This window comes from Microbacterium sp. BR1 (genome assembly GCF_002812725.1).
Taxonomy (GTDB): domain Bacteria; phylum Actinomycetota; class Actinomycetes; order Actinomycetales; family Microbacteriaceae; genus Microbacterium.
The window spans coordinates 113,653-228,995 of sequence record NZ_NMUN01000004.1 but is presented as its reverse complement, the minus strand read 5'-3'; the positions used below and the strand labels follow the sequence as shown (position 1 = coordinate 228,995).

Genomic DNA, 115,343 nt, shown 5'->3' with positions numbered 1-115,343 from the left:
TGCGTTTCGCGAGCCTCGACACGCTCGACGCCGCTCAGGCGCAGCTCGCTCCCCTGCGCGCCGTCGCGGCGCCCCTGCTCGACACCGTCGGCGTGCTGCCCTACGCGCAGGTGGGATCGATCCATGCCGACCCGACCGCGCCCATGCCCGTCGCCAACGGCACCGCATCGCTTGAGACCCTCGAGCAGGCGACCGTCGACGCCCTGCTCGCCGCGGGCGGGCTCGACGTCGACCTGCCCCTGTCCGCCGTCGAGATCCGGACGATCGGCGGGGCGACGCTGGACGCTCCCGGACCGGATGCCGTGGGTGGCCGCTCCACACAGCACCTGCTGAACGTCTATGCCGCGCCGGTGCCCACGCTCACCGACGAGGTCCGGCTGGCGGCCGCCCGCTCGGTGCTCGACGCGACCGCGCCGTGGCACGCGCCGACTCCGCTGGTGAACTTCGTGGGACGTGCGAACGCTCCGGATGCCTTCGCCAACTCCTGGAGCGCCGACCAGCGCACCCGGCTCGACGAGGTGCGGGCCGCGCACGATCCGGGTGGGGTGTTCGCCCGGCGGTGAGCCGGGTGTGGGCCGCGCCGGACGCATTGGGCGAGCTGGAAGAGCTCGATCGACGCATCCAGGCGGCGATGATGAAGGATGCCGCCGGTCGCTGAGCCTGTCGAAGCGCGCAGCCGGTTTCTACTCGGGCCGCTCCGGACGAGAGGCCACGGCATCCGCGATCTGCGCAGTTCCGAGCAAGAACACCGCCGCGCCGGCGAACATCACCAACCACAGGGCAGGGTTCCAGCCGCTGATACCGGTTTCGTCCGCGATGATCGCGTGCCGGTAGAACGCGACAACCCCCGCAGCGATGGTCACCAGACCGAACGCGATCACGCCGATCGCCAGCCATAACCTCATCGTCATCCCCCTCGTTTGCCAGCAGAGTATCGGGCGGTCAGCTCACCAGCTCGGAACGCAGCAGCGGAAAGCCGTCGCGCACCGTGCGCCACAGGATGGCGTGATCGATGCGGTCATCGTGATGTGCGACGAAGTCGCGGTTACGCGCGGCCTGCCGGAACACCGCGCTCGCGAAGCGCTCGGGTGCCGCAGCGACAAGACGCTTCGCCAGCTCACCGACACGATTCGACAACACCTCGAACGCGAGCGGTAGAGCCGGATCGCGTCGATATTCCTCTTCACCTCGAGCCACCAGCTCGGCGGCCTGGTCGAGGGTGGAGATCAGGTCGGCGATCCAGCGTTCGACCCGGTCCTCGTCCCTCACAGTGCCACGCTCTCCCGCAGGATCTCGGAGTCACTGTCGGCATCCAGAGCCGCGATCGGCGTCGCCGAGACTTTCGTGCCCAGCAGGAGCTCCAGGTCGATCTCGAACTGCGCGATGTCGAAGAGCGTCGAGCCCTCCAGAGGAGACACCAGCAGGTCGACGTCGCTCGTCCCCGTCTGCTCGCCCCGCGCGACCGAGCCGTACACCCGCACGTCGGCGAGGTTCGCTGCGGTCGCGAGCTTGACGATGATCGGCGCGAAGGAACGCAACGTGTCGAGAGAGACGCCGGATGGCTCGGCCGCCAGTCGCTCGAACGCGGCGACAGGCATCAGCACGGCCTCGGGCTTGCGATGCGAACCGATCACGACCGCGTTCGCGGCGGGGTCGGCCCGAAACGCACGCAGCGTCCGCGAGAGCCCGTTACGCGCTTCGGCTACCGGTACGACGTTCGACATGGTCCACCTCCACAATCTGTACATATTTTTGCACATCTTTTTCATCACGAGCGAGCCGTGCGGTAGCTCCTCCGTCCGTCTCTCAGCGCCTCCGAGACGTATCGCGACCGTGTCAAGGCCGCGCGCATCGCGGAGCCGCCCCACTACCGTGGCCGACGCAGCGCCGGGAAGCCGGCTGACCACGTAGCGATCAGGGAGACACGCATGAGTGACGACAAGGCCCGGATCTCGCTCGCCGGCTCGGTCTCGCTCGGCACCGGCGTCATGATCGGCGCGGGCATCTTCGCGCTCGTCGGCCAGGTCGCCGGACTCGCGGGCGACTGGTTCCCCCTGGCCTTCCTGCTGGGTGCGATCGTCGCGGGCGCGAGCGCGTACTCCTACATCCGATACTCCAGCGTCAACCCGAGTTCGGGTGGCATCGCGATGCTGCTGAAGGATGCCTACGGCCCGGGTGTGATCGCCGGCTCCTTCTCGCTCTTCATGTACGTGTCGATGGTCGTCGCCGAGAGCCTGCTCGCGCGCACGTTCGGCACCTACCTGCTCCGGCCGTTCGGGCTGCAGGACTCGGTCGTGCTCGTGCCGCTTCTCGGCGTGATCGCGATCGCCGCCGCCGCGATCGTGAATCTGCTCGGCAACCGGCTGGTCGAGGCATCCGCCACCACCACGGCCGTGGCGAAGATCCTGGGCATCGCGGTCCTCGCCATCGCCGGAATCGTCGGCACGGCCGTCGCGGGCGACGGACTCTTCGCCCATGCCTCGGGCGATGCGCCCGACGTGTTCGGGCTCTTGGCGGGAACGACCCTGTGCGTGCTGGCCTACAAGGGCTTCACCACGATCACCAATCAGGGCGACGACATCCGCGACCCGAAGAAGAACATCGCCCGCTCGATCGTCATCTCACTCGCGATCTGCGCCGCCCTGTACCTGCTCATCACGATCTCGGTCGCCTCGAGCATCGGCGCGGAGGGCGCGGCCGACGCCCGCGACTACGCGCTCGCGCAGGCGGCCGAGCCACTGTTCGGTTCGTGGGGTGTGGGCATCACGGTGGCGATCGCGGTGGTCGCGACCGTTTCGGGGCTGCTCGCGAGCCTCTACTCGGTGTCGCGGCTCTACGCGATGCTGCAAGACATGCGCCAGGCGCCGGCGCTGCCCGCGAAGGTGCACCACCAGCCGCTGATCATCACGGCGGGCCTCGCGATCGTCACGACCGCGTTCCTCGACCTCACGCAGATCGCCTCGATGGGTGCCCTGTTGTACCTCACGATGGACATCGCCGTGCAGTGGGGCGTCATCCGGCATCTGCGCGAGAAGATCCACGCGGTGCGCTGGCTGCCGGTGCTCACGATCGTGCTCGACCTCGCGATCCTGATCCCCTTCACGATCCTGAAGATCCAGGATGACCCGCTCACGGTCGTCGTCGCCGCCGCGGTGGCCACGGCGATCTTCATCGGCCAGGTGGTCGCTGTGAAGGCGCGGGAGCGCTCGGCGTGATCTCGCGGTCCGCGCGGGAAGGATGCTTCGCCCTAGGCGCTTTCGCGACGCTCCGCCGCGCCTCGCCGCTGCACGAACTTCGCGCCGAGCCCCGCTCCGACGATAACCACGGGCATACCGATGATCGTGACCCACGGAGCAGCTGAGGGCAACGCGGCCGTCAGCGTCGCCAACAACACGACCGCGAGAGCGACCACCACACCAAGCACCAACCATGAACGCACGAGCCACCCCCTTCCAACCAGGCTGTCACACCGATCCGCAAGACGCACCCGTCCAGCTCGCTCGCTGAACCTGTCGAACAAGGCGAGCTCAAGATCAGGACTTGCAGCTAAGCCTCGATCCACCGATGAGCTTGGGTGACAAGCGGGTGCCGTGACGCAGAAATGCCCCTCTGATCAGGAAGAATAGTGATTGTCTAGACCGCTGTTCGACCGATCCGAGAGGCATCTCGTAGGTGCAATTCAAGCATGCTCCCGCTGCGGTGTCAGCGAAGTTCGATGATCCGAATCTTGTGTCGGCCGCAGGGCTGGTCCCGATGCTCCGTCTTGCCCGTTCTGCGGGGCTCGATCAGCTCGCGCAGGTCCGGTTGACGGTCCCGTCGGATAAGGGTGCGAACGCCGGCGGCAAGGTGATGGCGCTGGTGGCGGGGATGCTCGCCGGGGCGGACTCGATCGACGACATGAATCTGCTGCGTCATGGCGGGATGGGCCGGTTGTTCGATCGGACGTATGCGCCGTCGACGCTGGGCTCGTTCCTGGGGGAGTTCCGGTTCGGGCACGTCCGCCAGCTCGACGCCGTCGCCTCACGGACCCTGGTGAACGTCGCGCAATCCGCGCCGCTGCTGCGGGCGTCGAACGACGAGCGGGTGATGGTGGATCTGGACGACACGATCATCGAGGTCCACGGATACCAGAAGCAGGGCGCGTCGTTCGGGTACTCCGGCGTCCGCGGCCTGAACGCCCTGTTCGCCACGCTCCGCGTCCTCGAGTTCGCGCAGCCGCTTGATCGCCGCGGGGTCGTCGAGGATGTCGGCACCCGGCCCGTACGCGCGCTCGCGGAGTGCGCGCAGTTCGGCGCCCGGGTCATCGGCGATCACAGACATCGAGGCCATCCTGCCTCATCCGCGACCGCGCGGCTTCGTCTCCGTTCGCGCGACCCGCCCGCTCAGTGGGCCGTGCGCACGCCGACCTGGTCGTGCACGAGCACCGCCGCGGCGCGCGCGCCCTGACCCGCGGCGACGATGAGCTGCTGCGGACCCGGGGACGCGGCATCCCCTGCGGCGTAGACACCCGGGGTCGAGGTCCGTCCCGAGCGGTCGGTCACCAGGTTGCCGAACTTGTCGCGCTCGAGGTCGAGTCCGTTGACGAAATCGAGCACGGGGTGCCACTGGGGCCGCACGAAGCCGCCCTCGATCTCGATGCGCTCGCCGTCGGCGAGCCGCACCGCCGACACAGCGCCGCGCTCGCCTTCGAGGTCGTCGATCGGGCGTCGCTCGACGATGATTCCGGATGCCGCGAGCTCGGCCTCTTCGACGGTGTCGACCACGTCGGACCCGTTCGTGAAGACCGTGAGCAGATCGGTCCATCGTGCGATCAGGCGCGCGCGGCCGGCGAGATCGGGGGTCTCGCCGATGAGCGCGAGCGGGCGGTCCTGCAGCTCCCACGCGTCGCACGCGGCGCAGCTGAAGATCGTCATGCCGTAGTACGCGCGGAGGCTCGGGATGTCGGGCAGCGTCTCGCGCAGCCCGGTGGCGATGAGCACCGAGCGCGCCGCGACGGCTGACGGGATGCCGGTGCCACGGCCCTGCAGCGCCACGACGAAGCGCATGCCGGAAGCGGAATGCGTCTCGAGAAGACCTGACACGACGGTGCGATCGAACACCCGGACGCTCGGGTACGCGGCCAGTTCGGCCCGCGCGAGTTTGCGCAGCTCGAGCGGCGGGATGCCGTCGCGGGTCAAGAACCCGTGTGAGCGCAGCGTCGCGGCGTTGCGGGGTCGCCCCGCGTCCACGACCACGACCGACGCGCGGGCCCGGCCGAGGTTGAGCGCAGCCGACAGCCCCGCCGGCCCGCCGCCCACGATCACGACGTCGACCTCGGTGCCGGCCGGCCGGAGCTCTCCGGGGTTCTGCGGGTCAGACATGCGCGTCTCCTTGCGGAGGAAGGGCCGCGACGATCGGGTGGTCCAGGGGGATCACACCCACCTTGGCCGCGCCGCCGGGCGAGCCGATCGCTTGGATTGAGCCTGTTGAAATCTCGAAGAACTCGACGTTGGCCTTGTAGTAGTCCTGCCACTCGTCGGGCAGGTCGTCCTCGTAGTAGATCGCCTCGACCGGGCACACCGGCTCGCACGCGCCGCAGTCCACGCACTCGTCGGGGTGGATGTACAACGACCGCTCGCCCTCGTAGATGCAGTCCACCGGGCACTCGTCGATGCAGGCGCGGTCCTTGACATCGACGCACGGCAGCGCGATCACGTACGTCATGGAACGAGCGCTCCCGACCGAGAGACCCGCACCTGCTCGTCGCGCGGCACGACCTTGACCCGCTCGCGGGTGTGGACGTGGGCCGCGCCGAGCGCACGCTCGTGCGCGTCGAGGGCGAGCCAGCCCTCCCACGTCGTGTACTCGACTCCGCGCTCCTCGAGCAGCTCGAGCACGTCGCCCTCGACGGTCGGCGCCGTGAGCGCCCTCGCCTGCGCGTCCTCGACGAGGTGCGCGATCGTCTCCATCGCGTCCGACTTGGTGTGGCCGATGAGGCCGACGGGCCCGCGCTTGATCCACCCGGTGGCGTAGAGCCCGGCGATCACCGGCGCGTCCGCATCGCCCGTGGCGGCGGCATCCCGAACCCGTCCCTGGACGTTTGGAACCACGCCGGCCCGCTCGTCGAACGGCGCACCGACGACCGGCGTGCCGTAGTAGCCGACCGCGCGGTACACCTGCTGCACGGCGATCTCGCGGAACTCGCCGGTGCCGCGCACGCGTCCGTCGCCGATCGGCTCGGTCCGCTCGAAGCGCACGCCCGCCACGCGGCCGTCGCCGAGGATCTCGACCGGCGAGTGGTAGAAGTGCAGGTGCAGGCGCCGGCTCGCGCCCGTCGACTCGCGCGTGCGCCAGCCGTTCAGGATGCGCAGCATGACCTTGAGCTGGTTGTTCGTCGCGTTCGCCGGGTCGGCGTCCTGGAAGTCCTCGTCGTGCACGACGATGTCGACGTTCGGCACCTCGCCGAGCTCACGCAGCTCGATCGGGGTGAACTTGATGTCGCCGGGGCCGCGCCGCCCGAACACGTGCACGTCGGTCACGGCTGAGGCTTCGAGTCCCGCGAGCACGTTGTCGGGGATCTCGGTGGGCCGCAGGTCGACGGCGTGCTTCGCGAGCACGCGCGCGACGTCGAGGGCGACGTTTCCGTTGCCGATGACGGCGACCTCGCGCTGGTCGAGCGGCCACTCGGTCGGCACGTCGGGGTGGCCGTCGTACCACGCGACGAAGTCCGCAGCGCCGTACGAACCGTCGAGGTCGATGCCCGGGATGTCGAGAGCCGCGTCTCGGATCGCCCCGGTCGCGAGGATCACCGCGTCGTAGCGCTCGCGCAGCTCGTCGAGCGCGATGTCGCGGCCGATCTCGACGTTGCCGATGAACCGAGTCGTGCCGGCATCCAGCATCTCGTGCAGCGAGTTCACGATGCCCTTGATGCGGGGGTGGTCGGGCGCGACGCCGTAACGGATCAGCCCGTACGGTGCGGGAAGCGACTCGAACAGGTCGACCGATGCCGTGCCGCCGGCATCTGTCACCGCGCCGGTGAGGATGTTACCGGCGTAGATGCCGGCCGGGCCCGCGCCGACGATCGCGACGCGGAGGTTCTGGAGGTTCGACGAGGTCGCTGTGTTCGACGAGGTCACTGGGCGGGGGCCTTTCAGGAGGTGCCGCGAGCGGCGAGCGGGTCGATGGTGTCGAGGTTCTCGAGGTCGAGGGTCGCGAGGTCGTTGGGTGCGTAGGGGCTCAGCCGGACGACGTCGCCGACGACCACGACGGCGGGTGAACGGATGCCGCGGGCCGCCGCCTGATGCGCGATGGTGGCGAGCGTGCCCACCGTGACGCGCTGGCGTGCGCCGTACCCGTCCTCGACGACGGCGACGGGGCAGCCCGCGCCGCGCTCACCGCGGGCGAGGGTGATCGCGGAGTGCGCGAGCGTGCCCACACCCATGAGCAGGACGACGGTGTGGTCGCGGCCGCCGCCGAGGTCGCGGATCTGGTCGTGGCCGGTTGCGACCGTGAACGCCGTCGCGACCCCGCGATGCGTGAGCGGGATGCCGGCGACCGCGGGCACCGAGACGGCACTGGTGATGCCGGGCACGACCTCGACGGGCACGTCCGCCTCGTGGCACGCCGCGAGCTCCTCGCCGCCGCGCCCGAAGACGTACGGGTCGCCGCCCTTGAGCCGGACGACGTTCTTGCCCCCGCGCGCAAGCTGGATGAGGAGGGCGTTGATCGCGTCCTGCGGCACGGGGTGGTGGCCGGGCAGCTTGCCGACGTCGACGACCTCGGCGCGCAGCGCGACCCCGTCCGCGGCCAGTCCGTCTAGAACGGCGCGCGCGCCGAGCCGGTCGGCGACGATGACGTCGGCCGCCTCGAGCGCGCGCAGCCCCTTGAGGGTGAGCAAGCCCGCGTCGCCGGGCCCGGCCCCGACGAGCCAGACCTTGCCGGGGGCGGCGGCCGCGGCATCCGTCAATCCGGAAACCGGACGTTCGTCGTGTTTCCGGACTGTCGTCGCGCGGGCGTCCGGAAAGTGTGCGGATCTCCGGTTTCCGGATCCGCGAGAAGTGCGGTCGGGGGTGGTCATCGCGTGCCTCCCGTGACGAGCAGGCCTCGGCGTCGCAGCATCCGTCGCTCGAGGGGGCCGAAGAAGACGAGCTCGATCAGGATGCCGATCGCGAGGATCAGGATGATCGTGCCGAGGACTCCCGCGAGGTCCGCGAGCTCGCGGGACTGCTGCAGCATCGACCCGAGGCCGAAGCCGATCGTGCCGCCGACGGCGATGATCTCGGCCGCCATGAGCGAGCGCCACGAGAACGCCCACCCCTGCTTGAGTCCGGCGAGGTATCCGGGCAGCGCCGCTGGAAGGATCACCGACGTCGCCAGCTGGCGCCGAGTCGCGCCGAGCACCGTGCCGACGCGGCGCAGCTGCGGCGGCACCTGGTCGATGCCGGCGATGAGCCCGTTGACGATCGAGGGGATCGCGCCCATGAGGATCACGAAGTAGACGGTGGCGTCCGACAGGCCGAACCAGATGATCGCGGCGGGCACCCACGCGACCGACGGCAGCACCTGCAGGCCCGAGATGATCGGGCCGACGGCGCGACGGATCGGGCGGACCTCCGCGAGCAACAGCCCGACCGGGGTGCCCACCGCGATCGCGATGAGGAACCCGACGACGCCGCGCTCGAGGCTCGTCGCAACCGCCTCCTGCAGGCGCCCCGATTCCCACGCGAAGCCGAGCGCTCCCACGACGTCGGAGGGGCTCGGGATGATGTCGGGGCGGGGCTGCGCGATCACGACATACAGCTGCCACGCCGCGATGAGCAGCGCGACGAAGACGATGGGAGGTACGACACTCGCGGCGAACCGACGCCAGCGGCTCGGCTCGCGCTCGACGGGTGCCTGGAGGCTGTCGAGCCCGGCTTCGAGCGAGCGCAGGTCGTCCGCGCGTGCGCCGGCTACGGCATCCGTCGCCGCACCCGTCATCGCCGCGGTCAAGGTCTCAGGCGGCATTGCGGCGGATCTCCTTGCGCAGCTGGTCGGTGATCTCGACCGACAGGGCCGCGACCTCGGGCGACTCGATGCGGCGCCCGGCGGTCTTCGCGATCGTCCACTGCTGGACGATGCGGCCGGGGCGGCTGCCCATCAAGACGACGCGCTGGCCGAGGCGCGCGGCCTCGCGCACGTTGTGCGTGACGAAGACGATCGTGCGGCCGGTCGCCCGCCACACCCGCTCGAGCTCCTCGTGCAGCAGGTCGCGCGTGATGGCGTCGAGCGCGGCGAACGGCTCGTCCATAAGCAGCACCGGGCGGTCTTGCGCGAGCGCCCGCGCGAGCGCGACGCGCTGCCGCATGCCGCCCGAGAGCTCGTGCGGACGCTTGTCGGCGGCATCCGTCAGATTCACCGCGTCGAGGAGGGCGAGCGCGTTGTCACGGCGCTCGCTGCGGGGGACGCCGCGCAGGCGCAGCGCCAGCTCGACGTTGCGGCGCGCGGTGAGCCAGGGCATGAGCGCGGACTCCTGGAACATCACGGCCGAGCCGGTGACGGGCGTCTCGATGCGTCCCGCCGTGGGCCGGTCGAGTCCGGCGATGAGGTTGAGGAGCGTGGACTTGCCGCAGCCGGACGCGCCCAGCAGGCACACGAACTCGCCGGGCGCGATGTCGAGGCTGACGTCGTCGAGCACGACCGGGCCCGCGCCGAACCGCTTCGAGACGCTCTCGATGCGCACGGCCGGCGCGGGCGCCGCGGCCGGCTCGCGCACGGGTGCGACACCGTCGAAGCTCGGCCCGAGCGGCGAGCCACCCGACGGCGCGAGCGGCGAGCCACCCGAAGCGGCGGGCGGCGCGGCCGTCGCGGCGCCGGGAGCGGGTACCGAGCTCATGTCAGTCCTCGCCGAGCCCTGCCGCCGACACCGGGTCGGCGCCGTCGGACTCGAGCAGCTCGTTCAGCAGCCGCAGGTCGAAGAGGCCCTCGATCGAGCCGTCCTTCTGCGTGCCCACCGCGACGCCGTCCTCGACGAGCGCCTCGAACGTGTCGGCATGCGGGTCGACCGAGAAGGTGACGTGCTCGAGCGCGCGCGTGATGACCTCGTCGGCCAGCGGCTTGCCGGTCTCAGCCGCGATCGCGCCGTTGATCACCGCGGACGCGTCGGCGGGGTTGTCGGCGATCCACTGCACGGCGGCGGCGTGGCCCTCGAGGAGGTCCGCGACGACGTCGGGGTGCTGCTCGAGGAACTCCGCGCGCACCAGCAGCACCGTGGTGGGGAACTCGCCGTCCTCCCACAGCTCTGCCTCGTCGACGAGCACGTGCGCACCGGCGTCGACGATGAGTCGCGAGACCCAGGGCTCCGGCAGCCACGCGCCGTCGAGCTCGCCCTGCTGGAACAGCGTCAGCGTCTGGGCGTTCTCGGTCGGCGTGATCTGCACGTCGCCGCCGCCCGAGGTGTCGGTCTCGTAGCCCTGGTCCGCGAGCCACGTGCGCAGGGCGACGTCCTGCGTGTTGCCGAGCTGCGGCGTCGCGAGCGTCGTGCCCTCGAGGTCGGCGGCGTCGTCGATGCCCTCGCGCACGACCAGTGCGGCGCCGCCGGTCGCAGCTCCCGCCACGACGCGCGCGGACTGCCCGCCCGACTGGATGAACGTGTTGATCGACGGGTTCGGCCCGATGTAGGTGGCGTCGATCGCGCCGGCCGAGAGAGCTTCGATCGCGGCGGGTCCGGCGTTGAACACCTGGGTGCTGACCTCGACGTCGCCGAGGGCGTCCTCGAAGAGGCCCTCCTGCACACCGACGAGCGCCGGGGCGTGCGTGACGTTCGCGAAGTAGCCGACGCGCAGCTCGTCCACCGGCTCAGCAGTCGTCCCGCCCGCGTCGGCAGAGGCGGCGGCGCAGCCCGACATCATGGCCGCCACGAGTCCCAGGGTTGTGATGACGGTCGCGGTGCGGATGTTGTTCACGGTGTCGCCTCCTTCGTTCGATGTGACAGGGTTCGGTGTGGCAGGGTTCGATGTGACAGGGGTGGGTGGAGCGGGGGTGCGGACTGTTCAGTCGCGCACGATGCCGGCGGCGAGCGTCGCGCCGTCGGACGGATGGATCACGAGGAACGAGCCCCCGTGCCGGCTGGTGCGGTAAGGCTCGAGCGGCAGGTCGGCGGCGAGCCGCACGCGCACGCGCCCGATGTCGTTGACCTCGAGCGCCTGCGCCGGTGCGTGCGTCAGCGCGTCGAGGTCGTAGCGCGACTCGATCTGCGCGACGATCGCCTGCACGGTCGCGGTGCCGTGTTTGACGAGAACACGGATGCCGGGGGTCAGCGTCCGCCCGTCGAGCTGGAACAGTTCGGCGTCGAACTCCCGCCGCGCGGCCGGCAGAGAGCCCGCGGTCACGACGACCGCACCGCGCGCGGTGTCGACGTCGTCGGCGAGCTCGAGCGACACCGACTGCGGAGCCGTCGCCTCGTCGGCTTCGGCGCCGGCGACGCGGATGCCGGTGACCGTGGTCGCGATGCCGGAGGGGAAGATCTCGACCCGGTCGCCGATGCGCACGGTGCCGCTCGAGATGCGACCGGCTACCGCACGGTAGTCGCGCAGGCGCTCGACCTCCGTGGGGTCGACGGCGATGTCGGGCGCGAGGCCGCCCTGCGGGCGGAGCACGACCTGCACCGGCAGCCGCAGCGGCCGGGGCTCCTGATTCCCGAGCCCCGACGCCGCCGCCACCGAAGACTCGAGCGCGTCCGCGGCCGGCAGCGTCTCGAGCAGCTCGAGCAGCGCGGGACCGCGGTACCAGGGCGTGCGCTCCGAGCGCTCGACGATGTTGTCGCCCTCAAGCGCCGACACCGGCAGCACGTAGAGGTCGTCGATGCCGAGCTCGGCCGCGACGGCCTCGGCATCCCGCGCGACGGCGGCGAAGGCATCCGTCGAGAAATCCACCAGGTCGATCTTGTTGACCGCGAGGATCACGTGCGGCACGCGCAGCAGCGCCACCACGGCGAGGTGGCGCCGCGTCTGCTCGACGACGCCCTTGCGCGCGTCGACGAGCACGACGACCGCGTCGGCGGTGGTGGCGCCGGTGACCATGTTGCGTGTGTACTGCACGTGGCCGGGGCAGTCGGCGAGGATGAACGACCGCGATCCGGTCGAGAAGTACCGGTACGCGACGTCGATCGTGATCCCCTGCTCGCGCTCGGCGCGCAGCCCGTCGGTCAGCAGCGCGAAGTCGAACTCGCCGTGCGCGAAACCGCGATCGGCCGACGTGCGCGCGACCTGCTCGAGCTGGTCGGCGAGGATCGCCTTGGAGTCGTGCAGCAGGCGCCCGACGAGCGTCGACTTGCCGTCGTCGACCGAGCCGGCGGTCGCGAACCGGAACAGCGTCGGCTGGGCAGTGAGCGTCGGCTGCGAAGTGAGCGTCGCGGTGTCCAGAGACATCAGAAGTACCCGTCCTTCTTGCGGTCCTCCATGGCGGCTTCGCTCAGCCGGTCGTCGGCGCGCGTGGCGCCGCGCTCGGTGAGGGTCGAGACCGCGACTTCGGCGACGATGTCGGCGACGGATGCCGCGGCGGAATCGACCGCGCCGGTGCAGCTCATGTCGCCCACCGTGCGGTACCGCACCGTGCGCACCTCGACCGGCTCGTCGTCGCGCGGCGGCGAGAACGGACCCACCGGACGCCACATGCCGTCGCGGCGGTACACCTCGCGCTCGTGCGCGAAGTACAGCGGCGGCAGCGCGATGCCTTCGCGCTCGATGTAGCGCCACACGTCGAGCTCGGTCCAGTTCGAGATCGGGAACGCCCGCACGTGCTGACCGGGTGTGTGGCGCCCGTTGTACAGGTTCCACAGCTCGGGGCGCTGGTTGCGCGGATCCCACTGCCCGAACTCGTCGCGCAGCGAGATGATGCGCTCCTTGGCGCGCGCCTTGTCCTCGTCGCGCCGCGCACCGCCGAACACGGCGTCGTGGCGGCCGGCGGCGATCGCGTCGAGCAGCGGCAGCGTCTGCAGCGGATTGCGCGTGCCGTCGGCGCGCTCGTGCAGGCGGCCGTCGTCGATGTAGTCCTGCACGCGCGCGACTTCGAGACGGATGCCGAGACGGGCCACCGTCGCATCGCGGAAGTCCAGCACCTCGGGGAAGTTGTGGCCGGTGTCGACGTGCAGCACGGGGAACGGCACCCTGCCCGGCGCGAACGCCTTGGTCGCCAGGTGCAACACGACGACGGAGTCCTTGCCTCCAGAGAACAGCAGCACGGGCCGCTCGAACTCGGCGACGACCTCGCGGATCACGTGGATCGCCTCGGCCTCGAGCAGGTCGAGCGTCGACAGGGCGGTGGCGGGAGCGATGAGGGTGTCGGTCATACGTGGAGCCCGCATTCCGTCTTCGAGAGGCCGGCCCAGCGGCCGGACCGGGGGTCTTCACCGGGGGCGACCGGCTTGGTGCACGGCTCGCAGCCGATCGAGGGGTAGCCGTTCGAGACGAGGAGGTTCACCGGCACCTGATGCGCTCCGGCGTAGTCGAGCAGGTCGTCGAACGTCCACGCGGCCACGGGGTTGACCTTCACGAGTCCGTTGCGCTCGTCCCACGTCACGAGCGGCGTGTTCGCACGGGTCGGCGCCTCTTCGCGGCGGACGCCCGTGAACCACACCTCGTACCCGGCGAGTGCATCCTTGAGCGGAGCGACCTTGCGGCGCGCGCAGCACAGCCCGGGGTCGCGGGCGAACAGCTGCGCCCCGAACTGGGCATCCTGCTCGGCGACGGTCTGCTCGGGCAGCACGTCGACGATCCGCACGTCGAGCACGCGGCCCACCTCGTCGCGTGTGAACCGCGTCTCGGCGAAGTGGTAGCCGGTGTCGAGGAACAGCACATCGACGCCCGGAAGCTGCTCGGCCACGAGGTGCGGCAGCGCCGCATCGGCCATCGAGCAGGCGACGGCCGCGGCATCCGTCGAGAAGTTCTGCGCGACCCACGCGACCACGTCGGCGGGGGATGCCTCGTCCCCGGCGAGGCTGCGCAGCTCGCGCTCGCCCAGCTCGGCGAGCGCCTTGAGCTCGTCGCGCGAACGCTTCACCGCGATCCGCGGTGCGAGTGACACAGTCATTGAAGGGCCTCCTCGTCGGCGCGGTGGGCCCACTGGGCGAACGTCTCGTCGGTCGCCGCGTCGCGCTCGGCGAGGAACCGGCGCACGACCCGGTCGACGTAGTCGGCGATGCCGTCGGCGGCGACCTTGAGGCCGCGCACGGTGCGGCCGAGGCCCGGCTCGTCGCGGTCCTGCGACGCGAGCCCGCCGCCGAGGTGCACCTGGTAGCCGGGCACCTGCTCGCCGTCGATCATGACGAGCTGGCCCTTGAGTCCGATGTCGGCGGTCTGGATGCGGGCGCACGAGTTGGGGCATCCGTTGACGTGGAGCGAGATGGGATGCGGGAGGTCGAAGCCCTTGAGACGCTCTTCGAGGTCGAGCACCGCCGCCGTCGCGTTGACCTTGGTCTCGACGATCGCGAGCTTGCAGAACTCGATGCCGGTGCACGCGATCGTGCCGCGGCGGATGTGACTCGGACGCGCCTGGAGCCCGAGGGCGTCGAGCTCCGCAATGAGGAGTTCGACGTTCTCTTCGGGCACGTCGAGGATCACGAGCTTCTGGTGGGGCGTCGTGCGCAGGCGCGTCGACCCGTGCGCTTCGATGACGTCGGCGAGCCGCGCGAGCGTCGGGCCCGAGACACGGCCGACGATCGGCGTGACGCCGATGTAGAAGCGGCCGTCCTTCTGGCGGTGGACGCCGATGTGGTCGCCGGTGGTCTTCGGCTTCTCGGGGGCCGGGCCGTCGGGGAGCGTGTACCCGAGGTACTCGTCCTCGAGCACCCGGCGGAACTTCTCGGTGCCCCACTCGGCGAGCAGGAACTTCAGACGCGCCTTGTTGCGCAGGCGCCGGTAGCCGTAATCCCGGAAGATCTGGGTGACGCCGTGCCAGGCATCCGCCACCTGATCCGGCCGGACGAACGCGCCCAGGCGCTCGCCGAGCCGCGGCGTCGTCGAGAGCGCGCCGCCCACCCACAGGTCGTAGCCGACGCCTAGCTCAGGGTGCTCGACGGCGACGAACGCGACGTCATTGATCTCGTGGACGACGTCCTGGCTCGGGTGCCCGGTGATCGCCGACTTGAACTTGCGGGGCAGGTTCGCCAGCGACGCGTCGCCGATGAAGCGCTCGGTGATCTCGTCGATCTGCGGCGTGGGATCGATGAGCTCGTCGGCGGCGATGCCGGCGACGGGGGAACCGAGGATGACGCGCGGAACGTCGCCGCACGCTTCGGTGGTTCGCAGACCCACGGCCTCGAGCCGGCGCCAGATCTCGGGCACGTCTTCGACGCGGATCCAGTGCAGCTGGATGTTCTGGCGGTCGGTGATGTCGGCGGTGTCGCGGCCGAACTCGGTCGAGATGCCCGCGATCACGCGCAGCTGCGCGGTGGTCAGCTGCCCGCCGTCGATGCGGACGCGCAGCATGAAGAACTCGTCCTCGAGCTCTTCGGGCGTGAGGGTCGCGGTGCGGCCGCCGTCGATGCCGGGCTTGCGCTGCGTGTAGAGACCCCACACGCGGAACCGGCCGTGCAGATCGGTCGGGTCGATCGAGGCGAACCCGCCCTTCGAGTACGTGTTCTCGATGCGCTCGCGCACGCTCAGGCCGTCGTCGACCTGCTTCCACTCCTCATTGCCGTTGAGCGGCGTGGTGCCGTCGATCTTCCACTGGCCGTTCGGTTTGGACGAGGGCCGAGGCGGGCGGACGGCAGCGCGCGGTCGCTCCGCCGCGCTGGGCGCTTCGGTGTCGCTGATGGTCACGGTGCCTCCGGAGGACTCCCGAGCAGCGCTCGGGCGGACTCTATCGAGCCCATTCCGTGAGGCTAGAAGGGCGGGCGGCGGCGACCTATCCGGATGTCACGCGGCGTAAACGTGCGTCACACGACGTCACACACCTTGCGGGCGGCGTCTTCGTGGATTCTTTGTGGATTCAGTCCGACAAGCCGCGCGCGGCTTTGTAGCGATCGACCACGAGGTCGACGAGCGCGGGCGACGGCTCGTCGTCGTCGAGCAGCGGGCGGGCGACCGGGGCGGCGCCGGCGAGCCGCACCGCGAGATCGTGGAAGTATCCGGGCGCCAGGAGGTAGGTCGCGACGACCACTCGCCCGCCGGCCGACGTGCGCGCCCGCGCGACGGTGACGGCGGCGTCGAGCCGTGGGTCGGCGGCCGCGAGGAAGCCCACCGTGACCTCGCGGTCAAGCTCGGCGCCCAGCATCCGTCCGATCTCGCGACAGTCGTCGTTCGCGCGGTCGTCGCTCGATCCGGCGACCGCGAGCACGACGGCGTCGTCTTCGGCAAAGTCGAGGGGCGAGAGGCGCGCGACGAGCGCGTCGACGAGACGTGAGTCAGGCCCCATGGCCGGTGCGATGACGACCCGGTCGCGGCCCGCGGACTGCTTCTTCAGGTCGACGCGCACGTGATACCCCGCCGACAGCAGGAGCGGGACGATCACGACCGGCTGCCCCGCAGGAAGAGCGTCGAGGGATGCCGCGACATCCGGCTGCTGCACGTCCACATGCCCGAGCCGCACGGTGACCTCCGGCAGCCGGGCTGCGACGGCCTCGACGAGCGCCGCGACGGCGGCCTGCCCGGCGGGGGAGGACGTGCCGTGCGAGATCGCGAGGAGCGCGGGCGTCGAGGTCACGTGCCCATTGTGCCCGCCGTGTGTGACGGGCGTGTGACGCCGGCGCCGGGCTCCGGCATCCGTTCGCCGAGCTTGTGGGTTTGCGCGCGAGCTTGTGGGTTTGCGCGCGAGCATGTGGGTTTGCGCGCGAGCATGTGGGTTTGCGCGCGAGCATGTGGGTTTGCGCGCGAGCATGTGCACAATGTCGCTGCAAAACCCACAAGCTCGGCGGAGAACCCGCAAGGTCGGCGCCACGGCGCGGCACGGTGGGGCGCCGGGGCGCGGGGTTCAGGCGGCGTCGGACTCGCGGCCGCGGGCGAAGCCTGCGTCGAAGCCGCGCTCGTACGCGTCCTGCGCGTGAGACCCGTGACCGTGCTGGCCGTGGGCGTGGTGACCACGGAAGCCGTGGCCGTGGCCGTGACCGCGGCGGCCGTGCCACGCGGCGCCGCGGCATCCGTCGTCGTACGCGTCGTGCGGGGCGCCGTCGGCGTGGCCGGGGCGACCGGGGTGTCCCGGGCGGCCGGGCTCTAAGCCTCGATCCACCGATGGGGAGGCTTGCTGAGTTGGCGTCGTAACGCAGAAATGCCCCTCTGACCAGGAAGAATAGAGCTTGTCTAAGATCCTATTTCCCGAGTCTGAGAGGCATCTCGTAGGTGCAATTCAAGCATGCTCCCGCTGCGGTGTCAGCGAAGTTCGATGATCCGAATCTTGTGTCGGCCGCAGGGCTGGTCCCGATGCTCCGTCTTGCCCGTTCTGCGGGGCTCGATCAGCTCGCGCAGGTCCGGTTGACGGTCCCGTCGGATAAGGGTGCGAACGCGGGCGGCAAGGTGATGGCGCTGGTGGCGGGGATGCTCGCCGGGGCGGACTCGATCGACGACATGAATCTGCTGCGTCATGGCGGGATGGGCCGGTTGTTCGATCGGACGTATGCGCCGTCGACGCTGGGCTCGTTCCTGCGGGAGTTCCGGTTCGGGCACGTCCGCCAGCTCGACGCCGTCGCCTCACGGACCCTGGTGAACGTCGCGCAATCCGCGCCGCTGCTGCGGGCGTCGAACGACGAGCGGGTGATGGTGGATCTGGACGACACGATCATCGAGGTCCACGGATACCAGAAGCAGGGCGCGTCGTTCGGGTACTCCGGCGTCCGCGGCCTGAACGCCCTGTTCGCCACGGCGTCGACATCGCAGTCGGCGCCGGTGATCGTGGGGCAGCGGCTGCGGCAGGGGAAGACCGGTTCCCCGAAAGGCGCGGCCAGGATCGTCGCCGACACCCTCGCCACGCTTCGCCGCATGGACCTGGGCAGCAGTGTTCGGCCGTTGCTGCGGGCGGACTCCGCTTTCTACGGACACGCCACCATCGGCACGGCGATCAAGGCCGGCGCGGACGTGTCCGTCACCGTTCGGATGGACCCCGCGGTGAAGACGGCGATCGCGACGATCCCCGAGGACGGGTGGGAGACGATCGAGTACCCGAACGCGATCCGTGACGAGGTCACGGGCCGGTGGATCTCGAAGGCAGAGGTCGCCGAGGTGCCCTTCACAGCGTTCCGTTCCCGGAAGATCGCCGAACGGGTTGAAGGGCGACTGGTGGTGCGGCGGATCCCGGACCTGAACCCCAAGCAGGTCGAGCAGCCGACGCTGTTCGACATCTACCGGCACCACGCGTTCTTCACCACCACCGACAAGCAGACGATGGGAACCGTCGCGGCGGACAAGACCCACCGCGGGCACGCGATCATCGAGCAAGTTCACGCGGACCTGAAGGCGGGCCCGCTCGCTCACCTGCCCTCGGGAGTGTTCACCGCGAACAGCGCATGGCTCGTCCTCGCCGTGATCGCATTCAACCTCACCCGCACCGCTGGACTCATCGCCGACCGAGGCGGGCGGCTCGCCCGGGCAACGACCGCGACGATTCGCCGCACCCTCGTCTCAGTGCCGGCACGACTGGCGCGGACGGCGCGCCGCATCATCCTGCACCTGCCGGACGTCTGGCCCTGGCAGACCGCGTTCGACCGACTCTTCACCGCGACGCACGCACCACCACCGGCCGCGGCCAGCTGACCACCGCCGCCACCAGCGGCACGACCGACAACGAAGTGGACAACCGGGATGAGACGCCCGGAACTCACCCCTGCCCGCAGCCGATCACGCCGCGCCCATCACACCGACGCCACCCACCGAAGGCTCATCGGTGGATCGAGGCTAAGCGACCGAATCTCCGACCCCATGCGATCCGCCAGTCACCCGCTCCGCAAGCACCGCGACACGTCGGAGTAGGACCTCTGGCGACCCCTCCAAGCTGATGGCGTGGGCAACGACCGTCTTGCCCGCGGTCGGGATGCGATATGTGCGCGGTTCGACGTCTCCCGACACGTAGAAGAGGTGCGCTTCCGGCACCTCCAATGCGAGCGCGTAAGCAAGGGCTTGATACACATCAGCGTTCGGAGGCGACCCGTTTGCCTGCCCCCAGACCTTGTACTTCGTATCGGCAACCGCGACGGGGCGACCATGCGAACGCACGACGATGTCAGGCCTGAGCATGACCTTCCGCTCCGCATCAAGTCGCCACTCTGTGTCCTGCAGCTCGACACCGAACCCCGCAGATGCAAGTGCAGCGCGCATCGCCGTCCCGACAAAGCCCTCGAATATGCGAGGCAAGTTGAGAAGGAACGTTCCTCCAGAACGAGCGCCTGCAGAGCGAGTCCAGGACGTCGCTTCCAAGATCACACGCGCGAGCGGAAGCGCTGGCCAATAGTCGGCGTTCAGACGAGTCCGCTGCACAGCAGGCAGCGCTGCGCCCTGGCGAAGCGTGCCGACGTCCGAGAACAGCTGAAGGAGCCTGTTCAGCCGACGCTTTTCATCCTCCGCCAGCTGCTCGAAACGACGGATCCGTTGCAAGGCGGAATGAAGGATCTGATTCTCGGCGACGTCCTCGGAGTAGTCGTCGACCGTGAGCTCGAGCGGGATCGGCACACCCGGCCGCACTTTCAGCTGACGCGGAATGTCCCACCGTCCACGGACGACGAAGCCCCGCTCCTCCCGCGCCGTGTAACCCTTCACCAACCCCTTGCGAGTAGCGGACTCGATCGCGCTGATCGTCGCGCGCGCCAACGCAAATGGGACCGAGGTATCGGCGTCATATCCGAACGTCGAGTGAGCCGGTTGGATCTGTTCGCCACTGTAGGACGCCATGAAGACGATGCTTCGCAGCGGAGTCTTCGGGCGCACGATGAACCGCAATCCCTCGATCGACGCGATCCCCACTTTGGACACGTCGCGCACGCGCCACTCCCCTGCGTTCTGCCCGGGGAGGACACTGCAGAAACCGAGCGACTGCAGCTCAGCGGCCTGACTTTGTGTCAGAGACAACCGTGTCTCGCCGCGCTCTTCGATGACGACCGTGCGCGGCTCAGGCGAGCGTGTCACGTGACCCTTCATCAGCAGTGCCGGGCGTGAGGAACGAACTGGTGACAGTTTCGGTTTAGGCCGCGAGTGTGAGCGGCTCGGTTAGCTTGGCTTCGAACTCGATGGGCGTCAACCCGCCGAGGGTGTCCTGGGCTCGCTGACGGTGATACTTCCGCTCGATCCAGACGACGATGGCGAGGCGAAGCTCCTGCCGCGTCGCCCACCGCTGCTGGTTGAGGACGTTCGTCTGCAACAGTGACCAGAAGCTCTCCATCGCCGCGTTGTCCCCGGCCGCGCCGACGCGCCCCATCGATCCGACCATGTCGTGACGGCGCAGCTCGCGGGCCATCGCCCTGCTCCGGAACTGGCTGCCCCTGTCCGCGTGCAGGATGCAGCCGGCCACCTCACCGCGGCGGGTGACGGCGTTGCGCACGGCATCGACGGCGAGCTTCGCTGTCATCCGATCCGAGATCGAGTAGCCGACGATCCGGTTCGAGAACACGTCCTTGATCGCGCAGCAGTAGAGCTTGCCTTCGCTCGTCCAATGTTCCGTGATGTCCGTGAGCCAGAGCCTGTTCGGCGCATTGGCACGGAATACCCGTTGCACGTGGTCGTCGAACACGGGAGGGCCGGCCTTCTTGCCCTTGCCCCGCCGGCGGCGTTGCGCGGACGAGAGGATCCCGGCCTGCGAGCACAGCTTCCACGCCGTCCGGCGACTCATCCGCCAGCCAGCCCGGCGCGCCTCGTCGGCCAGGTATCGGTAGCCGAACGTCGGGTCCTCGTGGTGCGCATCGTGCAGCGCATTGATCCGATAGGCGCGGAGCACATCCGCGTCCCGGATCGGGTCGCCTCTCCACCGGTAGTAGGGCTGGCGGGCGAGCTTAAGGACCCGGCACGACACCGACACGGGGATCCCCGCGTCGGCGAGCTCAGCAACGAGCGGGTATGTCATTTTGGGGAGCCACCGAGGCGCAGGTTCGCCTGCGACAGATACGCCGCCGCTCGCCGGAGGACCTCGTTCTCCTGCTCGAGCAACCGGATCCGCTTCTTCAACTCCCGCGCCTCCGCTGCGTCTGCAGCGGTCTGACCAGGACGGTTGCCGTATTCGACGTCGGCCTGACGGAGCCAGTTCTGCAACGTCGCTTCGCTGATGCCGAAGTCAGTGGCGATCTGCTTGATGGTGACGCCGCTCTCGCGGCTACGAGCGACCGCGACAACGTCCTCGCGGAACTCTCTGGGATAGGGACCAGGCATGATGACATCCTCCCCGCCAGCGCCTCCCGGCACTAACGATCAGTTGTCACCAATTCCTTCCTCACGCCCTTATCTGCCCGCGGCGGTGGAGAGCACGGACGACGTCGCCGACCCACTGCTCGTCGAGGTGAAGCTCATCGCTCAGCCCTCGCGTATCGATGCCTTCGGGCGAGAATCCGCGCGGATCAAGTACTGGTTCGGCGAGGTCCTCGACCGGATCGATGGGGTCTGGGTCCGCCGGGGGCGCATCCTCTTCCGGGTTCCATCGCCTCCAGAGCGCGCTCTTCTTGTCGTAAAAGTTGACCGGCTTGCGGTCCTTAACCTGCAAGGCGATGACAATACGGAGAAGGTCGTCGTCAGCGTCCGTCGAGAACTCGCCTCCGATCTCTCCGATGAAAGCCTTGCGAATAGCCTCTCGATGATCGGCTGACACGATGGGCCCGAAGTAGCCCGGGTGAACCAGATACAGCAATGCGTACCGCTGCGTGGGAAATGCGTCGCCTTCGACCGACATGACCAGTTCGCGCCAAGCGTGCGGATCTTCGAGAACCGTCTCGGGGTCGGCAAGATCGATCCAGGCTCGAAGCACGTTGAGGATGATCGTCACAGCGTGGTTGATACGCGACATCATCCCGGAGCCGGGATTGAATGCGCCGCCGCCAAAGGCCTCGTCAAAGACCGAGGGAATCTGGACCTTGTGCTCCATCAGATCGAGGATCGCCTGGACCTTCTCGGTCTTCTTGGCATGACCCATCGCCGACGCAATCGGCAGAATCTGGAGAGCGACGACCTCAGCCATCAAGAGCTTCTCATCATCGGTAGCACCATCCAGCTGGCGACCGAGGTTGTCGATGAAACCACCTTCGAACCGTTCCGCGCTGCTCCACCGCTCATGCAGGCGGATGATGTTCGCCGGAGACCATGCCTCGCGCGTCTCAGCGAAAGCGGACGTCCCTTGCTTGAGTCCGCGCTCTACGATCACATCTGCAGCCGTGAGTAGCTTTCGTTCTGCCTGGGCCGCCGAGATCCATTTGGTCGGGAGACCTTCCTCGATCTGCGCCAGCAGGGCTGCACGACCCGCCGCGTAGCGACGCATGGCCTCTGCGAGCAGCTCCTCGCCCTGATACTCCTCCATCGCCTGCTGGCCTTCGGGAGTGATGGCCCACTTCCCGGATCCGTCGGAGTGCTTGCGTAGCCATCCGGCTGAGACCAGATAGGAGCTACCCCAGCGCCAGTCAATTTCCCCGCGCGGCTGGCGCCCGTTCATCTCACTTTCATGCTCGGTAAGCGGTACCCGGGCAGCCACGAGCGGCCAGAGGTCTACCAGCGGCATGAATTCCGATGGATCGTCCCTGGCGGCCAGAATCTCCAGCGTTGCGTGCGCGCGCTGGGCGCGGCGAACCTTGTCCATCAGTTTCCCTCCGCCGAACTCAGTCCGAAGAAGCGTTCAAAGAAAGCACCGAGCTTCTCGATCACGCGCTGCTTGTTCTCGCTGTGGCCGCCATCATTGGCGAAGCGGGTCGCCGGCGGAAGCACCTTCGTGATGGCCGTGCCAGCTGTTCGGAGTGTGCCGTCTCGAAAGGCTGTCGCGACGAAATCGCGCGTCGCATCGGCGCGGAGACGCTCGTCCTCGATGATTGCTTCGAGTTCAGCCTCACGCTTGGCTGCGATGAACGCCTGCCACTCTTCGTCTATCGCTCCATCGACCGTGACCGAGTCGACGAACGCTTCGACGAGGTCCTTTTTGTTGCGCAATGACGGGCTGGCGTTGACGGCACGGGAGATCTCCGAGCGAATCTCCTTGTCCTCGCCATCGCCGTGCTGTGAGCGGTACTTCTCCACCAGCATGAGGATGTAGTCAACGTTGATCTCGACCTGTTTGATCAGCTCGATCTCGAAGACGACGTCGTCGTTGATGAGCTCTTTGTCAGCGTCCTTGTCTTTGCGGAACGCGGCGTACAGGTCGAGGTAAATGCTGCGGTAGTCCTGGCTTTGACGATCGGTGAGGATTTCGTGACCGGCAAAGTCGTCGAATGAGGTCAGGATGTTCTCGAGCCGCAGGATCTGGCCAAGTAGTTGGATGAACTCTTTCTGTGCCGCTTCTCCGATGATCTGCTGCCCGAGCGGGAACGACGTCAGTAGCTCGTTGACCTTCTCTGCGTACTCGCCGTAGTAGTCGTCGTATGGCTTGAGGAGCACGACGCCGCGGGCGTCTTTGTTACCGAACAGTTCGAGGGCGGCGTTGGTCTCTTCTTCGAGGTCGCGGAAGGCGACGATGTTGCCGTAGGTCTTGACCGAGTTGAGGATTCGGTTGGTACGGGAGTACGCCTGGATCAGCCCGTGCGCCCGGAGGTTCTTGTCGACGAAGAGCGTATTTAGCGTGGTCGCGTCGAAGCCAGTGAGGAACATGTTGACCACGATCACGAGGTCGAGTTCCCGGTTCTTGAGCCGCTGCGAGAGGTCCTTGTAGTAGTTCTGGAACTTGTCCGCGCTGGTGTCGTAACTCGTCCCGAAGATGTCGTTGTAGTCCTGGATAGCGTCCTCGAGGAAGCCACGCGCGTCCGTGCTCAGTGCATCGATGTCGAAGGCTTCGTCGTCGAGAATGCCGTCATCGCTGGCGTCGTTCGCGCCATAGGAGTAGATGAGGCCGATTTTCAAGCGTCGATCGGCGGGGAGTGCTTCCTGCTGGATCTGGAAGTCGTTGTAGTAGCGACGTGCCGCATCGATCGAGGCCGTGGCGAAGATGGCGTTGAAGCCACGCACGCGCTTGCGCTCGCGGACTGCTTCGGCCTGGCGGCGGGCGCGGGTCGACTCTACGACGTTCGCCACCACGGAGTGCTCGTAGCTCGAGGAGCGTTTGGTCTTCTGGTCGAAGTGCTCCAATGTGTACTGCACGACCTGTCTGATGCGCTCGGGCGCCAGCAGCGCTCTCTCGGTGTCGATGGCCGACACCTGCTTGTCTACGACGGTGCCGACCTTGACGGTGTTCACGTAGTCGATCCGGAACGGCAGGACGTTCTTGTCTGTGATCGCGTCGACGATCGTATAGGTGTGGAGCTTTTCGCCGAAGGCCTGCTCGGTGGTCTTGAGTTGCGGGTTTCCGCCCGCGCCGGCGTTGGACGCGAAGATCGGGGTTCCAGTGAAGCCGAACAGGTTGTAGCGCTTGAAGGCGCGAGTGATGTCCGCGTGCATGTCACCGAACTGCGAGCGGTGGCACTCGTCGAAGATGATCACGACGTGGTCGTTCGTGATCGAGTGACCCTTGTTCGCCTTGATGAACATCGACAGCTTCTGGATCGTCGTGATGATGATCCGCGCGTTCGAATCCTCGAGTTGCTTCTTGAGGACGGCCGTTGACGTGTTGGAGTTCGCCGCGCCCTTCTCGAAGCGGTCGTACTCGCGCATCGTCTGGTAGTCGAGATCCTTGCGGTCCACGACGAACAGCACCTTGTCGACGCTCGGGAGCTTCGACGCCAGCTGGGCCGTCTTGAAGCTCGTCAGGGTCTTGCCCGAACCGGTGGTGTGCCAAACGTACCCGCCCGCTGAGGTGGTGCCAAGTGGCTTGTTGTTGCCCGGCGTAATCGACACGTCAATCCGCTGCAGAATCCTCTCGGTCGCGACGATCTGATATGGCCGCATCACCAGCAGCAGGCGGTCGGCGGTCAGGACGCAGTAGCGGGTAAGGATGTTCAGCAGCGTGTGCTTGGCGAAGAACGTCTTCGCGAAAGAAGTCAGGTCGGTGATCGGCTGGTTCTGGGCATCCGCCCACCACGAGGTGAACTCGAAGCTGTTGCTGGTCTTGCGGGACTTGCCCGGCTTGGTCGCTTCCCTCAAGTGCGAGCTACGGGTGGTGTTGGAGTAGTACTTCGTCAGCGTCCCGTTCGAGATGACGAACAGCTGGACATATTCGAACAGGCCTGAACCTGCCCAGAAGCTGTCGCGCTGGTAGCGGTTGATCTGGTTGAACGCTTCACGGATGTCGGCGCCGCGGCGCTTGAGTTCGATGTGCACCATCGGGAGGCCGTTGACAAGCACCGTGACGTCATAGCGATTCGCATAGTTCGCGCCGCCCTCGCCCTGGCCGATCTCATACTGGTTGATGACCTGGAGCCGGTTATTGTGGATGTTCCGCTTATCCAGCAGTGTGATGTTCTTCGTCGACCCGTCGTCCCGCATTAGGAGTTGGACGTGGTCCTCCTGGATGCGCACAGTCTTCTCGACGATGCCGTCGTTCTTCCCGGCGACCTTGTTGTCGAAGAAGTCCACCCACTCACCGTCAGAAAAGGTGATGTGATTCAGCGCTTCAAGCTGGGTGCGCAGGTTCGCCACGAGCTGTGCCTCGGATGTGACGGGGAGGTACTCGTAGGCCTGGGACTCGAGGAGTCGGATCAGTTCCTTCTCGAGCGCGGACTCTGACTGATAGGCCGACGACGCGTGGGCGTCTGGAATGTACTCCGCGACGACGGTGGACTCGGCAGAGACCGCGATCGGGTCATACTTGCGTGGGATGGCTTCGCTCATGCGGCTACCTCTGGGAACGCGAAGAGCTGATCGCGATAGTGGGCGTACTGCCTCCGACGCGCTTGCAACTCGGCGGGGAGGCCGATGCTCAGATCATTGACAAGCGAGTCAAAGCTGCCAAGCGCCCTTGCGACGCGCTGTTGCACCTGAAGCGAGGGCAGTTGCACACGAAGCCTCTTGAACCCTTCGATGTCGATGTTCTTCTGCGCCGACTGGGTGGACGTGGCGAAGATGGTCGGCTGCATGCTGAGAAGCAACTGCCCGACGAAGTCCTTGTCTACGAGGGGATCTACAACACTGAACGTGAATCCGGAGTCGAGCATCCAGAACTTGCCAACGACGCGACGCACGCAATTCGCGGACATAGCAAATCGTGAAACAACCCACTCATCTTCACGATTGAATGCGTCGGTCCGGAAGCTTTCGCCTCCACCTCCGAACACGGGGAAGAGAGTGCCCGCGTCCTTGGACTTTGTAATGCGGGCGCCGAAGTTCAAGCGGATTACGTCGCTGAGCGCTAAGTCTCGAACGCCGGTGTTGTCGCGCGACTGAAGCAGTACCTGTCGATAGTGCTCGTACTGGCGCCGTCGAGCTTCCAGCTCCGCTTCCAGCTCCGCTTCCAGCTCCGCTTCCAGCCGGGTGAACTTATCCAAGACTCCCACGATCTCGCGCTGCACCTCGATAGGCGGCACGGGAAGTCGCACCTTCGCCAGCTGCCGTGCCGACACGTCGATCACTTTCGTACCGGTAGCGAGCCCACGCTTCTGCACCGAGAACGACTCTGACTGAAACCAGTAGGCGAGGTATTTCGGGTCGAGGTCGTGCTGTATCACCGTGGCGTGACCACCAGTGACGATCGGCTTCGACCCGAGCCAGGCAACTGCCTTACCGACGTCTTCGACATTCTCGCTGGTGTTGGTGATGATGATGTCGCCTGGCTGTGCCCTCGCAAGCTTCACGGCGGTCTCCGGTGCCACGAATGAGATCGTCTCGGTCGCCCACACGCCGTACCTCGTATAGATCTGGCCGTAGTGGATAGCGCCGACGCCTTCATCAACGAGATCGGTCTTGGGCATGCCGTTGCCGCGGACGAATCGTGCGATGTCGCCGAGTGCGCGGAACTCCACGTCGTTGGGCGTGCGTTCGGCGATCAAGTCGTCCACACGGCTCATTTGGAGCCCTCCAGGTCCGCGACGATCTCGTCGATCGAGACGCGCAACTCAGCCTGTCTCGCAACGATCTCGGCAATCTCCGCGTTGAGCGCTGTGATGTCGACTGCCTCGCGCGTGTCCTCCTCTTCGACATACGAAGAGACCGAGATGTTGTAGTCGTTCGCCGCGATATCTTCGTTCGGGACGAGCGTCGCGAAGTGCTCCTCGTCCTCCCGCACGTCGAGCGCCATCAGAATGTTCTGCTGGTTGTCGGGTGTCAGCTTGTTCTTGTTGCCGACGCGCTTGAACTCGTCCGAGGCGTTGATGAAGAGCACCGAGTTGTCGGTCTTCGACTTCTTGAGCACAATGATGCACGTCGCAATCGTGGTGCCGAAGAACAGGTCCGGCGGTAATTGAATCACCGCGTCGACGTAGTTGTTATCGACCAAGTACTTGCGGATCTTCTGCTCCGCTCCACCGCGGTAAAGCACGCCTGGGAACTCAACGATGGCGGCGGTGCCGTCCACGGCGAGCCAACTAAGGATGTGCATCGTGAAAGCGAGGTCCGCCTTCGACTTCGGTGCGAGTACACCGGCCGGCGCGAACCGCTCGTCGTTGATCAGAAGCGGGTTGGCATCGCCCTCCCACTTGATCGAGTAGGGCGGGTTGGACACGATCGCCTCGAACGGTTCGTCGTCCCAGTGCTGGGGGTCGAGCAAGGTGTCGCCGTGGGCGATGTTGAACTTCTCGTAGTTGACGTCGTGCAGGAACATGTTGATCCGCGCGAGGTTGTAGGTAGTCAGGTTTATCTCCTGGCCGAAGAAGCCGCCGACGTTCTCGCGGCCGAGGACCTTTGCGAACTTGAGCAGCAGCGAGCCGGATCCTGCAGCGGGGTCGTAGACCTTGTTGACGCGCTTCTTACCCATGACCGTGATGCGGGCGAGCACTTCGGACACTTCCTGTGGGGTGTAGTACTCACCACCAGACTTGCCAGCCTGCGAGGCGTACATCTGCATGAGGTACTCGTAGGCGTCACCGAAGAGGTCGATCGAGTTGTCCTCGAAGTTGCCGAGCGGCAGGTCGCCGATCGCATCAAGCAGCTTCACGAGCTTCTCGTTGCGCTTGGCGACAGTGTTGCCGAGCTTTGAGCTGTTCACGTCAAGGTCGTCGAACAGACCCTTAAGGTCGTCTTCGCTGTCTGTGCCGACTGCCGAGCCTTCGATGTTCTTGAACACGCGCTGGAGCGTCTCGTTCAGGTTCTGGTCTTGTGACGCACGTCTGCGCACATTCTGGAAGAGCTCGGACGGGAGGACGTAGAAGCCCTTCTCCGCGACGGTTTCCTTGCGCCCGAACTCGGCCTCAGCGTCAGGGAGGCGTGCGTAGTCGAAGTCGGTCTCGCCAGCCTCATGCTCGCCGCTGTTGAGGTAGGCGGTGAGGTTCTCCGAGATGAAGCGGTAGAAGAGCATGCCGAGCACATAAGTCTTGAAGTCCCAGCCATCGACCGATCCGCGAAGGTCATTCGCGATTCGCCAGATGGTCTTGTGTAGCTCTGCGCGCTGGCCTTCTTTTGTGGTCGGCGTCATGTTGTCCGTCTCCTGCATGCGAGCACTCGGGTCAGTGCATCGGGTTCGTTCTCACCGTAGCCGTCCGGGCTACCCGGCGAGGCGCTCGGCGTAGGCGGTATCGCCGATAAGCGATACTCGACGCGGGCAGCACCAATGCGGCAGTATCCCCCACTCCTACCTACCCCAGCAGCTCCACCCCAAACCCCGCAACAACAGCGCGCACCTCGGCGAGGTAGCGCTGCGCCTGATCTGTCAGCGGGATGGCGGAGTGGCCGATCCATCCGATCTCGATGCGCTCGTCGACGTCGAGCCGGATCGCGACGATCTCGGGGTCGAGGTCGTCGCTGATGATGCCCGTCGAGATCGTGTAGCCGTCGAGCCCGATCATGAGGTTGAAGATGGTCGCGCGATCCGACACCCGAATCTCTTGCTTGCTCGACAGCGTCGAGAGGATCTCTTCGGCGAAATAGAACGAGTTGTTCGCCCCCTGATCGAACGTCCATCGCGGCAGATCCGCGAGATCGTCGAGCGTCACACGATCCCGCGCGGCGAGCGGATTCTTCCGCGAAATGAATATGTGCGGCTCGGCGAAGAATAGCGGGCGAAACGCGAGGCCCGAGTCGCGAAGCAGCTTGTCGATGACGTTCCGGTTGAAGTCGTTTCGATACAGGATGCCCAACTCGCTCCGGAGCGTCCGGACATCCTCGATGATGTCCCACGTCCGCGTCTCGCGCAGCGAGAACTCGTACTCGGCCGCCCCACTGGCCTTGACCATCCGCACCATCGCATCGACCGCGAACGAGTAGTGCTGCGCCGACACCCCCAGCAGGCGCCGCGACGGCGGCCGCCCCAGGTACCGCTGCTCGAGCAACTCGGCCTGCTCGACGACCTGCCGGGCATACCCCAGAAACTCCGCACCATCGGCGGTGAGCGTGACCCCGCGCGCCGAGCGCAGCAGCAGGGCACGACCAACCCGCGACTCGAGCTCTTTCATCGCGGCCGACATGGTCGGCTGCGAGACGTAGAGCAGGTCGGCGGCGGCGCTGATCGATCCCTCTGCCGCAACCTCGATGAAGTAGTGCAGCTGCTGCAGCGTGATCCCGCTGGTTTCCCGAGCCATAGCTAAATGCTATATGGATGCATAGTCTCGGCGAGTTACTCGATATGTCTACCTCGACCTCACGATAGAGCCACCGACTCCCGCGCGGCCGAACCCGGCCGATCAGCCACTGGATGGACCGCTCATGGCGAACGCCTTCACGTTCCACATCACCACCACCCGCTTCGACGAGGACTACTCGCCGTCGGAGAGCTCACGCATCACCACCAACTTTGCCAACCTCGCGCGCGGTGCCGATCGGCAGAGGAACCTGCGCAACGCCCTGGCGATGATCGACAACCGGTTCAACGCCCTCGCGCACTGGGACAACCCGACCGGCGACCGCTACACCGTCGAACTCGACATCGTGTCGGTGGCCATGCGGTTCACGGCCGAGGGCGAAGACCAGGAGTTTCCGCTGCTCGAAGTCCTCGACATCCAGATCCTCGATCGACACACCGGCCAGCGTCACCACGGAATCGTCGGCAACAACTTCTCGTCGTACGTGCGCGACTACGACTTCAGCGTGCTGCTCCCGGCGATCAAGAACGCCCCGACCGACATGGCCGTGCCCGACGACTTTGGCGACCTGCACGGCAAGCTGTTCCAGAACTTCCTCGATTCCCCCGCGTATCAGGAACGATTCCGCATGCCGCCGGTGATCTGCATCAGTGTGTCCACGAGCAAGACCTACCGCCGCAGCGAGAACAGGCATCCGATTCTCGGAGTCGAGTACCTGCAGGACGAGTCGTCGCTGACCGATGAGTACTTCGCGAAGATGGGGCTGCGGGCGCGCTATTTCATGCCGCCCGGCAGCGTGGCGCCGCTCGCGTTCTACTTCCGCGGCGACCTGCTGAACGACTACTCGAACCTGCAGCTCATCGGCACGATCAGCACGATGGAGACGTTCCAGAAGATCTATCGTCCCGAGATCTACAACGCCAACGCGGCCGCCGCCGCCGTGTACCAGCCGAGCCTGGACCAGCAGGACTACTCGCGCACCCAGATCGACTACGACCGCGTCGAGCGCAGCAAGCTCGCGGTCACCCAGGGCAAGTACACCGAAGAACACTTCGTCCGGCGGCACCGCAAAGTGCTGGCGCAGTGGGCCGCCTCCTACCCCGCGCCCGTCCGATGAGCACCGGAAAGTCACCTCTCATGCAGAAGCTCTTGCCCACCTCGATCGTCGGAAGTCTGCCGAAGCCGTTGTGGCTGGCTGAGCCCGAGACCCTCTGGTCCCCGTGGAAGCTCGAGGGCGAGGAGTTGGTCGAGGGCAAACAGGATGCGTTGCGCTCGGCCGTGCACGAACAGCAACGCGCCGGCGTCGACATCATCAGCGACGGCGAACAGACCCGGCAGCACTTCGTCACGACGTTCATCGAGCACCTGAGCGGGGTCGACTTCGACCGGCGCGAAACCGTGCGCATCCGGAATCGCTACGACGCGAGCGTGCCGACCGTCGTGGGCGCGGTCAGCCGCGAGAAACCGGTGTTCGTCGAGGACGCTCGGTTTTTACGCCAGCAGACCGACCAGCCGATCAAGTGGGCGTTGCCTGGCCCGATGACCATGATCGACACCCTCTACGACGCCCACTACAAGAGCCGCGAGAAGCTCGCGTGGGAGTTCGCGACGATCCTCAACCAAGAGGCGCGCGAGCTGGAGGCGGCAGGGGTCGACATCATTCAGTTCGACGAGCCGGCGTTCAACGTCTTCTTCGACGAGGTTCAGGACTGGGGCATCGCAGCACTGGAACGGGCAGCCGAAGGGTTGAGGGCCGAAACCGTCGTGCACATTTGCTACGGGTACGGCATCAAGGCCAACACCGACTGGAAAGAAACGCTGGGGTCGGAGTGGCGCCAGTACGAGGCGACGTTCCCGCTCCTGCAGCGCTCATCGATCGACACCGTGTCGCTGGAGGCGCAGAACTCTCGGGTACCTCTGGAGCTCGTGGAGCTCATCCGCGGCAAGAGGGTCATGCTCGGGACAATCGATGTGGCGAGCGAAACGATCGAGACGGCCGACGATGTCGCGGCCACGCTGCGTAAGGCGCTCACGTTCGTGGATGCCGACAAGCTCATCCCGAGCACGAACTGCGGCATGGCGCCGCTACCTCGGAGTGTTGCGCTCGGGAAGTTGGGGGCACTGAGCGCGGGCGCGGAGATCGTGCGGGGCGAGTTGGGTGGGGCGGGGCGCTGAGGGGTGGCTGCCGCGAGAAGTGGGCTGCCGCGGGAAGTGCGGAAGTGCAAAAGACCGGGTGACGCGGAGCGCTCAGTGAGCGCCCCGCTGGAACTCGGAAGGCCGGGCGGGATTCGCCCCCACCGCTACCCCGAACGCCGCTGCGCGGCGCCCGGGGCCCCTCGCGGCGTGGGCCCACCCGCGTATACGGGACCTCGTCCTGATGGGGACAGAAACGAAAAAATCCCCCGGGAATCCGGGGGATTTTGTCGTTTGTGACCCCAGCGGGATTCGAACCCGCGTTACCGCCGTGAGAGGGCGGCGTACTAGGCCGCTATACGATGGGGCCTCACAAGACAACCGTACAAGTATGCCACGCAGAATCCGGAGCGACAAATCAGCGCCCGCCCCGGGAGCGACGCTTGCTCGGGGGCTCAGCAACGCGGTTGACTTCAGGAATGCGCCTCACCAAGAACGAACACGCCGCCCTCCTCCTCGAAGAAGCCGGGCGCTCGCTCGTCATCGACCCGGGGTCGCTCAGCACACCCTTCCCCGACCTCACCGGCGTCGTCGCCGTCGTCCTCACCCACGAACACCCCGACCACTGGACACCCGAACAACTCGACCGCATCCGCAAGTCCTCCCCCGGCGTCCCGATCTACGGACCCGAAGGCGTCGCGAGCGCCGCACCCGACTACGACATCACCGTCATCGGGCCCGGCGACACCGTCGTGATCGAACCCTTCACCCTCCGCTTCTTCGGCGGCGCACACGAGATCATCCACAGCTCCATCCCCCAGATCCAGAACGTCGGCGTGCTCGTCAACGACGTCTTCTACTACCCCGGCGACTCCTACGCCGTCCCCGAAGGCGTCGACGTCAAGGTGCTCGCCGCACCCCTCGGCGCCCCCTGGCTCAAGATCGCCGACGCCATCGACTTCGTCCTGGCCGTGAAGCCCCGCCGCGCCTTCGGCACCCACGACATGACCCTCTCGGTCGTCGGACGCGACATGCACCGCGCCCGCCTGCAGTGGGCCACCGCCCAGGGCGGCGGCGAATTCCTGCTGGTCGAACCCGGCGAATCGATCGACATCTAGGACATCCGGATGCCTCGCCACGCACGCACCCCACGGATCGGCCTCGTCGCGGCCGGACTCGCTGCCGCGGCACTCGCGCTCAGCGCCTGCGGCCCGTCCGAGCCGGATCACGGCGGCGTGCGTGGCGAACCCACCCACACCGGCCAGGCCCTCGTCGTGACCGGCATCGACGAGACACCCGACCCGCTGGGGCCGGCGGTGCGGGCCTGGGCGACCGACGGATACCTCATCGTCACGACGCTCGGCTCGGGCAGCTGCCCGAACATCCCCGAGATCGATGAGATCGCGGACGACACGGTGTCGCTCTCGATCTCGAGCGACACCGAGGGGCCCTGCACGGCAGACCTCGGCCCGACGACCTTCGAGCTCCCGGTCGACCAAGACCTGGCCGGCTACACGGTAGAAGTCCTCCCCCAGGACTGACCCCGACCATCCGCGAGACGTCAGCTCTGTCGCGTTTCGGGCGCGAGAACGAGACACAAGTGGAGTCTCGCGCCCGTGGTGCGCGGGGTGTGGCGAGCCGAGCCGACAGAATGTGGGCATGGAAACGCCCACCGCAGCGCAGACGGCCCGATCACGCGAGCGCGGCGTCGAACGCCTCGTCACCTTCACCGACGCCGTCGTCGCGATCGCGATCACCCTGATCGTCCTGCCGCTCATCGACGCGGCACAGGAGTACCGCACCAAGACCGCGGCCGCGTTCTTCCACGACAACGCCCTCAGCCTGCTCGCCGCGGCGCTGAGCTTCGTGCTCATCGCGTCGTTCTGGAAGATGCACCACCGCGTCTACATCGACGTCATCGCGACCACGCCCTCGCTGATCAACGCGAACCTGCTCTGGGTCGCGGCCATCGCGTTCCTCCCGCTGCCGACCGTCATGGTCGTCGAGACCTCCGACAACACCGCGCTCGGCTCCGGCATCTACATCGCCACGATCCTCGCGACCATCGTCGCCATCCGGCTGCAGAAGGAGATCATCGTGCGCCGGGGACTGCGAGGACCGGATGCTCCGGCCGCGCGCACCTCCTGGACCGACTGGTTGTCCGTTCCGCTCGGGGCGCTCGCGCTGCTCATCGCGATCGTCTTCCCGTCCACGAGCCTGTGGCCCCTGCTGCTGCTCGCCCTCGCGCAACCCCTCAGCGCGCTCGTGCACCGCCGCGATCGCGTCGACGCGCAGGACGCTTAGCGCGGCACTCCCCCACCCCCGCCGCGCGAGACTTCACCTCTGTCACGTTTCAGGTCCGAAAACGTGACACAAGTGAAGTTTCGCGCACCGCGACGGGACGGCGACGCGAACGGATGGCTCCCCTCGAAGAATCTCGAGGGGAGCCATCCGTTCTGCGTGATGTTGGTCAGGCGGCGACGGGAACCGCTCCGGCCGGGGCGACCTCACCCACGGGCTCGCGCTTGCGGACCCACTTCTTCAGGCCGACGACCGCGAACGCGGCGACGATCGTGCCCGCGGCCAGGGCGATCAGGAAGCCCCAGATCGGGTTGATGGCGAAGAAGACGAAGATGCCACCGTGCGGGGCGAGCGAGGAGACCCCGAACGCCATGCTGAGCGCACCCGTGACCGCTCCACCGAGCATCGAGGCGGGGATGACGCGCAGCGGGTCGACCGCGGCGAACGGGATCGCGCCCTCCGAGATGAACGCGGCACCCAGCAGCCAGGCCGCCTTGCCGTTCTCGCGCTCGACCTGCGAGAACGAGCGACGGGCGAGGATGGTCGAGGCCAGCGCCATCGCGAGCGGCGGAACCATGCCGGCGCACATGACGGCACCCATGATGAGGTACGGCGCCGAGTAGATGTCGCTCGTGGATGCGGCGGCCAGCCCCGCGGTCGCGAACGTGTACGCGACCTTGTTGACCGGGCCACCCAGGTCGAAGCACATCATGAGTCCCAGGATGATGCCGAGGCCGATCGCCGAGGCGCCCGTCAGGCTGTTCAGCCAGTCCGACAGCCAAACGACGAGCTGCGCGATCGGGCGACCGAGCAGCAGCACCATGAGGCCCGAGGCGAAGATCGACCCGAACAGCGGGATGATCACGACGGGCATCAGGCCCCGCAGCCAGCGCGGCGCGGGCAGACGACCGATCCACCAGGCGATGAAGCCGGCGAGAGCGCCACCGACCATGCCGCCGATGAAGCCGGCGCCCATGAGCACCGCAACGGCACCGGCGACGAAACCGGGCGCGATACCCGGCCGGTCGGCGATCGCGAAGGCGATGAAGCCCGCGAGCACGGGCACGAGGAAGCCCATCGAGGTCGCACCGATCACGAAGGCGACCGAGCCGAGGTACTGACCCAGGCCTCCCTCGGGCAGGTCGACGATCGAGTTCTCGATGATGACGGTCGACGCGAAGGTCGTCACCTCGTACCCCGCGAGCAAGAAGCCGAGGGCGATCAGCAGACCGCCACCCGCGACGAACGGGATCATGTAGCTGACACCCGTGAGCAGCCAGCGCTTGATGCGCGCACCGACCGACTCGTTCGCGGTGCTGGTGCTCGCCGTGGCGGCCGAGCCGTCGGTGTTCGAAGCGGGCACGCGGTCGGCGGTCGGATCGGATGCCGCGGCCACCGCCTCGGCGACGAGCGCGTCGGCGTGGTCGATGCCGCGCTTGACCGTCGTGCGGATGACCGGCTTGCCCGCGAACCGTTGCGGCTCACGAACGTCGACGTCGACCGCGAAGATCACGGCGTCGGCTCCGGCGATGATCGCGGGGTCGAGGGCCTTGTAGCCGCTCGATCCCTGCGGCTCGACGATCACGTCGACGTCGGCCTTCTTGCCCGCTGCGGCGAGGGCATCGGCGGCCATGTAGGTGTGGGCGATGCCCGTGGCACAGGCCGTGACGGCGACGATGCGCGGGCGGGGGCCGTGTTCGGCGGTCACCGGCGCGACAGTGGCGGGCTCGGCGATCGGGGCGGCGTCTTCGGTGCTGGGAGCGACGGCCGGGGCCGGAGCATCCTCCTCGCCGATCGCGACGCGCACGATCGAGACGACCTCTTCGTCCGTCTTCGCCGCGCGGAGCGCCGATGTGAAGTCGTCCTGCATGAGATTGCGCGCGAGCTTCGACAGCACGGCGAGGTGAGCCTCGGCGGCATCCGCGGGTGCGGCGATCAGGAACACGAGGTCGGCGGGTCCGTCATCGGCGCCGAAGTCGACGCCCGGCGTGAGGCGCGCGAACGCGAGCGACGGGATCGTCACGGCCGCCGTCTTGGCGTGCGGGATGGCGATGCCGCCCGGAAGCCCCGTCTCGTCGGTCTGCTCGCGCGCCCAGGCGGCGTCGAACAGCGCGCTCGCGTCGGTCGCGCGGCCCTGCGCGTTGACACGCTCGGCCAGGGCGCGGATGACCGCGGCCTTGTCGAGCCCGAGATCGACGTCGAGGCTGACGAGCTCGGGCGTGATGGTGGGCGGGCCCGCTTGCGGCGTACCCGCTGCGGACATTCCTGCTTCTGACATTGCGTGACCTCCTATGGCCGGTGTTGCGAAAAGTGCTGAAGTACTGCGGTGAAACTGGTGCGAGACGAGCGGGTCCGAATCGGCCTGCGCGATCAGGACTCGACGCGAACGACGTCGACGAGTCCCGTGGGAAGATCCGCGGGCGTCGGCGCTTGCGATCCCGGCAGGGATGCCGCGGCCGCTCCGTACTGAATCGCCCGACGCAACCTTCCGGCCCCATCGAGGCCCGCCAGGTCGCCGAGCACGTACCCGGCAAGCGAGCTGTCGCCCGCACCGACCGTGCTGACCACCGTGATGGGCGGCGGCGTGCCGGCCCAGGCGCCGTCGGCGTCGACCAGCACGGCGCCATCGCCGCCGAGAGTGACGAGGGCCGAGCCGACCCGTTCCGGGACGAAAGAACTCGCCAGCGCGACGACCCTGTGGATCAGATCGGATGCCCCGGCCGTCGTGTCGAGCTCCACGGCGGCGAGCTCGGCGAGTTCGTCCTCATTCGGCTTGATCAGGTCCGGCCGTCCCCGCTCGACGACAGCACTCAGGGCCGCACCGGACGTGTCGACCGCGACGCGGGGCGCGCCCGCACCCCAGCGCTCGCGAACGGCGTCGATCACGTCGACGTAGAAGTCATCGTCCACACCCGGGGGCAGCGAACCCGCGAGCACGAGCCAGTCGGCCCCCTCGCACGCCTCGACGACGGACCGGATCATCTGCGCCGACTCGGCAGGCGAGAGCACTGCACCCGGCAGGTTGATCTTGGTCGTGACGCCGGCCGGGTCGGTCAGGGTCAGGTTGACCCGCACATGACCGCCGATGGGCACGACAGAAGCCGAGGCCCCGGATGCCGCCAGGATCGCCGCGTACGGATCGTCGGACGCGAGCGGCAGGACCGCGAGCACATCCTGACCCGCCGCCGAGATCGCCCGGGCGACATTGATGCCCTTGCCGCCGGCATCCTCGCGTCCCGGCGCACCGGACTGGACGTCACCCGGTCGCAGCGGGGCGTCGAGCGCTATCGAGCGGTCGAGCGCGGGATGCGCGGTCAGCGTGACGATCACGGCAGCCACACCTCCGCGCCCGCAACCGCGAGGGCATCGGCGAGATCTTCGGGGAGCGGAGCATCCGTCACCACGACGTCGATGTCTTCGAGCCGGGCGAAACGAACGAGGTACTCCTCGCCCGCCTTGCTCGAGTCGGCGAGCACGATGACCCTGCGGGCCGAGGCCACGATCGCCTGCTTGACGGCGGCCTCTTCGGGGTCGGGGGTGCTGAGCCCGAAGGGAGCGGCGATGCCGTTCGTGCCGATGATGGCCACGTCCGGACGCAGGGCCTCGATCGACCGCACCGTCGACGATCCGACCGCCGCAGCCGTGAGGCCCCGGACCCGCCCGCCGATCACCGACAGCGCCAGGTCGCCGCGGGCCCCGAGCTCGGCCGCGATGGGAACGGAGTGGGTGACGATCTCGGCCGTCGCCCCGACCGTCCGCAGGTGGTCACCGAGTGCGCGGGCGAAAGCCGCGGTGGTCGTGCCTGCGTCGACAAACACGGAACCGCGAAAGCCGGTCGGGATCACGGCGAGCGCGCGGGTGGCGATGTCGGTCTTCTCGACGCCGCGCTGCAGGCCGCGTTCGGCGACGGCGGTCTCGACCGTGCTCGTGCGATCCAAGGCCACCGCTCCCCCGTGTACACGGCGCAGGGCTCCGGCGCGTTCGAGGGCATCGAGGTCACGCCGCACCGTCTCGGTGGTGACGTCGAAGGTACGGGCGAGTTCGACGACGGACACGCGTCCCCGGGAGGTGAGTTGGCGCTCGATCGCGATCTGGCGCTCCGTTGCGTACATGCGAGTCGACCCCCGTTGGTTCGGTCACGGCATTTCGAGAAGCTGCGTTCGTGTGAGCTGCGGTCGTCTGCCCGCAACGTTTCCCACACAATACAACTCAAAACAACACAAAACAAGAGGGCGCGAGCCCAGCGACGGCGAAAGACCCCCTCACGCAACGAGAAACCCCGTGTCGAGGGGTATTTCGTCGCGCCGGGGGGGGGTGTGGGGCGTTCGCGAAGCGGGCCCGGATCACGAACCGGGCGTCAACAGCCCGCTCTCGTACGCCGCGATCACGAGCTGTGCCCGGTCGTGGGCGTACAGCTTCGTCATGATGCGGTTGACGTGGGTCTTCGCGGTGTGCGGTGAGATGAACAGGTCCTCGGCGATGTCCTGGTTCGAGCGTCCCCGAGCCACGAGCAGCAGCACCTCGCGTTCGCGCTCGGTCAGATGCTCGAACTCGGGCGGCACGGCACCGGGCTCGCCGGACGCAGACGCGGGCAGGACGTACCGGGTGATCAACGCGCGCGTCGCGGTCGGCGACAGCAGGGCATCCCCGGCGTGCACGGCACGAACGGCCCGCACGATCTCTTCGGGCTCTGCGCCCTTGCCGATGAAGCCGCTCGCCCCGGCCCGCAGCGCCGCGACGAGGTACTCGTCCTCCTCGAACGTGGTCAGAATCAGCACGCGTGTCTCGGCGAGCGCCGGGTCGGCGCAGATCTCGGCCGTCGCCGCGATACCGTCGACCACCGGCATCCGAATGTCCATCAGCACGACGTCCGGGCGCAGCTCACCGGCGATCCGCGTCGCGACGGAGCCATCGGATGCCTCGCCCACGACCGTGATGTCGGGCTCGTTCTCGAGCAGGTCGCGCACGGCGGAGCGGATGAGGGACTGGTCGTCGACGATCAGCACGGACGTCATCGCCCGCCCCGTGCCATCCGGTGTCTCGATCGTCATGTGTGCCCCTCGGTCGTCGCGCGCGGTTCTTCCGTGGAACGCAGGTCGCTCCCCGGGGGCAGGTCGCTCCCCAGGGGCAGGTCGCTCCCCAGGGGCAGCGTCGCCGCGAGCCGGTACCCGCCGGGTGTCGAACCCGCCTGCACCGTGCCCCGCACCGCCGTGACGCGCTCGCGCAGGCCGGTGAGCCCGTGCCCCGCTCGTCGGTCGGCGTCGGCGGTGGGCTCGTCGCCCCGAACCGGGTTCGTCACGACCACCCGCAGCGCGTCGGGCCCCACCTCGAACAGGACGTGCGCGCGATGCAGGGCCCCGTGCTTGTGCGCGTTGGTGAGTCCCTCTTGCACCACGCGATACGCGATCCTCTGGATCGGCATGGGCACGGCGGCCAGATCGCCCTCGCGGCGCACGCCGACCTCGAGACCCGTCTCCTGGAAACGCGCGATCAGGTCGTCCAGCTGCTCGAGCCCCGGCTGCGGGGGACGGACGGATGCCTCGTTCCCATCGCCCTCGACGCTCCGCAGCATCTCGAGCAGATCACCGATCTCGGCCAGGACCGCCCGTGAGGCCCGGCGGATGCTCGCCAGCGCCTCGCGCGTCTTCTCGGGACGCGTCTCGAGCGACGTCGAGGCCACGCCCGCGTTCAGGCTGATGACCGAGATCTGATGCGCGACCGCGTCGTGCAGGTCACGGGCGATGCGCAGCCGCTCTTCCGTGACCTGGCGCAGCGCCTCGGACTCGCGCGTCTGCTCCGCGCGCAGCGCGCGCTCCGTCATCTCGCGGATGTACTCGCGCCGCGACCGGGTCGCGTCCCCCGCCGCCGCGGCGAACCCCAGCACGAAGGCGAACTGGAACGTGCGCGGGTCGAATACGTTGCCGATCGCGGCGAGCATGCTGAGCGAGAGGATGGCCGGAACGGCCACCGCCGTCACGATGAGCGTGCGGCGCCGGGTCGAGCGGGTCGCGACGCCGAACATCGCGATCGCCGCCGCCAACACAACACCGGGCGCGATCGTGCCGAGCAACGCGGCGACGCCGTAGCACGCCAGGCAGGCCGCGAGGATGGACAGCGGCCAGCGACGCCGGAGCGGCAGCAGCACGGCGGGCAGCAGCGCCACGACCAGCACGAGCGGGCTGTCGGCGCGGAACTCGTGCGCCGGGAAGGGCATGAAGGCTCCCGCCACGACGAACAGGGCCGCAATGACGTCGCCGACCCACACGGGCGGGCGGCGACGCGGGATCGCCCACGCCCCGTCATCCCCGATGCGACTCATCAGACCAGTGTGGCGTGCCGGGTCGCCGCGCGCGTCGTACCCACGCGGCACCGCACGTACCGCGAGGGCGCAGGACGCATACCGCGAACGCGGTAGACGGATGCATCCGCCCGGGGGACGCGCCGCCGCCCGGCGACCACGACGCTGGGGATATGACTTCACACACCCGGAAGAACACCCGATGAGCGCCCCGCTGATCTCGGTCACCGACGTCCACAAGTCCTACGGACGCGGCGCCAATCGCTTCGACGCCCTGCGCGGCGTCAGCCTCGACATCCGCGAGGGCGAGAGCGTCGCGATCCTCGGCAAGAGCGGGTCGGGCAAATCGACCCTCATGCACCTGCTCGCGCTTCTCGACCAGCCGACGAGCGGACGCATCGACCTCGAGGGCACCGACACCCGCACTCTGCGGGGCCGGGCCCTCAACCGCACCCGCAACCGCACCTTCGGGTTCGTGTTCCAGCAGTTCTTCCTGACCTCGGGCACGACCGTGCTCGACAACGTCATGCTGCCGATGAAGATCGCCGGGGTCGGCCGCCGCGAACGCAAGCGCCGCGCCATGGCGACCCTCGCCCAGCTCGAACTCGACGACAAGGCCCGCAACAAGGCTCTCGATCTGTCGGGCGGACAGAAACAGCGCACCGTCATCGCCCGTGCCCTGGTCAACGATCCGCGCATCATCTTCGCCGACGAACCGACCGGCAATCTCGACTCGAACACGGGTGCGGTGGTCGAAGACATCCTGTTCGGGCTCAATCGCGAACACGGGATCACCCTGATCGTCGTGACGCACGACGAAGACCTGGCGGCGCGCTGCGACCGGCGCATCCTGATCCGTGACGGCCTGATCGTCGAGAACGAGGAGGTGGCAGCATGAAGACCTCGGACCTGATCGGCACCGCCGTCTCGCAGACCTTCCGCTCCAAGGTTCGGACGACCCTCACGATCCTGGCGATCTTCGTCGGGGCGTTCACCCTCGTGCTCACCAACGGGCTCGGCACGGGCATCAACCGCTACATCGACGACACCGTCAGCTCGATCGGGGCAACCGATGTGATGACCGTCACGCAGCCCTCCGGGGCCGGCGTGGCGGCCGGCGGCGGTCCGATCGAGTACAACCCCGACGCGATCTCGGCGGGCCCGACATCCGCGCCCGGCAGCACCGTCGTCGCCCTCGACCAGACCGATCTCGACGCGCTCGCCGCGATCGACGGCGTGCTGCGCGTCGCGCCGACCATCTCGGTGAACGCCGACTACATCCAGTACGGCGACGGCACCCCGTACGTCACCGGCGTCGGCCGGCTCGTCGCGGGTCAGACCATCCAGCTCGCGGCGGGAGCCGAACCCGACGATGCCTCGAGCGCCCCCGAGGTCACGATCCCCGTGTCGCTCGTCGAACCACTCGGTTTCGACGACGCCGCGTCGGCGATCGGCCAGACCGTCACGTTCGGGATCACGGATGCGGAACGCCAGTCGCACACCGTCGAGGCCACCGTCACGGGCGTGTCCGAGCAGACCTTCTCGGGTCCGACGACCACCGTCACCCCGAACCAGGCGCTCACGGATGCGCTGGTCGCCTTCCAGAACATCGGGGTTCCGGCCGCGGACCAGGAACGTTACGCCCAGGCCAGCATCTGGTTCGATCCGGATGCCTCGACGGCCGAGATCGACGCCCTCAAGGATCGGCTCGAGGCCGAGGGGTACACGGGCACCACGGTCGCTGATCAGCTCGGCACCTTCACCGCGATCATCGATGGCATCGTGCTGGTGCTGAACGCGTTCGCCATCATCGCGCTGCTCGCGGCGAGCTTCGGCATCGTCAATACGCTGTACATGTCGGTGCAGGAGCGCACCCGCGAGATCGGCCTGATGAAGGCCATGGGCATGGGGTCGGGGCGGGTTTTCGCGCTCTTCAGCCTCGAGGCGGTGTTCATCGGGTTCCTCGGCAGCGCGATCGGCGCCGGCATCGGGATCCTCGCGGGCACGGCGCTCAGTTCAGCACTGGCGGACACGCTGCTCGCCGACCTGCCGGGTCTCACGCTGCTGGCGTTCGACCCCGTGTCGATCGCGACGGTCATCCTGATCGTGATGGGCATCGCTTTCCTCGCCGGAACCCTGCCCGCGGCCCGGGCCGCGGGCGCCGACCCGGTCGAGTCGCTCCGGTACGAGTAAGCCCGGCGCGGGGCATCCGGTCCCGGGCATCGGGTCCCGTCCGGTACCGCCCGTCCCGGACAGCGAAACACCCCTCGTGCATCGAAACCGATGTCGAGGGGTGTTTCGTCGCGCGAGGGGTGTTCGGCGCCGAAGAACGGATGCGGGGGGCTCAGGCCTCGCTCATCACGACCTTCTCGGCCTGACCCTTCGCGGCATAGAAAGCGGCGCGCGCGGCGAGACGGCGGGTCTGCTCGGCCTGGCCCGCGTCGAGCTCGTCCTGCGGAACCTCGAAGTTCGGCACGTGCGGCTTGCCGTTGTACTTCTCGATGTACGCGTCGAGCTCGGGGCCCGACGTCCACGACGTGATCAGGCAGTAGCGCGGCTCGGTGCCCGGGTGGGTCGCGGCGTGCCACAGGCGCTGCGTGTCGACGATCAGCTGGGCGCCGGCTGGCAGGGCGATGCGCACCTCACCCTCGGGGTCGGTGCGGTTGTCGCGCAGCACGAAGTAGCTCGTCTTGTCGTCGGTGAGGTTGAAGAATCCGCGGACGACCCAGCCCGTGCCGTCCGGATTCAGGCGGTTGTTGTCGTCCTGGTGCAGGTTGTAGAGGCAGTCGGCGTAGGTGTTCGGCTGCAGCTCGATCACGCGGCAACGACCGACGTTCGCACCCGGCTCCTGCGCGCGACGCGTGAGGATCGGGGCCTTCTCGGTCTGTGAGTCGATCCAGACGCCGTCCTTGTCGGTGCGCGGCGGCTTGTGGTTCCAGAAGCCGTTGCACTCGATGTCGCCGAATGCACTCGCGAGCGGCGCGAAGCGCGTGTCGCCCGAGGACTTCCAGTCGTTGTACTCGATGTCGAGCCATTCCTTGGGGTCGAGCTCCTGGTTGTAGGAGTCGAGCACCACATAGCCGGTCTCTTCGAGCGCTGCGGATTTGATGTAACCCATAAGGTGACATGCCTTTCGTCAGAGGGCCAGCACGTTTTAACAGGCCCAACTTAGGCAAGCCTACCTCCGGCCCCTGAACGCCCCCGGAGCCCCGGCCGTGAATAACGGAGCGGGTGGAACGGATGCCTAGACTGGACCGCGCGGGTGGTTCGCCCCCGCGGTTCCGAGGCATCAGGGGGCGAAGCAGAACACATGGGCAGTGCCACCAACGTCGACGCGATCGCGGTCAACACGGTCGCCTGGCTGTCGGCGCCCGACACCACGATCGTCGTCCCCGTCTACCAGCGCCAGTACCGCTGGGACATCGGCGGCTGCGAGCAGCTCCTCGGCGACATCCGTGCGGTCGCAGACCTCGACGATCGCAGCATGCACTTCATCGGCTCGATCCTCTCGACCGTGAGCGCCGACCCGGGCGCCGACGAGAACGCGGAACCGGATGCATCCGCCCCCGCGGGTGAGCTTGTGCTGATCGACGGGCAGCAGCGCATCACGACGCTCATGCTGCTGGTCGCGGCCCTGCACCACACCGTCCGCGACGTCGACCCCGAGCTCGCGGCCGAACTCGAGCGCGTGCTCGTGCGGGCCGACGACCCCGAGCGCACCAAACTGCGGCCGCACCGGGCCTGGGCCCGCGTGTTCGAGAGCGTCGTGCTCGACCGCCGCGGACCCGAGCACGCCTACCGCGAGTCGCGCTTCGACGACAACTACGCCTTCTTCCGCAGCCAGGTCCGTCTCGACGAGGTGCCCCGCATCTGGCGCGGCCTGCAGAAGCTCGAGCACGTGTCGATCACGCTGGGCGCGGGCGCGAATGCGCAGCAGATCTTCGAGAGCCTGAACTCCACGGGCGAGCCCCTGCGCGACCACGAGCTGATCCACAACTACGTCCTCATGGGCCTGTCGCACGCCGAGCAGAGCGAGATCGAGGACGCCTACTGGGTGCCGATCGAGCGCAACACGGGCGAGGCGATCGCGAGCTTCTGGCGCCATTTCCTGGTCATGACCACGGGCCGCGAGGTCGCCGTCGCGGGCGAGCGCAGCGTGTACGACGCCTTCCGGCAGCGCTTCCCGCGCCTCGACCTCGCGACGCTCCGCGCGGATGCCTCGGAGTGGCGCGACTACTCCGACATCTACCGCATCCTGCTCGACCCGACGCAGGAACCGGATCCCGAAATCGCCCGTCAACTGGGATATATCAACACGTTCGGACGCGGCATGTACCCGCTCGTCATGCGCGCGTACCGCGACTACGCGCAGGGCGCGACCGACCGTGTCGAGCTGATCGCGACGCTCGAGAACATCCAGTCGCTGCTGCTGCGCCGCACGATCTCGGGCCTGTCGAACGATCGCCTGGTCGCCCGACTCTGCCGTGCCCGTGAGGACGGAGCGGATGCCCTGGTCCGGGCGATCGCGCGGATCATGCCCTCGAACGAGCGCGTCCGCGTCGAGCTCAAGTACGGCGCACTCCCCCACGCGGCATACGTTCTGGGTCGCCTCGCGGGCGTCGCGCCAGTGGGGGGCGCGGGCCTCGAGGGCTTCGACGTCGAGCACGTCTTCCCGCTCGCACCCGCCGACACCTGGACGGGCGACGGCGAGCGGGCGTGGGCCGACTACAGCGAGGACGAGCAGAACAGCCACCGTGCGCTCGCGCCGACACTCGGCAACCTGACACTGATCGAGACGCCGCTCGCCGAGCGCGGGTTCGACGCATCCTTCCCCGAAAAGCGCGACACGATCTACCCGCAGAGCCGCCTCGCCCTCACGACCGCCCTCGCGGACGCGCCGGCATGGGGCACGGCCGCGATCACCGCACGCACGGCCGCGCTCACCGAGGCGTTCGTGGAGATCTGGGCGCGCCCCCAGGTGATCGCGATCGACGACGACGGGCTCACGCCGATCCTCGACGCGGTGCGCCGCCGAGGCTGGCCGCGCGGGTGGGAGCGCGAGTTCGAGTACGTCGAGTACCGTGGCGAGCACTGGGAGGTCTACGACATCAAGTACCTCTTCAACCGCATCTTCAAACGCCTGTGGGCCGACGGGCGCGAGCACGTCGTCGCCTTCAGCACGCGGCGCGGCGGGCCGATCTATCCCGAGCAGGCGTGGAACGGCCACTGGGACGCGCTCGACGAGTCGAACTTCCTCTACATGGGGTGGGACTCGAGGTACATGCTCACCGCCGTGCAGGGTGTGCTCGACGAGGCCGGCATCGCGTCCGAGGTGTTCGTGAAGTACTCCTATACCGGCGCCGCGATGTAATCGGGGTCAACCCCGACTGCAACGCCGCAGATCCGGTTTCCGCTTCGCGCCGAACCGACGCAACACGCCGTCGCGCCGCCGGGCGACACGGCATGTTGCGTCCTTTCGCGCGTCAGCGCCCGGAACCCGACCTCATTCGTCGAGCTCGCCGCCATCTGCGGGTGAGGGGTGGCCCTCCGCGGGCAGCGGTTCCGATGCCTGCGAGCCCTCCGGCTGGTCGGGGTCGGCGCCCTCGGCCTGGCTCGGCTTGCCGGTGGGTCCGTCGATCTTGTTGTTTTCGGTGCTCATGCATCGAGCATCGTCCTCACGTCGGGCGAAGCGTATGGGGTTGACATCGCTCATCCCGCAGCGTCGCGGAGTGCTCGATCCAGGGCGTCGATTGTCCACGACCACGAGGCATCCGTCGACTCGTCACGTCCGCTGTAGGCGCCGGAGCGATCCAGCGCGAGGTATCCGTTGATCGTCGCGCCGACGAAACGCGTGGCGTGCACGAGCGCGGACTCGGGCAGGTCGTAGCCGCGCAGAACCGCGAGCATGAGCGACGCCACGCGGGCCGCTTCGGTCGAGCGGACGGTCTCGGGACCGGCTGGCCGCTGCAGCGCCGCCCAGACGCCGGGTCGCTCGGCCGCAAGGTCTCGGTGGGCATCGGCCAGCGCGACGAGCGCGTCACGTCCCGCGCGGCCGGCGATCGCCGCACCGACGCGGTCCGCGAGTTCGGCGAGAGCGAGGCGATGGATGCCGTCCAGCAGCGCTGCCCGATCGCGGACGTGCGAATACAGGCTCGCCGGCTGAACGTCGAGGGCTCGCGCGACGGCGGAGACCGACACGGCGTCGAAGCCCTCGCGATCCGCGATCCCGGCCGCGGCCGACACCACGTCAGCGGCGGTGAGATGTGCTCGAGGCATTCGCTCTCCTCCCGGTCTCTGACGCTCCTATAACCCGTTACTTCCAGCCTACAGGGTGTAGGTTAACGTTCCGTGATTCAGACGACCCTCTCCCCCGACCTCTTCCGTGGCACCGCCGACCTCGAGCAGACCGCGCACGGGGTCACCCCTCACCGTCTGCCCGCGGAGGTGCGCGAGCGGTTCGCGGACGGTCAGCTGATGTCGATGGAGGCGCAACCCTCCGGAACGCGGATCGTCTTCCGCACAGCCGCCGCGACTCTCGAGCTCGTCACGCACCCGACCCGCGTCGTGTATCTCGGCGCCGACCGTCCGCGTGGGAGGATCGACGTGTTCATCGAGGGATCGCGCGTCGTCAGCGACGAGCTCACGGGCGGCGACGCGATCGACGTCGACCTGCGGACGGGATCGATGACCCCGCACGCCGGTCCGCCGCACACGACGACGGTGACCCTGCCTGGCATCGACTGTCGCGTGGAGATCTGGCTGCCGCACAACGAGTCGATCGAACTCGTATCCCTCCGATCCGACGCGCCGATCCGGCCCGACCCAGAGCGAGGCCGTGTGTGGCTGCATCACGGCAGCTCGATCAGTCAGGGCTCGAACGCCACGGCGCCGAGCGAGATCTGGCCCGCCATCGCTGCCCGTCGCGCGGGCGTCAATCTCCACAACCTCGGCTTCGGCGGGAGCGCACTCGTCGATCCTTTCCTGGCCCGGGTCATGCGCGACACCCCCGCCGACATCGTCAGCGTCAAGCTCGGCATCAACGTCGTGAACCTCGACGCGATGCACCTGCGGGTCTTCGTGCCGGCGGTCCACGGGTTTCTCGACACGATCCGCGACGGCCACCCGGACGCGCCCCTGCTGCTGATCTCGCCGCTCTTCGCCGGCATCCACGAAGACACCCCGGGGCCCGGCGCGATCGACCCGGCATCCCTCGGCACGGGTCAGGTGCGCTTCGTCGCGACCGGCACCCCGGGCGACACGGCGCAGGGGCGTCTGACGCTGCGGGTCATCCGCGAGGCGCTCCGCGATGTCATTCAGAGGCGAGCGGATGACCCGAACCTGCATTTCGTCGAGGGCACCGACCTGTATGGCGAAGAGGATGCGGCGGCGATGCCGTTGCTCGATGGCCTGCATCCCTCCCCTCAGGCGCACCGCGTGATCGGCGAGCGCTTCACGGAGCGGGTGTTCGCGCCGGGCGGCCCCTTCGGGTGACCCGCACGACCCCGCGAACGGTCGCGACACGCCGTGGCCACGGGGGCCGAGCGGCGTGTCGCGTCCGTTCGCGCGGGGTGAGCGTGCGTGAGCGGGCTCGGTGACCGACCGTGCCGTCATGTGGCAGACTGGCTGCCGCGCTCCTGCGGCACTCCGGCCGCGTGTGAGAGGGAGCGAATCGAAGGATGGGTCATGACGGGTAACGGTTCCGGCGTACATCGCTGACCGACCCGCGCACTCCCCTGCGGCTCCGTGTCAGCGCCCCCTGACACATACCGGAGACCCGCATGCCCGCTTTTCGTCCTTCCGTCGTGCTTCACGACCTCACCTTCGCCTGGCCGGATGGCTCCCCCGCCATCGACCACGTCTCGGGCGCCTTCGACCGCCGCCGCACGGGCCTCGTCGGCCTGAACGGCGTCGGCAAGTCGACACTCCTCCGCATCATCGCGGGCGACATCGTGCCCACAGGCGGCGGTGTCACCGCCAACGGAGTCGTCGCCTACCTGCCCCAGAACCTGGCGCTGATCCCGCACGGCACGATCGCCGACCTGCTGGGCGTGCGCGGCACCCTCGACGCCATCCGCGCGATCGAGGGCGGCACGATCGAGCAGCACCTGTTCGATCGGGTCGATGACGATTGGGATGTCGAGGCTCGGTCGGTCGCCGCCCTCGCCGCCGCCGGGATCGATGTCGAAGACCTCGACCGACCCGCCGACACCCTCTCGGGCGGCGAGACGATGCTGACCGCGCTCGTCGGCGTCTCGCTGCGCCGCGCCGATATCGCCCTGCTCGACGAGCCGACCAACAACCTCGACACCGACGCCCGCGAACGGGCGTACGAGCTGGTCGCCGGATGGCGCGGCACCCTCATCGTCGTGAGCCACGACGTCGCCCTGCTCGAGCTGATGGACAGCACGGCCGAACTGCGCGCGGGTTCGCTGTCGGTCTACGGCGGGCCGTACAGCGCCTATCGGCAGCACGTCGCGGCCGAGCAGGAGGCGGCCCAGCGCGCCCTGCGATCGGCCGAGCAGACGCTCAAGACCGAGAAGCGCCAGCGCGTGCAGGCAGAAGAGAAGATCGCGCACAGCGAGCGTCAGGGTCGCAAAGACACCGCGAACCGCAAGTACGTCAAGGCCGTCGTCAACGACCGCCGCAACTCCGCGGAGAAGTCCCAGGGCAACCGCCGCGGCATCCTCGACGACAAGGTCCAGAATGCGCGCGCGGCCGTCGATGCGGCGGAGTCACGCGTGCGCGAGGACGATCGCATCTCGATCCAGCTCCCCGATCCCGGTGTACCGCGGACGCGGCGCATCGCCCGCCTGGTCGGCGGCGACGGACGCGAGGTGCTCGTGCAGGGCCCGGAGCGCATCGCCCTGACGGGCCCGAACGGCGTCGGCAAGACCACGCTCCTGCAGGGCCTGCTGCGCGGAACGGATGCTTCGGACCATCCGTCCGGAGACGCCCCCGCCGACGTCGCCCGGGCGCGCGCCGAGGCGCTGGTCGAGCGTGTCGGGTACCTCTCGCAACGACTCGACGGGTTGGACGATGCCCGGAGCGCGCTCGAGAACGTGCAGGCCGCCGCCCCCGGAGTACCGGCCGCCGAGCTGCGCAACCAGCTCGCCCGGCTGCTGCTGCGGGGCACCGCGGCCGACCGTCCGGTCGGTTCGCTCTCGGGTGGTGAGAGGTTCCGCGCGGCGCTCGCGACGCTGCTGCTGGCCGCCCCTCCCGCCCAACTGCTGGTGCTCGACGAGCCGACCAACAACCTCGACATCCCGAGCGTCGCTCAGCTCACCGAGGCGCTGGCCGCCTACCGCGGCGCGCTGATCGTCGTCAGCCACGACCGCGCGTTCCTCGACGGGCTCGACCTGACGGCCGAGCTGCGGCTAGACGGCGACGGAGTCCTCACCCACATGCGTTAGCGAGACCGACAGGTCGCGGGTCGCCGACTACGACAGCGCGAGCACCCCCAGCAGGACGAACCACGCGAGAAAGCCGAGGTAGATGATCCGTTCCGTCAGGCCGAAGAGCCCCAGTCGTTCCCGGCGGGCGGTGATCAGCACGCCGATCGCGCCGACCGCCATGACGACACCGCACGCGGTCGACCAGGCCGACGCATCCGGAAATCCTGCATCGTGCAGTGCTCCGGCACCCGTGAACGCGGCGGCCGTCACCGAGGCGAAAGCAGCCGTGGCCAGAAGGTTGTGGGTCCGGCCGGTGCCCGTGCGGCCCGAGCCGGGGGCATCCATCGGAAAGAAGCCGATCGCCGCGCGCGCGACGGCGAACACCGCCAGCAGCACGATCGTCACCGTCGAGATGACGCCGCCGGTCGGAGCGAAGAACAGCACCCCACCGATCCCCGCCACTGCGGCGCCGCCCGCCGCCGACCAGTACCACCCGCGGTAGGAGGTGATGCCGTACTGGCTCACGGGGTCGCGCACCGGGTTCAGGCCGGTCGGCAGCAGGTGCACGACGATCAGGCTGAGAAGGGCGATCGCCACGCCTGCGAGCAGCAGTACCGCAGCCAGACCCGTCACGCGGGAGCGCCCTCGTACCCCGACGGGGGTACGACCGGGTTGTGCTTCGGTTGCCAGGTCGAGCTGTCCCAGGCCAGGATGCCGTACCAGACGGGCGTGAGGAAGATGGCGAGCAGGTAGAACACCCCCGGCTTGCCGAGGGCGGTCTGAATGTTGATCCCCGCGATGATCAAGAACACGAGGTACACGATCGTCCCGACGACGGGGATGAGTCCGACGAGCACCCACCACCCCTTCTGACCGCCCAGCTGGAGCAGCCGCCAGACATTGAAGAGCGGCACCCAGGCGGGCCACGCCTTCAGCCCGGCCTTCCGGAAGATGAACATCAGCGTGAGCGCGTGGTAGACGTACACGAGCACGGCGACGAAGAAGCTCAGCAGGCCGAATCCCGGATCCATCTCAGTTGCGTAATACATCGATTCCCTCGGAGCAATGGAGCGAAGCATCCGTGAGGTTCCCGTGTTCGCACGATCGGTACGGGGCTACGAATGCCTCAGGGCGCATGACCCCGAGAATGCACACTCTATTGAGCGACCGCGTCCCACCGCCAGGTTTCGCATCAGAGGACTTCGCGGATGGATCGACGGCGTCGCAACTCGGAAGGAATCAGCTGACGTGCCCGTGATGGACCGGATGCCGGCGCTCGAGGGCCGCGCCCTCCACATCGACGTTCGGCACGATGCGATCGAGCCAGCGCGGCAGCCACCAGGCCGCCTGACCGAGCAGGTGCATGAGCGCGGGCATCAGCAGCATCCGCACGACGAACGCGTCGAAGAGCACGCCGAGGGCGAGCCCCAGTCCCATCGACTTGATGATGACCGACTCGGACGTGATGAAGCCCGAGAACACCGCGACCATGATGAGCGCCGCGGCGATCACGACCGAGCGACCGGCGCGGAAGCCCTGCGCGACCGCGAGCCGAGCCGGCGCCCCGTGCGCCCACGCCTCACGCATTCCGGATGCGAGGAAGAGCTGGTAGTCCATCGCGAGACCGAAGAGGATGCCGACGAGGATCACCGGCAGGAAGCTCAGGATGGGCCCCGGGTTGTGCACGCCGAAGAGTTCGCCGAACCATCCCCACTGGAAGACCGCCGTCACCGCGCCATAGGTGGCGAAGAGCGAGAGCACGAATCCGGCGGTCGCGATCAGCGGCACGAGGAGCGATCGGAACACCATCACCATGATCAGGAACGACAGGCCGACGACGACGAGCAGGTAGAGCGGAAGGACATCCGCCAGCCCCTCCGAGATATCGATGTTGATCGCGGCCTGCCCGGCGACGCCGAGCGTGATGTCGCCGTCGATCGGGGGCACATCGCGCAGGTCGCGCACGAGCGTCTCGGTCGAGGTGCTGCTCGGCCCCTCGGCGGGGATCACCTGGAACGCGGTGAGCCGATTGTCGTCCGAGAGCGCGACGGGCGCGACCGCGACGACATCCTCCTGAGCCATGAGTTCGCGCGCGACGCTCAGCTGCGCGTCGAGAGCTGCGTCGTCGTCGAGTCCGGCCGGCAGCGACGCCGTCACGAGCAGCGGCCCGTTCGCGCCCGCGCCGAACGACTCCTCCGTCAGAGTGAACGCCCGATAGGCGGACGAATCCGCGGCCTCAGACCCGCCGTCGGGCAGGCCGAGCCGCATCGACAGCGCGGGGATCGCCACGACGAGCAGCGCAACGGTGGCGACGACGACCGTGAGGACGGCACGCAGGGTCGACATGGGACGTACGGACCGGGATGCCCGAGCCACGGCATCCGGATCCGCCGCACGCGCCCGTGCCACAGCGCGCTTGCTCAGGATGCGGTACTTCGCGAGCCCGAGCAGGGCGGGGGTGAGCGACACGGCGATCAGCACCGCGACCGCGACGCTCACCGCGCCGGCCGTTCCCATGACACCGAGGAACGGCACACCCGTGATGTTGAGCGCCAGCAGCGCGACGATGACCGTCGCACCCGCGAACACGACCGCGTTGCCCGCGGTGCCGTTTGCCAGTCCGATCGACTCGTGGACGTCGGCGCCCTCGAGCAGCTGCCGCCGGTGCCGGTAGATGATGAAGAGCGAGTAGTCGATGCCGACCGCGAGCCCGAGCATCACGCCGAGAATCGGGGTCACGGATGCCATCTGCACAAGACCCGAGAACGACAGCGTCGCCATGGCCCCGATCGCCACTCCGACCAGGGCGGTGACGATCGGGAAGGACGCGGCGAGGATCGAGCCCAGCACCACGACGAGGACGATGGCCGCGATGGCCACACCGACCACCTCGCCGACACCCAGGATCTCGGGGACGCCCTGCGAGATGTCGGTCGAGAACGCCACCTCGACGCCCTCGATCGGCTCGGACTCGAAGTGCTCGATCACGGCGTCCTTCGACTCCTGTGCGAGCTCGAGGCGCGGTTCGGAGAACTGCACATTGACGATCGCGGTGGCGCCGTCTTCCGAGACGACGCGGATGCCGTCCGCGAACGAGAGCAGTTCGGCGCCCCGCTCGAGCTCGGCCTCGTTCTCATCGATCGTGGCGAGGCCGTCCGTCAGCTGCTGGCGCTGGTCGTCGATGACCGCCTGCTGGGCATCCAGTTGCGCCTGCTGGGCATCGAGCGCCGTCGTCGGCAATCCCCGCGCCTCGAGCTGGGAGCGCGCCGCGTCGAGCTGTGCTTGACCGGCGTCCAGCTGCGCCTGACCGGCGTCGAGCTGTACCTCGCCCGCTTCCGCCTGAGGCCGCGCATCCGCGAGCTGCGTCCGCCCGTCCTCGACCTGCTGGCGCTGGTCGGTGAGCTGCTGATCGGTCGCGAAGGGATCGATCACGTCGGAGACATCGGGCAGGTCGCGGCCCGACTCCACAAGCTCCGCGATCTCGGCGCGCTGCTCGTCGGTGAATGCGCCGTCGTCCTCGGTGTGGAACACCACGATGCCCGAGGCGCCGCTGAAGTCGGGCAGCTGCTCCTCGAGCTCGGCGATGACGTCGCCCGACGCCGTTCCCGGGATGTCGAAGCTGGAGCTCAGTCCCGCGAACCCGACGAGGAAGCCGCCGACGGCGATGCCGAGGATGACGAACCAGCTGACGATGACGGTCCAGGCCCGTCGAGCGGCAAACGATCCCAGACGGTGCAACAGTTCGGCCACGACTCTCCCTCAGATTCGCGGAGGCGTGCCCCATCGATGAGGCCCGCTCCGCATCGATCGGCACCGATAAGATAACACGGACCGTCTCGTCTAACCTGAGGATCGATCATGACGCTTCCCCGGAGCGGCCCCGTCCGCAGCGAAGCCGCGCGCCTCGCGATCCTCAACGCCGCCGCGGGCCTCCTGGCCGAGCGCGGCTACGACCACCTGACCATGGAGGGCATCGCCGCCCGGGCCGGAGTCGGCAAACAGACGATCTACCGCTGGTGGCCCTCGAAGGGCGCGGTCGTCGCGGAGTGCCTCCTCGAGGGCAAGCTGCTCGACGGGCGGCTGCTGCTCCCCGACACCGGCGACATCCGTCGCGATCTCACCGCCTGGCTCGGCGAGGTCTTCGCGCTCCTCGAGTCGGCCCAGGGCGAGACGATCCTGCGCTCTCTGATCGCGGCAGCCGCTGAGCATGCCGAGATCGGGCGCCGGCTGCGCGACAGCCTCTCGGGGTCCGAGTCCGTGTCGGGCCGGCTGTCGCGCGCCATCGGAACCGCGCCGAACCTGCCCGAGGGCGCGCCCGTCGAACAGCTCGCGGAGGCTCTGATCGGAGCCGTACTGCTGCGGGCGCTGAGCCGCGCCCCGATCGAGCCGGGCGACGCCGAGCGCCTGCTCGACGCCGTGCTCGGCGCGGCGCCGACCCGCAGCTGAGCCCTGGGCGGTCCGTTTCCCGCACCCGTGTCCCACGCCCACGCCCGCGAACGGACGCGACACGCCGTCGGCAGTGGAGCCACACGGCGTGTCGCGTCCGTTCGCAGGGCAGTCAGGGGCGGCAACAAAAAAGACCCCCGAAAATCGAGAGCCTTGCTTGCTGGGGTACCTGGACTCGAACCAAGAACAACGGAACCAGAAACCGCCGTGTTGCCAATTACACCATACCCCACCGGTCACGATCGAAACCGTGCCGACGATCCAGTCTAGACGACCGCGAGGGCCCTTCCAAACCGCCCCGCCTATGCGCGGTGCTCGACCAGCGCGCCCAGGCGACGAATCGACTCCGCCTTGCCGAGCATCTCCATCGATTCGAACAGCGGCGGCGACACGCGGCGGCCCGTCAGAGCCACGCGCGGCGGTCCGAAGGCGACGCGGGGCTTGAGCCCCAGCCCCTCGACGAGGGCCGAATTCATGGCCTCCTGGATGGCCGCGGCGCGGAACTCCGACTCGGGCACGAGCTCGAGCGCACCGACCGAGGCGACCAGCACCTCGTTCGCGTTCTCGGGCAACCCCGCAAGGGCGTCGTCGTCGTACGTCACCTCGTCGACGAACAGGAACCCGAGCATCCCGGGCACGTCGCCGAGCAGCGGAATGCGCTCCTGCACGAGAGGAGCGGATGCCTCGATCAGTTCGGCCTCCCGCGCTGTGGGGGGCATCGAGATCAGACCCGCCGACGCCAGGTACGGCAGGATGCGCTCCGCGAAATCGGCGGGTTCGAGCATCCGGATGTGGTCACCGTTGATCGACTCGGCCTTCTTCTGATCGAACCGGGCCGGGTTGGGGTTGACGTTGACGATGTCGAAAGCCGCGACGAACTCGTCGAGAGAGAAGACATCGCGGTCGTGCGACAGCGACCAGCCGAGCAGGGCCAGGTAGTTCAGGAGCCCCTCGGGGATGAACCCCTTCTCGCGCTGCAGGAACAGGTCGGCGCGCGGGTCGCGCTTCGAGAGCTTCTTGTTGCCGTCGCCGAGCACGAGCGGCATGTGTCCGAAGCGCGGGATGAACGTCGTCACGCCCGCGTCGATCAGGGCGCGGTAGAGCGAGAGCTGGCGCGCGGTCGAGGGCATGAGGTCTTCGCCGCGCAGCACGTGGGTGATGCCCATGAGCGCATCGTCGACCGGGTTGACGAACGTGTAGAGCGGGATGCCTCCGGCCCGGACGATCACGAAGTCCGGGAACGATCCGGCCGGGAAGGTCACCTCGCCGCGGATCAGGTCCTCGTATGTGACGTCCTCGTCCGGCACGCGCAGGCGCCAAGCGGGCTCGCGGCCCTCGGCACGGAACGCGGCCTTCTGCTCGTCGGTCAGGTTCCGGTCGTAGTTGTCGTAGCCGAGCTGCTTGGCGCGACCGTTGGCCTCGTTGCGGGCATCGATCTCTTCGGCGTTCGAGTAGCTCTCGTACACGGCGCCGGCCGCGATGAGCTTGTCGAGCACCTCGCGGTAGATCTCGTGCCGCTGCGACTGCCGGTACGGAGCATGCGGTCCCCCGACCTCGACACCCTCGTCCCAGTCGATCTTCAGCCACCGCAGCGCGTCGAGCAGCTGTGCGTAGCTCTCCTCGCTGTCGCGCGCGGCATCCGTGTCTTCGATGCGGAACACCATCGTGCCGCCGTGGTGACGCGCGTACCCCCAGTTGAACAGGGCGGTGCGGACCAGACCGACGTGCGGAAGGCCCGTCGGCGAGGGGCAGAAGCGCACGCGCACGTCCGCTCCGGTCGCGGTCGTGGTGGGATATGGGGCAGATGCGGGGGCGTCAGACATGGCGACCCCAGCCTACTCGCGGCGGGGGCCCGGATCCGGCGCGAGTGGCGGGCCGGGCTCCCCCGCCGGCCCCGGGCCGGACTCCCCCGCCGGCCCGGCCCAGCCCCGGCGCCCGGGCCTCAGACCCCTCCGCGTGCACAACGTCGGGGATCTGCGCGCGCAGCGCGCCCGGCCCCGAGCAGAACCGGGCCCACCCGCCGCGCGCCGAGCAGATAAGCGACGTCGTGCACGCGGCCCGCCGCGCACCCGCGACGACCGGATGCCGCGAAGGACCACCCGCACGAGCACGCGAACCGCCGCTCACACGAGCAGAGCAGATCGGATGCCCAGGCTCAGGTCGCGCGCCGCGACTCCCGCCACACCACCCCGAGTCCGGCGACGACGGCCACGACCGCGACGATCGCCACGAGCGCGAGCCCGCTGTAGCCGACCCAGCCCAGCACGACGCCCGCGCCGACCGCGCCCGCGGCACCGACGAGGTTCATCGCCAAGTCGCTCCGACCCTGCCTGCGGGTGCGCAGCGGCTCCGCGGTCGCCTCGGTCAGCAGCGCCGACCCCGCGACGGTCGCGGCGCTCCAGCCGAGCCCGAGCAGGATCAGCGAAACGGTCACCGCCGCCGACACTTCCGACCACAGCCACGCCGTGAGCAGCGATGCCAGCAGCAGAGCCTGCCCGACCGCGATCGTCTGCAGTCGGCCGAGCCGGTCGGCCAACAGGCCGAACACGGGGCTGAGCGCGTACATGCCGGCGATGTGCAGGCTGATCGTCAGCCCGATCACGGTCAGCGTCGCGCCATGGTGGAGCAGATGCACGGGCGTCATCGCCATGACCGCGACCATCACGCCGTGACTCGCGGCGACGGCGAAGATCGCGAAGCGCGCAACGCGGGGACGATCCGGATGCATCACGGCCCGGGTCCGCGCATCCTTCGACACCGCGTCGCGCAGCCGCGCCGCGAGCAGCAACGGGTCGGGCCGCAGCGCGAGCAGATACAGCGCGATCGCGAGCAGCTGCGCCCCGATCGTGAAGACGTACGGGCCGGTGAGCGTCGGCATCCCGAGGGCCGCGCCGATCGCCTCCCCGGGGCCGACGAGGTTCGGACCGAGCACCGCGCCGATCGTCGTCGCCCAGACGACGAGTGACAGGTCCCGACCGCGCGTCGCGTCCGTCGCCAGGTCCGCTGCGGCGAACCGCGACTGCAGGTTGGCGGCGGTGCCCGACCCGATCAGCACGAATCCCACGAGCAGCAGCGGAAACAGCCGGAGCGATGCCGCCGCGATGACGACCGCGACGCCCGCGAGCGCGATCAGCATGCCCGACGACAGCGCGATGCGGCGGCCCCGACGCCGCGCGAGTGCCGCGAGGGGCACCGCGAGGGCGGCCGAGCCGAGCGTCAGCGACGCGGTTGCGAGGCCGGACAGCGCATCGTCGCCCGAGATGTCCGCCGCGAGCAGCGCGCCGAGCGAGATCGTTGCGCCGAGCGCCAGTCCCCCGAGAACCTGACCCGACGCGAGCACGAGGACCGTGCGGCGTTGGACGGCACCGATATCGGTGGGGAGCGTGGCGCCCGCCTCGGATGTCACGGCGACCTACGCGTCGCGAACGGGGTTGCGCAGCACGCCGAGGCCCGCGATCTCGACCTCGACGACATCACCGGCGACGACCGGGCCGATGCCGGCCGGCGTGCCCGTCAGGATCACGTCGCCCGGCAGCAGCGTGAACACGGCCGAGGCGTAGGCGATGATGTCGGGGACCGAGTGGATCATGTCGGTCAGTGGCGCGCTCTGCTTGACCTCGCCGTTCACACGCGTCTGGATCGTCGCCTCGGCTGGATCGAAGTCGGTCTCGATCGCGGGCCCGAGCGGGCAGAACGTGTCGAACCCCTTCGCGCGCGTCCACTGCCCGTCGCTCTTCTGCAGGTCGCGGGCGGTCACGTCGTTGCCGAGCGTGTAGCCGAAGACGTAGTCGAGAGCGGATGCCGCGGGCACATTCTTGGCGATGCGCCCGATCACGACCGCCAGCTCACCCTCGAAGTCCGTGCGCGAAGACTGGGGCGGCCGCACGATCGCGTCGCCGGGCCCGATCACGGAGGTGTTCGGCTTGAGGAACAGCAGGGGCTCCGCGGGAGCCTCCCCACCCATCTCGGCGGCATGGTCGTGGTAGTTCTTGCCGACGCACACGACCTTCGAGCGGGGGATCACGGGCGCGAGCAGCGATACCTCGCCGAGCGGCACGCGCTCGCCCGTCGTACCGAATCCGGCGAACATCGGGTCACCCTCGAGCACGACCAGTTCGGCCTCGTCGACGATGCCGTAGCGGATGGACTCTTCGTGGCTGAACCGTACGATCTTCACCCGATCAGCCTACTGTCGACGGTTTGCCGTTCAGGCGTCGAGGCGCAGCATCCAGCCGTGCTTGTCCTCGCGGCGGCCGTACTGGATGTCGGTCAGCTCTTCGCGCAGCGACAGCGCGAGCGATCCGGTCGGCTGCTCATCGAAGAAGGTGCGGCCCTTGAGCCCGCCGATCGGCGTGACGACGGCGGCCGTGCCGCAGGCGAACACCTCGACGATGTCTCCGGATGCCACGCCCTCACGCCATTCGGCGAGCGACACCGCGCGACCCTGAACCTTGTGGCCCCGGTCTTCGGCGAGCTGCAGGATCGAGTCGCGGGTGATGCCCTCGAGGATCGAATCCGACATCGGGGTCACGACCGTGCCGTCTTTGTACACGAACACGATGTTCATACCGCCGAGCTCTTCGACGTTGCCGTCGGAGTCGAGGAACACGACCTGGTCGCAGCCGTTCTCGTACGCCTCGGACTGCGGCAGCAGACTCGCGGCGTAGTTGCCGCCGGTCTTGGCCGCGCCCGTGCCGCCCTTGCCCGCGCGCGCGTAGTCCTCCGACAGCCAGATCGTGACCGGCTTCACGCCGCCCGTGAAGTACGCGCCGGCGGGCGAGGCGATCACGTAGTAGTTGACCTTGTTCGCGGGCCGAACACCCAGGAACGCCTCCTTCGCGAACATGAACGGGCGCAGGTACAGGCTCTGGTCGGGGGCATCCGGAACCCAGGCGCCGTCGACCTTGATGAGCTCCTCGAGCGACTGGACGAAGTACGACACCGGCAGCTCCGGCAGAGCGAGCCGACGGGCAGAGCGCTGCAGCCGACGACCGTTCTGGTCGGGCCGGAACGTGTGGATCGAGCCATCCGCGTGCCGGTACGCCTTGATGCCCTCGAAGACCTCCTGGCCGTAGTGCAGCACGGCGGCGGCCGGGTCGAGGCTGATCGGACCGTAGGGCTGGACGCGCGGACGGTGCCAGCCGCCGCCGACCGACCAGCAGATGTCGACCATGTGGTCGGTGAAGTGCACGCCGAAGCCCGGATTCTCGAGAATCTTCGAGCGCTGCTCGGCGCTCTTGGCCTGGAGGTTCCGCGAGACGAGGAACTGCAGGGGCGCGAGTCCGGCGTCGCGGTCGCTCCCCGTGCCGGGGTTGTCGATAAGGGTCATGTCAGTCCTGCCGATCGAAGATGGGGCGGCGCGTCATCACCAGAGCGACATCGCGAAGCCGGCCGGGTATCCCGAAGTTCTCAGGCTACAGCCGAGCTGTGATCGCGTCGCCGATGGCGCTTGTCGTGCGGGAGCCGCCGTCACGGTCCGCGATGTCGGCCTCGACCGCGCGGGTCACGCGGTCGGCCGCCTCGGGGAGTCCGAGGTGCTCGAGCAGCAGGGCGACGGAGAGGATCGCCGCCGTCGGGTCGGCCTTCTGCTGCCCCGCGATGTCGGGCGCCGATCCGTGGACGGGCTCGAACATCGACGGGAACGCGCCGTCCGGATTGATGTTTCCGGAGGCGGCGAGACCGATGCCGCCGGTGATCGCACCGGCCAGGTCGGTCAGGATGTCGCCGAAGAGGTTGTCGGTGACGATCACGTCGAAGCGGGACGGGTTTGTGACCAAGAAGATCGTTGCCGCATCGACGTGCAGATAGTCTACGGCGACATCCGGATGCTCCGCCGCCACATCGGCGACGATTCTCTGCCAAATCGACCCGGCGTAGACGAGCACATTCGTCTTGTGCACCCAGGTGACCTTCTTCGCGCGCTTTTCGGCCAGGTCGAACGCGTACCGGACGACCCGTTCGATGCCGAACGCGGTGTTGACGGACACCTCGGTCGCGACCTCGTGCGGTGTGCCGGTGCGCAGCGACCCGCCGTTGCCCACGTAGGGACCCTCGGTGCCCTCGCGGACGACGACGAAGTCGATCTCGCCCGCGTCGGACAGCGGCCCCGGGACGCTCGGGTACAGCTTCGAGGGGCGGAGGTTGACGTAGTGGTCGAGCTCGAACCTCAGCTTCAGCAGCAGCCCACGCTCGATGTTGGCGTTCTTCAGCCGCGGGTCGCCCGGCACTCCCCCGACGGCGCCCAGCAGGATCGCGTCGTGCGACGCGATGCTCGCCAGGTCGTCGTCGGTCAGGGTGTCGCCGGTCTCGAGGAACCGCGCGGCGCCGAGCGAGAATCGCGTCTTCTCGAACGAGACATCCGTCTTCTCGACGGCCGCGTCGAGGACCTTCTCGGCCTCGGCGACGACCTCGGGTCCGATCCCGTCACCGGGTATGAGTGCCAGCTTCACGACGCGCGACATTGCTCGATTGCTCCTGGGGTGCAGAGGGACGGGATGCTCCCAGGGTAGTGGCCGCGATCACCGCGGCGATCACGATCAGCAGTGCCCCGATCAGCGAGGTGATGACGACTCCCCCGTCGAACGCGTGCGCGGCGGCGCTGCGCAGCGACTCACCGATCGCATGGGGAAGGTCCTGAGCGGCGGCCATCGCGCCGGCAAGCGTCTCGCGCGAGGCATCCGCCGCGTCCTGCGTGAGCCCCGGGGGCAGCAGCAGGTTGGCGCGGTAATACGCCGTCAGGATGCCTCCCATGATCGCCGTGCCGAGCACCGCGCCGAGTTCGTAGGCCGTCTCGGAGACGGCGGATGCCGCGCCCGCTTTTGCGGAAGGAGCGTTCCAGAGGATCAGCTCGTTCGAGACGGTCTCGGCCATGCCGACACCGGCGCCGAGCGACATGAAGGCGACGATGAGCATGGCGAGCGAGCCATCCCCCGCCGTCAGCGCGACGATCAGGTACCCCAGGACCGAGAGCCCGAGGGCGGCGGGAACCAGCACGCGCGGCGCGAGGCGACGCGCCAGCGGCACGACACCGAGACCTGCCACGATCATGGCAGCGAGGCCGGGAAGCAGCGCGATGCCGGCGTCCATCGGGCTGAGCCCCAGGACGAGCTGCAGGTGCTGCGCGACGAAGTACAGGAAGCCGACGAGGGCGACGACACTCAGCAGGTTCACCAGGATCGCGCCGCTGAATCCGCCGCGGCGGAACAGCGACATGTCGAGCAGCGGGGTCTCGAGTCGCAGCTGACGACGCACGAACAGCACACCGACCAGCACACCGAGCCCGACGAGGGGCAGGGCCGGGCCCGTGAAACCGTCGACCGCGAGCGACTTGATGGCCGCGACGAACGGAACCATCGCGCCGAGCGACAGGACGATGCTCAGGATGTCGATGCGGCCCGGGTGGGGGTCCCGGCTCTCCGGCACGAGGATCGGCGCGAGCACGAGCAACGGCAGCAGCACGGGCACGGCGAGCAGGAACACGGAGCCCCACGCGAAGTGCTCGAGCAGGAACCCGCCGACGATCGGGCCCAACGCCATCCCGGCGCTGAATCCCGCGGCCCAGACGGCGATTGCGAGGCGACGCTGTTCGCGGTCGCGGAAGATGGTGCGCAGCAACGACAGCGTCGCGGGCATGAGCATCGCGCCGAAGAAGCCGAGGCCGACACGGGCGGCGATGAGCAATTCCGCCGAGGGGGCGAAGGCGGCGGCGATCGAGAGCACACCGAATCCGGTTGCCCCGATCAGCAGCAGCCGTCGGCGCCCGAAGCGGTCGCCGAGCGAGCCCATCGTGACGAGGAGGCCGGCGAGGACTAGCGGATAGGCGTCGACGATCCAGAGCTGCTGAGCGCTCGTCGGCTCGAGGTGCAGCGCGATCTGCGGCAGCGCGAAACTCAGCACCGTGTTGTCGACCGAGACGAGCAGCACGGGCAGCATGAGCACCGCGAGCGCGGCCCACGCGCGGGGTCCTGCCTTGCCGCTCGTCGCCAGCGGAGTCGTGCCAGCGTGCTTCGACGCCGAAATCTGTGTAGCCATGATCCGTTCCGTAAGTAAACCGTCCAGCCGGTATAGTAACAGACATGCGCGATATTTCGCTGGGCGACCACTGGGTACGATCGAGCGCATGAGTCGACCCCCGCGGGCCCGAGAAAGCGTGCTCGACGCTTTCGAGGCGATCCTGATCGACGAGGGCGAGCGCGCCGCGACGATGGATGCCACGGCGCGCGCCGCCGGGGTCTCGAAGGGTGGGCTGCTCTACCACTTCGGATCGAAGGACGCCCTGGAGTCCGGTGTCATCGACCGGCTCGACGCCCTGGTCACCGACGACATCACGGCCATGACGACCGCGGCGGAAGGCCCCATCGCCTATTTCCTGCGCAACTCCGTCATGGAGAACGACCCCCTCGATCGAGCGATCCTCGCCACCTCACGCCTCGCCCAGGGCGGCAACGTCTCGGCGAGCGCCGCCCTACGCCTCGTGCGCGAGCGCTGGGGTGACGCACTGCGACCGCACACACGGAATGCCGCGGCACTCGACCTGGTCATGCTCGTCAGCGACGGGCTCTACTTCAACAACGCCCTCGCGGGCGGGAACATCCCGGGCCCGGTCCCCCGCGGCGCGGAGATGGATGCGCTGATCGCCCTGGTCGAGACATCCGCCGGTCTCTGATCTCCCCCTCCCTCGCGGGGTCTCGCGCAACACGATGGCTACACACCCGCGCATCCGCGCCACGGATCGACGCAGCCATCGCTAACCTCTGCACCAACGCGTGACGACGAACCGATGCCGGAGGCCCGAACGCGGCGACGAGTCGAGACGCGTCTCGCGGAGGGTCGATCCGGGCGAACTAGGCCTCGGTGATCTCCAGCTGCACGAGCAGGTCGGCCTGGATCGCCTCGCGCACCTCGTCGAGCAGCTCGTCCGGGACGCGCGAGTCGAGCGTGAGCACCGAAAGCTGCGCTCCGCGCTGACTGCGGGCGACCTGGAGCCCTGCGATGTTGATGCCCGCATCGCCGAACTTCTGGCCGTAGATCGCGACGATCCCCGGGCGGTCCGTGTAGAGCATCACGATGTGGTGCTTCGCGATCGGAACCTCGATCTCGTACCCGTTGATGCCGACGATCTTCTCGACCATGCGAGTGCCCGAGAGGGTTCCGGCGACCGTCAGGACGGTGCCGTCGCTCAGGGTGCCGCGCAGGGTCGTGACGTTGCGGTAATCCTCGCTGACCGGGTCGACGAGCAGGCGCGTCTCGATACCGCGCTGCTCGGCGAACAGGGGTGCGTTGACGTACGAGACGTTCTCGCTGACGATGCTCGTGAAGATCCCCTTGAGGGCCGCGAGGCGGTAGACGCTCACGTCGTAGGCCGCGAGCTCGCCGCGCACGTCGATGTCGAGGCTCGTCAGCGCCGCGTGCGCGAGCCCGCTGAACACCTGGCCGAGTTTCTCGACGAGCGCGATACCGGGCCGGACGAACGGATCGATCACGCCACCCGCCACGTTGACCGCATCCGGAACCAGATCGCCCTCGAGCGCGAGCTTGACCGAACGCGCGACCGAGACACCCGCCTTCTCCTGAGCCTCGTCCGTCGAGGCACCGAGGTGCGGGGTCACGACGACGTTCGGCAGCGCGAGCAGCGGGGAGTTCTTCGGGGGCTCGTCGACGAACACGTCGAGCCCGGCGCCCGCGATGATGTTGGCCGAGAGGGCGCGGTGCAGGGCGTCTTCGTCGATCAGTCCCCCGCGAGCGACGTTGACGACGTAGGCGGTGTCCTTCATCAGCGCAAGTTCGGCGTCGCCGATCATGCCCGTCGTTTCAGGCGTCTTCGGCATGTGGATCGTGACGAAGTCGCTCGTGCGCAGCAGCTCTTCGAACGGCAGGAGCTCGACGTGCAGCTGCTGGGCACGCGCGGGCGTGACATACGGGTCGTATGCGACGACGCGCATGTCGAAGGCCTGCAGACGGGCCGCGATCAGCGCGCCGATGCGTCCGAGGCCGATGATCCCGACGGTCTTCTCGTACAGCTCGGTGCCGGTGAAGCTGCTGCGCTTCCACTGACCCTCCGCGAGCGAGGCGTGCGCCGCGGGGATGTTGCGGGCCAGGCTCAGGATGTGGCCGACGGTGAGTTCGGCGGCCGACACGATGTTCGAGGTGGGCGCGTTCACGACCATGACACCGGCGGCGGTGGCGGCCTTGATGTCGACGTTATCGAGTCCGACCCCGGCACGCGCGACGACCTTCAGCACGGGGGCCGCGGCGAGTGCCTCGGCGTCGATGTTCGTCGCCGAGCGGATCAGCACGGCGCTCGCGTCGGCGAGGGCGGCGAGCAGTGCGGGACGATCCGTCCCATCCACGCGGCGGATATCGAACTCGGGACCGAGCGCGTCGACGGTGGCGGGCGAGAGTTCTTCGGCGAGCAGGACGACGGGCTTCGTCACGGTGTTCCTTCGTGTTGCGCTGTGTTGCGCGCTCGCGTGCGGTGATGTCCGCGCGCGAGCGCGTGGCGGTTCTTCGACCCCGTGCTCGCGCGCGGGAGTCTTGTGGGCCGCGCCGCACGCCTGCAAGACAACGGGGCGAGGCGAGAAAAAGCCTATCGGCTCCCGGCACGCGCTCCGTGCGCGTGACGCCGCTTGATGGTGCTCGATCGCGCGTGACGGTGCTCGATCGCTTGACGGTGCTCGATCGCGCGTGACGGTGCTCGATCGCGCGTGACGGAGCGCGGGTGCCTCAGCCGACCACGGCGCTCGTGTTCAGGCTCGTGTAGGCGATCACGTTGAGCCAGAAGACCGCGACGAGCCCGAGCCCGGTCAGCAGCACGAGCGCATAGACCGCTGCGCCGCACCGGTAGCTGAGGGCGAACGACACAGCGAACGCGAGGACGGGGAACAGGATCGCGAAGATCCAGATGAACCAACCGAGCGCGTTGAGACCGATCTGGGCGGCCTGAATCGTATTCCCGACCGCCTGCCACAGCGCGTAGGCGTAGAACAGCGCGAAAAAGCCGCCGATCGCGACCAGAATCCAGGTGGGCGTCCGCGTGACGCGGATCGAGGCATCCGTCATCGTCCCACGGCTCCGATCATGAGGAAGGGCCACGGGATGAGCAGCAGAACCCCGATCGACAGCCAGAGCCAGCGCACCCACGCGCGGGTCTTGCGCGTGGCGAAGATCGTCGTCGCGAACCAGATCAGCGGCGCGGCCGTCGCGAGCCAGAGCGCACCCTGGTACATCGAATCGGTCACGAGCACCTGATACCGGCCCTGCAGACGCAGTCCGCCGACGAGCCAGCCGATCGCGAACAGCAGGTATACGCCGCCGAGCACACCGATCGAGACGAGGGCCGCTGTGCCGAGGCCCTCGGGTTCGGGCTCGTCCGCCGTGGCGACGGACGTTTCGGATGCCGCGGACTCTTCCGTCGTCCCGGACGTCACCGACGCCGTCGACGTCGACGTCGCGGCGGAGGGTCCGTCTCCGGCGCCCGCGGACGGTGCGACCGGCGGAGGCGGCGCCAGGGGCGGCGGGGTGCTGGACGCGGTCGGTCCGGAGTGCGTCACCGACTCGCTCCCCCGACCGAGCGGGGTCCATCCCTCGGGCAGCGATGCGGGCGGCACCGGGGCGGCGTCGTCATCCGGCGCTGCCGGCACTCCCGTTTCGAGCGTGGGGTCGTCGTCGCCGTCCCAGCTCAGGGCGTCTTCGTCGCGTCGCGGCATGTCCCCAGAGTAGCCCGGCGACGACCCGTTTCTGCGGGGCTCACGACCAGCGCGAGAGTCAGACGTGAGGACCGGCAGCACGACGTCGGCCGCGCCGCACGAGCAACCGCGCGACGAACCACGCAAGAACGGCGCTCGCGAGCACGAGCAGGAGCACTCCCGCGCCGATCCACGGCGCAGGGCCCGAAATCGGGGACGACTCGGATGCCTGGGGTCCGGGCGTCGGGGCGGAGGTCATTGCGTGCCGGGCCGAGGGCGCGGGCGAAGGCGTGGCGGTCGCCGCGGACTCGGCCGCAGCGGCGGCAGCCTCCGCGGCTTCGGCAGCAGCGGCGTCGGCAGCAGCAGCTGCCGCTGCGGCGTCGGCTGCTGGATCGGCCGGGGTCGCCGGGGCGGGAGCTGCCGGGGCCTGCTCGGGGGCCGCGGGCGCGGGAGCGGGCGGGGCCGGCGCGGGCAGTCCGCTGCCCGGGTAATTCGCGAAGACCTGAACGGCCCAGGTGGTGCCGTTCGCCTCGATGAGCGCCGTGCCGATGTCGGTGAAGTCGCCGAGGATATTGGCGCGGTGCGGCGCCGATCCCATCCATCCGCTGTGGAAGCCCGCCCCGCTCCCGTAGCCCTGGGCGACGTTCTCGCCAGCGGCGCGCCACCCGCCCGGGATCTGGGAGCCATAGGCGGGGTTGTGCGAGATCGAGCCGTTCGCGGCCATCTGATTCGCCCAGGTGAGCGCGACGGCGTCGAGCGAGCCGTTCCGAACCAGACCGCCGAGCCCGTTCTGCGCTCGCGCGTCGTTCGCGAGTGCGACGATCGTGTCCTCGTCGTACGCCGCGGCCGGAGTGACCGCTCCGCCCGCTCCCAGACCGACGACGAGCGCCATGGTCAGCACGAGTCGGGCGAGAACGCCTCTCGCCCGACGAGGGGCGCGGTTCGGGTCGCGGTCGAAGAAGCGCATCCACTCACGGTAGGCGACGCACGACCGCTCGACAGGGAACCGCTCAGCGCGCCGAGATCATCACGGCCGACGTCTGCACGGCCTTGTCGAACTGGAACGACAGACGCACCGAGAAGTCGTCGTCCGCGGCGGTGTACCGGTTCTGCAGTCCGTGGTCGAGGATGCGCCAGGGACGGGCGTTCGATCCGGACGTGTCGTGCCCGTTGTCGGCGACGGCCTGTTCGTAGTCGTAGGGGAAGCTCGCGTGCTCGCCGAGCGTGGCCGAGAACGTGTCCACCTGCACGGTCCCGCCCGCCAGATCGATCTGCAGAAGGCGCTGGAAGCCCGTCGCCCGCTCACCCGTGTGCGTGCGGAACTCCTGGTAGTCGGCGAGGAGCTCGGTGACCGCGTGCCCGGCGATACCACCGGCATCCGCGGTGTCGATGCGCGAGAGGCCGTGGAAGTGCCCCGCGAGGACGAGCACGACGTTCCGGTGGGGGGCGACGACCCGCGTCCAGAGCTCATCGGCCCGTGACAGCCAGCGCGAACTGGACGAACGAGAGGGCGGGTTGTCCTGGCCCGTCGCCGACAGGTGCTCGTGCGTCGCCACGATGACGTTGCGATCCGGATTCTGCGACACGACCTCTTCCGCCCACGCGAGCTCGCGCTCCGCGTAGCCGTAGGGCAGCGAGAGCACCAGGAACCGGGCGCCCGCCCGCTCGAACAGGGTGAAGTTGGCGCTGTTGTCGTCGGGCGCGATCGATCCGCCGTACCAGGGCGAACCGGCGTACCGGTCGGGTCCGAAGTACTCGTTGAACAGGTCGTTCGTCACGCCCCGCTTGTTGTCGTGATTGCCCGGCAGAACGCTGTTCGCAATGCCCGCTGCGTCGAGCGTTGCCTGCGTCGTCGACGCCACCTCGTACTCGCGCCGGGCACGGGGCTGCTGCTGGTCGGGGTCGACCCAGTTCTGGATCAGGTCGCCGGTGTGCGCGACGAACGAGATCTTGCGCGCTTCCTCGGAGGCCCGGATCCACGCGAGCTGCTCGGCGTACACCTCGGGGTACGCCTCCGAGAGGTACTGCGTGTCGGTGATGTGGCTGACCGCCAGGTCGTAGTCCTCCGGATCGGCGAAGCCCGTGCGGTCCGTCGCGGCACGCGCCGGGACGACCTGCACGAGGATCTCGGCCACGCCCGCCGAAACCTCACCGGGGCGCACCTCACCCGACAGCACGATCTCGTGTGTGCCGCCCTCACGTGCCGCCTCGGCCTCGTCGAGGCTCCGCCAGGTGCCCGCCCGCGGCACCCACACCGACAGGCGCACGGGCGCCGCACCCGTCGCGGAGCCCGCCCACGAGACGACGGCGGATGCCTCGGGCATCGCGACGCGCAGACGCACATAGGGATAGGCCCACGCATCGTCGCGGCCGGCCACGAGTGCCGGGTCGACGACGCGCTGCTCGTTGGGCGCGCTCCGCTGCGTCAGCGGGCCGTCTTCGCTCGATCCGGCGAATGCCTCGATAATCGTCGCCGCGTCGCCCGTGAGCGCGCTCGGCGCAACGCTCTCCGCGGCACGGGACGACACGGCCGCGATCCGGGTCTCGGTCCGCACGGCGGCGATCCTCCCGGCGGCGGCGGGCGTGAGCTCGCCCGTCTCGATCCAGGGACGCTCGTCGAGCGAGCCGGGCGTCGCACCCGCGTGCACGAAGTCGTCGGCGTCGGTACCGGTGAACCGGGCGCGCTGCCACGTCTCTCCGGCGATCCGGTCGACCACGAATGTCGAAAGCGGCATGCCCTTCGTGCACGGGCTGTACCGCTCGATCGAGTGGTCCATCTCGTTGGCGTGGAAGATCCCGACGCTGTCGACGCGCACGCCCGAGGCGTCCTCTACCCAGACGCCCGCGCCGCGGAAGTCCAACTCGGCCGTGAACCGCGCCTGGGCTGTGCCCGCGGCATCCGTTCCCTCGAGCGCCGCGACCCACGTTCCCCCCGGCTCGATGCGGGTGCCCGGCTCGATCACGACCAAGTCGTCGGGTTCCCGAAAGCCGTCGTCGCCGCACGCCACCAGGCGCCACCCGCCGATGTCGACGGCACGCCTGCCATAGTTGCCGAGTTCGACGAGGTGGTGCCGTGTCGTCTCGGTTCCCGCGGCATCGGCGCCGGCGGGGTCGATCAGGGGGTCGGTCGCGATCTCGCTGATCGCAACGGACGGCGTCGCCGGGTAGGTCACGGTCTGGCCGGCAAGGCGCGTATCGGTGCGCGCGTTGGGGTGTCCCGGGGTGCGCGTGGCGATCAGCCACTCGCCGGTCGCGGGGTGGCGTTGCCAGCTCTCGCCGCCGCGGTAGTCCAGCACGGACGCCAGCTTCTCGTCACCCGTCTGGCACGCGGTGTCCGGATGATTCGAGACCGAGACACCGTCGACGCGCCGACCCGAGGCATCCACCAGCAATGTCCCCGACACTGTGTCCGCGAGCGACGTCCGGGATGTGAAGGCCGCGGTCGCGTCGCCCTCGCCCCGGCTGCTCACGACCAGTCGCTCGCCCGCCGCGAGGGTCGTGCGCGCGGGGAAGACCACCTGGGCCGTGGCGTCCGACAGGGTGCCGTCACGCGCGCAGCGATACAGCGTCCACCCCGACAGATCGACGCTCTCCGCTCCCGGGTTACTCAGCTCGATCAGATCGTCGTCCGACCCCGCCGGTCCGGCCGCGGCGATCTCGTCGATCACCACGACCCCGCTCGGGCTCGTCACACGCCCGAGGTCCGACGTCCCGGGTGTCGCGTCGGCGCGCACGAAATCGACGGCGACATCGCCCGTGTCGCGCACCCGCTGCCAGGACTCGTCGAGGGCGAACGCGAGGGATGCGGGGACGTTGCCGTTCTCACTGCACTCGCTCTCGGTCGGCCACGGTTCGGTCGGGTACACCGCGATCGCGTCGGCGGTCTCGCCCGAGGCGTTCGTGAGGATCAGGCCGAACCCGGTGGGCGCATACTGCTGCGTGAAGAGCCCGTCGGGTTGCGCTCCCCCGAGCTCCACGCCGATGCGTGTGACGGTCGCGATGGCCCCTGGCTCGAGCACGACCCCCGTGAGATCGGACTCGGGCCGCGAGTAGTTGGACCGCAGCCCCTGTGCGGAACAGCGGAACACCTGCCACCCGGTCAGATCGATCGCGTGATCGTCGATGTTCCGCAGCTCGAAGAAGCTGTCCGCGTCCGACCGTGACGACCCCGCAGCGACCTCGGAGATCACGACGCGACCCGCGGATGTCGCGGGTGCCGGCACGGCGGATGCTTCCCGCGCCGACGCCGCGGGAGTGACCGCCCCCACCGACAGCGTCAGGACGCCGAGACCGAGCGCGAGAGCGGACAGGTGAGCGGAGCGGCGTTTCGCCAGGCGGAGCACGCCCCGAGCGTGGCGGTCGCGGCTGAACGCCCCGCATCCGTCCGGTGCGTGCGGCGTGAACAGCGCATTGCGCACACACGAAAAGGCCCGGCCGTCACACCCCGGGTTGCGGGGGTGTGACGGCCGGGCTCAGCCGAGCCTGGTGGGACGACTGGTCTGGAATCCGAGCGTGCTCGGCTCAGAGAGCGAGGTCAGCGCGCGGCGCTGCCCTCGGTGTAATCGGCGTCCTGCTGCTTCCACGCGAAGAGGGCGCGCAGTTCGCGACCGACCTCTTCGATCGGGTGCTGGGCACCCTTCTCGCGCAGTGCGAGGAACTCGGGGGCTCCGGCGTCCTGGTCGGCGATGAAGCGCTCGGCGAACGCGCCCGACTGGATGTCACCGAGAACGGCCTTCATGTTCTCCTTGACGTGCGGGTCGATGACGCGCGGTCCCGAGACGTAGTCGCCGTACTCGGCGGTGTCGGAGACCGACCAGCGCTGCTTGGCGATGCCGCCCTCCCACATGAGGTCGACGATGAGCTTGAGCTCGTGCAGTACCTCGAAGTACGCGATCTGCGGCTGGTAGCCGGCCTCGGTCAGGGTCTCGAAACCGTACTGGACGAGCTGCGAGACGCCACCGCAGAGCACGGCCTGCTCACCGAACAGGTCGGTCTCGGTCTCTTCCGTGAAGGTCGTCTTGATGACGCCGGCGCGGGTGCCGCCGATGGCCTTGGCGTACGACTTGGCGATGTCCCAAGCCTGGCCCGAGGCATCCTGCTCGACGGCGATGATGTCGGGGATGCCGCGACCCGCGACGAACTCGCGACGCACCGTGTGACCCGGCGCCTTGGGCGCGACCAGGATCACGTCGACGCCCTCGGGGGCGTCGATGTAGCCGAAGCGGATGTTGAAGCCGTGCGCGAACGCGAGGGTCTTGCCCGCGCTCAGGTGCGGGGCGATCTCGTTCTTGTAGATGCCGCGCTGGTGCTGGTCGGGCGCGAGGATCATGATGAGGTCGGCCCACTCGGCGGCCTCGGCGACCGACTTGACGGGGAATCCGTCTTCCTCGGCCTTGGGAGCCGACTTCGACCCCTCCTTGAGCGCGATGACGACCTCGACACCGGAGTCGCGCAGGTTCTGGGCGTGCGCGTGTCCCTGCGAGCCGTAGCCGACGATCGCGACCTTCTTGCCCTGGATGAGCGAAAGATCGGCGTCGGAGTCGTAGAAGATCTCGGCCATGTTCGTGTGGTTCTCCTTGTTTGCGGGTTTTGTGAAGTCGGACGTCGCGGGTCAGCCGCGCAGGACGCGCTCGGTGATGCTCTTACCACCGCGACCGATGGCGAGCAGGCCGGATTGCGCCAGCTCTTTCACGCCGAACGGTTCGACGGCACGCAGGAACGCATCGATCTTGCCGTGATCGCCCGTCACCTCGATGACGAGGGCGTCGATCGAGTAGTCCACGACCGAGGCACGGAACAGGTTCACGACCTCGATCACGTTCGAACGCGTCGCGTTGTCGGCGCGTACCTTGACGAGCATGTGCTCGCGCTGAACGGAGGTCGCGAAGTCGAGCTCGACGATCTTGATCACGTTGATCAGCTTGTTGAGCTGTTTGGTGACCTGTTCGAGCGGGAGTTCTTCGACGTCGACGACGACCGTGATGCGCGACAGACCCGGCACCTCGGTGACTCCCACGGCGAGGGATTCGATGTTGAAGCCGCGGCGGGCGAAGAGCCCCGCGACACGGGTCAGAAGACCGGGCTTGTCCTCGACCAGGAGGCTCAATACGTGCTTGCTCATCGTCAGTCCTCCTGTCCGAACGCCGGCGAGTGCTCTCGCGCGTACTGGACGAAGCTGTTGCTGACGCCCTGCGGCACCATCGGCCACACCATCGCGTCGGCACTCACGACGAAGTCGATCACGACCGGGCGGTCGTTCGTCTCGAGCGCCAGCTTGATCGCCGCGTCCACGTCTTCTTCCTTCTCGACGCGGATGGCGAGGCATCCGTAGGCTTCGGCGAGCTTGACGAAGTCCGGCACGCGGATGCTGTCGTGGCCCGTGTTCAGGTCGGTGTGCGAGTAGCGGCTGTTGTAGAACAGCGTCTGCCACTGGCGCACCATGCCGAGCGAGGAGTTGTTGATGATCGCGACCTTGATCGGGATGTTGTTGATCGTGCAGGTCGCGAGCTCCTGATTGGTCATCTGGAAGCATCCGTCGCCGTCGATCGCCCATACGACACGCTCGGGTTCGGCGACCTTGGCGCCCATCGCGGCGGGCACCGAGTAGCCCATCGTGCCGGCGCCGCCGGAGTTCAGCCACGCATTCGGACGCTCGTACTTGATGAACTGCGCCGACCACATCTGGTGCTGTCCCACACCCGAGGCGTAGATGCCCTCGGGGCCGGTCAGCTCGCCGATGCGCTGGATGACGTACTGCGGCGCTATCAGGCCATCTGTCGTCGGCGCGTAGCCGAGCGGGAACTCTTCGCGCAGACCGTCGAGGTACGACCACCACTCCGAGATGTCGGGCTCCGCCTCGGCCGCCGCGGCGGCGTAGGCGCCCTCGAGGTCGACGAGCACGTCGCGCAGATCACCCACGATGGGAACATCGGCGGCGCGGATCTTGCCGATCTCGGCCGGGTCGATGTCGACGTGCACGACCTTGGCGTTCGGGGCGAAGAGCGCGGCCTTGCCGGTCACGCGGTCATCGAAGCGCGCGCCGAGCGAGACGAGCAGGTCGGCCTCTTGCAGCGCCAGCACCGCGGGCACCGTGCCGTGCATGCCGGGCATTCCCAGCTGCTGCTCGTGCGAGTCGGGGAATGCCCCGCGCGCCATCAGCGTCGTGACGACCGGCGCACCCGTCGCCTCGGCGAGACGCAGCAGCTCGGCCGACGCCTTGGAGCGGATCACCCCGCCGCCGACGTACAGCACGGGCTTCTTGGCGGCGGCGAGCAGCTGCGCCGCAGCCTGGATCTGCTTATCCCCTGTGTGCCTTGGTCACCGGGCGGTAGCCGGGCAGGTCGATCTTCGGCGGCCAGATGAACGGCGCCTCGTTCTGCTGGGCGTCCTTCGTGATGTCGACCAGCACGGGACCGGGACGACCGGTTCCCGCGATCTCGAACGCCGAAGCGATCGCGGCCGGGATGTCTTCCGCGCGCTTGACCAGGATCGAGTGCTTCGTGATCGGCATCGTGATACCCACGATGTCGGCCTCCTGGAACGCATCCGTGCCCATCAGCGTGCTGAACACCTGACCCGTGATGCAAACGATCGGCACCGAGTCCATGTAGGCGTCGGCGATGGCCGTGACGAGGTTGGTCGCGCCCGGGCCCGACGTCGCGATGGCGACGCCGATGCGTCCGGATGCCGAGGCGTAACCCTCGGCAGCGTGACCGGCACCCTGTTCGTGGCGCACGAGGATGTGGCGCAGGGCGGTCGAGTCCATGAGCGGGTCGTAGACGGGCAGGATCGCTCCACCGGGCAGCCCGAAGACGTCGGTGACGCCGAGCAGCTCGAGGGAGCGGACGACCGCCTCCGCACCCGTGAGCACGGGCGCGGACGCGGTGCGAGCGGGCGGCCGGGGAATGGCCGTGGCAGATTCGGCGGGCATGGTGAGAATCCTTGCGATCGGAATGACTGTGATGATTCGCCGGCAGAGGACCGACGAAACGCCGCATCCTTCGGACGCGGGCTATCCCGTGACCGCGCCCTCCGCGGCGGAGTGCACGAGCTTGGAATACTTGGCCAGAACGCCTCGGGTGTAGCGCGGGGGCAGCGGTTCCCAGCCAGAGCGGCGGGAGCTGAGCTCAGCCTCATCGACGAGTAGGTCGAGAGTGCGAGCTGCGATATCGACCCGTATCAGATCACCATCGCGCACGAAGGCGATGGGACCTGCGTCCACCGCTTCGGGTGCTATATGGCCGATGCAGAGGCCGGTTGTGCCGCCTGAGAATCGTCCGTCCGTCAAGAGTAGTACATCTTTTCCGAGCCCGGCTCCCTTGATGGCGGCGGTGATCGCGAGCATCTCGCGCATTCCGGGGCCACCCTTCGGGCCCTCGTAACGGATCACCAGGACGCTGCCCGGGGCGATCGATCCCTCTTCCAGCGCGTCCATCGCGGCACGCTCGCGCTCGAACACCCGCGCGGGGCCCTCGAAGACGCTCGCGTCGAAGCCGGCGGTCTTGACGACCGCACCCTCGGGAGCGAGCGAACCGTGCAGCACCGTGATGCCGCCGGTCGCGTGGATCGGGTTGTCGAACGTGTGGATGACGGTTCCGTCGACGGGGTCGGGGTTCAGCTCGGCGAGGTTCTCGGCGAGCGTCTTGCCCGTGACCGTGAGGGCGTCGCCGTGCAGCAGACCCTCGTCGAGCATCGCCTTCATGACGACGGGGATGCCCCCGTGTCGGTCGACGTCGTTCATGACGTAGTGGCCGAACGGCTTCATGTCGGCGACGTGCGGAACCTTGTCGCCGATGCGGTTGAAGTCGTGCAGGCTGAGGTCGACGTCCGCCTCGCGCGCGATCGCGAGCAGGTGCAGCACGACGTTGGTCGAACCGCCGAGGGCCATCGCGAGCGCGATCGCGTTCTCGAACGCCTCTTTGGTCAGGATGTCGCGGGTCGTGATGCCCAGGCGCAGGAGGTTCACGACGGCCTCGCCCGAGCGGTGCGCGAACGCGTCGCGGCGGCGGTCGGCCGACGGCGGCGCGGCCGAACCCGGCAGGCTGAGGCCGAGGGCCTCGGCGACGGACGCCATCGTGTTGGCCGTGTACATGCCGCCACAGGCACCCTCGCCCGGCGCGAAGGCGCACTCGATGCGCTTGAGGTCGGCCTCGCTCATCTTGCCGGCCAGGCAGGCACCGACCGCCTCGAACGAGTCGATGATCGTGATGTCCTTCTCGGTGCCGTCGCTGAGCTTGACCCAGCCCGGTGCGATCGACCCGGCGTAGAGGAAGACGCTCGAGAGGTCGAGGCGGGCGCTGGCCATCAGCATCCCGGGGATCGACTTGTCGCAGCCCGCGAGCAGCACACTGCCGTCGAGGCGCTCGGCCATCATGACGGTCTCGACCGAGTCGGCGATGACCTCGCGCGACACGAGCGAGAAGTGCATGCCCTCATGACCCATCGAGATGCCGTCGGATACCGAGATCGTGCCGAACTGCAGCGGGTAGCCGCCGCCGGCGTGCACGCCCTCCTTCGCGCCCTGAGCCAGGCGGTCCAGGCTCAGGTTGCAGGGGGTGATCTCGTTCCAGCTCGACGCGATGCCGATCTGGGGCTTCTCCCAATCGGCGTCGCCCATGCCCACGCCGCGGAGCATTCCGCGCGAGGTGGTCGCTTCGATGCCGTCGGTGACGACCCGGGAGCGGGGCTTGATATCGACGGGGGAACTGTCGGAAGGGTCGTACGGAGCCATCCCCCGAGTCTATTCCTGCTGTGCCGCCCGCATCCGCGCCAGGGTCCACAACACTCCGGCGAGTTCTTGGGCGTCTGCGACACGCACGCGGGCGGATGTCTCCCCCGGCCCGACGCGCACGCCCAGGTCGCCTTCGGTCAGGTGCGCGATCGCATCCTCGTCCGTGACGTCATCCCCCGCGAAGAACACGGCCGTCGCACCCGTCTGCTCGCGCAGAGCGGCGATCGCGGCATCCTTCCCCGCGTGGCTCGACGAGAACTCGAGGATGTCCTGCCCCGTGCGCCGCCGCCATCCCGGCGCCCGCTCGACGACGAGCGCGTCGATCTCGTGCGTCGCCCGCGCGGCATCCTCGGCCGTGCTCAAGCGCGTGTGGAGAGCGAAACCCAGGGCCTTGTGCTCGATCCACGCGCCCTCGATGTCGGCGACGATGGTGTCGGCGACGGCGCGCACAGCGTCGGCATCCACGTCGTCCGGCTCGGCGCCCTGCTCCGCCGCCTGCTCGGTACGAGGAGTTCGGCTCGGCGAGAGGACTCGTCCCACCTCAGCGTCCTCTTCCCCCGCCGAAGTCCTCTCCTCACGCTGAGGGGTGGCAGTGGAGGCCGGGTACCAGAACTCGGCGCCATGCGAACCCGCGAGATACACCGGCGACTCGTCGTCGTGCTCGCCGATCACCCGCAGGTCGGCGAGCATCCGTCCCGAGACGAATGCCACGAAGGTGTCGGGAAGCGCGGCGAGATCGGCGACCGCGTCCTGGGACGCCGGCAACGCCCGAGCCTTCATCGGCTCGTCGATCAGGGGCGCAAGCGTGCCGTCGAAGTCGAGAGCGACGAGCAGCTTCTCCGTGGCGGCGAGCGGCCCGAGCAGATCGTTCAGTTCGCGTTCGCTCATGCGGGTGCAACCTCTCTCGGGGCGGGGCCCCGGTCGCGTCGACGCGCGGCATCCAGCGCGGCGACGAAGCTCTGCGACCACGCCTCGACGTCGTGCTCGAACACGCGACGCCGCAGCGACCGCATCCGGCGTCCCTGCTCGGCGCCGGGCATCTCGACGGCGCGCATGATCGACTCCTTGAGCCCCTCGATGTCGTGCGGGTTGATCTGCAGCGCGCTGCCGAGCTCATCCGCGGCCCCGGCGAACTCGCTCAGCACGAGCACGCCGCGGTTGTCGATGCGCGAGGCGACGTATTCCTTGGCGACGAGGTTCATCCCGTCGCGGAGGGCCGTCACGAGCATCACATCGGCGGCGAGGAAAAGAGCGACCATCTCTTCCCTCGGATAGCCGTGGTGCAGATAGCGGATGGCCGTGTGGCCCATCGTGTCGAACGTGCCGTTGATGCGCCCGACCGTCAGCTCGATCTCGTCGCGCAGCTGGGCATACGCGACGACACGCTCGCGACTAGGGCTCGCGACCTGCACGAGCGTGACGTCGGAGGTGTCGAGCTTGCCGTCCGTCAGGAGCTCGCCGAACGCCTTCATGCGGTGGCGGATGCCCTTGGTGTAGTCGAGCCGGTCGACTCCGAGCAGGATCTTGCGCGGGTTGCCGAGCCCCTCGCGGATCTCGGCGGCCCGCGCCTGGACCTCGGGCGAGCGGGCCAGCTCGGCGTACGACTCGGCGTCGATCGAGATGGGGAACGCCTTGGCGAGGGCGATCCGGGTGCGGCCGTCGCCCATGGGCACCGAGATCCCCGAGGCCTTGGTGTCGTACCGCAGCTGACGACGCACGGCGCGGGCGAAGTTGCCGGCATCCGCGACGCGCTGGAACCCGATGACATCCGCGCCGAGCAGCCCTTCGAGCACCTGCTTGCGCCAGGGCAGCTGCGAGTACAGCCCGTACGCCGGGAACGGGATGTGGTGGAAGTACCCGATCGTCAGGTCGGGGCGAAGCTCGCGCAGCATCTTGGGCACGAGCTGCAGTTGGTAGTCCTGCACCCAGACGGTGGCCCCCTCGGCAGAGACGGCCGCGGTCGCCTCGGCGAAGCGCCGGTTGACGCGGACGTAGGACTCCCACCAGAGGCGGCTGTACCGGGGCGCGGCGATCACGTCGTGGTAGAGCGGCCAGATCGTGTCGTTCGAGAAGCCCTCGTAGTAGAGCTCGACGTCGTCGGCGCTGAGCGAGATCGGCACGAGGTGCGTGCCCTCGAACTCGAAGGGCTCGAGCTCCAGGTCCGCCTGGCCCGGCCATCCCACCCACGCACCGTCCGCGCGCCGCATCATCGGCTCCAGGGCCGTCACGAGGCCACCCGGCGACCGCCGCCACTCGCCGTCCTCGGCGCGGTCGACGGGCAGTCGATTTGCGACGACGACGAAGTCGGCGCGGTCGGGCAGGTCGGTCGTCACGGGGGCCTCTCACGAGCATCGGGACGGGCATGCGTGCTGCCTCCAGGGTATCTGGCGTGTCGGCATACCTCGGCGACGCATCCGTTCCGCGCCGGCGTCCGGCCCCCGGCATCCGTCCGCCGCCCCCTTCGCCGAAACACCCCTCTTGCGGCGAGGCACCCCAGACCCGAGGTGTTTCGCGGCGGAAGGGGTGTTCCGAGGTGGGAGGACGCTGCGCAGGGGCGACAAAACGGGCGGCGCGGCGGAAAAACGGGCGGATGCTTCGGGCACCGGCGGCGAAATGTCAACCGCGAGCGCGGCCCGGGTGACGTTCGGTAGCGTGGGACCATGCGCAAGTACCTGTTCGGAACGGGCATCATCTCCGCCATCACCGGCGGCATCACGCTGCTGCGCGGAGCCCGCGACAGTGAGTTCACCTGGCGCGAGGCCCTCGCCTGGATCAGCTGGGGAATCACGGCAACGCTCGCGATCGGCGCGATCGTCGACACGTACCGTGCGTCGCGCGGCCATGTCATCGCGGACGACTCCCCCGTCCACGGCAAGGAGCAGAAGCTTCTGAAGAAGCGCCTGCACAGGTAACCCGGCGTCCGCCCGATCCCGCAACGTGCACCGAGCCCGCCCCTTCGCGCCGAGTACGCCGGTTATCCACCGCAAGTGAGTAGCGGAGTCGGCAACAGGCGGCGATCTCGGCGTGCCGCTCAGCGCGCGCCGCTCAGCGCGTGAGGATCAGCGCCTCGCCCTGGCCCCCGCCGCCGCACAGCGCGACAGCGGCGGTGCCGCTCCCCCGACGACCGAGTTCGTGCACCGCGTGCACGACGAGCCGCGCCCCGGATGCTCCGATCGGGTGCCCGACCGCGATGCCCCCGCCGTGGACGTTGACGACGTCGTCGGCCAGGCCCAGCTCGGCCTGGGAACGCACGACCACGGCCGCGAACGCCTCGTTGATCTCGACGATGTCGAGGTCGGCGGGAGTCAGTCCCTGCTTCTCGAGCGCCTTCGCAATGGCCCGGGCGGGCTGCGCGTGCAGCGAGTTGTCCGGCCCAGCGACCTGCCCGTTCGCCCCGATCACGGCCAGCACGGGCCACCCGCGCGCCTCGGCGTGGGCGCGGTGCGTCACGACCACAGCGGCCGCGCCATCCGAAATCTGCGACGAGTTGCCCGCCGTGATCGACCCGCCCTCCGCGAACGCGGGCCGCAGGCGCCCGAGCGTCTCGACCGTCGTCTCGGGACGGATGCCTTCATCCGCCGTCACGCGGACGGCATCGCCCCGCCGCTGCGGCACGTCGATCGCCACGATCTCGTCCGCGAACACGCCCGCCTCGGTCGCCGCTGCGGCACGCTGGTGCGAGCGCGCCGAAACGGCGTCCTGCTGCTCGCGCGTCACCTCGAACCGGTCGTTGCGGCGCTCGGTGGACGCGCCCATGCTCTCGTTGTCGTACGCGTCGGTGAGCCCGTCGAGGGCCATGTGGTCGAGCACCTCGACACTGCCGTACTGCCATCCGTCGCGCGATCCCATCAGCAGGTGCGGGGCGCGGGTCATGGACTCCATGCCGCCCGCGACCACGACATCCGCGTCGCCGACCCGGATCATGCGTGCCGCGTCGATGATTGCCGTCAAACCCGACAGGCAGACCTTGTTGACGGATGACGCGGGCACCTCCCATCCGATCCCCGCGGCCAGCGCCGCCTGGCGCGCGGGGTTCTGGCCCGACCCGGCGGGCAGCACCTGCCCGAGCACGACGGCGTCGACGGCATCCGCTGCGATCCCGGCCTTCTCGAGCGCGCCGCGGATGGCGAAGCCGCCGAGCTGGGGCGCCGTGAAAGACGCGAGCTGACCCTTCAACCGCCCCTGGGGCGTGCGGGCTGCGGCCACGATGACGATGTCGTCCGGCTCGATGCTCTCGTGCGGCATGTGTTCTTGCGGCAGGGCGCTCATGCGTTCTCCTCCAGTGCGGGCGAAACGGTCAGGTGCGGCTCGGTCGCCGCGACGACCTCGGCCACGGTCACACCCGGTGCCACCTCCACCAGCACGAGTCCGTCGGGCGTCACGTCGATCACGGCCAGGTCGGTGATGATTCGGTCGACGACCTGACGCCCGGTCAGGGGCAGCGAGCACTCGTCGACGATCTTCGCCGAACCATCCTTCGCGACGTGCTCCATGAGCACAATGACCTGGGCCGCTCCGTGCACGAGATCCATTGCGCCTCCCGGACCCTTGACCATCTTCCCCGGGATCATCCAGTTGGCCAGGTCACCGGTACGCGAGACCTGCATCGCACCGAGCACGGCGACATCGATCTTGCCGCCGCGTATCATGCCGAAGCTCGTGGCCGAGTCGAAGAACGACGCCCCGGCCAGGGTCGTTACCGTCTCTTTTCCGGCGTTGATCAGATCCGGATCCACATCCGCATCGTCCGGGTACGGCCCCACGCCGAGAATGCCGTTCTCGGACTGCAGCACGACGGTCACGTCATCCGGCACGTAGTTGGGCACCAGGGTCGGCAGCCCGATCCCGAGGTTGACGTACGAGCCATCCGTCAGCTCGGCGGCGGCACGCGCGGCCATCTGCAGGCGATCGAGTGGCATGTCAGTTCCCTTCCGAGCCGGTTGCCCGCACCGTGCGACGCTCGATGCGCTTTTCGATGTCGGTCCCGACCTCGACGATGCGGTGCACGTAAACACCCGGAAGATGCACCTGATCGGGGTCGATTTCGCCGGGCTCGACGAGCTCTTCGACCTGGGCGATGCAGACGCGCCCGGACATCGCGGCGAGCGGGTTGAAATTGCGCGCGGCCTTGTTGAACACGAGGTTGCCGTGGCGGTCACCTCTCCGTGCGTGCACGAGGGCGAAGTCCGTCAGGATGGCCTCTTCGAGCACGTACTCGCGCGACTGACCCGCGACGTCGAAGACGCGGACGTCCTTCGTCGGTGACGCCACAGCGATCCCGCCCGCTCCGTCGTACCGGCGGGGCAACCCGCCCTCGGCGACCTGCGTGCCGACTCCCGTTCGCGTGTAGAAGGCCGCGACGCCGGATCCGCCCGCGCGCAACTTCTCGGCGAGCGTGCCCTGCGGGGTGAGCTCGAGCTCGAGCTCACCGGCGAGGAACTGCCGCTCGAATTCCTTGTTCTCGCCGACGTACGACGACGTCATCTTGCGGATGCGGCGGGCGTTCAGCAGCACGCCGAGGCCCCAGTCGTCCACGCCGCAGTTGTTGCTGACGATGCTGAGATCGGTCGTGCCCTGCGCGAGGAGCGCCTCGATCAGGGCGATCGGATTGCCCGAGAGCCCGAACCCTCCGACGGCGAGCGAAGCGCCGTCCGGGATGTCCGCCACGGCCTCGGCCGGGGTCGTCACCTGTTTGTCGATCACGCGTCACTCCCTTGTCGCACGTTCGCGAATGTGGCCAGACCCGACCGCTGTGTCCACGATCCGGTCACGGTGCGTCGAGGGCATCCGTAGCCCATTCCCTTTTCCAGCTTGTCTCTCGGCTCCACCGACCGCAAGAAATGCCTTGCGATGTGGCTCACCCGACGGCTAGCGTCCACATGATGAACACTCGCACGGTTCCCGGCGCCCAGGCCATCGGCCGCGCGGCGCACCTCCTGCGCCTCGTCACGGCCGCGGGCACCGAGGGAGCGCAGACCGCGGACCTCGCACGTCGCGCCGACCTGTCGCGCTCGACGGCACATCGGCTGCTGTCGGCGCTCCGAGCCGAGGGCCTCGTCGATCAGGACGAGCGGAGCGCGCGATGGATGCCGGGGCCCGAACTGTATCTGATGGGGACGGTCGCCGCCGCCCGGTACGACATCACGACACTGGCCCGCGACATCGTCCGCTCACTCGCCGTCAAGACCGAGGAGAGCGCGTTCCTGTCGGTGCGGCGAGCCGACGAGACCGTGTGCCTGCTGCGCGAAGAAGGGGCCTTTCCCATCCGCTCGTTCGTGCTGAGCGAGGGCGTCCGCTTTCCCCTCGGCGTCGCCTCGGCGGGGCTGGCGATCCTGTCCTTCCTGCCCGAGGCCGACGTCGACGCCTACCTCGAGCGCCGCCCCGACCTCGACGAATCATGGGGCGCGAGTCACGGCCTCGCACCGCTCCGCACGCGCCTCGCCGAAACGCGCGACCGCGGCTACGCGGTCAACCCGGGGCTGATCGTCGAGGGCAGCTGGGGTGTCGGGGCGGCCGTGTTCAACCGCGCGGGGTACCCCGAGTGGGCGCTGAGCCTGACGGGGGTCGAGTTCCGCTTCGGCCCGGACCGCCTGGCGGGCCTCGGCCGCACGCTGCTCGCGCACGCACACCAGCTCTCGACCCGCATCGCCGCCGCCGGGCGCTGACCCCGCCCATCCACCGCGAACGGTCGCGACTCGCCGCGCAACATCGCGGCCACACGGCGAGTCGCGACCGTTCGGTGGGGGCAGGCGAGCGAGGCCACAGCATCCCTGCCGCCTGCCGCACCCGAGCCGTAGGCTGAGATCATGCGCGCGACGACGATCCATGCTGCCCGAGACATCCGAGTCGAAGAAGTCCCCGACCCCGTACTCAGCTCGGGTCGCGACGCCATCGTCCGGGTCGTTGCGGCGTGCGTCTGCGGCTCGGACCTGTGGAGCTACCGCGGCGTGCGTACCCCCAAGCCGGGCTCGCGCATCGGGCACGAGTTCGTCGGAGTGGTCGAGGCGCTCGGCAACGAGGTCGAGAACGTCGCGGTCGGCGACTTCGTCATCGCACCGTTCTACGACTGCGACATGACGTGCGTGAACTGCCGCAACGGCGTCTCGACGTCGTGCCTCGAGCACTCCTGGTGGGGCTCGCGCGATCACTTCGGCGGGTTCGCCGACGGAGCCCAGGGCGAATACGTCCGCGTGCCGCACGCCGACGGGACGCTCGTGAAGACCCCCGAGTACCCCTCCGACGACCTCATTCCCCACCTTCTGACGCTGTCGGATGTCTTCGGCACCGGTCACCACGCGGCCCTATCCGGCGGGGTCGGTCCCGGCAGCACGGTCGTCGTGATCGGTGACGGCGCCGTCGGGCTCTGCGCCGTGCTCGCCTCGAAGCGCCTCGGCGCGGAGCGCATCGTGCTGATGTCTCGCCACGCATCCCGTCAGGCGCTCGGTCGCGAGTTCGGCGCGACCGACGTGATCGCCGAGCGCGGCGCCGAGGGGATCGCCGCCGCCAAGGCCCTGTTCGACGGCATCGGACCCGACGCGGTTCTCGAATGCGTCGGCACCCCCGAGAGCATGGACCAGGCCATCGCCACGGCGCGCCCCGGCGGCACGGTCGGATTCGTCGGCGTTCCCGCCGAGGGCAACTCGGTGCCCGTGGGATCGCTCTTCGGGGCGAACATCGGCCTGCGCGGGGGCGTCGCTCCCGTCCGCAACTACATAGAAGAGCTGTTGCCGGATGTCTGGAACGGCGTCGTCCAGCCGGGTCGCGTGTTCGACCTGACGCTGCCCCTCGATGAGGCGGCCGAGGCTTACGCCGCGATGGACGAGCGCCGCGCGATCAAGGTGCTGCTCAAGCCCTGACCTCCTGCTCTACCGACCGGCGGGAGGCGCGATGGCACGGCGGCGACGCGGTCTTGCCGCGGTGATCGGAGTAGCCAATCGACCGACCTAGCGGGCGATCCAGAACGTCTGTCGACCGGAGACTGACCACGGCCGCTCCGGGCCCACCCGCGCATGAGAAAAGCCCTGGTAGATGGCGAGATCTATCAGGGCTTCCCAGTGCACCCCCTGGGACTTGAACCCAGAACCCACTGATTAAGAGTCAGTTGCTCTGCCGATTGAGCTAGAGGTGCAAAGGCCGCCCAGGTGGAGCCGGGCGAACCGAGGGTCAACATTACCATCACGGTTACGTCACTCGCGAATCGTTCAGGCAAGCCCCGGTATCCTGGGCCCGTGACCTTCCCCACGTCGCCCCTCCCCGGCGTCGCGCACGCCGATCCGACGCGTGCCGATGACCTCTCCCTTGCGCTCCGACTGGCGGATGCCGCGGCCGCCGCATCGATGGCGCGTTTCGATGCCGTCGACCTCCACGTGCAGACGAAGCCCGATGCCTCGCCCGTGTCCGAGGCGGATCTGGCTGCCGAGCGGGCGATCCGAGACATCCTGGCGCAAGAACGGCCCGGCGACGGGATCCTCGGCGAAGAGTTCGGAACCACGGGCGATAGCCGTCGCCAGTGGATCATCGATCCGATCGACGGCACCGCCAACTATGTCCGCGGCATCCCGATGTGGGGCAACCTGATCGCACTGGCTGTCGATGGTCTGCCCGTCGTCGGCGTCGTCGGAATCCCCGCGATCGGACGCCGCTGGTGGGGCGCCGAAGGCCTCGGGGCCTGGACGGACACGCCCGATGGCGGCGAGCGCCGGCTGAGGGTGTCGTCGGTCGACACCCTCGACGAGGCCAGCGTGAGCTTCCAGAGCATCGCGCAGTGGGATGAGACCGACCACCTCGACGCCCTCATCGCGCTGACCCGCCGAGTCAAGCGCGACCGCGGATACGGCGACGTCTGGCCCTACATGCTCCTTGCCGAGGGGCGCCTCGAGTTCGTCGCCGAATTCGGCGTTCAGGAGTACGACATCGCCGCCGTCGTCCCCATCATCAGCGAGGCCGGCGGGCGCGTCACGTCGTTCGAGGGCGAGCAGACCCTCTCGGCACGTTCGGTGATGGCGACCAACGGCATCCTGCACCAAGACTTCCTCGATCTCGTCCACTCCCCCACCCCGCGCGGCTGATCTGGACACCATGACTCGCTCTCGCGCGGTTCCCCGCACTCGCACGGTCATCGGCGCGGCGGCGCTCGTCGCGGCCCTGGCGCTGACGAGCTGCGCGGCGACCCCGGATGCCGAAGCAACCACGCCGCCACCGAGCACAGCGCCCAGTGCGACGCCGACCCCGACCCCCACCGAGATCACGCCCGTCGTGCGCCCCGGTGATCTCACCTGCGAAACCCTGATCGCACCGGACGTCGTCGCGGCGTTCGTCGAGGCCGGCTGGGAAGCGCAGGAGGATGTGTTCCGCATCGGCTCGCGCGAGTTCCCCGACGGACTGTGGTGCATCTGGGGTGCTGCGGGCGCCGTCACCGCGAGCGTGCAGATCTACGGCTGGGCCGGAATCGACCCCGCCGACGCCGAAAAAGCGCAGACCGAACTGACCGACGGCGGTTGGGTCGCCGAAGAGACGCCCGACGGTGTGTACGTCACCGAGAACCCCGACACGACCGTCGCGACCGACGACGACGGCTACGGCATGACGTTCCTGTTCGGCGACGGCTGGGTCGCGGTCGCCGACACCAAAGAGGGTCTGCTCGTCATCGAGCGCCCCGCCTGATCTGTGCCCTCGGCCTTGCGTGCCCCGAGACGCTGGCTCAAGCTCGAAGGGTGCAGTTCACCGGACACCTTCCCGAAGACGCGCCCGACCCGCGGCTGGAACAGGCCGCCCGCGTTCGGGATCTCCCGTTCGCGGTGATGGGGCTCGTGCCCCAGCCGACCCTCGAAGACTGGGACGGCCTGGGGATGGAGGGCACCGGCGGCAGCGGCGGCCACTCGCACCAGGCCGTGAGCATCAGCTACACGCTGTGGCGCAACCCCGAAGACCGCGACGATCCCGCGAACCTCGCGGAACTGGACGACCAGACGCGGGCCTCTCTCGATGTCGAACCGCCGTGGCCGCGACCGGTCTGGCTGCTCGATATGGTCGAGCGGATGCGGTATCCCATGCTCTGGGAGGCTGTTCGCACGTCGTGGTATCGCGAATCGAGCGAACACTCGACACTCGAATACCAGCTCGTGCACCACACGAACCACATCCTGATGAACCGGTTCCGCGAAGAGCTCGGGCTGGACATGGGGCGGCCCGCACACGAAGGCTCCTGGCGCGCGACCGAGGCGTCGATCAACCGCTCCGCGTTCCTCGTCGTCAACGGCGTCGAGACGGCCGCGTGCGAGATCGACACCGACCCGTTCGTCTACGCGGTCGGTGTGCGACTCGCACCGGACCTCGTCGCCACAGCGGTGATCCCGCGGGAATTCCTGCCGCACGTACGCGTCCAACTGGACACGCGAGAGTCGGCGTCAGCGTAGCGCCGGACATCCGAGAGGAACGACGGTGCGGAACGGGGCCCGGGGGCACCGAAAACGCCACATCAGCCCCACCGGACCTCTCGGATGTCCGCCCCACCGCAGGCTAAGCGGCCTCGATCTTCCGCATCGAGCCCGTCATCGGCATCGGGGCCGGAACCGCGTGCCCGAGGGCGCGGTAGTCCCACCCCGCCTCACGCCAGGCGTCTTCGGGCAGGCAGTTGCGCCCGTCGACGATGATCCGCTGCGACACCAGGTCACCGACGACGTCGGGGTCGGCGAGACGGAACTCGTCCCATTCCGTCAGCACAAGCACGACGTCGGCACCGCGCACCGCGTTCTCGAGCCCGTCGGCATACGACAGCGTCGGGAACAGGCGCTTGGCCGTGCCCCCGGCGGCCGGGTCGTAGACCGTGACGTGCGCCCCGCGCAGGTGTAGCGCCGCCGCCACGTTCAGCGCCGGCGAGTCGCGAACGTCGTCCGTGTCGGGTTTGAACGCCGCCCCGAGCACCGCAATGCGCGTGTTCAACACCGAGCCCCCGACCGCGCCGAGGGTCATGTCGATGATTCGCTGGCGCTGGTCCATGTTGATCTCGTCGACCCGCTGCATCAACATGACCGTCGAGTAGGCGCCGAGTTCGCCGGCTCGGTGCATCAGGGCACGGATGTCCTTCGGCAGACATCCGCCGCCGAACCCGAGCCCGGCGTTCAAGAACTTGCGGCCGATGCGTGAGTCGTACCCGATCGCATCCGCAAGAACACCGACGTCCGCTCCGGCCTTCTCGCACAACCCGGCGATCGCGTTGATGAACGAGATCTTGGTCGCCAGGAATGCGTTCGCGCTCACCTTGACCAGCTCGGCGGTCGCCAGATCGCAGGTCACGACGGGCGCCCCGTTCGCAATGGCGGGACCGTAGAGCCGACGCAGCCGGTCCTCGGCCCACGGTGACGCCCCGCCGATCACGATGCGGTCGGGGCGCAGGGTGTCTTCGACCGCCATCCCCTCGCGCAAGAATTCGGGGTTCCAGATCAGCTCGACATGCATGCCCGGCGCGATGGTCTCCGTCAGCATCGTCCGCAGCCGCGACGCGGTTCCCACCGGCACCGTCGACTTGCCGACGATCAGACCGTCGTGCGTCATGGCCTCCACCACCTGCCGCGTGGCGGAATCGACGAATCGCAGATCCGCTCCGTGACTCGATGCTTGCTGCGGCGTACCGACGCAGATGAAGTGGACATCGGATGCCGCGACCGCCGCCGCGAGGTCCGTCGTGAACCGCAGGCGGCCGGTGGCGACGTGCCGCGAGATCAGTTCGGGCAGGCCGGGCTCGAAGAACGGCACCTCGCCGCGTTCGAGCGCGGCGACCTTCGCGGGGTCGGTGTCGACGCCTATGACGTCGAAGCCCATCTCGGCGACGGCCGCGGCGTGGGTCGCGCCGAGGTATCCGGTGCCGATCACGCTGACGCGCAGGGGTGCGTCGAAGTCGTCGGTGGGCAGCGGCGGAACCGCGTGCACGGGGCGGGTGGGGATGATCTTCACGATGCACTCCTCGAGCTGGGGAAGGTGGAGCGGGGCGGGGATACGGCGGATGGATGCTGCGGGGCGGGGATTCCGGGGATGGATGCAACGGGTCTTTTGCGTTGGCGGACGTGCGGGATCAGTAGGGCTTCAGGAAGAAGTTGGCGGCGGGATCGGCGATCCCCGCCGTGAAGGCCTCGAGCGAGTCGGCGCGCGAGTCGATCCGCCAGTCGTTCGTGACCCGTTCGCCGCCGGTGATCGTGGTGACGGCCAGGTTGAACCACGACAGTCCGATCAGGTCCGAGTTCTCGGGGCGGGTGAACGCGTCGAGAACGTCGGCCACCCAGGCGGCCTTGTTTCCGCCGGTTTCGGATGCTCCGATTTCGGCCAGGATGATCGGCTTGTCGGTGATCTGGCGCAGCTGGGCGAGGGTCGGTCCGAACGTGTAGTCGAAGGTGAACTGCTGGTTCGAGGCGTATGGGGGGCGGAGGTATCCGGAGATTCCGATCCAGTCGACGTACTCGTCGCCCGGGTACAGGGCGGTGAGGAACTCGACCGACTTGTTGCGGCTCGGCAGGTTGTTGATGATGTTGGGCGCCCAGGTCCAGATCACGAACTGGTTGGCGCCCTCGGCCTCGAAGATGTCGTGCACGTGCCGCCAGACCGCGACGTAGTCGCCCGGCCGGTTGCCGTTGATCGCGCTGCCGTTGCCGAAGGTCTCGGACCACGGGTACCAGATGCCGTTCATCTCGTGATTGAGACGGATGCCGAGGGGCAGTCCGGTCGCCACGATGTCGCGGGCGTACTGACGCAGGTAGTCGTCGAACGCCCCGGGGACACCATTGGCGGGATCGCCGAGGATCCGCGGCAGCGAGTAGTCGGGCTCTTCCACCGCGTCGTTCTGCGCGGCGATCGGCCGTGACTCCCAGGTGAGCATGGGGAGCAGACCGCGTTCCCAGGCCCGCGTGACTGCGTCGCCGCGGTAGGTCTGATCCCAGCCTCCGAAGTATCCGACCATCGACTGACGTGTGCCCGCCTTGAGCGCCGCGTCGTCGAAGGTCGCGAAGTTGAACGGCGCCTGGGCCGTGTACATGCCGAAGTGCCGCTGCGTCGGGTTCAGGAGGGTCTCGAGCGCGGGCGCGGTCACCGGTGCGACGCTCGGGGCGGCGGGAGCCGGCGGAGGCGCGACGGGCCGCGGTTGCACGGGCGAGGTGACGTTGCGGTAGATGACGACCCGGTCGGGCCCCTCGGGCTCCGTTTCTTCCTCCGGGGTCGGGGTCGGGGTGGGCGTCGGGGTCGGCGCCGCCGTGGGGGTGGCGGACGGTTTCGGGGTCGCCGTGCGCTCGGCGGCCGCCTGGGCCGCGTCGAGCTGTGCCTGCAGCGCGGCCTTCTCGGCCTCGCTCGCGGCGAGCTGCTCTTCGAGCGTCAGCGGGCGGGGCCCGGCACCGGGGCTCGCCCAGACGGCCGCGCTCGTGACGCTCAGCGCCAGGATCAGGACGGCGCCGCCCAGGGCCGCACCTCGGGCGGATCTCGGGGTGGCCGCCCACCAGCTACGGGGTCCGCTAGACAATGAAGATCGCCTCCAGTGCGAAGATGGCCAGGCCGATCACGTACGGCCAGGCGGCTTTGGGGTTCAGGCGTCGCCGGGGCGGCGCGATCTCGGCGGCGCTCCCCGCGGTGCTCTCAGCGATGGCGGCCACCTCGGTGCTCGTGACGGTTGCTGCCTCGGCGCTCACGGGTGTGGGCCCGGTTGCCGAACGAGCCCGGTCCTGCCGGAGTGCGACCCGCGTCGGCGCCTCGACCATCACCTGGCCCTCTTCACCGCGGCGCAGGGGGCCGTACGGGACCGAGGTCGGTCCCGTCTGCGGGGCGGAGGGCGAGCGCCGGGACGAGGCATCCGTCCCGTCGGGCTCGATGCCGAGCTTCGCGAGTTCTTGATGCATACGGTCGCTCTCGGGGTCCGTTCCGAGCAGCTCATCGTCGCTCGTCGGCGCCGCACCACCGGCATAGGCACCCGCTCGGGTCCCCCAGCCGCTCGCGTGACCCATCCGGAAGAATCCGATGAGGCGGATCGGCATCAGGAAGGCCGTCGAGGTGATGATGAAGATCGGCAGCCGCAGGAAGTCGCTCGGGCGTTCGGCCAGGTGCCGCAGCTGGCGGATCGCCATGCTGAGCACCGACGAGAGCACGATCAGTCCGACCACCCAGATCAGCCCCGAGCTCATGCCGAACTCGTTCAGGATGGCGACATAGAAGTTGTGCCCCTCGCCGACCGCGGCGCGGTAGATCCAGCCGCCGATGACCCCGGCGAGCAGGAACGGAAGCACGATGTCCATCACCATGAACATGGTGAGCAGGGGCGCGTGGCCGAGCATCCACGGCAGCATCCGCAGCGTGTTGTACTGGCTGCCGCGCGCCCACCGCAGCTGCTGCTTGTAGAGCTTCTTCACCTTCAGCGGGGCGTCCGTGTAGACGAGGCTGGTGTGCTGGTAGACGGTGCGGTAGCCCTCTTTGAGGGTCAGATTCGTGAGCGTGCGGTCATCCGAGATCTCCAGGAACACGCCCATGAACTTCTCGTTCATGAACTTGTCCATGACGCGGACCAGGATGTCTCGGCGGAACGCGATCGTTCGGCCCGGGAGGCAGCCGACCTGGCCGAGAACGCTCTGTGCCGGCATCGAGTACAGCGATCGGGTGTTCTCGAGCCAGTCGGCCCACCGGGTGATCCAGCTGCGCTCGGGATCGAGGATGCGCTGGCGGGTGGTCGCGCCGCCGACACGCTTGTCGCCGAACGGCTTGACGAGTTCTTCGAGGGTTCCGGGCGCCCAGACCGTGTCCGAGTCGACCAGCACCGAGATCTCGTACTGGGACAGTTCGACACCGACCTTCACCGCGTTGCGCTTGCCGGCGATCGGCGTGTGCACCCAGCGCACCTTCGGGGCGAACTCGGCGCACACCTCTTCGAGGCCGAGGTTTCGAGCGCCGTTGATCACGACGATGATCTCGTCGGGCTCCTGCTCGATGATGCGCCCGAGGACGTCGCGGAACAGGTCGAGTGGCTCGTCGACCACCGGGATGATCACGCTCGTGGTGGCCTCGTGCCGCTCGGCGAAGGGCCGATAGCGCTGGCTGATCAGAAGCTTCGTCAACCACAGGCCCCAGATCAGGAACGAGTAGACCGCGAACAGGTACAGCTCGGGATACCCCTCGAGCATGTGCCTGACCTGCAGCAAAAAGATGAACATTCCGCCCCCTCGAATAGGTGCTTGCGTCCCGCGGCGCTGGGGGTTGGTGCTGACTTTCTCTGTCTCGAGTCTTCGATCAGGCTGAAGCGACCTGCAAGAAGGCACCGGGGGTGTTTACACGATCGAAACGGATGCCTCTGGGCGCATATATCTGGCGCGAACAACGAATCACCAGGCCAGGAGGTCTTCTTCTTCGACGGCGGCGCGTAGCACGACGCGACCCTCGCTCCCAGACACCGTTCACGCGGCCGTCAAGAGCCGGAATCATGCCGGAATCATGGGGATTCTCGCTCTGTCCCCCACCCGGCGGACAGGCTCTCAGAGGCCTCGTCCACCGTTCGGAGGACACTGTAGCCCATTCGGGGGACACGTGCGAACTCCGGAATGTTCGCGTCGCGGAGCAGTGTTCTCGAGCGGGTCGCTTCGACCCCCTCGGCGGCCGGCCTCATGTTGTCCGAACCCAGACCTGACGGTCCCTGAGCCTGTCGAAGGGAGCATTGCGACCCCAGCGAGTGGGACCGTGCCCTGCACGGACGACGACTGCGGGCACAATAGAGCCGTGCCACGTTCGAGATCGACTCGCGTCCTCCGGGGTGCGAGCGCGGCCACGATCGCGACATTCGTCGCGCTGGTCTCGCACGTGTCGGGTGGCGGCGAGGTCCCTGGTCCACTCGGGATCGCGGCGCCGTGGATCCTCTCGGTCATGGTCTGCACGCTCCTCGCCGGCCGAGTTCTCTCGCTCACGCGCCTGTCGATCGCGGTCGTGATCAGTCAGGCGCTCTTCCACGTCCTCTTCGTCCTCGGCACGACTCCCGGCGCCGCGGTGACAACCGGGCACGTGCACGACCACGCCGCGATGCTCGACACGGCGCTCGACACGACGCTCAACACGATGGCGACGGCCGCGCCCCTGACGGCGTCGGGCACCTCCGCCGCTCTCGCCGCGGGTTCCACCATGTGGTTCGCCCACGCCCTCGCGGCCGCGGTCACGGTTGCCGCCCTGTACCGCGGCGAGCGCGCCCTGCGGCGCCTGCACGACCTCGCCCGGCACGCCCGAAGCTGGCTCGGCCGTCTCGTGACGGTTCTCGAAACGCCCACGCCGGAGCATCCCTCCCTCGCGCCCGCGCGCGCGCGTCGCATGGTTCTGCTGCATCCGCTCGACCATTCCGCGTCGTCGCTGTCGCGGCGCGGACCACCCGCCCTCCCCGTGATCTGACTTCTGCACGTCGCCGCACAGAGCGGCGACGCGTCCATCACGTGCCGCGGATGATCCGTGGCGACGTCCGCGCACCCCTCATGATCGAGACCGCGCGGACGGGGAAGGAACGCATGTCTTCGCGAAAGACAATCCTGCGCGGCACCGCAACCGTTGCTGCGGCGATGCTCACGGCAGCCGTCGTCGTCCTCGGCGCGGCTCCGACTGCGCAGGCCCACGACGAGCTGCTCGACAGCACGCCCGCGTCGGGTGAACGTTTGAGCACAGCACCCGCGTCGGTCTCGCTGACCTTCTCGGCCGACGTCCTCACCCTGGGAGCGGTAATCATCGTCGTCGACGCTGATGACCGCGACTGGGTCACGGGCGACATCGCCGTACAGGGTGGTGTCGTCTCGGCGCACATGGCCGAGGGGATGCCCGCTGACGGCTATGAGGTGCGTTGGCGGGTCGTTTCGGGCGACGGGCATCCGATCAGTGGGGTCATCCCCTTCACGGTCGGTGACGGCGCTCCGATCGTCCGACAGCCGGTGGCATCGGACGCGGCGACGGGCCCGACCGCGGAGACGAACGCGCAGGCAGACAGCCAGATCACACAAGAGCCGGGACTCGCGCGAGTCCTGGTCGTGGGCGCGATCGGAGCGGCCATAGCTGCCGTCGTCGTCGCGCTCGCCTTCTTCATTCATCGCCGCCGGTCACGCACGGGCGGCACCGACACGCCGTCGACGTGACGGCCGTCGAATCTCCGAAAGGTCTCTTGTGATCACTCGTACGAATGCGCGCTTCGGCGCGCTTGCACTCATCGCCGCTCTCGCCCTGACGGGCTGCGCGACGACCCCATCCACGAACGCTGCCACCGAAGCCGACGGCGTCACGATCACCGACGCGTGGGTGAAGTCGGCCGACGCGGGAATGTCGGCCGCCTTCGGTGAGCTCTCGAACACCGGCTCAGAAGACGTGACGGTCGTGTCCGCGACAACGAAGGCGTCGAGCATGATCGAACTGCACGAGACGGTCGAGAACGACTCGGGCGAGATGGTCATGCGCGAGAAGGATGGCGGCTTCGTCATCCCCGCCAGCGTATCCTTCATGCTCGAGCCGGGCGGCAACCACATCATGCTGATGGACCTCACCGCCCCTCTCGTCGCCGGCGACGACGTCACCGTCACCCTCACGTTCGCGGATGACTCGACGCTCGAGTTCACCGCTCCCGTCAAGGACTACTCGGGCGCGAACGAGACGTACGAGGGCGACGAAGACATGGACATGGGCAACTGATGTCGCCCGACCGGGATGCACGTCCCGGTCGTCCCGGCTCGACCCGGCGGCAGTTCCTCCTCGGAGGGGCTGTCGTCGGGGTCGGCGCGGCCGCGGCGATCGGAATCGACTACGCGGTCGCCGGGGCGGCCGGGGCGGCCAGCGTTCCCCTGAACGGTGAGGTGACGGTGCCGTTCCACGGCGCCCATCAGGCGGGGATCGACACGGATGCGCAGAGTCACGCGACTTTCGTGGCCCTCGATCTGCTTCCCGAGACGGATCGCCCGAGCCTCGGTCGGCTCATGCGGATCCTGACCGACGATGCCTCCCGCCTGACCCAGGGCATCCCGGCCCTCGCCGATTCTGAGCCTGAGCTCTCGGTCGCGCCCGCGCGCCTGACCGTGACGTTCGGCTTCGGCCCGGGCTTCGTCGCGCGGGCGGCCGGAGCCTCGCCCGCGTGGCTGCGGCCCCTGCCCGCCTTCGCGATCGATCGGCTCGATCCGGCGTTCGGCGATGGCGACCTGCTGGTTCAGGTTGCGGCCGACGATCCGCTCACCGTCGCGCACACGACGCGCATGCTGCTGAAGGACGCGCGCAGCTTCGCGACCGTCCGGTGGACGCAGACCGGATTTCGGCGGGCGCACGGCACCGTCAAGCCGGGAACGACCATGCGCAACCTGTTCGGGCAGGTCGACGGCACCAGCAACCCGTCGCCGGGCACCGTGGAGTTCGACCGCATCGTGTGGAACCGCGACGGATGGCTCGCGGCTGGCACCGGCATGGTGCTGCGCCGCACCCACATGAACCTCGACAAGTGGGACCGCCTTGACCGCAGCGGCCGCGACCAGTCCGTGGGGCGGTACCTCTCGAACGGTGCACCGTTGACGGGAACGGACGAGTTCGACGAGCCCGACTTCGAGGCGAAGACCGCGATCGGGTTTCCCGTCATCCCCGAGTTCTCGCACCTGCGCCGGGCACGCAGCGAGAATCCGGACGAGAGGATCTTTCGGCGCGGGTACAACTACGACGATCCCCCGCCCGCAGGTCAGATCTCGGACTCGGGCCTGATCTTCGTGTCGTTCCAGGCCGATGTCGACCGCCAGTTCGTGCCGATCCAGCGTCGCCTCGCCGACCTGGACCTCCTGAACGAGTGGACAACGCCCGTCGGTTCGGCGGTGTTCGCGGTCCCTCCCGGGTGCGCGGCGGGTGGCTACATCGGCGAGACCCTGCTCGGCTGAGGCGCGATCCTCCGCGCCCGGGCGTACATCTGGAAGGAACGACGAGCGCTCAGAGGGCCGTTTCGGCCACATCCGGGCTCACAAGCCCCAACGTTCCTTTCAGATGTACGCCGGGGCCGCCCGCCGCGGACGAGAGGGGGCGGCGCCGAACTCACCGACCGAGTGGGGTCCAGCCCGACGGCAGGGGCCCGTCCGGGTCGCCGCGCTCGCGATCGACCGCGGCGGACCATCCCTGCGCGGCATCCACCGCGTCGAATCCGCCACGCGCGAGCCGAAACCCGACGTCCTCGTGGGTCGCCCGCGGGGGCCCACCCCGCCGGGTCGAGGCCCGTACGCTCCACGCGTCGTCGGCGAATCCGCCACCGCGGAACACCCGGTAGTCGGCGTAGCGGGCGGGGTCGAGCAGGTCCCAGCACCACTCCCAGACATTGCCGAGGGTGTCGAACAGACCATTCAGGTTGGGCAGCTTGCCGCCGACGTTCTGCGGGGTCGCCGTCCCATCGCCGCTCGTCCACGCCACCTCGGCGAGCGGTCCGTAGTGCGCACCGGTCGACCCGGAGCGGCACGCGAACTCCCACTCGGCCTCGGTCGGCAGACGGTAGCCGTCGGAATCGACGTGCCAGGAGACATCCTGACCCTCGAACGAATACGCGGGGTCGAGGCCTTCCCATTCCGACGCTGCATTGCAGAATCGGATGGCACGCAGCCAGCTCACCTCGACCGCCGGGCGCCGGGGGTGGACGGATGTCTCACCCAGGATCTCGGCCAGCTGCTCCTCGGTCACGGGATACACCCCGATCTCGAAAGGCTCGAGGTCGACGGTCCGGCGTGCTTTGCGTCGCGCATCGTGGAGCGTGACACTCCCCGCCCCGATCCGGGCCATCTGGATGTCGTCCACGGGCCTCCGTCCGACCGGGATCGAGCAGCTGGTTTCTGCGGTTCAGGCTCCGGCGGCGTCCGACCCGCCCGGGGCAGACACGGGCGCAGCGACGGGCGCGCCCGCCGACCCCTCGGCGATTCCGCGCCCCAGCGCCTGCCCCTGGATGATCGCGCTCAGGTCGAGACCCGTCGCGGCCTTCACGCTCTCGAACGTCGCCGAGAGGCTGGTCGACTGCTCGCGCGCCATGTGGGTCCCCGCGGTGTCGCCGCCGACCAGCGTGATGTTGCCGATCTTCTGGTAGCCCTTGGCGAACTCGGCCATCAGCTGCGGCAACTGACCGATGATCTCCTTGGCGAGGATCGCATCCTGGTTCTCGCGCAGCGCCTCGGCCTCGGCGGCGATCGCCTCGGCCGTTGCGGTACCGCGCAGGCGGATCGACTCGGCCTCGGCCTCGGCCTGCACACGCACGGCCAGGGCATCGGCTTCCGCCTGCACCCGAACCGCCGCGGCCTCGGCGGACGCCGCGGCCTCGCGGGCCTTGGCCTGCGCGTTGACGGCGTAGGCCTCCGCGTCGGCGCGCTCCTGGGCGACCTTGCGCTCGGCCTCGGCGTTCTTCTGGCGCTTATAGGCCTCGGCGTCGGCCGCGGTCTGCTGCTGGTACGCCTGGGCTTCGGCATCCGTCTGCTGCTTGTACTTGTCGGCGTCGGCGACCTTCTTGACCTCGGCGTCGAGGCGCGCCTGCGTGTTGTTGGCTTCCTGCAGGAGGACGCCCTGCTCGGCCTCGGCGCGGGCGAGGTTCTCGGACTGCTCGGCGAGCGCGTTGGCGCGGCCGACCTCCGAGAGAGCCGCGGCCTTGTTCTTGTCGAGCGCGGTCTGCTCGATCAGGTTCGCCTCGTCGGCGGCGAGCTGACGCTTCTTGACCTCGCGCTGCGCGTCGATCTCGGCGACATCCGCCTGACGGCGCACGCGCTGCACCTCGACCGCACCGAGCGCCGAGATGTAGTTGTTCTTGTCGGTGATGCCCTGGATCGCGAACGAGTCGAGCACGAGCCCCTGCGCGAGCAGGTCGCCCGAGATGCCCTCGGCGATCTCGTCGCTGAGCTTCTGACGGTCCTGCATGACCTGTTCGACCGTGAGCTTCGCGACGACCCCACGCAGCGCACCCTCGAGCTGCTCCGTGGTGAAGATGACGATGGCCTCGTCCTGCGACGCGAAGCGTTCCGCGGCGCGGCGCACCTGATCGGGCGTCGAGCCGATCTTGACGAGCGCGACGCCGGTGAGGTCGATCGTGACACCGTTGATGGTTTGCGCGGTCGGCTCGAACTTGATCTGGCGGGATCGGAGCGAGACCTTGTCGGATCGCTGCGTGAGCTTGTTGACGAGAGCGCCGCGACCGCTGATCACGGTCATCTTGTTGGCTTCGCCCTCGGTGCTGTCGCGGGCCTTCTTTCCGACGATGACGATGGCCTCGTCCGCCCGCGGCACCTGGTACCAGAGGCGGAACAGGATCAGCACGATGATCAGGACGACGAAGACGATTCCGGCGCCGACGGCGAGGGCGATGAGGGCGAACAGATCCATGCGGGTGGGTCTCCTTCTTCAGGCCTGCCGCGTGCACGCCCTGCCATCCAACCTATGCGTATAGGGAATTTCGCGCTTCCCCGACTTCCGCCGCGGTCCCCGAGCCCGTGGAAGGGACCCCGGTCGTTGAGCGAACGCAGCCCCACGGTTGCTGAGCCTGTCGAAGCGCCCCACTCGACCCGCGCGCGAACGATATGCTCGTGCCGCGAGCGCACCCGGACGCCCGCCCCATTTGACCCGAATGGATGGCTCGAGTGCTGTCACGCAGACAGTTCCTGCTTCAGAGCGCGCTGCTCGCCGCCGCGACCGGCCTCAGCATCGACGTGCTCGCGCCGCGTCTCGCGGCGGGAGCGGCCGCGGCTAGGACCACCGACATCCCGACGACGCTCCTGCAGACGATCCGCCAGGGCTCGATCGTGAAGGGTCAGTACCGGGGTCTGACGACCGGCCCGGGCGAGCCGTACATCCCCCGGCTCGACGTGCTGCGAGCCACCCCGAGCATGGCGCGCAAGGCATGCCGCCGGTCGCTGCTCTACATGGGGCATCTGTCCGACCTGCACGTGATCGACGCCCAGTCGCCGGGTCGCATCGAGCCGATGATCGTGCAGGACCACTCGGCGTGGGGCTCGGCGTTCCATCCGCACGATCCCCTCAGCCCACACGCCACGGCCGCGATGGTGCAGGCGTTCTCGGATGCCCGCTACAGCCCGCTCACCGGCGCCCCGATGGGCGCGGCGATCGTCACGGGCGACAGCGCCGACATGCATTCGCACCTCGAGCTGCGCTGGTACATCGACCTGATGGACGGCCTCGCCGTCGTCCCCGCCAGCTCCGGCAGGGCATTCCAGGGCGTGCAGGCGTGGGCGGATGCCACGTGGGCCTATCGTCCGGGCGACCCGGCGGGCGGAGCGTTCGGCGACTACGGCTTCCCGCGCCTGCCCGACCTGCTCGCGCAGGCGATCGCCAAGCCCGTCGAGTCCGTGGGCCTTCCGGCGCCCTGGTACGCCGTGTACGGCAACCACGACACCCTCCTGCTCGGTACGTTCGACCTCAGCCCGCAACTGCACGCCATGGCGATCGGCGGACAGAAGTCGTACACGCTGGATGGCACGGCGGGAAGCATCCTGAACGGCTACTCGTCGAGCGGCAGCGTGTTCCAGCAGGCGGTCGACGCGCTCGGCCTCGCGCTCGGACGCCCCGGTTTCCGCAGCGTCACGGCGAACCCCGAGCGGTACCTGTTCGAGCAGCGCGAGTTCATGGCCGAGCACTTCCGGACCCAGTCGGCGCCGGGGCCGATCGGGCACGGGTTCACGCAGCACAACCTCGACACCGGCGAGACGTGGTGGCAGACCGACCTGACCCCGCACATCCGCGCGTTCGGTCTCGACACCTGCAACCAGGTCGCGGGTCCGGATGGTGCGGTGCCCGGGGCGCAGTTCCGATGGCTCGAACGCGAACTCGAGAGGGCACAGACCGAGCAGAAGCTCGTGCTGATCTTCAGCCACCACAACAGCCTGACGCTCGAGAACCGCGCGCAGCGTCCGGGCGATACCGAGGTCCTGTACGGCGCCGAGGAGTTCGTCGATCTGCTGCTGAAGTATCCGGTGGTGATCGGATGGCTCAACGGGCACACGCACCTCAACCAGATCCTCGCCCACACGTCTCCCACGGGCGGGTTCTGGGAGATCACGACGGCCTCGTGCATCGATTTTCCGCAGCAGCAGCAGGTGGTCGAGATCGTCGACAACCGCGACGGCACGATGTCGCTGTTCACGACCGTGCTCGATCACGCCTCGCCGGCCGTGCCGGGGACGAGCGGCAGTGTCGCGGATCTCGCATCGCGCAGCCGCGAGTTCGCCGCGAACGACTGGGCCGAGACGCCCATGATGCGCCGGGGTTCGCCGCTCGATCGCAACACCGAGCTGCTGCTGCGGGCCCCGTTCGATCTGTCGACGATCACGGATGCTGCGCTCGAGAGTCAACACATGACCGAGCACGCTCGACTCGTCGCCTACGAGACGGCGAGGGGCCTGTGAGCGCGCGGCGAGCGTGGGCGCCCGTGGTCTTGGCTGCCGCGCTGCTGCTCGCGGGCTGTTCGCAGATCGCGGCGATCGCTCCGGTCGGCGGCAATCACCTGGCCGAGGTCCGGTACGCGGCGATCGACGTGCTGCTCGATGCCGACGTGCAGATCCTGACGGCGCCCGTGTGCGCGCAGGCGCCCTCCGGCGAGGTCTCATGTCAGGGCGAGACCGCGGACGGCACCGACATCTCGGTCCTCTCCCCCGCCGATGACCAGACGGTCGTTACGGTGACGGTCGGTGACGATGAGCTGTACTCGGGTTCGATCATGGACGTCCTCGACGAGGCGGCGAGGAACGGATGACTCGGCTCTTGGCTCGTTCGTGGCCCGTATTGCTCGGCGCGATCGTCGGCAATGCGCTGCTGCAGGCGACGCTCGTGGCGCCGTTCGTGCGACCGTCACTCACGGTCTTGTTCGTGGCGCTGTTCGTCGCGTCGTTCGTTGCGTTGGTGGCGGCGTTGGCCGTGATCGTCGCGCGGCTGCGCGTCGCCGCCCTCGGCGCGGGTGCGGGTGGCGCCTGGCCGCGATGGTCCGACTCGGCCGCATCCGCCGCAGTCGTGGCGGCCGTTGCTTTGGCTTCGCTCGCGTCGACCTGGCTCACGCCGGTCGCAGTCGTGGCTGCGATCATCGTGCTTGCGGGCATCGCTGTGGGCCGCGGTGCTGCGGGGTTCGCGACGTTCCGTCACGCGCCGGTGCGTGCGATCCTTCTCACCTTGCTCACGATCGTTGTGCTGGTCGTGGTCGGCCCTCCGGGTCTCGGAACCCTGCTGGCAGGCTTCTTCATCACGGGTTGGCCGGGCGCCGCGCTGACGTGGCTCGGCTTCGGCACGGCGGGCGTACTGCTGCTCACGGCCTGGACGGCCCTGGCGCTCCGGTCGTCGAGCGAGAGCAAAGCCCGAGTCGAAACGCCGCGACCTCACGGTCGCTGAGCCTGTCGCAGCGGCACGCTCGACCACGGGCATCCGTCGTCCGTTCGGGAGGATCTGGTCACTCGGGAGGGAGGATGTCGGGGATTCGGCCCTCCCGAGTGACCAAGCCCTTCGGAGCGAACGGGCGGCCGGCGGGCCAAGGCTCGCCACGGTCGGTGGCACCTCCGCGACCGCCGCGGCGCATCCTCAGCCGCTCAGGCGCATCCGCGGTCGCTGAACTGTCGAAGCGACCAGCCCGAGCCCGCACCGCTCACACCCGCAGCACCAGCGCCTCCAGCGCCTCCAGCCGCGCATGGGGATCCCCCGCGATCTCGACCGTGCGGACGGGCTCACTCACGACATCCGGATCGTCGACAAGTTCCCGAAGCACCTCATCCATCCCAGCCCGCAACGCGAGGTGCTCGTCACTGCCCACGTGAATACCATCGCGCGCCTCGAGAGGCAGCACGACCAGCAGGTCAACGTTCGCCATCGCCGCCGCCGTTATCCGCACCGCCCGCGCGAGCAACTCGTCGTCGAGGGGCACACCCGTCAGCTCGGCGGTCGCCAGAAGATAGGCGAGGAAGTCGATCGGTCCGCGTTCCGCGATGACCGCGTCAGCGGGAGCGAGTTCACCGAGCCGCTGAGCCGCGATCCGCAGTTGTGCGGCGAACATGCCCGCGCTCGGCGAGTCATCCGCTTCGTCGAGCATCTCGAACGGATCGGACAGAACGACGAACTCCGGATGCCTCAACACAAAGTCCGAGATGAGGGTGCTCTTGCCGCTTGCATGAGTTCCGGACACCACGATGCGCATAGCGAGACGTTACCGACGTGTCAGCGGAACGGGTTCGGGGTGTCGGAGCCCGAGGCATCCGCTGCTCCCGCGGCATGACCCAGATCCCAGGCATCGCCGCGACCCTCGAGCTCGCGAGAGAGGGCGTCGGCGTCGAGAATGCGCTTGGCCAGACGGACCCAGTCGCCCCAGTGCGCCTCGACGGCGGGAGCATCGTCCGAGGTGCGGAGGGCCCATTTTTCGGGCGCCTCGGCCGGGGCGAGCGAGAGGGTGCCGGTTGAGATGAGGTTGCGACGGGGGTCGGGCATGACGGGCTCCGTGAGGGGGTCAGGTGGGTCGGGCGGGCCGCTTCGGCAGGCTCAGCGACCGGAGGCCGACGCATCCGTAAACAAAAAAGAGCCCGGCCCCCGCGAGCATAGAGCGCGCGGGAGCCGGGCCCCCCAACGTGCGACAACGGCCAATGTGGAGATGGGGGGAATCGAACCCCCGTCCATCACTGTGATTCTGCGCCTTCTACGGGCGTAGCTTGTGCTGACGTTCTGCTCGGCTCCGACCTTTGCCACAAGCATCTAGGTCGACGAGCCCAGCCTGAGAAAAGTCCCGCGTGACGTTCAGGCGCCGTCACACAGCAAGATCCCTAAATGACGCCAGGGTCCGTGTCGGGATCACACACGGTCTGACGGACTATCGGGCTCGCTTACGCAGCGAGGGCGAAGTCAGTGCGCTTGGTTTCGGCACTTATTGTTTTGCAGAGATCGTTTACGAGATAACCCTGCATCCTCGGCCCGCTTCTCGCAGGTTCGCAGGCGATGTCGAAACCGATCATCCCCATGGTCCTTCTTTCGAAGGGGCCGTTGTCGCACGCTGTTGAGTTTCCACACTCGGGATGTGTCTTGCCGACACCCGAGCATCTCAGTTTACAGCCTCGCCGGGCCCCTGGCCACCGCCGGAGCAACTCGGGCTCGCACCACACAGAACACAAACGACTTCCGCGGGCACTGGCGGACACCCGGTCCCACTCAACCCCCGTGGGGGCCGCTCGAAGGTGAGAGAACTCTCATGCGAATGCCTCGTTTCGGCGCGTGAATACGCGGATTTTCGGCCTCGGATGTCGGAGGTCGTTCGTAGAGTATCGAACATGAGTTCGAATCAGACCCTGGACGTGGAGGCGCTCGACGATGCCTCCGTTCTCGGTCTGGTCGAGGGAATCGTGGCGTTGCGCAAACAAGCAGCACAGGTCCACGCGGCCGAGGTTCGGTTGCTCGCGACGGCGGGCGAACTCGCGGCATCCCGTTCGGCGGCGTTGCGTTCGGATTCGCGGGAGCGTGAGATGCACCTGCGCTCGATCGCGGCGGAGCTCGCGCTCGCGGTGCGCGCCTCCGACCGGACGGTGCAACGCCAGATCAACGACGCCGTCGTGCTCGCCGAGGACTTCACCCCGGTGCTCGAAGCCCTCGAAGAGGGCCGGATCTTCGTGGGCCACGCGCGCGTGATCCTCGACGCGGGCACGCCGATCCAGGACCCCGAGGCCCGCCTCGTGTTTGCCGCCGACGCGGTCGCACGGGCCGAGAACCTCTCCCCCGCACGCCTGCGCCCCGCGGTCGAGGCTCTCGCCGAACGCCTCCAACCCCGCACCGTCACCGAACGGCACCGCGACGCCCGCGCCGACCGTGCGGTCACGGTCACCGACCGGCCCGACGGGATGGGCGAACTCATCTACATCGGCCCCGCCACCCTCGTCCACGGCATCTACGACCGCCTCACACAGCAAGCACGCGCCGTCCGCAACGCCGCTCAGCCGGGCGCGTCGTTCGGGCCCGCCGCCGTGGATCCGAGCGCGGGCCGGGGCACGGGTGCCGCCACGACGGATGGTGCGGGTGTCGATACCTCTGACCGCACACCCGAGCTCGCCCCCGACTCGCGCACGATCGACCAGCTCCGCGCCGACGTCTTCGCCGACATGCTGCTCACCAGCGCGCCACAAGACGACCCCACCCTCGACTCGGCCGCCGATCCGTCGCTGGGGTTCGGCGGGCTCGGCGCCATCCGGGCGATCGTGCACGTCACTGTCCCCGCGCTCGCCCTCGCCGGGTTGAGCGACGAGCCGGCCGAACTCGTCGGACGTGCGCCGATCGACATCGACACCGCCCGCCGCCTCGCGGGCCGCGCGACCGGGTGGGATCGAGTGCTCAGCGACCCCGTTCACGGCGGGATCCTCGCCGTCGACCGGTACACCCCCAACGCCGACCTCAAACGCTTCCTCCGCGCACGCGACGAACACTGCCGATTCCCCGGATGCCGCCAACCCGCCCACCGCTGCGACATCGACCACGGCCACGACTGGGCCCACGGCGGCACGACGTGTGCTCACAACCTTCATCACCTCTGTCGACGCCACCACACCCTCAAGCACGCGACCCCGTGGCAAGTCAGGAATCTCGGCGGCGGCGTCCTCGAATGGACCAGCCCGACCGGCGCGATCTACATCGACGACCCACCCTCGCGCGTCCGCTTCGCCCCGACCGGACCCCCACCACCCTTCTAGGCACCACCCCGCCCACCGGTCGTTGAGCCACCAAAGCGAGTCGAAATGCCCGCGCAGCCCGCACACACTCTGACCCTGCCCGACCAGACGGGCACACCGGCCCACCGAACTGTCACAAAACGCTGCATCCAAGCGACAAATCGAGCGTTCGGTGACAGCTCGATGCCACAATCCACGCCCAGACACGCGGCACAACGCTGCGCAGTCACAGCGCGCGGCCGAAACCGCCCATCGCGTATCCAGCCCGAACGCCTAGAGTCGCAGGCATGAGCGACGTCATCATCACGGTCCGCGGCGAACACGAAACCCGCGTCGCCCCCGAGGAGGGGGTCGTACACCTCAGCGTTCGGTGCGACGGACCCGAGCGCGGCCCCGTCGTCGAACGCATCGCCGCCATCGCGGCACCGCTCCGCGAAGAGCTCGCGGCGCGCCAGGCATCCGGCGAGGTCAGCGAATGGTCCAGCCAGCGTGCGAACGTCTGGGCTGAACGCCCGTGGAACAACGAGGGCAAACAGCTCCCCCTCGTCCACCACGCGAGCGTCGACGTCGTCGCCACCTTCACCGACTTCGCCGCCCTCTCGTGGTGGGTCTCGGCCGTCGCCGAACGCGAGGGCGTGCAGGTCAACGGCGTCACGTGGCAACTGACCTCCGCCACCCGCCGCACCGTCGAGGCCGAGGTCGCCGCCCGCGCCGTGCACACCGCCGTCTCGCGCGCCACCGCCTACGCCAACGCCATCGGCCACGCATCCGTCTCCCCGCTCGAGATCGCCGACATCGGCCTGCTCGGACGCCCCGAAGCCGACCCCGGCCCGCGCATGATGCGGGCAATGGCGACGGATGCTTCGCCCACCCTCGACTTCCAGCCCCAGGACATCACGGTCACGGCCGGCGTCGAAGCGCGGTTCGCCGCCCGCTGACTCGCCCGGCCACCTCCCCACACGCAAACCGGCCGTCCCCGCCGTGCCATCCGCACGACCAAGACCGTGACACGCCGTCTCACACACCCCGGCACGGCGTGTCGAGGCATCCGTCGTGCGGACGGCACACGGCCGAGCTCAGAGAACCGTCCGGCCATGGCTAGGGTGTCACCATGAGCGTCGCGACCGAGCCTGTCCCGCCCCGGCCCGGCATTCCTGAACGCCTCAGCCGGATGATCCAGCTGCAGACCGTCAGCGCCGAACTCGACAGCCGCGGACCGGACGCCTTCGAAGCATTCGTCGACCTCCTCGCCGAGCTCTACCCCCTCATCCATGAGCACCTCGAACTCGAGCGCATCACCGACTTCGGCCTGCTATTCCGATGGCCGAGCACGAGCCGCTCGAAGCATCCCGTCGTCCTCATGGCGCACTACGACGTCGTACCCGTCGACCCGAGCGATGCCTGGACCTTCCCGCCCTTCGAGGGACGGATCGCGGATGGCTGGGTCTACGGTCGCGGCACGCTCGACGACAAGGGACCCCTGCTCGTCACGCTGGAGGCCGTCGAGAACCTCCTCGCCGCGGGCTTCACCCCCGCCCGCGACGTGTACATCTCGCTCGGAGGCGACGAAGAAGTCTTCGGTGAGGCCGCCCGGGTCATCGCACAGACCCTCCGCGACCGCGGCATCGTGCCCTGGCTCGTCCTCGACGAGGGCGGCGCGATCGTCGACGCACCCCTGCCCTTCGTCGCGGGACAGGCGGCGATGGTCGGCGTCGGCGAGAAAGGGATCCTGACCCTGCGCCTGACCTCCCGAGGCGACGGCGGCCACGCATCCGCTCCCCCGACCCTCACCGCGGTCGGACGCGTCTCACGCGCCGTCGACCGGCTCGGCCCGCGCACGTTCCCCGCCCACACCCCACCTGCGATCGCACGGATGCTCGGACTCTTCGCCGACGGCACACCCCAGCCCGCACGGACCCTGCTGCGCGTGCTGTCGAGGTTCCGCCCGCTAACGGCACAGGTGTTCGCCGCGCTCGGCGGCGAACCGGCCGCGCTCGTGCGCACGACCATCGCCGCGACGATGCAGGACGGCGGCACCGCCGCGAACGTGTTGCCCTCACAGGCATCCGTCACCCTCAACCTCCGGATCGCCCTCGGGTCCACCGTAGCCGCGACCGTTCGCCGTGTGCGCCGCCGCATCGGCGACCCGCTCGTCACGGTCGAGGTGGTCGAGGGCAGCGAACCATCGCCCGAATCCCCGACCGACAACACGCAGTTCGCGCTCATCACCGAGGCCGTCGCCGCCTCTCACCCCGCGGCCCGCACGGTGCCCTACGTCATGATGGCGGCCACCGACTCGCGCCACTTCCACCGCTTCGCCCCCGCCGTCTACCGGTTCGCACCGCTCGCGATGTCGTCCGCGCAACGCGCCTCGATCCACGGCGTCGACGAGCGGGTCGAGATCGCCGAACTCGAGCGCGGCGAGCTGTTCCACCGCACCCTTCTGCAGCGGATACAGTGATCGCACCCGAACAGAGAGAGCACCGATGAACCCTCGTGCCGGAGCGCTGGGCGCGCTCGCCAGCGTCGTCGGATTCCTCGCGTTCGTCGAGTTCACGAGCGGCATCCTGCAGGGGTACTACACCCCGATGCTCACCGACATCGCGCGCAACCTCGACATCCACGACGCCGACGTCAACTGGCTCGAGGGTTCGCAGCTCATGCTCTCGGCACTGGTCGTGCCGGCGCTCGCGAAGCTCGGCGACATGGTCGGACACAAACGGATGCTTCTGGTGTCGACCGCCGTGACGGCCGCTGCATCCCTCGTCCTGCCCTTCACCGACTCGTTCGCCATCTTCCTCGCGGCGTGGGCGCTGCAGGGGTTCTACGTGGTCTGGCTGCCGCTCGAGATCGCCCTGATCTGGTCGCGCTCGCGCTCGATGCCGGGCCGCGCGATCCTCACCGCCCGTGCCGCGGGACTCCTGGTCGCGGCGCTCGAGTTGGGCGCGATCAGCGGTGCGCTCATCGGCGGGGCGCTCGTCGATGCGCTCCCCCTGACCGTCGTCCTGCTCATCCCGGCCATCGCCGTCGTCCTCTGCTTCTTCGTCATCCTGTTCGGGGTCAAGGAATCGCCCGAACCTGTCGGCGGGCGCTTGGACACCGTCGGGCTGGTCCTCATCTCCTTCGCCCTGATCGCATTCACGGGCGGCCTCAGCTTCCTGCGCCTCAACGGCGTCGGCGACGTGCTGTCGTGGGCCCTCGTCGCCCTCGGCATCCTGCTCGTCATCCCCTTCGCGCTGTGGGAACTGCGCCACGACGACCCGCTCATCGACGTCCGCATGTTCCGCTCCCCCGCCCTCGGCCCGGTGTTCCTCACCGCGGGACTCTTCGGTGTCAGCGTCCTCGGGGCCCAGGCGCCGCTCTCGACCTTCGCGCGCACCGACCCCGAGGTCTACGGGTACGGCCTCGGCACGGCCGGCTTCACGACCTCACTCATCATCGGCGTGTACCTGATCGCGATGATCATCGGCGCCCTGCTGTTCTCACCCATCGCCCGCAAGATCACGCCGCGTCTGACGCTCATGGGCGCCTCGACCCTCGTAGGCGTCGGATTCCTGATGTTCCTGCCCTTTCACGACACCTACGCGCAGGTCCTGACCAACATGATCATCGTCGGCTTCGGGTCGGGAGCGCTGGTCGCAGCCCTTCCCGCGGCCGCGGCATCCGCCGCCCCCGCCACCCAGACCGGCGTCGCCACGGGGCTGACCAATTCGGTCAAGACGGTCGGCGGCGCGATCGCGTCGTGCGTCTTCGGCATCGCGCTCATCCAGGGCGCGACGGGCGCCGCGGCCGAGGGCACCGCCGGATCGTTCGCGGGCTACGTCACCGTCTGGGTGGTGTGCGGCACGACGGCCCTCGCCGCCGCCGTTCTGCTCGCGTTCGTGCCCAAGCAGGCCTTCACCGACCGCGCTGTTGCCGCGGCCGAAGCCGAACCCGTCGTCCGGTAGCGGAGAGATCTACTCGCCGAGGCGATTCTTCGTGCGCATCGCGCGCTCGGCCTCGCGCTTGTCCTGACGCTCGCGCAGGGTCTGGCGCTTGTCGAACTCGCGCTTGCCCTTCGCGACCGCGATCTCGACCTTGGCCCGACCGTCCGAGAAGTAGAGCTTCAGCGGAACGAGCGTGTAGCCGCCGGCCGAGACGGCGTGGGAGAGCTTGACGATCTCTTCCTTGTGCAGCAGGAGCTTGCGTGTGCGCTTGGTGGCGTGGTTCGTCCAGTGCCCCTGCGAATACTCCGGGATGTGCACGGCGTCGAGCCACGCCTCGTTGCCGTCGATGTACGCGTAGCCGTCCGAGAGATTGGCGCGACCCATCCGCAGCGACTTGACCTCTGTGCCCGTGAGCACCAGACCCGCCTCGTACGTCTTCTCGATCGAGTACTCATGGCGCGCGCGACGATTGGTCGCGACGACCTTCTCCCCGCGTTCCTTGACCATGGTGTTCCTCGCTGACGTTGCCGAACCGACGTTGCCGTGCCGACAGCGCCGAACCGACGTTGCCGTGCCGCCCGTGCGGCAGCCGGTCAGTCTATCAGGGCAAGGGTCCCGAGCGCCTACGCGCGCAGCCAGCGCCGGATGGCGAAACCCGCCGACAGCGCTGCGAGCACGACGCCGAGCGCGATGATCACCGGAATCACGATCCAGAGTTCGCCCGCACCCACCCATGTGGTGATGAAGGCGACTCGATCGCGCAGGTAGCCTTCGACCCCGAACTCGATGCCAGCCCAGATCGCGACGCTCGCGAGGGCCGAGCCGACGAGCGCCGCGAGCACGCCCTCCAGGATGAAGGGGGTCTGAATGAAACGGTTGGATGCTCCCACCAGTCGCATGATGCCGAGCTCTCGCCGTCGAGCGTATGCCGACAGGCGAATCGTCGTCGCGATCAACAGCACCGCCGCAACCAGCATGAGCCCCGCGATGCCGACGGCGATATAGGTCGCCACGGTCAGCGCCTGGAACAGCGGCTCGAGGTATTGCAGCTGATCTTGCACCTGCTCGACGCCCTGCATCCCGCTGAATGCCTCGACGATGACATCCGACTGGGACTGGTCGACGAGGTTCACGTAGAAGGTCTGGTTGACCTGGTCGGGTGTGATGACGTCGGCGTATTCCGGGCCCAGCTGCTCGATCGTCGCCGCGTATGCCTCATCCCTGTTCTCGAAACGCGTCTCGCGAATCAGGGGCTGCAGCGCGGGCGATACCAGCGCTTCGCTGACGGCGTCGACCTGTTCCTGCGTCGCCTCGCCGTCGGCGCACGTCGCGCCGGTCGAGATCGAGGTGCACATATAGACGGCGACCTGGGCACGCTCGGCCCAGTAGTCCTTCATCGTTCCGATCTGCATCTGCATCAGGATCGCGGCGCCGACGAACGTCAGAGACACGAACGTGACGAGCACGACCGAGATGACCATCGAGGCATTGCGCCGCAGGCCCGAGAACGCCTCGGCCAGGATCAGCTGAACCCTCACGAGGTCGAACCCACGGTGTCGTCTTCATCGCGTTCGCCGAGGCCCAGGCGATCGGCGATGCCGACCTCGGGCAGGTCGGGCAGGTCGATGACGATCGGCCCGGTGAGCGAGGCGCGGGGCGGCTCGGCATCGTCGGCCTCGTGTTCGGCCACGGGTGGATCAGCGGGAGTGAGCGGCTCTGCCGAGGGCTCCAGGTCGTACTCGGCCATCGAGCCGGTCGGAACGGACGCGGCATCCCTCGACCCTGTGGCCCCACCATCCGGCGCACCTGCCGGAGCAGCGGACTCGTGAACCGCGGCAGACGACGCGACCTCGGTGGGAGGTGCCGATTCGGCATGCGCTGCCGACCGACCCAGGGCATCCGCTCCGACCGCCTCGGCGACCAGATCGACGGCGGTCGCGGCGACCTCGAGCGGCCCGGTCGCGGGACCCGCATCACCCGCGGCCACGCGCTGCTGCAGTTCGAGCACGGCGGTGAGGGCGGCGATCGATTCCGCACCGCGTGTGACCTCGGGTGCCAGACGCGGCAGCTGCGACCTGTCGCCGTAGCCGCCGTGCGTCTCGTCGCGCACGATCTCGCCCGCCGACAACTCGATCACGCGGCGCTGCATCTGGTCGACGAAGCCGGCCTCGTGCGTCGCCATCAGCACCGTCGTGCCACCCGCATTGATGCGGGCGAGCAACTGCATGATGCCGATGGATGTCGCGGGGTCGAGGTTTCCCGTCGGCTCGTCCGCGAGCAACACCTGCGGGCGGTTGACGATCGCTCGGGCGATCGCGACGCGCTGCTGTTCCCCACCCGAGAGCTCGTGGGGCAGACGCTTCTCTTTTCCCGCCAGTCCGACGAGCTGGAGCGCCTCGGGCACGGCCTGCTGGATGAATCCGCGCGACGAACCCGTCACCTGCAGCGTGAAGGCCACGTTCTGGAACACGGTCTTCGAGGTCAGCAGCCGGAAGTCCTGAAACACAGCGCCGACGTGGCGGCGGAAGTAGGGCACTTTGCCGTTCGAGAGCGTGGAGACGTCGCGGCCGAGCACGACGACGCGGCCGGCGGACGGGACATCCTCACGCAGCACGAGCCTGAGGCACGTGGACTTCCCGGACCCGGATGCGCCGACGAGAAAGACGAACTCGCCGCGTTTCACCTCGAAATCGACTCCGGCGAGTCCGGGTTTCGATGAACCGCGGTAGGTCTTGGTGACGCTTTCGAACCTGATCATGGCGATCCGAGCCTAAGCGCGTCCGCGCCGTGGCCCCCGAGCGACACCCGGGCGCGGCGGATGGATCGGGTTCAGTCGTCGACGGGACGCTTGCGCCAGCGGATGCCCGCCGCGATCAGCCCGTCGAGGTCGCCATCGAAGACCGCCGCGGGGTTCCCGACCTCGTACCCGGTGCGGAGGTCCTTGACGAGCTGCTGTCCGTAGAGGAAGTACGACCGCATCTGGTCGCCCCAGCTCGCGGTGATGACACCCGCGAGCTCCTTCTTCTTCGCCGCTTCTTCTTCGCGCTGCAGCAGCATGAGGCGCGTCTGCAGCACGCGCATGGCAGCGGCACGGTTCTGGATCTGCGACTTCTCGTTCTGCATCGACACGACGAGCCCGGTCGGAAGGTGGGTGATGCGCACGGCTGAGTCGGTCGTGTTGACCGACTGACCGCCCGGGCCCGACGAGCGGAACACGTCTACGCGGATGTCGCCCTCAGGAACATCGACCTCGACGGCCTCCTCCATGACGGGGATGACCTCGACCGCGGCGAACGACGTCTGGCGCTTGTCGGCCGAACCGAACGGGCTGATGCGGGCGAGACGGTGCGTGCCCGCCTCGACTGACAGGGTGCCGTAGGCGTAGGGGGCGTCGATCTCGAAGGTCGCGGACTTGATGCCCGCACCCTCGGCGTAGGACGTGTCCATGACCTTGACGGGGTACTTGTGACGCTCGGCCCAGCGCAGGTACATGCGCATGAGCATCTCGGCGAAGTCCGTCGCGTCGTCCCCGCCGGCGCCGGAGCGGATCGTGACGACCGCGCCCCGCGGGTCGTACTCGCCGTCGAGGAGCGTCTGCACCTCGAGCTGGCCGATCGTCTCGGTCAGCTCGGCGAGCTCCTTGCGAGCCTCTTCGGCGGACTCCTCGTCGTCCATCTCGAGCGCGAGCCCCACGAGCACCTCGAGGTCGTCCAGGCGGCTCTCGACGGAATCGATGCGCGCGAGCTCGGACTGACGGTGGCTGAGCGCGCTCGTCACCTTCTGTGCGGCATCCGGGTCGTCCCAGAGATCCGGCGCGCCGGCGGCATCGCTCAGCCGCTCGATCTCTTTCCGGAGTGCGTCGACGTCCACCACCGCCTGAATATCGGCGAAGGTGGCACGGAGGGCCTGAATTTCGGCGGAGAGATCGAAGTCGAGCATGACAGTCCAGACTAACGTGGATGCACGTGACCTATCGCCCTCCCTCGCCTCCCCCGGGCGACGGTTCTCGTCGAGAGACCGCGGCGGTGCTCGGGCGCTTCGCCCCGATGATCTACGGACCGACCGTGCTCTTCGCCGTCGGCGAGGGCGCCGTGCTGCCACTGCTGCCCGTGCTGGCGGCGCGACTCGGCGCCGACATCGCGGTCGCCGGGCTCGTGGCATCCGCTCTGGTCGTCGGTCAACTGGTCGGCAACCTGCCCGCCGGATGGGCCGTCGCCCGCATCGGCGAGCGCCTGTCGATGGCGATCGCGCTCGGGATCGCCATGCTCGGTGTGGCGGGCGCGCTCGTCGCCCCGAACATCGGGGTGCTCATGGCATCCGTCCTGCTGATCGGGCTGTGCGCCGCGGTCTTCGGGCTGGCGCGGCACTCGTTCATGACCACGCGCGTGCCTCTCGCCTACCGGGCCCGCGCCCTGTCACTGCTCGGCGGCACGTTCCGCCTCGGCATGTTCGTCGGCCCGTTCATCGCCGCCGCGCTGCTCGCGATCTTCGGCACCGAGGACGCGACGCTCTGGTTCTTCGGCATCTGCCTGATCGGCACCGCCCTGCTCGTGCTGCTGGGCCCGGATCCCGAGGCGCGACTCGCGGCCGAAGAGGCGCGCGGGGACGAGATGGATGACTCGGGTGCCCACGCGACGGAGCCCGGCGGCGTCGAGCGGACCGATATCGAACCGGAAGACACGGGCGAGGCCGTCACGGGTGCGATCCCGACATCCGAGCGCATCGGCGTGCTCCGCACGATGTGGCACAACCGGGGCGTGCTGGTGCGGCTCGGTCTGGCCGCGGCATCCCTGTCGTCCGTGCGGTCGGCGCGTCAGCTCGTGCTGCCGCTGTGGGGCCTCTCGATCGGGCTGGATGCCTCGACCATCGCACTCGTCGTCGGCATCTCGGGCGCCATCGACTTCGCCCTGTTCTACGTCAGCGGGCAGATCATGGACCGGTTCGGGCGCCTCTGGGCCGTGCTGCCGTCGATGGTGCTGATGGGCGGCGGGTTCCTCGCCCTGTCCGTGACGCACGACCTCGACGACGCGTCGATGTGGTTCGCCGCGTTCGCCATGGTGCTGAGCGTCGGCAACGGCCTCTCGAGCGGCATCCTGCTCACACTCGGAGCGGACGTCGCGCCCAAGTCGAACCCCGCACCGTTCCTCGGTTCGTGGCGCACGCTGACCGACGCGGGCGGCGCGGTGACCCCGCTGCTCGTCTCGGGTGTGACCGCCGTCTGGTCGATCGGAGGCGCGGTGGCCCTGATCGGCGTGATCGGTGTCGTGGGCGCGGCCGCCTTCGCACGGTACGTGCCGCGGTTCGTCCCCCGCGTGCGCTGACGCAGGCCCCGCACCCCCAGGCCCCACACCCCCAGGCCCCGCGCTCTGGGGGGGGTGCTACGGGGCAGCACATGAGCGAGCTCAGTCGTCGGCGAACAGCGCCAGCGTGGCGGCCCCGACGATCGGGCCGTCGCCACTCAGCCCGCTCGGCACGACGCGGACGCGCCGGGCGTACGGCAGGACGCTGGACTCGTCGGCGAATCGCTGCACCAGGTCGACGTAGTCACGGGCGACGTTCGAGAATCCCCCGGCGACCACGGCGATATCGAGGTCGAGCAGTGTCGACGCGCCCGAGATCGCCTCCCCGACGGCGCGTGCCGAGCGTTGCACCGCGGCGTGGGCGATCGGGTCGCCGCTGGCGTAAGAGACCGCGAGTTCCTCACCCGTGGCGCCATCCCACCCCTGTTCGCGCGCCCAGGCGACGGTGCGCGGTCCCGAGCCGAGCGATTCGACCGTGCCTGCGAACGGGTCCGCGTCGAGGCGCTCGCGTAACCGCAGCTGACCGATATGCCCGGCGTTGCCGCTGCGGCCGAGAGTCGGCTGGCCGTTGACGATGAACCCGCCACCGACACCCGTCGACACGATGAGCGCGAGCGCGCTCAGCGCCCCGCGTGCCGCGCCGAAGCGATACTCGGCGAGCGCGATACAGCTGCCATCCAGCGCCATCCGCACTGGCAGGGGTGCGAATCTCGCGCCGATGACGGAGCGGACCTCGGCCCCGTCCGCGCCCGGCATGTTGAGAGGCGCGATCGTGCCTGTGACCAGGTCGATCGGTCCCGCCGAGCCGACGCCGATCCCGATCACATCGCCGTCCGCGGGCCGGGCCTCGAAGGCACGCGTCGCGGCGCTCAGCACCGCCTTTTCGAGCCCCGACCGCGTGATCGTGGTGCCGGTGGGCTCGCGGAAGGATGACCCCGGCACCCGCCGCCCGCCGCGGTCGATGAGCGCGGCCTCGACCTTGGTGCCCCCGATGTCGATCGCCAGGGCGAGGTCACGACCGGAGGACCCGGATGGTTCGGGCAGGCGTGCTTTCACCTGCCCAGCTTGGACCGGCCGCGCCCCGATGCAAAGACAGGCTCTTGGCGACCCGTCAATCGACCGCTGTCCGGCTGGTCGCGGTCGCGTCGAGCGCGACTCCCGCGGGAACGAACACCGAGAACAGAATCGGATGCCACGTCGCCGCCACCGTCACCCGCGCCGAGACGCCGTCCGGCGTCGTCGCCGACACCAGCGAGACCCCCGACCCCGCGATACCGACCAGGGCACTCGCCTGCGATCGCACGCCCTCGTCGGTCAGGATCGCGCGCGGCTGACCGTCCTGCAGTACCAGCGCAAACCCGTCGGCACCGGCCAAGGCCGCGGCATCCGCCACCGAATCGACACGCTTCTGCGCGAGGTACAGGCTCGCGGCGTTCGCCCCGACCAGGATCAGAGCAATCGCGAGCACCGCGTATCCCAGGGTCAGGAGCATGACGGAGCCCTCGTCATCCGGGTCGACGTGTGAGTCGGAGCCGTGGCGCCCGACACGTCGTGCGATGCCCGTGAGCGTGTCACGCATACGTCGTATCGCGACGTTCATTCGGCCCGCCAGAACCGTGAGACCTTGTGTACAGCCGTCGCCGACACGGGCACGCTCGCGATTCGGTCGAGACCCAGGACCGGCGGCACGAGGGGCAACGGCACCCGCGCGGCCACCGAGACGACCATCGTCGCCCCGGCGCGCGGACACTCACCGCCCGCCGGGAAGCACGCGAAACCGACGTCCATTCCGCTCGCGTCGATGCCGTACTCGTCGGCGGTCGTCCGAAGGATCGCGGCCGCGCGGGCATCGGCGCTCGCTGTATCCGGTGCCATCGCGATGGCCCGCGCCAGGTGTCGAGCCCCCGATTCGACGCCCAATGCGTGCGACTGGATCACGCCGAGGGACGCGATCAGGTACACCAACGGCACGAGCAGAAGCAGCCCGACGACGATGAACTCGAGGGGCGCCGAGCCACGCTCGTCGTCTCGAAGCGCGCACCGCTCATCACTCCCGAGCGAACCCCGCCGCGACCGTCCTGCACGCCGGACTGTCCCCCTAGTCCAGAGTCTCCGCGGGTGCATACGCGCTCACCTCCAGCGCCCACGGCACACCGATCAGGCCGACCAGCGGCAGCGTCGTCCGCACCGTCACCTCGACCGCCGGGTACCCGAGGCGGTCGCTGTCTCGCGCCGAGACATCCTCGGCGAATGCCCCGCCGACCGTCCTCGTGATGATCTCTCGCGTGCGCGCGACACCCTCCGAGAGGCTCGTGTCGGCGAGCGCCGCCCGGTGTGCGCCCTCGACCGCGGCGTCGTGCACCACGTTTCGCACGTAGACGGCCACGCCGAACTGGATGATCGCGAGGGTCAGAACCGTCAGGACCACCCCCACGAGCACGAACTCGACGGGCGCGGAACCACGCGAGTCGAGAACGAGGCCGCCGAGCCGGCGATTCCGCAGAGCCATCAGCGGGTCAAAGACCCGAGACGCGCGCGATCGCCTGCTGGAACAGCTGGCCGAGGGCCGGTCCTGCGAGTGCCCAGATCAGCACGACCAATCCTGCTGTCATCAGCGTGATCAATACCCAGCCGGGTACGTCACCACGCTCGTCGTGCACGGTGTCCGCAAGGCGGCGGCGGGCGGCGAGCACTCCGCGGGTGATCGTCGAGGCGGCTGTTGCATACATGTCGGTCCTTTCGTTGAGCGGTCAGCCGAGCCCGAGGCGCAGCATGAAGACGCCCGGATAGACGGCGTAGATCACGGACAGGGGAAGGATGAGGAAGA

Annotated in this window: 103 protein-coding genes, 3 tRNA genes, 1 other RNA gene and 3 pseudogenes (2 of these 110 only partly in view); 35 read left to right on the top strand and 75 right to left on the bottom strand. The window is 68.7% G+C overall.

Going from position 1 to position 115,343, the window contains the following annotated elements:
- Positions 1-563 carry the 3' portion of an FAD-binding oxidoreductase gene (locus CGU35_RS05330; protein ID WP_157813903.1) on the top strand. 784 nt of this gene lie to the left of the window's left edge, so 563 of the gene's 1,347 nt are visible here — the last part of the coding sequence; its start codon lies off the left edge, out of view; its stop codon occupies positions 561-563.
- A 120-nt stretch (positions 564-683) separates the two neighbouring features.
- Here the strand turns inward: CGU35_RS05330 and CGU35_RS05325 are convergent, their stop codons facing one another.
- From CGU35_RS05325 to CGU35_RS05315, 3 genes are read right to left on the bottom strand one after another with little or no spacing between them, the layout of a single operon-like run.
- Complete coding sequence (locus CGU35_RS05325) at positions 684-911, bottom strand: hypothetical protein (RefSeq protein ID WP_100810563.1); 228 nt, start codon at positions 909-911, stop codon at positions 684-686.
- A 31-nt stretch (positions 912-942) separates the two neighbouring features.
- Positions 943-1,269, bottom strand: a complete 327-nt coding sequence (locus CGU35_RS05320; protein ID WP_100810562.1) for a HepT-like ribonuclease domain-containing protein — start codon at positions 1,267-1,269, stop codon at positions 943-945.
- Positions 1,266-1,724: a nucleotidyltransferase domain-containing protein gene (locus CGU35_RS05315; protein ID WP_198519525.1), complete on the bottom strand. Its 459-nt coding sequence runs from the start codon at positions 1,722-1,724 to the stop codon at positions 1,266-1,268. The genes CGU35_RS05320 and CGU35_RS05315 overlap by 4 nt, the downstream gene beginning before the upstream one ends.
- A 204-nt stretch (positions 1,725-1,928) precedes the next feature.
- On the opposite strand from CGU35_RS05315, the gene CGU35_RS05310 reads away from it, so the two are divergent.
- Positions 1,929-3,215 (top strand): APC family permease, encoded by a 1,287-nt coding sequence (locus CGU35_RS05310; RefSeq protein ID WP_100810560.1) that lies wholly within the window; start codon positions 1,929-1,931, stop codon positions 3,213-3,215.
- Between the two features lie 32 nt (positions 3,216-3,247).
- On the opposite strand, the gene CGU35_RS18110 is transcribed toward CGU35_RS05310, so the two are convergent.
- Positions 3,248-3,439, bottom strand: coding sequence for a hypothetical protein (locus CGU35_RS18110; RefSeq protein WP_157813901.1), 192 nt, complete (start codon positions 3,437-3,439; stop codon positions 3,248-3,250).
- A gap of 233 nt (positions 3,440-3,672) precedes the next feature.
- Between CGU35_RS18110 and CGU35_RS05305 the strand changes: the two are divergent.
- Positions 3,673-4,212, top strand: a pseudogene (locus CGU35_RS05305) (IS1380 family transposase); the annotation flags it as partial.
- A gap of 170 nt (positions 4,213-4,382) precedes the next feature.
- Here the strand turns inward: CGU35_RS05305 and CGU35_RS05300 are convergent.
- The 12 genes from CGU35_RS05300 to CGU35_RS05245 all read right to left on the bottom strand — a co-directional run bounded on the left by CGU35_RS05300 (position 4,383) and on the right by CGU35_RS05245 (position 16,659).
- A complete protein-coding gene (locus CGU35_RS05300; RefSeq protein ID WP_036299614.1) occupies positions 4,383-5,360 on the bottom strand; it encodes an NAD(P)/FAD-dependent oxidoreductase in 978 nt (325 codons plus the stop codon).
- Complete coding sequence (fdxA, locus tag CGU35_RS05295; RefSeq protein WP_036299616.1) at positions 5,353-5,703, bottom strand: ferredoxin; 351 nt, start codon at positions 5,701-5,703, stop codon at positions 5,353-5,355. The genes CGU35_RS05300 and fdxA overlap by 8 nt, the downstream gene beginning before the upstream one ends.
- Entirely contained in the window at positions 5,700-7,115 is a 1,416-nt protein-coding gene (locus CGU35_RS05290; protein ID WP_036299617.1) for an FAD-dependent oxidoreductase, read from the bottom strand. Before CGU35_RS05290 ends, fdxA begins: the two co-directional genes overlap by 4 nt.
- Before the next feature lie 14 nt (positions 7,116-7,129).
- Positions 7,130-7,945 carry a uroporphyrinogen-III C-methyltransferase gene (gene cobA, locus CGU35_RS05285; RefSeq protein ID WP_232711158.1) on the bottom strand — a complete coding sequence of 272 codons (816 nt, stop codon included), beginning with the start codon at positions 7,943-7,945 and terminating at the stop codon, positions 7,130-7,132.
- A gap of 107 nt (positions 7,946-8,052) precedes the next feature.
- A complete protein-coding gene (locus tag CGU35_RS05280; RefSeq protein ID WP_036300593.1) occupies positions 8,053-8,985 on the bottom strand; it encodes an ABC transporter permease in 933 nt (310 codons plus the stop codon).
- Positions 8,975-9,853: an ABC transporter ATP-binding protein gene (locus CGU35_RS05275; RefSeq protein WP_100810558.1), complete on the bottom strand. Its 879-nt coding sequence runs from the start codon at positions 9,851-9,853 to the stop codon at positions 8,975-8,977. The genes CGU35_RS05280 and CGU35_RS05275 overlap by 11 nt, the downstream gene beginning before the upstream one ends.
- A gap of 1 nt (position 9,854) precedes the next feature.
- Positions 9,855-10,922 carry an ABC transporter substrate-binding protein gene (locus CGU35_RS05270; protein WP_036300598.1) on the bottom strand — a complete coding sequence of 356 codons (1,068 nt, stop codon included), beginning with the start codon at positions 10,920-10,922 and terminating at the stop codon, positions 9,855-9,857.
- A gap of 87 nt (positions 10,923-11,009) precedes the next feature.
- Positions 11,010-12,380: a sulfate adenylyltransferase subunit 1 gene (locus CGU35_RS05265; RefSeq protein WP_442923045.1), complete on the bottom strand. Its 1,371-nt coding sequence runs from the start codon at positions 12,378-12,380 to the stop codon at positions 11,010-11,012.
- Positions 12,381-12,385: 5 nt separating this feature from the next.
- Entirely contained in the window at positions 12,386-13,306 is a 921-nt protein-coding gene (gene cysD, locus CGU35_RS05260) for a sulfate adenylyltransferase subunit CysD (RefSeq protein WP_198519524.1), read from the bottom strand.
- On the bottom strand, positions 13,303-14,046 hold the full coding sequence (locus tag CGU35_RS05255) for a phosphoadenylyl-sulfate reductase (protein ID WP_036302084.1): 744 nt from the start codon (positions 14,044-14,046) through the stop codon (positions 13,303-13,305). The genes cysD and CGU35_RS05255 overlap by 4 nt, the downstream gene beginning before the upstream one ends.
- The gene (locus tag CGU35_RS05250; protein ID WP_100810556.1) at positions 14,043-15,776 is read right to left on the bottom strand and encodes a nitrite/sulfite reductase; all 1,734 of its coding nucleotides are present in this window, start codon (positions 15,774-15,776) and stop codon (positions 14,043-14,045) included. The genes CGU35_RS05255 and CGU35_RS05250 overlap by 4 nt, the downstream gene beginning before the upstream one ends.
- A gap of 169 nt (positions 15,777-15,945) precedes the next feature.
- The gene (locus CGU35_RS05245; protein ID WP_036302078.1) at positions 15,946-16,659 is read right to left on the bottom strand and encodes a sirohydrochlorin chelatase; all 714 of its coding nucleotides are present in this window, start codon (positions 16,657-16,659) and stop codon (positions 15,946-15,948) included.
- 336 nt (positions 16,660-16,995) lie between these two features.
- Here CGU35_RS05245 and CGU35_RS18105 point away from each other — a divergent pair, with 336 nt between their 5' ends.
- Both CGU35_RS18105 and CGU35_RS05240 read left to right on the top strand, forming a co-directional pair.
- A complete protein-coding gene (locus CGU35_RS18105) occupies positions 16,996-17,169 on the top strand; it encodes a hypothetical protein (protein WP_157813900.1) in 174 nt (57 codons plus the stop codon).
- A 122-nt stretch (positions 17,170-17,291) separates the two neighbouring features.
- On the top strand, positions 17,292-18,698 hold the full coding sequence (locus CGU35_RS05240; RefSeq protein WP_100810554.1) for an IS1380 family transposase: 1,407 nt from the start codon (positions 17,292-17,294) through the stop codon (positions 18,696-18,698).
- A 141-nt stretch (positions 18,699-18,839) separates the two neighbouring features.
- On the opposite strand, the gene CGU35_RS05235 is transcribed toward CGU35_RS05240, so the two are convergent.
- The 7 genes and pseudogenes from CGU35_RS05235 to CGU35_RS05205 all read right to left on the bottom strand — a co-directional run bounded on the left by CGU35_RS05235 (position 18,840) and on the right by CGU35_RS05205 (position 29,653).
- Positions 18,840-20,075, bottom strand: coding sequence for an McrC family protein (locus CGU35_RS05235; RefSeq protein ID WP_100810553.1), 1,236 nt, complete (start codon positions 20,073-20,075; stop codon positions 18,840-18,842).
- Positions 20,076-20,118: 43 nt separating this feature from the next.
- Positions 20,119-21,296: pseudogene (locus tag CGU35_RS05230) on the bottom strand (IS3 family transposase).
- A 61-nt stretch (positions 21,297-21,357) separates the two neighbouring features.
- Positions 21,358-22,707, bottom strand: a complete 1,350-nt coding sequence (locus CGU35_RS05225) for a hypothetical protein (RefSeq protein ID WP_157813898.1) — start codon at positions 22,705-22,707, stop codon at positions 21,358-21,360.
- Positions 22,707-25,817, bottom strand: a complete 3,111-nt coding sequence (locus CGU35_RS05220; protein WP_100810551.1) for a type I restriction endonuclease subunit R — start codon at positions 25,815-25,817, stop codon at positions 22,707-22,709. The genes CGU35_RS05225 and CGU35_RS05220 overlap by 1 nt, the downstream gene beginning before the upstream one ends.
- Positions 25,814-26,980, bottom strand: a complete 1,167-nt coding sequence (locus tag CGU35_RS05215; protein WP_198519522.1) for a restriction endonuclease subunit S — start codon at positions 26,978-26,980, stop codon at positions 25,814-25,816. Before CGU35_RS05215 ends, CGU35_RS05220 begins: the two co-directional genes overlap by 4 nt.
- A 5-nt stretch (positions 26,981-26,985) precedes the next feature.
- Entirely contained in the window at positions 26,986-28,551 is a 1,566-nt protein-coding gene (locus CGU35_RS05210; RefSeq protein ID WP_100811294.1) for a type I restriction-modification system subunit M, read from the bottom strand.
- 160 nt (positions 28,552-28,711) lie between these two features.
- A complete protein-coding gene (locus CGU35_RS05205) occupies positions 28,712-29,653 on the bottom strand; it encodes a LysR family transcriptional regulator (protein WP_100810549.1) in 942 nt (313 codons plus the stop codon).
- Between the two features lie 124 nt (positions 29,654-29,777).
- On the opposite strand from CGU35_RS05205, the gene CGU35_RS05200 reads away from it, so the two are divergent.
- A complete protein-coding gene (locus CGU35_RS05200) occupies positions 29,778-30,770 on the top strand; it encodes a putative oxygenase MesX (protein WP_100810548.1) in 993 nt (330 codons plus the stop codon).
- A 20-nt stretch (positions 30,771-30,790) separates the two neighbouring features.
- Positions 30,791-31,828, top strand: a complete 1,038-nt coding sequence (locus tag CGU35_RS05195; protein WP_100810547.1) for a methionine synthase — start codon at positions 30,791-30,793, stop codon at positions 31,826-31,828.
- Between the two features lie 255 nt (positions 31,829-32,083).
- On the opposite strand, the gene CGU35_RS05190 is transcribed toward CGU35_RS05195, so the two are convergent.
- A tRNA-Glu gene (locus CGU35_RS05190) sits at positions 32,084-32,156 on the bottom strand.
- A 109-nt stretch (positions 32,157-32,265) separates the two neighbouring features.
- Here CGU35_RS05190 and CGU35_RS05185 point away from each other — a divergent pair.
- The 3 genes from CGU35_RS05185 (at position 32,266) to CGU35_RS05175 (ending at position 34,090) form a co-directional block, all read left to right on the top strand.
- A complete protein-coding gene (locus CGU35_RS05185; RefSeq protein ID WP_100810546.1) occupies positions 32,266-32,904 on the top strand; it encodes an MBL fold metallo-hydrolase in 639 nt (212 codons plus the stop codon).
- Between the two features lie 9 nt (positions 32,905-32,913).
- Positions 32,914-33,327, top strand: coding sequence for a hypothetical protein (locus tag CGU35_RS05180; protein ID WP_100810545.1), 414 nt, complete (start codon positions 32,914-32,916; stop codon positions 33,325-33,327).
- A gap of 118 nt (positions 33,328-33,445) precedes the next feature.
- Positions 33,446-34,090: a TMEM175 family protein gene (locus tag CGU35_RS05175; protein ID WP_100810544.1), complete on the top strand. Its 645-nt coding sequence runs from the start codon at positions 33,446-33,448 to the stop codon at positions 34,088-34,090.
- 166 nt (positions 34,091-34,256) lie between these two features.
- Here the strand turns inward: CGU35_RS05175 and CGU35_RS05170 are convergent, their stop codons facing one another.
- The 5 genes from CGU35_RS05170 to CGU35_RS05150 form a co-directional block, all read right to left on the bottom strand.
- Complete coding sequence (locus CGU35_RS05170; protein ID WP_232711157.1) at positions 34,257-36,365, bottom strand: PTS fructose transporter subunit IIABC; 2,109 nt, start codon at positions 36,363-36,365, stop codon at positions 34,257-34,259.
- Between the two features lie 92 nt (positions 36,366-36,457).
- Entirely contained in the window at positions 36,458-37,417 is a 960-nt protein-coding gene (locus tag CGU35_RS05165; protein ID WP_100811293.1) for a 1-phosphofructokinase family hexose kinase, read from the bottom strand.
- Positions 37,414-38,199 carry a DeoR/GlpR family DNA-binding transcription regulator gene (locus CGU35_RS05160; RefSeq protein ID WP_100810542.1) on the bottom strand — a complete coding sequence of 262 codons (786 nt, stop codon included), beginning with the start codon at positions 38,197-38,199 and terminating at the stop codon, positions 37,414-37,416. The genes CGU35_RS05165 and CGU35_RS05160 overlap by 4 nt, the downstream gene beginning before the upstream one ends.
- A 231-nt stretch (positions 38,200-38,430) precedes the next feature.
- Positions 38,431-39,102 carry a response regulator gene (locus CGU35_RS05155; protein ID WP_100811292.1) on the bottom strand — a complete coding sequence of 224 codons (672 nt, stop codon included), beginning with the start codon at positions 39,100-39,102 and terminating at the stop codon, positions 38,431-38,433.
- 32 nt (positions 39,103-39,134) lie between these two features.
- Entirely contained in the window at positions 39,135-40,406 is a 1,272-nt protein-coding gene (locus CGU35_RS05150; protein WP_100810541.1) for a histidine kinase, read from the bottom strand.
- A gap of 181 nt (positions 40,407-40,587) precedes the next feature.
- Here CGU35_RS05150 and CGU35_RS05145 point away from each other — a divergent pair, with 181 nt between their 5' ends.
- The gene (locus tag CGU35_RS05145) at positions 40,588-41,283 is read left to right on the top strand and encodes an ABC transporter ATP-binding protein (RefSeq protein ID WP_100810540.1); all 696 of its coding nucleotides are present in this window, start codon (positions 40,588-40,590) and stop codon (positions 41,281-41,283) included.
- Positions 41,280-42,578 carry an ABC transporter permease gene (locus CGU35_RS05140; RefSeq protein ID WP_100810539.1) on the top strand — a complete coding sequence of 433 codons (1,299 nt, stop codon included), beginning with the start codon at positions 41,280-41,282 and terminating at the stop codon, positions 42,576-42,578. Before CGU35_RS05145 ends, CGU35_RS05140 begins: the two co-directional genes overlap by 4 nt.
- Before the next feature lie 151 nt (positions 42,579-42,729).
- On the opposite strand, the gene CGU35_RS05135 is transcribed toward CGU35_RS05140, so the two are convergent.
- Complete coding sequence (locus CGU35_RS05135; RefSeq protein ID WP_100810538.1) at positions 42,730-43,503, bottom strand: hypothetical protein; 774 nt, start codon at positions 43,501-43,503, stop codon at positions 42,730-42,732.
- Between the two features lie 192 nt (positions 43,504-43,695).
- On the opposite strand from CGU35_RS05135, the gene CGU35_RS05130 reads away from it, so the two are divergent.
- Positions 43,696-45,756: a DUF262 domain-containing protein gene (locus CGU35_RS05130; protein ID WP_100810537.1), complete on the top strand. Its 2,061-nt coding sequence runs from the start codon at positions 43,696-43,698 to the stop codon at positions 45,754-45,756.
- Positions 45,757-45,888: 132 nt separating this feature from the next.
- On the opposite strand, the gene CGU35_RS05125 is transcribed toward CGU35_RS05130, so the two are convergent.
- Together CGU35_RS05125 and CGU35_RS05120 are read right to left on the bottom strand one after the other, a co-directional pair.
- Positions 45,889-46,044, bottom strand: a complete 156-nt coding sequence (locus CGU35_RS05125; RefSeq protein WP_157813897.1) for a hypothetical protein — start codon at positions 46,042-46,044, stop codon at positions 45,889-45,891.
- Positions 46,045-46,094: 50 nt separating this feature from the next.
- Positions 46,095-46,661: a TetR/AcrR family transcriptional regulator gene (locus CGU35_RS05120; protein ID WP_100810535.1), complete on the bottom strand. Its 567-nt coding sequence runs from the start codon at positions 46,659-46,661 to the stop codon at positions 46,095-46,097.
- Between the two features lie 72 nt (positions 46,662-46,733).
- On the opposite strand from CGU35_RS05120, the gene CGU35_RS05115 reads away from it, so the two are divergent.
- Both CGU35_RS05115 and CGU35_RS05110 read left to right on the top strand, forming a co-directional pair.
- Complete coding sequence (locus CGU35_RS05115; protein ID WP_100810534.1) at positions 46,734-47,876, top strand: GDSL-type esterase/lipase family protein; 1,143 nt, start codon at positions 46,734-46,736, stop codon at positions 47,874-47,876.
- Between the two features lie 287 nt (positions 47,877-48,163).
- Positions 48,164-49,795 (top strand): ABC-F family ATP-binding cassette domain-containing protein, encoded by a 1,632-nt coding sequence (locus CGU35_RS05110; protein WP_100810533.1) that lies wholly within the window; start codon positions 48,164-48,166, stop codon positions 49,793-49,795.
- A gap of 27 nt (positions 49,796-49,822) precedes the next feature.
- On the opposite strand, the gene CGU35_RS18100 is transcribed toward CGU35_RS05110, so the two are convergent.
- The 3 genes from CGU35_RS18100 to CGU35_RS05100 all read right to left on the bottom strand — a co-directional run bounded on the left by CGU35_RS18100 (position 49,823) and on the right by CGU35_RS05100 (position 53,527).
- On the bottom strand, positions 49,823-50,410 hold the full coding sequence (locus tag CGU35_RS18100) for a DUF998 domain-containing protein (protein WP_157813896.1): 588 nt from the start codon (positions 50,408-50,410) through the stop codon (positions 49,823-49,825).
- On the bottom strand, positions 50,407-50,808 hold the full coding sequence (locus tag CGU35_RS18095; protein ID WP_157813895.1) for a DUF5684 domain-containing protein: 402 nt from the start codon (positions 50,806-50,808) through the stop codon (positions 50,407-50,409). Before CGU35_RS18095 ends, CGU35_RS18100 begins: the two co-directional genes overlap by 4 nt.
- Before the next feature lie 208 nt (positions 50,809-51,016).
- Positions 51,017-53,527 (bottom strand): MMPL family transporter, encoded by a 2,511-nt coding sequence (locus CGU35_RS05100; RefSeq protein WP_100810531.1) that lies wholly within the window; start codon positions 53,525-53,527, stop codon positions 51,017-51,019.
- 108 nt (positions 53,528-53,635) lie between these two features.
- Here CGU35_RS05100 and CGU35_RS05095 point away from each other — a divergent pair, with 108 nt between their 5' ends.
- On the top strand, positions 53,636-54,223 hold the full coding sequence (locus CGU35_RS05095) for a TetR/AcrR family transcriptional regulator (RefSeq protein ID WP_100810530.1): 588 nt from the start codon (positions 53,636-53,638) through the stop codon (positions 54,221-54,223).
- Between the two features lie 160 nt (positions 54,224-54,383).
- On the opposite strand, the gene CGU35_RS05090 is transcribed toward CGU35_RS05095, so the two are convergent.
- The 7 genes from CGU35_RS05090 to CGU35_RS05060 form a co-directional block, all read right to left on the bottom strand.
- Positions 54,384-54,455 (bottom strand) — tRNA-Gln (locus CGU35_RS05090).
- Positions 54,456-54,525: 70 nt separating this feature from the next.
- Positions 54,526-56,046: a glutamate--tRNA ligase gene (gene gltX, locus CGU35_RS05085; RefSeq protein WP_100810529.1), complete on the bottom strand. Its 1,521-nt coding sequence runs from the start codon at positions 56,044-56,046 to the stop codon at positions 54,526-54,528.
- Positions 56,047-56,378: 332 nt separating this feature from the next.
- The gene (locus CGU35_RS05080) at positions 56,379-57,629 is read right to left on the bottom strand and encodes an MFS transporter (RefSeq protein WP_100810528.1); all 1,251 of its coding nucleotides are present in this window, start codon (positions 57,627-57,629) and stop codon (positions 56,379-56,381) included.
- 6 nt (positions 57,630-57,635) lie between these two features.
- A complete protein-coding gene (locus tag CGU35_RS05075; protein ID WP_100810527.1) occupies positions 57,636-58,400 on the bottom strand; it encodes a fumarylacetoacetate hydrolase family protein in 765 nt (254 codons plus the stop codon).
- A 30-nt stretch (positions 58,401-58,430) separates the two neighbouring features.
- Complete coding sequence (locus CGU35_RS05070) at positions 58,431-59,552, bottom strand: branched-chain amino acid aminotransferase (RefSeq protein ID WP_100810526.1); 1,122 nt, start codon at positions 59,550-59,552, stop codon at positions 58,431-58,433.
- Positions 59,553-59,637: 85 nt separating this feature from the next.
- Positions 59,638-60,684, bottom strand: a complete 1,047-nt coding sequence (locus CGU35_RS05065) for a 3-isopropylmalate dehydrogenase (protein ID WP_100810525.1) — start codon at positions 60,682-60,684, stop codon at positions 59,638-59,640.
- Positions 60,647-62,254, bottom strand: coding sequence for an MFS transporter (locus CGU35_RS05060; RefSeq protein ID WP_100810524.1), 1,608 nt, complete (start codon positions 62,252-62,254; stop codon positions 60,647-60,649). Before CGU35_RS05060 ends, CGU35_RS05065 begins: the two co-directional genes overlap by 38 nt.
- A gap of 88 nt (positions 62,255-62,342) precedes the next feature.
- On the opposite strand from CGU35_RS05060, the gene CGU35_RS05055 reads away from it, so the two are divergent.
- Positions 62,343-62,888, top strand: coding sequence for a TetR/AcrR family transcriptional regulator (locus tag CGU35_RS05055; RefSeq protein ID WP_100810523.1), 546 nt, complete (start codon positions 62,343-62,345; stop codon positions 62,886-62,888).
- A 178-nt stretch (positions 62,889-63,066) separates the two neighbouring features.
- Here CGU35_RS05055 and serA read toward each other — a convergent pair whose 3' ends face one another.
- From serA to CGU35_RS05000, 11 genes and pseudogenes are all read right to left on the bottom strand, one after another.
- Positions 63,067-64,656, bottom strand: a complete 1,590-nt coding sequence (serA, locus tag CGU35_RS05050) for a phosphoglycerate dehydrogenase (RefSeq protein ID WP_100810522.1) — start codon at positions 64,654-64,656, stop codon at positions 63,067-63,069.
- 289 nt (positions 64,657-64,945) lie between these two features.
- On the bottom strand, positions 64,946-65,281 hold the full coding sequence (locus CGU35_RS05045; RefSeq protein ID WP_100810521.1) for a bacitracin resistance protein: 336 nt from the start codon (positions 65,279-65,281) through the stop codon (positions 64,946-64,948).
- Positions 65,278-65,928: a DNA polymerase III subunit gamma/tau gene (locus CGU35_RS05040; protein WP_100810520.1), complete on the bottom strand. Its 651-nt coding sequence runs from the start codon at positions 65,926-65,928 to the stop codon at positions 65,278-65,280. The genes CGU35_RS05045 and CGU35_RS05040 overlap by 4 nt, the downstream gene beginning before the upstream one ends.
- A gap of 58 nt (positions 65,929-65,986) precedes the next feature.
- A complete protein-coding gene (locus tag CGU35_RS05035) occupies positions 65,987-66,874 on the bottom strand; it encodes a CAP domain-containing protein (protein WP_100810519.1) in 888 nt (295 codons plus the stop codon).
- A gap of 43 nt (positions 66,875-66,917) precedes the next feature.
- A complete protein-coding gene (locus CGU35_RS05030; RefSeq protein WP_181003406.1) occupies positions 66,918-70,250 on the bottom strand; it encodes a lamin tail domain-containing protein in 3,333 nt (1,110 codons plus the stop codon).
- 191 nt (positions 70,251-70,441) lie between these two features.
- A complete protein-coding gene (gene ilvC / locus CGU35_RS05025; protein ID WP_100810517.1) occupies positions 70,442-71,467 on the bottom strand; it encodes a ketol-acid reductoisomerase in 1,026 nt (341 codons plus the stop codon).
- A gap of 51 nt (positions 71,468-71,518) precedes the next feature.
- On the bottom strand, positions 71,519-72,028 hold the full coding sequence (gene ilvN / locus CGU35_RS05020; protein ID WP_100810516.1) for an acetolactate synthase small subunit: 510 nt from the start codon (positions 72,026-72,028) through the stop codon (positions 71,519-71,521).
- A 2-nt stretch (positions 72,029-72,030) separates the two neighbouring features.
- Positions 72,031-73,837 (bottom strand): annotated as a pseudogene (locus tag CGU35_RS05015) (acetolactate synthase large subunit).
- A gap of 81 nt (positions 73,838-73,918) precedes the next feature.
- Entirely contained in the window at positions 73,919-75,637 is a 1,719-nt protein-coding gene (gene ilvD, locus CGU35_RS05010; RefSeq protein ID WP_100810515.1) for a dihydroxy-acid dehydratase, read from the bottom strand.
- Between the two features lie 9 nt (positions 75,638-75,646).
- Positions 75,647-76,525 (bottom strand): trehalose-phosphatase, encoded by an 879-nt coding sequence (locus tag CGU35_RS05005; protein WP_100810514.1) that lies wholly within the window; start codon positions 76,523-76,525, stop codon positions 75,647-75,649.
- Positions 76,522-77,970 carry an alpha,alpha-trehalose-phosphate synthase (UDP-forming) gene (locus tag CGU35_RS05000; RefSeq protein WP_232711156.1) on the bottom strand — a complete coding sequence of 483 codons (1,449 nt, stop codon included), beginning with the start codon at positions 77,968-77,970 and terminating at the stop codon, positions 76,522-76,524. The genes CGU35_RS05005 and CGU35_RS05000 overlap by 4 nt, the downstream gene beginning before the upstream one ends.
- A gap of 327 nt (positions 77,971-78,297) precedes the next feature.
- Between CGU35_RS05000 and CGU35_RS04995 the strand changes: the two genes are divergently transcribed.
- Positions 78,298-78,549, top strand: coding sequence for a hypothetical protein (locus tag CGU35_RS04995; protein WP_100810513.1), 252 nt, complete (start codon positions 78,298-78,300; stop codon positions 78,547-78,549).
- 133 nt (positions 78,550-78,682) lie between these two features.
- Here the strand turns inward: CGU35_RS04995 and CGU35_RS04990 are convergent, their stop codons facing one another.
- The 3 genes from CGU35_RS04990 to CGU35_RS04980 are packed head-to-tail and all read right to left on the bottom strand — an operon-like array spanning position 78,683 to position 81,340.
- The gene (locus tag CGU35_RS04990; RefSeq protein WP_374935771.1) at positions 78,683-79,906 is read right to left on the bottom strand and encodes an acetyl-CoA C-acetyltransferase; all 1,224 of its coding nucleotides are present in this window, start codon (positions 79,904-79,906) and stop codon (positions 78,683-78,685) included.
- The gene (locus CGU35_RS04985; RefSeq protein ID WP_181003407.1) at positions 79,903-80,556 is read right to left on the bottom strand and encodes a 3-oxoacid CoA-transferase subunit B; all 654 of its coding nucleotides are present in this window, start codon (positions 80,554-80,556) and stop codon (positions 79,903-79,905) included. Before CGU35_RS04985 ends, CGU35_RS04990 begins: the two co-directional genes overlap by 4 nt.
- Before the next feature lies 1 nt (position 80,557).
- A complete protein-coding gene (locus CGU35_RS04980; protein WP_100810512.1) occupies positions 80,558-81,340 on the bottom strand; it encodes a CoA transferase subunit A in 783 nt (260 codons plus the stop codon).
- 179 nt (positions 81,341-81,519) lie between these two features.
- On the opposite strand from CGU35_RS04980, the gene CGU35_RS04975 reads away from it, so the two are divergent.
- Together CGU35_RS04975 and CGU35_RS04970 are read left to right on the top strand one after the other, a co-directional pair.
- A complete protein-coding gene (locus tag CGU35_RS04975) occupies positions 81,520-82,302 on the top strand; it encodes an IclR family transcriptional regulator (RefSeq protein WP_100811288.1) in 783 nt (260 codons plus the stop codon).
- 141 nt (positions 82,303-82,443) lie between these two features.
- A complete protein-coding gene (locus CGU35_RS04970; protein ID WP_100810511.1) occupies positions 82,444-83,493 on the top strand; it encodes a zinc-dependent alcohol dehydrogenase family protein in 1,050 nt (349 codons plus the stop codon).
- A gap of 199 nt (positions 83,494-83,692) precedes the next feature.
- On the opposite strand, the gene CGU35_RS04965 is transcribed toward CGU35_RS04970, so the two are convergent.
- A tRNA-Lys gene (locus tag CGU35_RS04965) sits at positions 83,693-83,765 on the bottom strand.
- A 100-nt stretch (positions 83,766-83,865) separates the two neighbouring features.
- Between CGU35_RS04965 and CGU35_RS04960 the strand changes: the two genes are divergently transcribed.
- Genes CGU35_RS04960 through CGU35_RS04950 form a run of 3 tightly spaced genes read left to right on the top strand, consistent with a single transcriptional unit; the run spans position 83,866 to position 86,052 of the window.
- Positions 83,866-84,705 (top strand): inositol monophosphatase family protein, encoded by an 840-nt coding sequence (locus tag CGU35_RS04960; protein ID WP_232711155.1) that lies wholly within the window; start codon positions 83,866-83,868, stop codon positions 84,703-84,705.
- 10 nt (positions 84,706-84,715) lie between these two features.
- Positions 84,716-85,300, top strand: a complete 585-nt coding sequence (locus CGU35_RS04955) for a hypothetical protein (protein ID WP_100810510.1) — start codon at positions 84,716-84,718, stop codon at positions 85,298-85,300.
- 50 nt (positions 85,301-85,350) lie between these two features.
- Entirely contained in the window at positions 85,351-86,052 is a 702-nt protein-coding gene (locus CGU35_RS04950) for a hypothetical protein (RefSeq protein ID WP_100810509.1), read from the top strand.
- 103 nt (positions 86,053-86,155) lie between these two features.
- Here the strand turns inward: CGU35_RS04950 and CGU35_RS04945 are convergent, their stop codons facing one another.
- The 3 genes from CGU35_RS04945 to CGU35_RS04935 form a co-directional block, all read right to left on the bottom strand.
- Positions 86,156-87,583 (bottom strand): UDP-glucose dehydrogenase family protein, encoded by a 1,428-nt coding sequence (locus tag CGU35_RS04945; RefSeq protein ID WP_232711220.1) that lies wholly within the window; start codon positions 87,581-87,583, stop codon positions 86,156-86,158.
- 124 nt (positions 87,584-87,707) lie between these two features.
- Positions 87,708-89,138, bottom strand: coding sequence for a glycoside hydrolase family 26 protein (locus CGU35_RS04940; protein ID WP_232711154.1), 1,431 nt, complete (start codon positions 89,136-89,138; stop codon positions 87,708-87,710).
- The gene (locus CGU35_RS04935; protein ID WP_100810508.1) at positions 89,131-90,813 is read right to left on the bottom strand and encodes a glycosyltransferase family 2 protein; all 1,683 of its coding nucleotides are present in this window, start codon (positions 90,811-90,813) and stop codon (positions 89,131-89,133) included. The genes CGU35_RS04940 and CGU35_RS04935 overlap by 8 nt, the downstream gene beginning before the upstream one ends.
- A gap of 559 nt (positions 90,814-91,372) precedes the next feature.
- Between CGU35_RS04935 and CGU35_RS04930 the strand changes: the two genes are divergently transcribed.
- From CGU35_RS04930 to CGU35_RS04915, 4 genes are all read left to right on the top strand, one after another.
- On the top strand, positions 91,373-92,029 hold the full coding sequence (locus CGU35_RS04930; protein WP_100810507.1) for a hypothetical protein: 657 nt from the start codon (positions 91,373-91,375) through the stop codon (positions 92,027-92,029).
- Positions 92,030-92,142: 113 nt separating this feature from the next.
- Positions 92,143-92,757 carry a copper resistance CopC family protein gene (locus CGU35_RS04925; RefSeq protein ID WP_232711153.1) on the top strand — a complete coding sequence of 205 codons (615 nt, stop codon included), beginning with the start codon at positions 92,143-92,145 and terminating at the stop codon, positions 92,755-92,757.
- Between the two features lie 28 nt (positions 92,758-92,785).
- Positions 92,786-93,304 (top strand): copper chaperone PCu(A)C, encoded by a 519-nt coding sequence (locus CGU35_RS04920; protein WP_198519521.1) that lies wholly within the window; start codon positions 92,786-92,788, stop codon positions 93,302-93,304.
- Complete coding sequence (locus tag CGU35_RS04915; protein WP_100810506.1) at positions 93,304-94,521, top strand: Dyp-type peroxidase; 1,218 nt, start codon at positions 93,304-93,306, stop codon at positions 94,519-94,521. The genes CGU35_RS04920 and CGU35_RS04915 overlap by 1 nt, the downstream gene beginning before the upstream one ends.
- 151 nt (positions 94,522-94,672) lie before the next feature.
- Here CGU35_RS04915 and CGU35_RS04910 read toward each other — a convergent pair whose 3' ends face one another.
- Both CGU35_RS04910 and CGU35_RS04905 read right to left on the bottom strand, forming a co-directional pair.
- Entirely contained in the window at positions 94,673-95,404 is a 732-nt protein-coding gene (locus tag CGU35_RS04910) for a formylglycine-generating enzyme family protein (protein ID WP_374935773.1), read from the bottom strand.
- 57 nt (positions 95,405-95,461) lie between these two features.
- Positions 95,462-96,982, bottom strand: a complete 1,521-nt coding sequence (locus tag CGU35_RS04905; protein ID WP_100810504.1) for an SPFH domain-containing protein — start codon at positions 96,980-96,982, stop codon at positions 95,462-95,464.
- 254 nt (positions 96,983-97,236) lie between these two features.
- Between CGU35_RS04905 and CGU35_RS04900 the strand changes: the two genes are divergently transcribed.
- Genes CGU35_RS04900 through CGU35_RS04890 form a run of 3 tightly spaced genes read left to right on the top strand, consistent with a single transcriptional unit; the run spans position 97,237 to position 99,991 of the window.
- Positions 97,237-99,018 (top strand): TIGR03767 family metallophosphoesterase, encoded by a 1,782-nt coding sequence (locus CGU35_RS04900; protein ID WP_198519520.1) that lies wholly within the window; start codon positions 97,237-97,239, stop codon positions 99,016-99,018.
- Between the two features lie 23 nt (positions 99,019-99,041).
- A complete protein-coding gene (locus tag CGU35_RS04895; RefSeq protein ID WP_146048032.1) occupies positions 99,042-99,365 on the top strand; it encodes a hypothetical protein in 324 nt (107 codons plus the stop codon).
- Positions 99,362-99,991: a hypothetical protein gene (locus tag CGU35_RS04890; RefSeq protein WP_146048033.1), complete on the top strand. Its 630-nt coding sequence runs from the start codon at positions 99,362-99,364 to the stop codon at positions 99,989-99,991. Before CGU35_RS04895 ends, CGU35_RS04890 begins: the two co-directional genes overlap by 4 nt.
- Before the next feature lie 250 nt (positions 99,992-100,241).
- Here CGU35_RS04890 and CGU35_RS04885 read toward each other — a convergent pair whose 3' ends face one another.
- The 3 genes from CGU35_RS04885 to ssrA form a co-directional block, all read right to left on the bottom strand.
- The gene (locus CGU35_RS04885; RefSeq protein WP_100810500.1) at positions 100,242-100,787 is read right to left on the bottom strand and encodes an AAA family ATPase; all 546 of its coding nucleotides are present in this window, start codon (positions 100,785-100,787) and stop codon (positions 100,242-100,244) included.
- A gap of 20 nt (positions 100,788-100,807) precedes the next feature.
- Positions 100,808-101,074, bottom strand: coding sequence for a hypothetical protein (locus tag CGU35_RS04880; RefSeq protein ID WP_100810499.1), 267 nt, complete (start codon positions 101,072-101,074; stop codon positions 100,808-100,810).
- Positions 101,075-101,226: 152 nt separating this feature from the next.
- Positions 101,227-101,596, bottom strand: a transfer-messenger RNA (tmRNA) gene (ssrA, locus tag CGU35_RS04875).
- A 308-nt stretch (positions 101,597-101,904) separates the two neighbouring features.
- Between ssrA and CGU35_RS04870 the strand changes: the two genes are divergently transcribed.
- From CGU35_RS04870 to CGU35_RS04855, 4 genes are all read left to right on the top strand, one after another.
- Entirely contained in the window at positions 101,905-103,311 is a 1,407-nt protein-coding gene (locus CGU35_RS04870; RefSeq protein ID WP_157813894.1) for an HNH endonuclease signature motif containing protein, read from the top strand.
- 266 nt (positions 103,312-103,577) lie between these two features.
- The gene (locus CGU35_RS04865; protein WP_100810497.1) at positions 103,578-104,228 is read left to right on the top strand and encodes an SIMPL domain-containing protein; all 651 of its coding nucleotides are present in this window, start codon (positions 103,578-103,580) and stop codon (positions 104,226-104,228) included.
- Positions 104,229-104,401: 173 nt separating this feature from the next.
- The gene (locus CGU35_RS04860; RefSeq protein WP_100810496.1) at positions 104,402-105,751 is read left to right on the top strand and encodes a M20/M25/M40 family metallo-hydrolase; all 1,350 of its coding nucleotides are present in this window, start codon (positions 104,402-104,404) and stop codon (positions 105,749-105,751) included.
- A gap of 25 nt (positions 105,752-105,776) precedes the next feature.
- Positions 105,777-107,237: an MFS transporter gene (locus CGU35_RS04855; RefSeq protein WP_100810495.1), complete on the top strand. Its 1,461-nt coding sequence runs from the start codon at positions 105,777-105,779 to the stop codon at positions 107,235-107,237.
- Positions 107,238-107,246: 9 nt separating this feature from the next.
- On the opposite strand, the gene smpB is transcribed toward CGU35_RS04855, so the two are convergent.
- From smpB to prfB, 4 genes are all read right to left on the bottom strand, one after another.
- Positions 107,247-107,723, bottom strand: a complete 477-nt coding sequence (smpB, locus tag CGU35_RS04850) for an SsrA-binding protein SmpB (RefSeq protein ID WP_100810494.1) — start codon at positions 107,721-107,723, stop codon at positions 107,247-107,249.
- Positions 107,724-107,839: 116 nt separating this feature from the next.
- The gene (ftsX, locus tag CGU35_RS04845) at positions 107,840-108,754 is read right to left on the bottom strand and encodes a permease-like cell division protein FtsX (RefSeq protein WP_100810493.1); all 915 of its coding nucleotides are present in this window, start codon (positions 108,752-108,754) and stop codon (positions 107,840-107,842) included.
- Positions 108,751-109,974, bottom strand: a complete 1,224-nt coding sequence (gene ftsE, locus CGU35_RS04840; protein WP_100810492.1) for a cell division ATP-binding protein FtsE — start codon at positions 109,972-109,974, stop codon at positions 108,751-108,753. Before ftsE ends, ftsX begins: the two co-directional genes overlap by 4 nt.
- 71 nt (positions 109,975-110,045) lie before the next feature.
- The gene (prfB, locus tag CGU35_RS04835) at positions 110,046-111,155 is read right to left on the bottom strand and encodes a peptide chain release factor 2 (protein ID WP_100810491.1); all 1,110 of its coding nucleotides are present in this window, start codon (positions 111,153-111,155) and stop codon (positions 110,046-110,048) included.
- Between the two features lie 20 nt (positions 111,156-111,175).
- On the opposite strand from prfB, the gene CGU35_RS04830 reads away from it, so the two are divergent.
- Positions 111,176-112,537 (top strand): MFS transporter, encoded by a 1,362-nt coding sequence (locus CGU35_RS04830; protein WP_374935772.1) that lies wholly within the window; start codon positions 111,176-111,178, stop codon positions 112,535-112,537.
- 81 nt (positions 112,538-112,618) lie between these two features.
- Here the strand turns inward: CGU35_RS04830 and CGU35_RS04825 are convergent, their stop codons facing one another.
- From CGU35_RS04825 to CGU35_RS04800, 6 genes are all read right to left on the bottom strand, one after another.
- Positions 112,619-113,572, bottom strand: coding sequence for an ROK family protein (locus tag CGU35_RS04825; protein ID WP_232711152.1), 954 nt, complete (start codon positions 113,570-113,572; stop codon positions 112,619-112,621).
- A gap of 55 nt (positions 113,573-113,627) precedes the next feature.
- On the bottom strand, positions 113,628-114,008 hold the full coding sequence (locus CGU35_RS04820; RefSeq protein ID WP_100811280.1) for a hypothetical protein: 381 nt from the start codon (positions 114,006-114,008) through the stop codon (positions 113,628-113,630).
- 104 nt (positions 114,009-114,112) lie between these two features.
- On the bottom strand, positions 114,113-114,478 hold the full coding sequence (locus CGU35_RS04815) for a TadE family protein (RefSeq protein ID WP_332870754.1): 366 nt from the start codon (positions 114,476-114,478) through the stop codon (positions 114,113-114,115).
- Between the two features lie 136 nt (positions 114,479-114,614).
- Positions 114,615-115,025 carry a TadE/TadG family type IV pilus assembly protein gene (locus tag CGU35_RS04810; RefSeq protein ID WP_100810490.1) on the bottom strand — a complete coding sequence of 137 codons (411 nt, stop codon included), beginning with the start codon at positions 115,023-115,025 and terminating at the stop codon, positions 114,615-114,617.
- Positions 115,026-115,032: 7 nt separating this feature from the next.
- Positions 115,033-115,245 carry a hypothetical protein gene (locus CGU35_RS04805; RefSeq protein WP_100810489.1) on the bottom strand — a complete coding sequence of 71 codons (213 nt, stop codon included), beginning with the start codon at positions 115,243-115,245 and terminating at the stop codon, positions 115,033-115,035.
- Positions 115,246-115,266: 21 nt separating this feature from the next.
- On the bottom strand, positions 115,267-115,343 hold the final stretch of the coding sequence (locus CGU35_RS04800) for a type II secretion system F family protein (RefSeq protein WP_100811278.1). It continues 880 nt past the right edge of the window; only the last 77 of its 957 coding nucleotides appear in the window; its start codon lies off the right edge, out of view; its stop codon occupies positions 115,267-115,269.

Bases quoted from the DNA above. Each gene is read 5' to 3' on its own strand.
- CGU35_RS05325 (WP_100810563.1), bottom strand. From the start codon at position 911: ATGACGATGAGGTTATGGCTGGCGATCGGCGTGATCGCGTTCGGTCTG.
- CGU35_RS05315 (WP_198519525.1), bottom strand. From the start codon at position 1,724: ATGTCGAACGTCGTACCGGTAGCCGAAGCGCGTAACGGGCTCTCGCGG.
- CGU35_RS05310 (WP_100810560.1), top strand. From the start codon at position 1,929: ATGAGTGACGACAAGGCCCGGATCTCGCTCGCCGGCTCGGTCTCGCTC.
- CGU35_RS05300 (WP_036299614.1), bottom strand. From the start codon at position 5,360: ATGTCTGACCCGCAGAACCCCGGAGAGCTCCGGCCGGCCGGCACCGAG.
- fdxA (WP_036299616.1), bottom strand. From the start codon at position 5,703: ATGACGTACGTGATCGCGCTGCCGTGCGTCGATGTCAAGGACCGCGCC.
- CGU35_RS05280 (WP_036300593.1), bottom strand. From the start codon at position 8,985: ATGCCGCCTGAGACCTTGACCGCGGCGATGACGGGTGCGGCGACGGAT.
- CGU35_RS05275 (WP_100810558.1), bottom strand. From the start codon at position 9,853: ATGAGCTCGGTACCCGCTCCCGGCGCCGCGACGGCCGCGCCGCCCGCC.
- cysD (WP_198519524.1), bottom strand. From the start codon at position 13,306: ATGACCGACACCCTCATCGCTCCCGCCACCGCCCTGTCGACGCTCGAC.
- CGU35_RS05255 (WP_036302084.1), bottom strand. From the start codon at position 14,046: ATGACTGTGTCACTCGCACCGCGGATCGCGGTGAAGCGTTCGCGCGAC.
- CGU35_RS05235 (WP_100810553.1), bottom strand. From the start codon at position 20,075: ATGAAGGGTCACGTGACACGCTCGCCTGAGCCGCGCACGGTCGTCATC.
- CGU35_RS05225 (WP_157813898.1), bottom strand. From the start codon at position 22,707: ATGGACAAGGTTCGCCGCGCCCAGCGCGCGCACGCAACGCTGGAGATT.
- CGU35_RS05220 (WP_100810551.1), bottom strand. From the start codon at position 25,817: ATGAGCGAAGCCATCCCACGCAAGTATGACCCGATCGCGGTCTCTGCC.
- CGU35_RS05210 (WP_100811294.1), bottom strand. From the start codon at position 28,551: ATGACGCCGACCACAAAAGAAGGCCAGCGCGCAGAGCTACACAAGACC.
- CGU35_RS05205 (WP_100810549.1), bottom strand. From the start codon at position 29,653: ATGGCTCGGGAAACCAGCGGGATCACGCTGCAGCAGCTGCACTACTTC.
- CGU35_RS05200 (WP_100810548.1), top strand. From the start codon at position 29,778: ATGGCGAACGCCTTCACGTTCCACATCACCACCACCCGCTTCGACGAG.
- CGU35_RS05195 (WP_100810547.1), top strand. From the start codon at position 30,791: ATGCAGAAGCTCTTGCCCACCTCGATCGTCGGAAGTCTGCCGAAGCCG.
- CGU35_RS05185 (WP_100810546.1), top strand. From the start codon at position 32,266: ATGCGCCTCACCAAGAACGAACACGCCGCCCTCCTCCTCGAAGAAGCC.
- CGU35_RS05180 (WP_100810545.1), top strand. From the start codon at position 32,914: ATGCCTCGCCACGCACGCACCCCACGGATCGGCCTCGTCGCGGCCGGA.
- CGU35_RS05175 (WP_100810544.1), top strand. From the start codon at position 33,446: ATGGAAACGCCCACCGCAGCGCAGACGGCCCGATCACGCGAGCGCGGC.
- CGU35_RS05170 (WP_232711157.1), bottom strand. From the start codon at position 36,365: ATGTCAGAAGCAGGAATGTCCGCAGCGGGTACGCCGCAAGCGGGCCCG.
- CGU35_RS05160 (WP_100810542.1), bottom strand. From the start codon at position 38,199: ATGTACGCAACGGAGCGCCAGATCGCGATCGAGCGCCAACTCACCTCC.
- CGU35_RS05155 (WP_100811292.1), bottom strand. From the start codon at position 39,102: ATGACGTCCGTGCTGATCGTCGACGACCAGTCCCTCATCCGCTCCGCC.
- CGU35_RS05150 (WP_100810541.1), bottom strand. From the start codon at position 40,406: ATGAGTCGCATCGGGGATGACGGGGCGTGGGCGATCCCGCGTCGCCGC.
- CGU35_RS05145 (WP_100810540.1), top strand. From the start codon at position 40,588: ATGAGCGCCCCGCTGATCTCGGTCACCGACGTCCACAAGTCCTACGGA.
- CGU35_RS05140 (WP_100810539.1), top strand. From the start codon at position 41,280: ATGAAGACCTCGGACCTGATCGGCACCGCCGTCTCGCAGACCTTCCGC.
- CGU35_RS05135 (WP_100810538.1), bottom strand. From the start codon at position 43,503: ATGGGTTACATCAAATCCGCAGCGCTCGAAGAGACCGGCTATGTGGTG.
- CGU35_RS05130 (WP_100810537.1), top strand. From the start codon at position 43,696: ATGGGCAGTGCCACCAACGTCGACGCGATCGCGGTCAACACGGTCGCC.
- CGU35_RS05125 (WP_157813897.1), bottom strand. From the start codon at position 46,044: ATGAGCACCGAAAACAACAAGATCGACGGACCCACCGGCAAGCCGAGC.
- CGU35_RS05120 (WP_100810535.1), bottom strand. From the start codon at position 46,661: ATGCCTCGAGCACATCTCACCGCCGCTGACGTGGTGTCGGCCGCGGCC.
- CGU35_RS05110 (WP_100810533.1), top strand. From the start codon at position 48,164: ATGCCCGCTTTTCGTCCTTCCGTCGTGCTTCACGACCTCACCTTCGCC.
- CGU35_RS18095 (WP_157813895.1), bottom strand. From the start codon at position 50,808: ATGGATCCGGGATTCGGCCTGCTGAGCTTCTTCGTCGCCGTGCTCGTG.
- CGU35_RS05095 (WP_100810530.1), top strand. From the start codon at position 53,636: ATGACGCTTCCCCGGAGCGGCCCCGTCCGCAGCGAAGCCGCGCGCCTC.
- gltX (WP_100810529.1), bottom strand. From the start codon at position 56,046: ATGTCTGACGCCCCCGCATCTGCCCCATATCCCACCACGACCGCGACC.
- CGU35_RS05070 (WP_100810526.1), bottom strand. From the start codon at position 59,552: ATGACCCTTATCGACAACCCCGGCACGGGGAGCGACCGCGACGCCGGA.
- CGU35_RS05065 (WP_100810525.1), bottom strand. From the start codon at position 60,684: ATGTCGCGCGTCGTGAAGCTGGCACTCATACCCGGTGACGGGATCGGA.
- CGU35_RS05060 (WP_100810524.1), bottom strand. From the start codon at position 62,254: ATGGCTACACAGATTTCGGCGTCGAAGCACGCTGGCACGACTCCGCTG.
- CGU35_RS05055 (WP_100810523.1), top strand. From the start codon at position 62,343: ATGAGTCGACCCCCGCGGGCCCGAGAAAGCGTGCTCGACGCTTTCGAG.
- CGU35_RS05045 (WP_100810521.1), bottom strand. From the start codon at position 65,281: ATGACGGATGCCTCGATCCGCGTCACGCGGACGCCCACCTGGATTCTG.
- CGU35_RS05040 (WP_100810520.1), bottom strand. From the start codon at position 65,928: ATGCCGCGACGCGACGAAGACGCCCTGAGCTGGGACGGCGACGACGAC.
- CGU35_RS05035 (WP_100810519.1), bottom strand. From the start codon at position 66,874: ATGCGCTTCTTCGACCGCGACCCGAACCGCGCCCCTCGTCGGGCGAGA.
- ilvC (WP_100810517.1), bottom strand. From the start codon at position 71,467: ATGGCCGAGATCTTCTACGACTCCGACGCCGATCTTTCGCTCATCCAG.
- ilvN (WP_100810516.1), bottom strand. From the start codon at position 72,028: ATGAGCAAGCACGTATTGAGCCTCCTGGTCGAGGACAAGCCCGGTCTT.
- ilvD (WP_100810515.1), bottom strand. From the start codon at position 75,637: ATGGCTCCGTACGACCCTTCCGACAGTTCCCCCGTCGATATCAAGCCC.
- CGU35_RS05005 (WP_100810514.1), bottom strand. From the start codon at position 76,525: ATGAGCGAACGCGAACTGAACGATCTGCTCGGGCCGCTCGCCGCCACG.
- CGU35_RS04995 (WP_100810513.1), top strand. From the start codon at position 78,298: ATGCGCAAGTACCTGTTCGGAACGGGCATCATCTCCGCCATCACCGGC.
- CGU35_RS04990 (WP_374935771.1), bottom strand. From the start codon at position 79,906: ATGAGCGCCCTGCCGCAAGAACACATGCCGCACGAGAGCATCGAGCCG.
- CGU35_RS04985 (WP_181003407.1), bottom strand. From the start codon at position 80,556: ATGCCACTCGATCGCCTGCAGATGGCCGCGCGTGCCGCCGCCGAGCTG.
- CGU35_RS04975 (WP_100811288.1), top strand. From the start codon at position 81,520: ATGAACACTCGCACGGTTCCCGGCGCCCAGGCCATCGGCCGCGCGGCG.
- CGU35_RS04970 (WP_100810511.1), top strand. From the start codon at position 82,444: ATGCGCGCGACGACGATCCATGCTGCCCGAGACATCCGAGTCGAAGAA.
- CGU35_RS04955 (WP_100810510.1), top strand. From the start codon at position 84,716: ATGACTCGCTCTCGCGCGGTTCCCCGCACTCGCACGGTCATCGGCGCG.
- CGU35_RS04935 (WP_100810508.1), bottom strand. From the start codon at position 90,813: ATGTTCATCTTTTTGCTGCAGGTCAGGCACATGCTCGAGGGGTATCCC.
- CGU35_RS04925 (WP_232711153.1), top strand. From the start codon at position 92,143: ATGTCTTCGCGAAAGACAATCCTGCGCGGCACCGCAACCGTTGCTGCG.
- CGU35_RS04915 (WP_100810506.1), top strand. From the start codon at position 93,304: ATGTCGCCCGACCGGGATGCACGTCCCGGTCGTCCCGGCTCGACCCGG.
- CGU35_RS04910 (WP_374935773.1), bottom strand. From the start codon at position 95,404: ATGGCCCGGATCGGGGCGGGGAGTGTCACGCTCCACGATGCGCGACGC.
- CGU35_RS04905 (WP_100810504.1), bottom strand. From the start codon at position 96,982: ATGGATCTGTTCGCCCTCATCGCCCTCGCCGTCGGCGCCGGAATCGTC.
- CGU35_RS04890 (WP_146048033.1), top strand. From the start codon at position 99,362: ATGACTCGGCTCTTGGCTCGTTCGTGGCCCGTATTGCTCGGCGCGATC.
- CGU35_RS04885 (WP_100810500.1), bottom strand. From the start codon at position 100,787: ATGCGCATCGTGGTGTCCGGAACTCATGCAAGCGGCAAGAGCACCCTC.
- CGU35_RS04880 (WP_100810499.1), bottom strand. From the start codon at position 101,074: ATGCCCGACCCCCGTCGCAACCTCATCTCAACCGGCACCCTCTCGCTC.
- CGU35_RS04870 (WP_157813894.1), top strand. From the start codon at position 101,905: ATGAGTTCGAATCAGACCCTGGACGTGGAGGCGCTCGACGATGCCTCC.
- CGU35_RS04865 (WP_100810497.1), top strand. From the start codon at position 103,578: ATGAGCGACGTCATCATCACGGTCCGCGGCGAACACGAAACCCGCGTC.
- CGU35_RS04860 (WP_100810496.1), top strand. From the start codon at position 104,402: ATGAGCGTCGCGACCGAGCCTGTCCCGCCCCGGCCCGGCATTCCTGAA.
- CGU35_RS04855 (WP_100810495.1), top strand. From the start codon at position 105,777: ATGAACCCTCGTGCCGGAGCGCTGGGCGCGCTCGCCAGCGTCGTCGGA.
- smpB (WP_100810494.1), bottom strand. From the start codon at position 107,723: ATGGTCAAGGAACGCGGGGAGAAGGTCGTCGCGACCAATCGTCGCGCG.
- ftsE (WP_100810492.1), bottom strand. From the start codon at position 109,974: ATGATCAGGTTCGAAAGCGTCACCAAGACCTACCGCGGTTCATCGAAA.
- prfB (WP_100810491.1), bottom strand. From the start codon at position 111,155: ATGCTCGACTTCGATCTCTCCGCCGAAATTCAGGCCCTCCGTGCCACC.
- CGU35_RS04830 (WP_374935772.1), top strand. From the start codon at position 111,176: ATGCACGTGACCTATCGCCCTCCCTCGCCTCCCCCGGGCGACGGTTCT.
- CGU35_RS04820 (WP_100811280.1), bottom strand. From the start codon at position 114,008: ATGCTCCTGACCCTGGGATACGCGGTGCTCGCGATTGCTCTGATCCTG.
- CGU35_RS04810 (WP_100810490.1), bottom strand. From the start codon at position 115,025: ATGGCTCTGCGGAATCGCCGGCTCGGCGGCCTCGTTCTCGACTCGCGT.
- CGU35_RS04805 (WP_100810489.1), bottom strand. From the start codon at position 115,245: ATGTATGCAACAGCCGCCTCGACGATCACCCGCGGAGTGCTCGCCGCC.